Here is a 115343-nt window from a genome sequence, read left to right as displayed (position 1 = left end):
TAGACCGTGCCCCGCGGGAAGCCCAGACTTAATCCAGCTGGACGGAAGGGCTCTGATGCGTGGAAAAATCCTGGACACCCCAATCGGACGCCGAAATTTCTTCATTGGAGTCGGCGCGGCCGCCGTCACGGTGGGCGCAGGCGGCCTGGTGGCGAGCAGGTACGGCCAGGGAGGCGACCTGAACGCGGGTACACCCACCGCGCTCAGTCTTCCTCTGGTCGCGTGGGAGGGCGGGCCCGGGTACTGGCGGGCATTTCCGAAGGCGGCGGCAGCAGGCTGGACCGATCCGTCGTTCTTTCCGCTGGCCGTATTCTTCGGACGGCCGGCACACGCCCGGCAGCTGAAATCAGTGGGGATCAACACTTTCCAGGCGGTGGAGCACAACGATCCCCTGAGCGTGGCCACGGCGGAAGGGATTTTCTGCATCGTCCAGGATGAGTTCACCGCCGAGGAGATCGGCGACGATCCATATGCTGTGGGGCTATTTGCCTACGACGAATGCGACATGGGTTTGGGATGTGGCGGCGGCGGCACCGAGACGAACCTTGCAAACATGCACCATCAGGTCGATGCACTTCGCCAGCGGAATGACGGCCGGTTCATCAATGCCAACTACTCGAAGGGCGTGTTGGAGTCGTATTGGGCGCTGGGCACCATGGATGACTTCATGGCCGCGGTGGACGTCGCCAGCGTGGACAACTATGCGTACACCTCCCCGGACACCGGCTACGCGATCACCCAGTCACAGCATTGGCCGATCGGAACGCCCACGATGCGCTCGGCCACGTATGGCTGGCTGGTGGACCGAATGCGCGCTTTTCAGGCGGAGCCCGGCAATAAGCCGAACTGGATGTTTGTGGAGACCGCAATGCCCTTCCTCAACGACGACGGCGCCCGCACCATCAGTCCGGAGGAAATCGAAGGCGCGTGCTGGTCGGCCATCATCCACGAGGCACGGGGCATCATGTTTTTTCAGCACAACAATGATGGGGTTAACGGCGGATACTCCCTGGTGGACTGCAGCGCGGAACGCAAGGAACTTATCCGGGCATCAAACGCCAAGATCACCTCGCTGGCTCCGATCATCAACACCCAGTCATACGAATGGGACTTCGGGCCGGACACCGACACCATGCTGAAGGCATGGAACGGTTCAGCCTACATCTTCGCTGAAATCGCCCTGGCCACAGAGCCGGGCGACAGGACCTTCATTTTGCCCGCTTCGATTCCCGGCAGGTGGGTGGACGTCGTGGACGAAGGGCGGGCAATCGAAGTGAAGGACGGCGCCTTCTCGGATGCCTTTCCGCACGAATACACCCACCATGTCTACCGGATCGCCCTCTGACGCCACCCTATGATGGCGTCATGGATGACCAGGAGCTGGCACGCATCGCCAATGCACTGTACGCGTTGCCGCTCGACGGGTTCATAGCAGCCCGAACGGCGGCAGCGAAGGAGGCGGCAGGAGCTGGCGAGGGACTGCCGGCCGCCGTCCGCGCCCTGCCCAAGCCTTCCGTGGCTGCCTGGGCCGTCAACATGCTGGCCGCGCACCAGCCCGGGGTACTGGAACAGCTCAACGAGCTTGGCGGGCGGATGCGCGCCGCTCAGTCATCCCTGGACGCTGCGGGCATGCGGGACCTGGGACGGGAGCGCCGGACGCTGCTGGCCTCCGCGGTTGACGCCGCCTGCTCGGTCGCGGAGCAGCACGGGAGGCGGATCAGCGGCGCCGTGGCAACCGCCGTCGAAGAGACCCTGCGGGCGGCGACGGCCGACGAAGGCGCGGCCGCAGCCGTTAAGAGCGGGCGGCTGCTGCAGGTCCTGTCCGCCGACGGCGTGGACACCGTGGACCTCGACGGCGCCGTTGCCGTTCCGGGTGCCGTCGCCGCGCCACGGACCGCAGCCCCGGCACCGGCCGCGGAGCCGGACAAAGCGACCACTGCGACGCCGGCTCCGGCCCGCGGCCCGGCGAAGCCGCGCCTGCAGGCGGTGCGGCAGGAACCACGGCCGGCATCGCCGTCGGCCCTGGAAAAAGCCCAAGCGGCGGAACGTGCGGCCTCCGAAGCCGCCGACGAGGCAGCGCGGCAGGCACAGGAACGGCTTGACGACCTGACGGCAGCGGAGTCCGGCTTTGCGCGCCTGGCCCAAGAGGCGCGGGAACTCCGGGCCACGCTCAAGTCAACCGAGGAGCAGCTGGAACGCACCCGGAAGCTGAAGGAAACAGCTGCCGCGGAAGCCAAACAGGCCGCCCGCGCGGCGGACAAGGCGCAGCGCTCAGCCATGCTGGCAAGTGAACGGGTCCTCCGGCTGGGCAACACGCGGAGCTGATGCGCCGTTATTGTCAGACCCCGGTTGCACACTGGATTAATGGAAAACCAACTGGTTCAGGAATTTCACGTGACGTACTTCGATGCCGATTCCGGCAGGATCCGGGCCGAGAGCTTTGACACGCTGGCGGAAGCCGAGCGCTTCGCTGACCGTTCCTGCTCCGGCGAGGAGTCGTGGGCCGTCATCGACGCCGTCGCAATCGAGCAGGTACGCATCGCCGCTTAACGCAGGAAGCCCCGCCCAGCCCGGATAAACCGGGAAGGGCGGGGCTGACGGCACTCCGTCATGGAGCGCCGCGCCTGTCAGCGGGCTTTAGGCGAAGTCGGAGACGGCGGGATCCGGGCCGATCCTGCCCTCGCCGCCGGCGGTGCGGTCCAGGCCGTTGATGGCTTCGACATCGCCGGCGTCGAGGGTGATGTCCAACGCCGCGAAGTTCTCCCGGATGCGGGACTCAGTGACCGACTTCGGGATGACGACGTTGCCTACCGCCAGGTGCCAGGCAATGACCACCTGGGCGGGCGTCGCCTGGTGCTTGGCGGCAATGGCGCCCACGGTTGCATCCTCCAGGAGCTCGCCGCCCTGCCCCAGCGGGGACCACGCCTGGGTGATGATGCCCTGGGAGGCACCGAACTCGCGCAGTTCACGCTGGCTGAAGTACGGGTGCAGCTCGATCTGGTGGATGGCCGGAACCACGCCGGTTTCGTCGATCAGCCGCTGCAGGCCCTCGACCGTAAAGTTCGAGACACCGATGGACCGGACACGGCCGCGCTTCTGGAGCTCAATGAGGGCCTTCCAGGTGTCCACGTACTTGTCCTGCTTAGGCTGCATCCAGTGGATCAGGTACAGATCCAGGGTCTCGAGGCCCAGACGGTCCAGGGATTCCTCGAAGGCCGCGAGGGTGGCATCGTAGCCCTGGTCGGCGTTCCACAGCTTGGTGGTGATGAAGATTTCCTCGGCGGAAAGGCCGGAGGACGCAATCGCGCGGCCGACGCCTGCCTCGTTGCCATAGATCTTGGCGGTGTCGATGTGGCGGAAACCGGCCTCGAACGCCTGGCGGACCACCTTCTCCGCGACGCCGTCCTCAACCTGCCACACACCATATCCAAGCTGGGGAATGGTGTGTCCGTCGTTAAAAGTGAGTGTGGGAGTAGAAGAAGTCATTCCGCCATCGTGCCAAAAGATCGCCGGTGGCCGAAACGAAACGGCCCGGCTAAGCCACACGCGTAACCGGGAATACTCCCGGGCTATCGGCCTGCAGCGTCCTCGGCGAGGCGGCGTTCGGCGTCGGCCACCTGTTCGAACACGGACTCGGCACGCCTCCGAACGGAGGCCGCCCCCACCGGGACGGGCCCCACGGCAAGCCGCAGCATCGCGGCCGCCTCTGCCGTGGTTGCCAACGAATTTCCGGCCTTGGACAGCGACCGGTGGACGCCGGCAAGGGGTCCCGGAATGTCCAGTCCATCGCTGGGCGACCGCCGCTGGGCCTCCACGCAGATCTCGCGGACCCGTTCCAGGAGTCCGGCCAGTTCGTTGGCGATATCAACCAGCTCGGCGTACAGCTGGTCGTCCTCGACGCCCTCCAGCACCTGGTGGTACCGGTCCAGGCCACGGTGGAACCTGTCGTGGGCCCGGCGCCACAGGCCCTGGCCGAGTTCGGCGTCGTCTTTGCGCCCTTGGCGGGCGGCGGTAAAGAATCCCAAAAAGAACCTACAGGTACTGGCCGGGACCGTGGTCCGGATCCTGCGGCTGTCCGGGCTTGCCCGAAGCATGCCCCTGGCCTGCCGCGGAGGCGCGTTGCGGCTCGCCGTTCTCGCCAATAACAACTCCGGGAGCAATCACCGTTCCTGGCGGAAGCTGCCTGAGCTGGAGCTGGGCTGCCGCATGTTCCCTGGCGGCGTGCTGGGCCGCAATGGCCGTCTGGATTCCGTGGAAGAGACCTTCCAGCCAACCCACCAGCTGGGCCTGGGCGATGCGGAGTTCGGCATCCGAAGGCGTGGCGTTGTCAGGGAAAGGCAGGCTGATCCGTTCCAGTTCCGCCACCAGCTCGGGCGAAAGCCCGTCTTCCAGTTCCTTGATGGAACGCTCGTGGATCTCTGCCAGGCGGCCCCGGGCGGCCTCGTCCAGCGGGGCAGCCTTAACTTCCTCCAGAAGCTGGCGGATCATGGTGCCGATCCGCATGACTTTCGCGGGTTCGTCCACGAGGTCCTGCAGGTTGCTTGGCCTGGGCTTCCCGCTGGCTGCCGCCCGATCAGCACCTGGAACAGAGGGCCCGGCGGACTCGAGGGTTGTGCCCTCCACAGGGAGGTCGTCTGATGGCTGAGTGTCTTTCGGATCGCTCATGCGTTCATACTCTCACGAGCCGGCGGCACCCAAGCCAGTCAATGAAGCTGCTTGACCAGAATCTCGCCCTCGTCCGGTGTGAAGCCGGATTTCAGGTAGAAACCCACAGCATAGGTATTCGCCGGAACCCACACCTCCAACACGTCGTTGCCGGCCATCCAGAGCTCCATGGTTGAGACGAGGGCAGTGCCGACTCCCTGCCGCCGCCACTCGGTATGGACCCCCATCTCCATCAGCAGCAGCTCGGCCCAGGGTCCGGCGGTGCGCCTGCGCTGCACGATGCAATGCAGGAAGCCCACTGTCAGCGGGCCGGACTCGGCGACCCAGAACAGCACGGACGGATCGGCCAGGAAGGCGCGGGCGCCGTCGGGCGTTAATGCCCCCGACGGCGCTCCGGAAGGGTCCTCGTCAAACAGGTTGTCAGCCTCGGACAGCCTGTTGAAAAGCTCAGCGTCCTCCGGACCGAGCCTGCGGATCGCAACCCCGCCGGGCAAGCCCGTCACGTCAGCAGCACCGGCCCTGCGGGTTTGAGTCCTGGCGGTCCGTCCGGTCCCGCCAGAACTCCCGTTCGGTCAGTGGAGGCTCCTGGTGCCCTGCCTCCCGGTGGTACTCCACATACTTGGAGTACGCGTCCGCGCCGAGGACACCGCCGAGGTACCGGGCGATCTCCCGGAACCCGGTGGCAACGGCGGCCAACCCTGCGCTCATCAGTGGTGCCGTGCCCTTTCGAACCGCAGGTCGGCGGGCAGTTTGTTCCATTCCGCCATCAGCTCCCGTTCCGCGGGGGTGGGGATAAGCCCGGCTGGTGCGAAGACCCTGGACGGCCGTGCCTCATCCTCGTGGTTGCTGCTGGCGATTCCCGCCTGCCAGTTGCGGAAGGCCTTGTAAGTGGCCAGGACCGCGGTGGCAATAACGATGATGCTCAGCACCACGAAGATAACGGACAGCCAGCCCTGGATTGCCGTGTTGCGGACCACGGCCTCCATTGCGACCACACTCTTGGCGGAGCCGAATTCGGTCTTGCCGTCTGCGAGCGCCTTCGAGAAGGCTGCGTTGTTGGCGAAGTAGCCCACGGCCGGGACCGGGGAGAAGATCTTCTGGAAGCTGGCCGTAATAGTGACCACCGCTGCGAAGGCCAGCGGCAGGGCAACAATCCACAGGTACTTGAAGGTTCCGCGTTTGGCGACGATGGCCAGGCAGACCGACAAGGCGATGGCAGCCAACAGCTGGTTGGCGATGCCGAACAGCGGGAACAGCGTATTGATCCCGCCCAGCGGATCTGTCACACCCATCAGTAGGACAGCTCCCCAGGCGCCCACCATGATGGCGGTGCACAGCCAGGCGCCGGGGCGCCATGAGTGCTCCTTGAATTTCGGGGCGAAGTTGCCGATCGAATCCTGCAACATGAAGCGTGCCACGCGCGTCCCGGCGTCGACGGCCGTCAGGATGAACAGCGCCTCGAACATGATGGCGAAGTGGTACCAGAAGGCCATCATCGCGGTGCCGCCGACGAACTGCTGCATGATGTGGGCCAGGCCGACGGCCAGGGTGGGGGCGCCGCCGGTGCGGGAGACGATGCTTTCCTCGCCGACGTTCCGGGCCGTCTCGGACAGCAGATCCGGGCTGATGTTCACGCCGGCCAGTCCAAGGCTGTTGACCCAGGTGGCGGCCGTTTCCACGGTTCCGCCGGTCAGCGCGGCAGGGGCATTCATGGCGAAGTAGAGTCCGCGGTCAATGGAGATCGCCGCGACGAGGGCCATGATGGCCACGAAGGACTCCATCAGCATGCCGCCGTAGCCGATGAAGCGGGTCTGCCGCTCTTTCTCGATGAGCTTGGGGGTTGTGCCGGAAGAGATCAGGGCGTGGAAACCGGATAACGCGCCGCAGGCAATGGTGACAAACAGGAACGGGAACAAGGCCCCCGGGAAGACCGGCCCGTTCTCCCTGCTGGCGAACTCGCTGAAGGCCGGGACAGTGATTTCCGGCCGGACCACGATGATGGCAAGCGCGAGCATCACGATCACGCCGATCTTCATGAATGTTGAGAGGTAGTCTCTGGGCGCCAGCAGGAGCCAGACAGGGAGGATGGCGGCGATGAAGCCGTACACGATGAGGCCCCAGGCGATGGTTACCTTGTCCAAAGTGAAGAACGCAGCGCCCCACTCTGTGTCCGCGACAAGGCCGCCTCCGATGATGGCCGCCATGAGCAGCACGAAGCCGATGAGTGAGACTTCCATGACCTTGCCGGGCCTGAGGAAGCGCAGGTACACGCCCATAAACAGGGCGATCGGGATGGTCATGCCGACGGAGAAGACGCCCCAGGGGCTTTCGCCCAGGGCGTTGACGACGACGAGGGCGAGGATGGCGACGATGATCACCATGATGAGCAGGGTGGCAATCAGCGCAGCGGTGCCGCCGATGACGCCCAGCTCCTCGCGGGCCATCTGGCCCAGGGAACGTCCGCCACGGCGCATGGAGAAGAACATCACCAGGTAGTCCTGGACGGCTCCGGCGAGGACGACGCCCACAACAATCCAGATGGTGCCCGGGAGGTATCCCATCTGGGCGGCGATAACGGGTCCCACCAGCGGACCAGCGCCGGCAATCGCAGCGAAGTGATGGCCGAACAGGACGTTGCGGTCGGTGCGGACGTAGTCCCTGCCGTCAGCCTTGTACTCGGCGGGTGTGGCGCGCCGGTCATCGGGCTTGGTGATGTACCGCTCGATCACCTTGGAGTAGAAGCGGTAACCGATCAGGTACGTACAGACCGAGGCAAAGACAAACCAGATCGCATTGACGGTCTCGCCCCGGATAATGGCCACCATGAACCAGGCAACGCCGCCGAGCAGGGCGATGGCTGCCCAGAGCGCAATCTTGGCGGGGGTCCATTTCTTGTCTTCGGTCTCACGGACGGCGTCGTCCACGGCAGTTGCCGGCAGCTTCGGGTCGGTGGCCAGTTGGCCACCCCCGGGCCGCGGGCCACTCAGTTCGTCTGGCATTCCGGCCATGTCTCCTCCTTGAGATTTACTGCGTCAGTGATTTGCTCCAAGGCACCCTACCAATGCGGGGCCAACAAGAGGCCCGCTTTGCGGCTGGCCTGCGTGTCCCTGCGATGAGCGGCGGGCGCCGGGCGCCAAGCGACGGTCCCGCCGGGCGCCGGCGGGCTGTTTGCCCTGCTGAGCGCACGGAAGGCCTCCGTCCGGGGTTTCCCGGGCGGAGGCCTTCTGGATGTCTGGTCCCGGATGGGAGCCGCAACTACGCGTGCGAGTAGGTGAGGCAATCCGCGTTGTCAGCACCCGGTCCCACATGGACTTCAGGGGCATTGCACATCAAATGGTCGTTGTGGACACACTCGGAACGCTGGCACGCTCCAACATCTGCCAGGACCTTGGGCAACCCACCGTGCATGCCGGTGTCAATGAAGGTGGCACAACTGGCGTGGTCAGTACTTCCTGCGACCGTGATGGCATGGGCTGTGCAGCCTTCGTGGTCGTTGAAGGAGCAACGGGTAACACTGCAATCGGCAACATGCGTTGTCATAAGAGGTTCCTCCGTATCCGGCTGCCCGGGCTGGACAGCGTCCTGCCTCCCACCGTAGGCCCGATCGGTCCAATCAAAAAGACCCAACTGTGTGACGTAATTCCGCCCGGTTCCAGGCCTTTTTGCGGAGTACGGCTCAGGTCCCGGCCTCCCGGCGGGACATCGGCAACCTCGCCCGGGTAAACAGCCAGGCCAGGGCGGCACCGGTCAGCGGGACGGCGACCAGCAGGGCGGCCAACTGGAGCCAGGGAACGACGGCGGTGCGCGCCAGCCCGGTGGCGGTCACCACCAGCACCGCGGGCACGGTGCCGGCAGCACTTCCCAGCACGGTTCCCAGACCCGCCGTCATCAGGGCCTGCGAACCTGCGAGCGCTTTCCGAAGCCGTGGGGCCGCCCCCACGCCGGCAAGGGTCACATGGTCTTTGCGGGCGTCCGCCATGGACAGCCCCGTGGTGATGCCCGCCGCGCTCAGGGTGATCAGCGCACCCAGACCAACAATGGACCAGAGAATCAGCGAGGAATCCCGTTCCGCCCCGCGCTCCACACGCAGCGACGTGTACTGGTTCCCGTAGACAGCGGCGAGGGCGGAGGACGCCTTGTCCGTCTGGGCGGCATCGGGGAAGGCGCTGAGCTGGACCAGCAATGCCCCGTCTTCCAGGAGCATTCCCGCTGCGGCCGCAGCCTCAGGGGAAACGATTCCGTAGTAGGGCACATTGACGTCCGGCTCCAGCACCGCCGCGGCCAGGTCCGTCCTGCCTTCTTCCTGGTATCCCTGGAAGGCATCGGCGTTGGCAACCCCGGGCGAGGGTTTCCGCACGTCCTGCGCCACAAGGGCCACGCGCCCGTCGCGGACGAAGACGGGATTGGTCACCACCATCCCGCCGGCGGCCAGCACGTCGCGCGCTTCCGCCGTCGGCGCCTTTCCAAGGACTTTTTCCACGTCATCCGCTGTCCCGACGACGATTGAGCCGACGCTGCCCTGGGATGCATACGGGCGCATCGGTCCCTGGCAGCGCCAGTCGTCGGGGTCGAGGACACGCTGGCCGGCAGTCTTCGGACACTCGTTGCCTTCGGGAACGGCCAGGGAGTATTGCAGGCAGCTCGATGTGGACGTCCGGGCAGGTGCGGCGTCAATGAGTTCCGGGCGCATCTCGCAGTTCCGGATACCGGGCGTGCGAAGCACACGGGTCCATTCAACCGTGTCCAGGGCACCGTCCAGTGCTGATGCCACCGCGGCAGGGTCCATCTGTTTCGGTTCCGGCACGGTTCCGTCGGCCTGCATGGCCTGTCCGGCTAACAGCGGCACGGCCGCCTGGTTCCGCAGGGCCGACCAGTAGTGGTTTTCCTGTTCGTTGGCCTGTTGGCTGGAAGCCAGGACCATGCCGGCGCTGGCGAGGGTGGCGGCCGCGAGGACGGCAGCCACCGCGGGCACCGTCCGGCTGCGGTTGCGTGAAGAATCCCTGGCGGCCATGCGGGCCGCGAGTGGCAACCGCCCGGCCCGCCGGGCGAGGAACGCCACCACGCTCCCGGTCAGCAGGACCAGGGACACCACACCCAGGACGGCGCCTCCCAGCAGGAACCAGGCGATGACCGGCGTCCGCGAGATGAAAACATCCGGGTCTGCGCTGGAAAGGGCAAGCCAGCTCCCCGTTGCCAGTGCGGCGGCGGCCACGACCAGCAGGACGGCGCCGAGGACCGCAGGCCGCCTGCCGGCGGCGAGTGGTGCCCGTCCCGATTTGAGCGCACCGAGGACGGCTTGGTGTGCCACCTGCCGCGCAGGTGCCAGCGCGGCCAGCAGGCAGGCGGCGAAGCCCATGGCCATGGCCACGACGGTCAGGAGCGTGTCCGGATGGAAGCCCGGGAAACGGACCGACCCATTCATGCGCGCCACAAAAACGACGGCGGCGGACGCCCCCAGTCCGGTGGCCGCACCGGCTGCAACGGCGATGCCGCCCAACCAGAGTGCCGCGGCCATCACCACCGAGCGGAGGGTGGCGGTTTCGGCTCCCGACGCCGCCAGCAGTGCCAGTTCGCGGACCTGGCCTTTGGCGCCGACGGCAAACGCGGCGCCCGCGAGCAGCCCCACTTCGAGAAGCGCCAGCGCGCCGAGGAACGCCCCCGTCACGTATGCGGAGAAGGGCGTTGAGCTGTCGTACCCCGTTGATGCGCCGTCCGTACCGCGCTGGTCCTCAGGTGGCGGGTTCAAAGCCACTGTCCTGGACAGCACGGCGACCCCCGCAGCATTGGCCTCCCGGACCTGGCTCCAGGTCACGGGTTCCGGGCCCACCAGGTAATACATCGTGCCTTTGACCACTGCCGGCTGGGGTACCCCGGACTGTGCGGATTCCTTCGTCGCCTGGTCACCCAGGCCGCCCTGCCCGGGTGTGAGGTACACGATCGAGTTGCTGTCCGAATAGCCGGCGTCGCGAAGAGTCCCCACCACCACAAACGTCCCGGCCGACGTCGACAGCTCCTCCCCCAGTCCCAGCCCGAACCGTTCCAGCAGCCCCGGCGATACGAGCATCTCGGCGCCGGTCGCAGGCGCCCGGCCCTGGAGCAGTGTGTACTTGCCTGCAAAGGCCGGGGCGAGAGCGTCCACGGCCCGACCGACGAGCGGCACCTCGGCCGCGCCCGACTCAGCGGTCAGGTCCAGGGTGGTTTCTGGCAGCACGGCATAGCCAGCGGGCAGCACGTCCTGCGGATCCTTCGGCACGAAATCAGGGTCGCGGTCCCAGTTGTTGGAAGTGACCCGGGTTTCGTTGACGGGGTCCTGGACCATATGGCCGTTGGCCATGGCCATCGGCCGGAAGCGGGCCTGCGTGCCGCCGAGCTGGTACTGCACGCGCTCCGCAACGGTCTCCTGGCTGCTCTGGAACAGCGTCAGGGCACCGGTCATGGCCGCCACCGGCAGCATGATCAGCAGGATGATGAGGAGGGAGCGCCCTTTGTGGCGGCGGATATCGCGCCGCGCCATGCGAACGGCGACACGGAAAGCCTGCCGGCGCGCCCCGGGCGCCGGCTTCAGGTCCAGCGCCACGTCAGTATCCGGCCTGCGCCAACAGCATGGCGGGATCGTGCATGGCAGCAGCCTGGTCCACGATCCGGCCGTCCCGGAGGAAAACCACCCGGTCAGCCCAGGCGGCGTGCCGCGCTTCGTGGGTCACGAGCATGACCGCTGCCCCGGCGTCAGCCCGGCCACGCAGCACCTCCATCACGCCCTGGCCGGTGGTGGAGTCCAGGGCTCCCGTGGGTTCGTCGGCCAGGATCAGCCGGCGGTCACCCACAATGGCCCGGGCGATGGCGACCCGCTGCTGCTGGCCGCCGGACATCTGGTCCATGTAACGGTCGGCGAGTTCCGGGATGCCCACCTGCCGCAGGGCATCCAGCGCCTGCCGCTGTGCCTTCTTCGCGGCGGTTCCGTCCAGTTCCAGCGGAAGTGCCACGTTTTCGGAAGCAGTCAGGGTGGGGACCAGGTTGAAGTCCTGGAAGACATAGCCGACGGCGCGGCGGCGCAGCCGCGCCAGTTCATTCAGTCCCAGCCCGCCCAGGGGCGTGGACTCCACAAAGACACCGCCCGACGTCGGCCGGTCCAGTCCCCCGGCCAGCGCCAGGAGGGACGATTTGCCCGAACCTGACGGTCCCATCACGGCGACGAACTCGCCGGCACTGACGGTGAGGTCAACCTCCCGCAGTGCAGCGACCGCCGTCGCTCCCTCACCGAACGTCCTGCTGACCCTGGCGAGTTCAAGGACCTGCTGCGGCCCCCGGACACTCACCGGCGGCTATCCGCGATGAGCGGGGCAGCCTCTTCCACAGTGACCCCGTTAGACGTTTTCCGTGCTGCTCCCTGGCCGGCGGACTGCGCCTGCTGCACCATGCGTGCCTCGCAGAGGTCCAGCCAGCGGACCTCCGCTTCCGTCTGGAAGATCAGGGAATCCAGTACCAGCAGCCAGGCCGTATCCGCCGAGCGCTGGTTTGCTGCAGTGTCCCGGCGTGACTTCGTGTAGTCCTGCAGGGCCCGGATGGACGCCACCCGCTGGGCCTGGATGATGGCCTGCACATCCACCCCCGGGAGCGTCACGGCGAGCGCCAGCTTGATCGCGAGCTCATTCCGCGGCGGGTTGTTGCGCTCCACGGGGGCCGCGAACCAGCCCTGCACTTCAGCCTTCCCTGCGGCGGTGATGCTGTAGACCACGTGGCCTTCGCCGTCGCCGCCGTCATTGCTGACCAGGCCGTCACGTTCCAGCCGGTCCAGCGTGGTGTACACCTGCCCGATGTTCAGGGGCCAGGTGGCGCCCGTACGGTTCTCGAACTCAACCCTGAGCTGGTAGCCGTAACGCGGCTGGTCCTGCAGCAGGGCGAGGAGGCTGTGGCGGATTGACATGATGCTCCTAGCGGTGGCGTCAGCGTCGGTATGCACGGACCCCCAAGACCCGTGCATACCGCGTATGGAGTGAGACTAGCCCACTTGCCCACCCGAAGCAATACTGAGTATTTATCGGCGCGCCCCCGGCAGTACCCGCTACATGACCAGCAGGACCTTGCCCACGTGCTCGCCGCTGTCGAAATACCGGTGGGCTGCCCGGACCTGGTCCAGCGGGAACGTCTTGGCCACAAGCGGCCGGATCTGTCCGTTGGTGATGAGCGGCCACACGGACTCCCGGACGGCGTTCATGATGGCGCCCTTTTCCGCCACGGGGCGGGGCCGCAGCGCGGTGGCCACCACGGCCGCGCGCTTCCTGAGCAGCTGGCCAAGGTCAAGCTCGCCCTTGGTCCCACCCTGGAGGCCGATCACAATCAGCCGTCCGTAGTCGGCCAGCGCGTCCACATTCTGGGGCAGGTACTTCGCTCCCACCACATCCAGGATCACGTCGGCGCCCTTGCCGCCGTTCTGGCGCCTCAGGCTCTCCGGAAAGTCCTCGTCGACGTAGTTGATGGCGATGTCGGCCCCCAGGAACGCCTTCGCGGTGCCCACTTTTTCGTCGTTCCCGGCCGTGGTGGCAACCCGGGCACCCAGCGCCTTCGCCAGTTGGATGGCCATGGTGCCGATGCCGCCGGTGGCGCCGTGGATGAGCACGGTTTCGCCGGCCTGCAGCTGCGCGGTCATGACCAGGTTCGAGTACACAGTTGCGGCCACCTCGGGCAGGGATGCCGCAGTGACCACGTCGACGCCCTCGGGAATCCGCAGGACCTGCTCCGCCGGAACGATGACCTGCTGGGCATAGCCTCCGCCGGCCAGGAGCGCCACCACTTTGTCGCCCACGGAAAAGGGCTTGCTGACCCCGGGGCCGAAGCCTGCGATCCTGCCGGAGACTTCAAGGCCCGGGATGTCGGATGCGCCGGGCGGCGGCGGGTAGAAACCCCTGCGCTGCTGCACGTCGGCACGGTTGAGGCCAGCTGCGATGACGTCGATCAGCACCTCTCCCTGTCCCGGAATTGGAGCGTCCACGTCACGGACTTCCAGCACCTCCGGACCGCCAGGTTCTGAAATGTAGACGGCTTTCATGGAAAACTCCCGTTTCTTGCTGATTCGTGCCCCAAAACCAGTGTGCACCGGACGCACGCCAGACTCTGTTTTGTTGCAGCCAACTGCCTATGAAACACTACTCGTTAGGGAAGGTTGTCCGAGCGGCCGAAGGAGCTAGTCTTGAAAACTAGTGTGCGGTAACCCCGTACCAAGAGTTCGAATCTCTTACCTTCCGCGAATGGAACCCCGGTTCACCAGATTCTGGCGAACCGGGGTTCTTCGTTTCCTGGGGAACAGCGCGGGCCGGAGCGCCGCCGCCGGACCACTGCACCGGACCATTGAAACTGTCAGTGCCCCGGCATAGTCTCGTTCGTGTTGCCATCCTTCGACAGAAATGAGTCAACTATGCCTGCACCCGAGATCACCCCCGGCGCACCCTGCTGGATCGACCTGATGACATCAGACATCACCCGGGCCCGCCAGTTCTACGGCGAACTCTTTGGCTGGGAATACGAGACCGGAGACGAGGAGAAGTACGGCGGCTACACCACGGCGCGCAAGAACGGCAAGACCGTGGCCGGGCTGATGCAGAAGGATGCGGACCAGGCAGGCATGCCTGACGTCTGGTCCACGTACCTCCGCTCGGACGACGCCGCTGCCACTGCTGCGGCGGTCACCGCAAACGGCGGCCAGGTGCACATGGAACCGATGGATGTTCCCGAACAGGGCCACATGGCCATCTTCGGTGACGCCACCGGCGCGGCGATTGGCGTGTGGCAGCCCCGCGAAATGCGGGGCTATGAGCTGGTGGCCGAGCCCGGCGCTGCCGCGTGGCACGAGCTCCACGCCAAGGACTATGACGGCGCCGTGGCCTTCTACCAGAAGGTCTTCGGCTGGGAGACGGACGTCATGAGTGACACTCCGGAGTTCCGGTACACCACCCTCGGCGCCGGGGACTCCGCGAAGGCGGGAATCATGGACGCCTCCGGCTACCTTCCGGCGGAGGTTCCGTCCAACTGGCAGATCTACTTCTCAGTGGAGGACGCGGATGCCTCGATCGGGAAAGCCGTCTCCCTCGGGGCGACACTCGTTGACGGACCCGACGATTCCTCCTTCGGCAGGCTGGCTACCCTGGCCGACCCCACGGGTGCCATGTTCAAGATCGTCGCGGACAACAGGCCGGCGGATACTGCTTCGCCGTCCCCGGAGGCCTGAGGCCACTTACGTCACTGTCTCCAAAAGCTGAGGTGCCCTTCTCCGGCGGAATCTGCCGGGGAAGGGCACCTTCAGGTTAAGGACCAAGGAGGCCAGGCGCCGTGGGGAAGGCCTGTTAGGGCACCACCACGGTCTCGGAGTAGGTCGACGAGTCGCCTTTGATGGACGTGCTGCTGCGGCCGTCGACGCCGCGGGGAATGTCGCCGGCGATGGTCACGCGGTTCAGCGTGCGGGGCTGGCCGTCGTAGTTGTCCGGGGCGTAGTGCTGGGTGATGCGGTTGTCGAAGAGCACCAGCTGGTCCGGCTCCCAGTTCACCCGGACCACGTTTTCCGGGCGGGTCACGTACGCCTGCAGGAGCCGGAGGATGTCCTTGGACTCGGTGTTGGACAGCCCCACGATCCGCAGCCGCTGTGCAAAGCCGCCAATGAAGAGGCCCCGCTCGCCCGTCAGGGGGTGGACGCGGACCACCGGGTGGGCGGATTCGAAGTGGATCCTGGTGAATTCCTTGCGCCGTTCTTCGGCGTTGGCGTGTTCCAGGTTCTTGGGCACGGAGTAGTCGTAGTCGTTGGTGTGGATGGCCCAGAGAGTGTCGGCGAAGTTCCGCAGCTCGTCCGGCAGGTCCTGGTACGCGCCGGCCGAGGAGGCGATGAGGGTTTCCCCGCCATAGGCAGGCAGGGTGATGCTGCGCAGCGTGGAGGCCTGGGGCGGATTGACCACAAAGGTCACGTCCGTGTGCCAGTTGTTCGCACTGCCGTTTTCGCTGTCCACAGGCAGGACCGCAGGCTTGCCCTCCACGGAAGCCACCGTGGGGTGGGCCTTGGTGAGCGGGCCGAAACGGCTGGCAAAACGCACCTGGTCCTCGTCCGTGCGGATGTTGGCGTTGCGGAACACCAGGGCCTTGTGGACGTTCAGGGCGGCACGGATCTGCGCCACGGTGTCCGCGCTGAGGTCTGCGCTGAGGTCCAGCCCGCGTATTTCGGCGCCGATGCGGGAGCCCAGCTTGGTGAATTCGAGCTTGGTTTCGGTGATGGTGGTCATGTGCTTGTTCCTTACTGGTCAGTGGTGCGGAGAGTGGGTGTGTCAGGTGCCGGAACCGACGGCGGTGCGCCAGCGGGAGAAGTGCCGTTCCAGGGCCACGAGCAGGACGTTGACGAGCAGGCCCAGCACGGAGACGGTCAGGATGCCGGCGTACATGTCCGGGATGAGGAAGCTCATCTGCGAATTGACGATCAGGTAGCCCAGCCCGGCTTTGGCTCCCACCATTTCGGCCGCGATCAGCACCAGGATGGACGACGTTCCGGCCATCCTGATTCCGGTGAAAATCGTTGGCACTGCCGACGGCAGGATCACTTTCTGGAAGAGCCGGAAGCTGTTCAGACCCAGTGATTTGGCGGCCCGGATCAGCAGCGGGTCCACGGTCCGGACCCCCGCGATGGTGTTGAGCAGGACCGGGAAGAACGCGGCGTAGGCGACGATGGTGATCTTGGATTCCTCGCCGATGCCCAGCAGCAGGGTGAACACGGGCAGCAGGGCCAGGGTGGCTGTGTTGCGGAAGAGCTCCAGGAGCGGGTTCAGGAACGAGTTCAGCCAGCCGTACCAGGCGATCAGGAGCCCCAGCACCACGGCGGACACCACGGCGATTCCGAAACCGGAGACCGAGCGCGTCAGGCTGGCCTGCAGATGGCTCTGCAACTGGCCGGATTCGACCAGTTTGGCTCCGTCGGCGAGCACCTCGTGGAGCGGGGGCAGGAAGACACGGGTGGACGGTCCTGCCAGGTATTGTGGGCCGAATTCCCAGAGGGCCAGGAACAGCAGGACGGCCAGGGATTTCCAGCCTGCCCGGCCGGCGTAGCCTGCCAGAACAGACAGTCTGCCGCTCTGGTGCCGCGTTTCCGGCGGGGCGGAATGTCCGACGTCGGCAGTCGCCTCAGGCGGTCGGGTCAACACAGCGGTCATCAGGCCGCGCTCCTTTCAAGGGGCTGTTCATCGGGGGCTGTGCCGTCCGGGAGGATCTTCCGGTGGCCGGAGCCCTGGGCGAGCCGGACCTCATCGTGGAGGAGGGACCAGACCTGGTGCCGGTGTTCCACGAAGGCGGGGTGCGAGCGGATGTCCGCGTCGCCGTCGCGGTCGGGAATGTTGATGTCCACGATTTCCTTGAGCTTGCCCGGGCGGGCGCTGAGGACTGCCACGCGCTGGCCGAGGTAGACCGCTTCGTCGATTCCGTGGGTGATGAACACGATGGTCTTGCCCGTGGCTTTCCAGATCCGCAGGAGCTCGTCCTGGAGCTGTTCGCGGGTCTGCGCATCCAGGGCCGCGAAAGGCTCATCCATCAACAAAACATCCGGCTCATAGGCGAGGCTTCTGGCGATGGCCACGCGCTGCTTCATACCGCCGGACAGTTCGTGGGGGTACCGGTCTTCGAACCCCGCCAGGCCCACCAGGTCGAGGAACTCGCTGGCCTTGGCCGCGCGTTCCTTCCTGGACAGGCCGGTGTTCTCCAGGCCGATGGAGACATTGGCTGAGGCCGTACGCCAGGGGAACAGCGCGTACTGCTGGAAGACGACGGCTCGGTCCTGGCCCGGCCCGGTCACTTCCTTGCCGTCCACGAGGACTTTTCCGGACGTGGGCCGGGACAGCCCGGCCAGCAGGTCCAGGAGGGTGGTCTTGCCGGAGCCGCTGGGGCCCACCAGGGTGAGGAACTCGCCGGCAGCCACGTCCAGGCTGAGGTCATCGAGGGCCGTGAGGACGGAGGGTTCCGCCTGGCGCCGGATACTTTTGCCGCCGCCTTTGCCCTTGCCCGGCCGGACGGTGAATTCCTTGGTGACGTTTTGGAGACTGATCTTGGGTGTCATCTTCTAGCCTTTCGAGGTTGCAGCCGGCACTGGGGTTTCGAGCAGGTTGAACTCGTTGGTGTAGAGCTTGTTGGTGTCCAGGTCGCCGGTGATGATTCCCGCGGATTTCAGGTAGTCGGCCCAGCGGGTGAAGTCCCGGTCCTGGATCCGGCCGCCGGGCGACGCCACGCCAACGCTCTTCCAGTACTTCAGGGCCTCGGCGCTCTCGTTGCGGCCCCGCTTGGCGATGATTTCCTCAAACTTGGCGATGACCTGCTCCTTCGGGGTGGTGCGCTCCCACTCGATGGCCTTGGCGACGCCGGTCACCAGCGTGCGGCTGGTTTCCGGATTCTTCGCGAGGAAGTCCTTCCGCAGGACGTACTGGCCGGCGTCGAAGGGTCCGCCGATCACGCCGACGTCGGTGAATAGGGCGCGGATGCCGCCCTCGGCGATCGCCCGGTCCTGGAGCACCCCGCCCAGGGTCCCGACGTCCACCTGCTTCTTGCGGAGGGCCACCTCGGTCTCGTTCGGCGGGACCACAACGAGCTGCACCTGCTTGATTTCCTCCGCCGTCAGGCCGCTGTTCTTCAGGTGCGTGGTGATGACCGCTTCGTGGTGGGCGCCCAGGGTGTTCACGGCGATCTTCTTGCCGATGAGGTCCCGGGCGGTCCTGATGGGGCTTCCCTCCTCCACGTAGTACCCGGTGAAGGTCTCGTTGTCCTCGCCGTAGTAGTTGACGACGGCCTGGACGGGGGCGCCGGCTTCGATCAGCTTGATCACGGCGCCGGTGAACGCTCCCCCGATGTCGGTCTGGTCGGTGGCCACGGACTGGATGCTCTGCGGTCCACTGGTGGTGTTGCTGACCCACTCCAGCTTCACGTCCTTCAGGTAGCCGAGGTCCTCCGCCACTTCCACCAGGGCAACGGTGTTGGGCGAACCCTGGTAGCGGACGGTCTTCACTTCGGTTCCGCCGTCGCTCCCGTTGGGCTGTGCCGTCGCCGCACCGCCACAACCGGTCAGCACCAGCGAGACTGCCACGGCTGCGGCCATGGCAGCTGCCATGCCTGCGGCAGGGAGAGTTCGGGCGGGCAGGAGTCGGTTTTTCATGGTGGCGATTCTTTCTGCAGATCAGGTCTGGATCCGGGCCGGCTGGCTCGTGGGAACCACTAGAGCAGAGAAGAATCGGCGGCAGAAGAGGTGCGTTCACAGCGCGAAACCGCACGCAACGGCAGGCCATCCGGGGTAACGGGAGTCCCCGTGGCGTCGTGCACCGACACAGCGCTGCATGCGGTGACGTGCAGCGAAACCTGGGGCAATCCGGCGTAAGGCAACGAGGTAACGCGTCGTCATCACCGTCAACACAGCGACGCGCAGGGCCGCGGCGGCGCAACACGCGATGCTCTTCGGCGGGCGATATCGGCGTCACTGAGGCACGGGGCGTCAAGCGGGATGACTCACCGCCCCGCAACGCGCCGGTGAGGCTTGCGAATATTTCTGCGCAGGATGTGCGGTTGTTACGTGGCGGCCGGTTGGCGTCCCACGGTGAGAGAGCGTTCCGGAAAATCCTGCAGGAAGTGAGAGAGCGTCCGGGGGTGGAGGGTCAGCGGCGCAAAATGGCCTGCGCGATTTCGTCTGCATCGCGGAGGGTCCGCTGCCCGCTGGGGTAGGTGGGGCCGCCCGGCTGGACTGCCTCGGCGGCGATGGCCGTGCCCCATTGGGCTGCCGAGAGCTGCAGGCCCAGGACATAGAGCCCGTCGGTGACTGACCCGTTGGCTGCCACGGGCCGGTAGGGGTGCGGGCTGACGTCCAGGCCAGTGGCCTGCACGGGCGCACCCTCTGCCGTCATCATGAGCCTCGGCCGCACCAGCCCGTCCGCCAGGAGCTGTGTCATAAGCGGGGAATCGTTCGCCGAAACCCGGTTGGCGGGCGCGAGCGCCTCCACCATCGTCGTTGCCGCAGCCGGCGGACCCTTCACCCACGGCGAGGCCGCCGTGAACATCCCGGTCCGGCGGTCCAGCCCGAACTTGGGGTCCGGACCCACAAAGCTGACCACGCCCGCGCGGGCCAGGGCGGCCAGTTGTTCGGCACGCAGCGCCGGCGGCCCACTGGCCAGGCCCTCAACGAAGGACTCGAACCAGCCACGAAGCCCGGCCACCCACGATTCGTCGGTGATGCCGCCGTCGGCCACGGCGGTCTTGAGGACTGCACGGCCGTGGTGGAGCGCGCCGATGGCCATCTTCAAGGGGTCGTCCTCACCCAGGGCGGAGCGGCGGGCGTCATCCATCAGGTACTCAACGACGGCGGCGTCCAGTTCGGTGCGGGAGGCGAAGGTCCGGCCCGCCAGCGGTGCGGCGAGGCCACGGAGGTCCAGCCGGTGGCGCGGCGCGACATGGATGGCGAGGACGCTGGCCATGGCGTCCTCCCAGTTGGCCGCGCTGTGGCTGTGCGGGTGCAGCGCGTGGTCGAGGGAGTCCAGGAACGCAGCCGGCTCCGCAACGGCGCCGGACTGTGAGCGCACCAGCGTGGAGTAGTAGGCCCAGAGCGTGTCCCGGTGGAGCAGCGGCCAGAGGTCGTGGTCGAAGCCGGGGCGGATCCCGGCGGCGCTGAACCGCTGCAGCGCTGCTCCGGTCAGGTACCGCAGCCGGACGGACCGCGGGTAGTACCCGTTCAGGGCAGCCTTGGTGCGGTAGGGGGTGCCGCGGCGGGATGCGGCAATGATCAGGGGTTCCTGGCCGGAAGGCCGGTAGTCCAGCCGGTGGCCGGCGTCAATGAACTTGCCGCCGCGTCCCTCGGTGAGCTGGCCCATGGCGTCAAAGAAGTTCAGGCCCATGCCCCGGACCAGGACGGGCTCACCGGCCGGGATCTCGTCCCAGTCCACATCCGCGGGAACTGCCGGCGGAAGATAGCGCAGGCCCATCCGTGCGGCGGATGACTGAAGCTCCCGCTGTTCAGGATTAAGCCGGGAGGGGATGTGCCCCAGTGCCAGCACCACCGAATCAGCCTGCAGCGACCCGCCTCCTGCCAGGCCGACGTCGAATGTTCCGTCCCCGGACGGAACCACCGACTCCGCGGACGCTTCGTGGAACCGGACGGTCACGCCGTCGGGCAGCCGCTTCAGCAGATCCTCAAGGGTGCAGCGCAGGTAGCGGCCGTAAATGGCGCGGCTGGGAAAGTCGCCGGGGCCCAGCGTGGCCAGCTCGGACCGTTCGTCTTCTGTCAGCGATGGCACCGGGGTGCGCAGCTGCCGCGCGCGCCAGCCGTTGAAGGTGGTCCCGGCGACCGGAGGGGCCAGGGCCGGGTCCTCCGGGATGAGGGTGGGGTAGAACGACTGGGTGTTCATCAGGTACAGCCGCGACTGGCCCGGCTGCCACACATGGCCGGACCCGGCGGGGTAGGGGTCGATCACGTCAATCTGGAGGGCCGCGGCACCGGGACGGGCTGCGGCATGTGCCAGGAGGCGCTCCAGGACGCTGGTACCTCGAGGGCCGGCGCCGATGATGGCGGTCCGGATTAGCTGCGATGTACCCACGGCATCCAGAGTATCGGCTCGTGACTTACCCGCTTGACTTGCTAGCTGCGCACACATGTTGTTTGGATGGGGCGCATGACCACCACTGAAGCTGACTCAGCGCCCGGTTCCACTCCCCCAGCCGTTTCCCCCGAACCCACCGACGAGAACATCTGGCTCGAGGAGATCTACGGCGAGGAACAGCTGGCCTGGGTCCGCGAGCAGAACGCCCGCACGGAGGACCTGCTGGAGGACGCCGACTACGCCGCCCTGGAAGGCAGCATCCTCGAGGTGCTGGACTCCACGGACAGGATCGCCATGGTGGGCAAACGCGGCGACTGGTACTACAACTTCTGGAAGGACCAGGCGAACCCCAAGGGCCTGTGGCGCCGCACCACGTGGGAGAGCTACCGCACTGATGCCCCGGAGTGGGATGTGCTGCTGGACGTGGACGCCCTTGCGGCCGACGAGGGAGTCGAGTGGGTGTTCCACGGAGCCACGTTCCTCCGGCCCGCGGTCGGCGAACCGCACCGCCACGCGCTGCTGGCCCTCTCCCCTGACGGCGGCGACGCGAACCGCTACCGCGAGTACGACGTCGAGGCGCGCGGCTTCGTCGCGCCGGCTGACGGCGGGTTCGACCTGCCGACGGCGAAGGGCAACGTCTCCTGGCTGGACCGCGATACGCTCCTGGTCGCCTCCACCGCCGAGGGGCTGCCGCGGACGGCCTCCTCCTATGCACGCACGGCCGTGACGCTGCGCCGCGGTGAGCAGCTCGCCACCGCGCCCCTCCTGTTCGAAGTGCCCGAGAACCACATGCTGGCCGTGGTGGCGCACGATTCCACCCCCGGCTTTGAACGCACGTTTGCCGTGGACTACATCGATTTCTTCAACCAGCGCACGTCCGTCCTGGAAGGCGGATCCTGGGTGGAGATCGACGTTCCCACCGACGTGAACATCAGCGCGCACCGCGAGTGGCTGCTGTTCCGTCCCCGCCAGGACTGGACGGTGGAGGGAACGGTTTATCCGGGCGGCGCCTTGCTGGCTGCACGGTTTGAAGACTATCTGGCCGGATCCCGGGAGCTGTCGGTGCTGTTCACCCCCGACGCCCACACGTCGCTGCAGTCCTGGAGCTGGACCCGGAATTTCCTGCTGCTGAACCTCTTGCGTGACGTCTCGTCGGAGATCCGCGTGCTCGATCCGTCGGCGCCGTCGGCAGACGGCGGGTCCGGCGCGTGGGCTTCAACGCCGCTGGATGCCTGCCCGCCGCTGCACGACGTGAACGCGTACGCGGTGGACGACGAGGACGACGGCCCGTCCGACGGCGGCGCCGGCGACGACTTCTGGCTGGTCGCCACCGGATTCACCACGCCCAGCACGCTGATGCGCGGGACGCTCGAACGGAGTTCCGGCGACGCCGGGACGGCAGGCGTGGTGAGCAGCCACACGGCGGTCAAGGCGTCGCCGTCGTTCTTTAATGACTCCCAGTACGAGGTGCAGCAGCACTTCGCCGTGTCCGCGGACGGCACGCGGGTCCCGTACTTCCAGGTTGCGTCCCGCGACCTGGTGCTCGACGGACAGAACCCCACCCAGCTCTCCGGTTACGGCGGGTTCGAAGTGTCCCGCACCCCCGCATACAGCGGCACCGTGGGCCGGGCCTGGCTGGAGCGCCGGACAGGTGGATCAAACGGCGCAGCGTCCGGCGGTCCCGCGGAAGCTTCGCACTCCCGGGGTGGCGTGTACGTGGTGGCGAACATCCGCGGCGGCGGGGAATACGGCCCCGGCTGGCACCGGGCCGCCCTGCAGGAGAACCGGCACCGCTCCTACGAGGATTTCGCTGCCGTGGCGCGGGACCTGATCTCGCGCGGCGTGACGTCGCGTGAACGCCTCGGCTGCGTGGGCGGCTCCAACGGTGGCCTGCTGGTGGGCAACATGCTCACCAGCTACCCGGAGCTTTTCGGCGCGGTCTCGTGCGGCGTTCCGCTGCTGGACATGCGGCGCTACACCAGGCTCTCCGCCGGACACTCGTGGATCGCCGAGTACGGCGACCCGGACGTGCCCGAACAGTGGGACTACATCAAGACATTTTCGCCCTACCACCTGCTCAAGGACGGGGTGGAATACCCGGAAACGTTTATCTGGACGGCCACGTCCGATGACAGGGTGGGCCCGGTGCAGGCCCGGAAGATGGCCGCCAGGATGGAGGCCATGGGCATTCCGAATGTCTGGTTCCACGAAGCGCTCGAAGGCGGCCACGCCGGAGCATCAGACAACCGGCAGGCTGCCGCGCTGCAGGCGCGGAGCCAGCATTTCCTGTGGCGTACCCTCGCCGGCGACGCTTCGTAGCCGCGCCGCCGGGGGCCTGGGCGGGGCCGCGGAAAGCCGTTTTGCGCTGCATGCCCCGTTCTGCGTATCCTTGGTGGGCTAGGAATAGCAATTGGAGACGTGCCAGAGCGGCCGAATGGGCTTCACTGCTAATGAAGTGTGGGGCACAACTCCACCGGGGGTTCAAATCCCCCCGTCTCCGCGTTTGGCCCCGGTCCCTGGACCGGGGCCTTTTGCGTTCCGCGACCCAACTACGTCGCATTTGGTGTCGTTATTCGCGGTTTTCACGACGTTAACTGCCAGCTGCTTGGGTCGATGCGTATCCGAGGTGCGGACACACCGGGCTTGGAAGCTGCCTGCGGTGGCAGGATTAACCAATGGCACAAAGCAACCAGGTGAACGTGGATCCGGGCAGCGGGCAGGCATGGAACCCGCGCCTGGCGTTGCTGGTGGCTGCCACGTTCTTTATGGAGTTCCTCGACGGCACGGTCCTGACCACAGCCATTCCCAGCATCGCGGCGGACTTCCGGGTGCCTGCGGCCGATGTAAACATCACCATGACGGCGTACCTCATGACGGTGGCCATGGGCATCCCGTTCAGCGGCTGGCTCGCGGAGCGGGTTGGGGCAAGGCGCGTTTTCTGCCTGGCCATTGCCGTGTTCACTGCTGCTTCGCTGGCCTGCGCGCTGAGCACGGACCTCACCATGCTGACGCTGGCGCGGATCCTGCAAGGTGCGGGCGGGGCCATGATGGTTCCGGTCGGCACACTGGTAGTGCTGCGCGGAACACCGAAATCCGAGCTGTTGCGTGCCACGGCTTTCCTGGTCTGGCCGGGGCTGCTTGCCCCCGTGCTGGCGCCCTTGGTCGGCGGCGCACTGACCACATATCTCTCCTGGCACTGGATCTTCCTGATCAACCTGCCGCTGGGCCTTGCTGCGTTCATTGCAGCGTTGCGGCTGGTTCCGTCCGGGGCAGGTGACCGGCAACGCAGGCTGGACTGGCTGGGCCTGTTCCTGACCACTGCGGGCGTGGGTGCACTGGTGGTTGGCCTGGAAGTTTCCACAGCCCACCCCGACGGACCCTGGGGTGCCGTGTCCGCGGCCGCCGGCGTTGGCTTCCTGGCCGGTGCGGCAGCGTGGATGCTGCGCGCAAGGAATCCCCTGTTTGACCTCAGCGTCTTTGCCACGCGTACGTTCCGGGCCATGGCCACCGGCGGGTTCGTGTACCGTCTGACCATCAGCTCCGTCCCGTTCCTGCTGCCCCTGATGTTCCAGGCCGGCTTCGGCTGGACGCCGTTGCACGCCGGCATCATGGTGGCGGCCGTTTTCATTGGCAACATCGGCATCAAGCCGGCGACAACGCCCTTGATCAGGCGCTTCGGTTTCAAGTCGATGCTGGTCTTCGCCTCCATTGCCTCCGCGCTGACCTTCGCGCTGTGCGCACTGCTGACCCCCGACACCCCGCAGGCAATCACGTTCGCCCTGCTGGTGTGCAGCGGGGCGTTCCGCTCGTTAGGCTTCTCCGCCTACGCCTCGGTGCAGTACGCGGACATCGTCCCGGCGCAGCTCACGTCGGCCAATGCCGTGTCAGCCACGCTGGTCCAGCTGGCCACCGGTGCCGGGATCGCCGTGGGGGCGCTGCTGATCCGGATCTTCGACGGCCTGGCCGTCTTTCCCCAGGACCCGGCCGGACCGTTCCGCGGGGCCTTCCTGGCCATGGCCGTCCTCATGCTGTTCAGCACCGCCGACAGCCTCTCACTGCACCGGCATGCCGGTGCAGAGGTCAGCCGGCCTGGCCAAGCACCAGCGGAAGCACAGCCCCCGCACCGGCCTGCCGGAGGGCCCGCCCGGCAACGGTGACGGTCCAGCGGCTGTCCACGAGGTCGTCGATAAGCAGGATGCTCTGCCCCTGCAGGGACGCCAGCGACGCCTCAAGCTCCGGTCCGACGACCAGCCGGTCCCAAACCCCGGCCAGCCGGTAGGCGCTGTTGCCGCCGCGGCCCCCGGTGGGGCCGCCGTGGCCCAGATCGAGCTGTCCCAGATAGGGTATGCGGCCGATCTCCGAAATCCCCCTGGCAAGGGACTGCACCAGCTCCGGCCTGCTTCGTGACGGGATGCTCACGATGGCCGCGGGACGGCCCGCTCCGCTCCATGCCGGGTTGCGTCCGTCAGCGCTGGCCCATTCGCGCAGCACCTGGACACAGGCCTGGAGCATGCCGGGGTCGATTGCCCGGTCCGACGCGCCGGCGGCAAACAGCTCACGCAGCGCCCCGCCCCAGCCGAGGTCGGTGAGCCGGGCGAGGATTCGGCCGTCCGCGAGCCCTTCAGCCGGCTTGATCTTGCCTTTGACCGGGACGCCCAGGCGGTCCATTCCGCTGGGCCACTGCAGCCTGGCTTCAAGGACCCCGCCTGCCCTGCTGAGGGTCTGGCCGGCAGCCTCGGTGGCTTCCGCCGCGATGTCCGCCCGGAACCACTGGCCGGCGCAGTTGTCACAGCGGCCGCAGGCATGCGCCGTTTCGTCATCGAGGACCGAGGTGATGTACTCCATCCGGCATCCGGCGGTGTCCTGGTAGATCACCATGGAATCCTGCTCGTCCACCCGGGCCTCCGCGATGCGCTGGTAGCGCTCGGCGTCGTAGATCCACGGCTGGCCGGTGGACCGCCAGCCCCCGCCCACCCGCTCCACGGCACCGTCCACCGCGAGTACTTTGAGCAGCAGTTCCAGGGGGGTGCGGCGGAGATCGACCCTGGCTTCCAGCGCCACGGTTGAGACCGCAGCACCGGCGTCGGCCAGGGCGGTGAGGACGCCGTTGGCCTTTTCTTCCGAAGGCATGGAGGCGGTAGCAAAGTACTGCCAGATGTCGCGGTCCTCGGAGCCCGGCAGCAGGAGCACGTCAGCGTTGGCCGCACCTCGCCCGGCACGGCCCACCTGCTGGTAGTAGGCCACCGGTGACGACGGTGCGCCGAGGTGCACCACAAAGCCCAGGTCAGGTTTGTCGAAGCCCATCCCCAGGGCCGAGGTGGCCACCAGGGCCTTGACCTCGTTGTCCTTGAGAAGCTGTTCGGCGCGTTCACGGTCCGCAGGGTCGGTGCGGCCGGTATAGGCCAGGACTTTGTGCCCTGCCTCGGCCAGAAGCCGTGCGGTGTCCTCCGCGGCGGACACCGTCAGCGTGTAGATGATGCCGCTGCCGGGCAGGTCTCCCAGGTGCGTCAGGAGCCAGCCCAGCCGCTGCCGGGAGTCGGGCAGCGCCAGCACACCCAGACGCAGGGAGTCCCGGCCCAGTGCTCCGCGGATGGTCAGGACTCCGGCGCCGAGCTGCTCCTCGATATCGTGGACCACCCGCGAGTTGGCAGTGGCCGTGGTGGCGAGCACCGGCACGGTCTCCGGCAGCTGGGTGATCAGGTCCGCGATCCGGCGGTAATCAGGGCGGAAATCGTGGCCCCAGTCGGAGATGCAGTGGGCCTCGTCGATGACCAGGAGGCCCGTCCGCCGGATGAGTTCCGGCAGCTGGTTCTCCCGGAACGAGGGGTTGGTAAGCCGCTCGGGCGATACCAGCAGCACGTCCACTTCATCCGCCGCGAGCTGTTCACGCACCGTGTCCCACTCGAGCTGGTTGGCTGAGTTGATGGCCACGGCCCGGACGCCGGCGCGCGCCGCGGCAGCCACCTGGTCCCGCATGAGGGCAAGCAGCGGCGAAACGATCAGCGTGGGCCCGGCGCCGCGCCGCCGCAGCAGCAGGGACGCCACAAAGTAGACAGCCGACTTCCCCCAACCGGTGCGCTGGACCACCAGGGCCCGCCGCCCGCCGTCGACCAGCGCCTCGATCGCTTCATACTGACCGTCGTGGAAATCCGCTGCCGGGTGCCCCACCAGTTCGCGGAGAACTTCCAGGGCCTGGGGGTGCGTGTCTGACGCGGACTGCGGCCGGGGAGCGGAGGGGACTGCATCGGCAAGAACTGTGGCGTGCTGGTTATCGACCATTGATTCAGTATCCCAGCCACCACTGACAGCCAGGAAGCCGGCAGCTCCCTATGTGGACAATCCCACGTGGGCCGCCGCGGACGCCTCCCCCACGGCCGTCACACAGGCCAGTGTCCGGCTTCCCCTCCACAGGCATCCCGCACGCCAACGTAAGATAAAACCCGTGACTAGCGAACAGACAAAGACTTTTGACCTCTCGGCATCCTTCAAGGCTTACGACGTCCGGGGCATCGTAGGTGACTCCATCACGGCCGAAATCGTCGAAGCCGTGGGAGCGGCGTTCGTTGATGTCCTGCAGCTTGAGGGCCAGACGGTCCTGGTTGGTGGCGACATGCGCCCCTCCTCACCCGAATTCAGCAAGGCGTTCGCCGACGGTGCGGCGACCCGCGGAGCCAACGTCCAGCTCCTGGACCTGATTTCCACCGACGAACTCTACTTCGCCTGCGGTTCGCTCAACGCGGCGGGCGCCACTTTCACCGCAAGCCACAACCCCGCCGAGTACAACGGCATCAAGATGTCCAAGCCGGGTGCGCAGCCCATCTCGTCCGAATCCGGGCTCAAAGAGATCCAGGCGCTTGCCGAGCAGTACTTGAACGCCGGTTCCATCCCGCCTGCCCCCACCCGTGGCCTGATCGGCGTCCATGATGTCCTCAAGGACTACGCCGAGTACCTTCGCCAGCTGGTTGACCTGTCCGGTTCCCGTCCGCTGAAGGTCGTGGTGGACGCCGGCAACGGCATGGCCGGCCTCACCACCCCGGCAGTCCTGGGCGACACGCTCCTGCCGAAGCTTCCGTTTGAGATCATCCCGCTGTACTTCGAGCTGGACGGATCCTTCCCCAACCACCCGGCCAACCCGCTGGAGCCGGAAAACCTCCGCGACCTGCAGGCTGCCGTGATCAAGCACGGTGCGGACATCGGGCTGGCGTTCGACGGCGACGCCGACCGCTGCTTCGTGATCGACGAAAAGGGCGAGCCCGTCTCGCCGTCGGCCATCACCGGCATGGTGGCGCGCCGCGAGATCGCCCGTGCCCAGGCACAGGGTGAGTCCACCCCAACGATCATCCACAACCTGCTGACCTCCCGTGCGGTGCCGGAACTGGTGGAGCACGACGGCGGACGCGCCGTCCGCACCCGTGTGGGCCACTCATTCATCAAGGCAGTCATGGCAGAGGAAGGCGCCGTGTTTGGCGGCGAACACTCCGCCCACTTCTACTTCCGCGATTTCTGGAACGCTGACACCGGGATGCTCGCCGCCATGCACGTCCTGGCCGCCCTCGGCGAGCAGGCCGGCCCGCTCTCCGAGCTGGGCCGGGAATACGAGCCCTACGTGTCCTCCGGGGAGATCAACTCGGAAATCGAGGACAAAGCCGGCGCCGTTGAGCGCGTTCGCGTGGACTTCAGCGCCGAGGACGTCACGATCGATTCCCTGGACGGCAGCACGTTCACGGCAAATGACGGCAGCTACTGGTTCAACCTCCGTCCTTCCAACACCGAGCCGTTCCTTCGCCTGAACGCTGAAGCAACCGACCAGGCGACGATGGAACGCGTGCGCGACCGCGTTCTGTCCCTTGTCCGGGGCTAGGGCAGCAGTGGCTGACGACTCCCAGGCTCCCAGCGGCGATACGGCGGGTTCGTGGCGGGACTCCGTCCCTGAGGCCACGGCCACCGACCTGGAGAACCTGCTGGGTACCGGGGTGGGTGCGGCGCAGGAGCAGCTCCAGCGCAACGGCGGCTTCCTGCCGTTCGCCCTGGTGGTGGAGAACGACGGCGAGGTCCGGCTGGTGGCAGTGACTCCGGCGGACATCGAGGATGACTCGGACGCCGACTTCGATGCCGACGCCATGATCAGCGACCTCACGGATGCGCTCCGGCAGAACCGTGCCGAATTCCGGGCCACTGCGATTGTGTGCGACATCCTCCTGGTGGAGGAGGAGTCGGACGCCATCCACGTCGCCACAGAACACCGGGACGGATCAGTTTTCGCCGCAGTCCTTCCCTACTCGGCCAACACCTCGACATCCGAATGGGAATTCGGCCAGCTCGCAGCTGACACCAACGAACCCTCCATCTGGGTGGACTAGACCGGCGCGGCCATGAAGATCAAGCAGCCATGAAGATCAATGCATTTGCAGATGTCAGCCTGCGGGCCGTCATGGTGCTGGCCGCCGCACCGGACGGCATCCTCCTCACCACGCAGAACATCGCCGACGCCGTGGGCACGCCCTACAACCACGTCAGCAAGGCGATGGCGAAGCTGCGCGGCCTGGGCCTGATCGACGTGGAGCGTGGCCGGGCCGGAGGATCAAGGCTGAGCGCTGCCGGCCGCCAGGCGACGGTGGGCCAGATCCTGCGCCAGCTGGACACGCGGTCAGATGCGGCCGAGTGCGTGGCGCCCGGCGGCCCTTGCCCGCTGATCAACGAATGCAAGCTCCGGGCCGCATTGGCCCGCGCCCGCGAGGCGTTCTACCGCGAACTCGATTCCGTGGTGGTGGCGGAACTTCCGGGTTCCGCCCAGATGGCTCCCGTTTTCCAACTGATCGGCCTGCGCCCTGGGCTATGATCGGGGCCTTGGGCACCGTCCGATTTGATTCCAAGTTCTACAAGGTGTAGAACTTGAGGCATGAATACTTGTATTTCACATATGAGTATTTGCCCGGCCGGACGAAGGCCCCGGTCCCCCTATCTCAGGAGTGCACATGCTCTCGGACAAATCCCGCCCCGTCATTGAGGCCACGCTGCCGCTGGTCGGTTCGCGGATCGGCGCCATCACTCCCAAGTTCTATGCACGGCTTTTTGCCGCCCACCCGGAACTGTTGGACGGCCTGTTCAGCCGCTCCAACCAGCGCTCGGGCGACCAGCAGCAGGCACTGGCCGGAAGCATCGCCGCTTTCGCCACGCACCTGGTCAACAACCTGGGGACCCTCCCCGAAACCGTACTTTCCCGCATCGCCCACCGGCACGCGTCGCTCGGCATCACCGAACCCCAGTACCAGGTGGTCTACGAGCACCTCTTCGCGGCCATCGCCGAAGACCTGGCCGAGGTCATCACCCCCGAAATCGCGGAAGCCTGGACCGAGGTGTACTGGCTGATGGCCGACGCGCTGATCAAGCTCGAGAAGGGCCTCTACGCAGCCCAGGCCAACGGCAAAATGTGGACTCCGTGGAAGGTGGCTGCCAAAACAGCCGCCGGCACCGGTTCCATCACCTTTACCCTGGAACCCGCGGACGACACCCCGGTCACGCCGGCCCTGCCCGGCCAGTACGTCAGCGTCAAGGTCCAGCTCCCCGACGGAGTCCGCCAGGTCCGGCAGTACTCACTGTCCGGCGACACAGGCACCAGCCGGTCCTTCACCACCAAGCTCGACGACGGCGGCGAAGTCTCCCCCGTCCTGCACCGCACGGTGGAGGTCGGCGACGTCCTGGAGATCTCCAACCCGTACGGCGAGATCACGCTCAAGGACGGCGACGGCCCGGTGGTCCTCGCTTCGGCGGGCATCGGCTGCACGCCCACGGCGTCCATCCTCCGCTCACTCGCAGAGTCGGGCTCAGCCCGCCAGGTGCTCGTCCTGCATGCCGAAAGCACCATGGATAGCTGGGCCCTGCGCGGCCAGATGACGGACGACGTCGAACGCCTCGAAGGTGCCGACCTCCAGCTGTGGCTTGAACAACCCGAGCCGGGAAGCCGGGAGGGCTTTATGTCGCTGCGTGAACTGGACCTGCCGGCCAACGCGTCCCTGTACCTCTGCGGGCCGCTGCCGTTCATGAAGCACATCCGCAACGAAGCCATCAATGCCGGGATCCCCGCCACGAAGATCCACTACGAGGTCTTCGGCCCGGACATCTGGCTGGCCAGCTAAACATACTTCGACTGCTCCGTAACCGCCCTTTTGACGGCTCAAAAGGGCCGGTGCGGAGCACTCGATGGAATAACGACGGCGGCCCCGCACCTTTTCCGCAAAAGGTACGGGGCCGCCGTCGTATGTCAGCAGCCGGAGCTAGCTGAGGCGGGACTTCAGGCCGGCCAGCTCAGCCTGCAGTGCGTCAGGCAGGGAGCCGCCGAAGTTGGCGAACCAGTCCTCGATGGAAGCGAGTTCGGTCTCCCATTCGGCCGGGTCCACGCGGACAGCTTCTTCAATCTGTGCCGGGGTCATGTCCAGGCCCTTGAGGTCGATGGAGTCGCCGGTGGGTACGAAGCCGATGGGCGTTTCGACGGCGTCAGCCTTGCCTTCGAGGCGTTCAATGGCCCACTTCAGGACACGGGCGTTGTCGCCGAAGCCAGGCCAGGCAAAACCGCCCTGGGCGTTGCGGCGGAACCAGTTGACCAGGAAGATCTTGGGCAGCCGCTCCGGGTTGGCCTTGGCGGACAGGTTGACCCAGTGGTTCAGGTAGTCGCCTGCGTCGTAGCCGATGAACGGCAGCATGGCCATGGGGTCGCGGCGGACCACGCCCACCGCTCCGGCTGCCGCCGCAGTGGTTTCGGAGGACAGCGTGGAACCCATGAAAATACCGTTGGACCAGCTGCGCGCCTCGGTGACCAGCGGGATGGTGGTCTTGCGGCGGCCGCCGAACAGGATCGCGGAAAGCTCCACACCGTTCGGGCTGTGGTATTCCTCGGCCAGCATGTCGATCTGGTCGATCGGCGTGCAGAAGCGTGAGTTCGGGTGAGCCGCAGGCTTGTCCGAATCAGGGGTCCAGGAGTTGCCCTGCCAGTCGGTGAGGTGTGCAGGCACTTCCTCGGTCATGCCCTCCCACCACACGCCGCCGTCGTCGGTCAGCGCGACGTTGGTGAAGATGCTGTTGCCCTTGGCAATAGCCCGCATGGCGTTGGGGTTGGTGCCCCAGCCGGTGCCGGGGGCGACGCCGAAGAGACCGGCTTCAGGGTTAACGGCGCGGAGCTCGCCTTCCTTGCCGAAGCGCATCCAGGTGATGTCGTCACCCAGGGTCTCCACCTTCCAGCCTTCGATGGTGGGATCGAGCAGCGCGAGGTTGGTCTTGCCGCAGGCGGACGGGAAGGCAGCCGAGACGTAGTAGGTCTTCTGCTCGGGGGAGGTCAGCTTCAGGATGAGCATGTGCTCGGCCAGCCAGCCTTCGTCGCGTGCCATCACGGAGGCGATGCGGAGGGCGTAGCACTTCTTGCCCAGCAGCGCGTTTCCGCCGTAGCCGGAGCCGAAGGACCAGATGGAGCGCTCTTCCGGGAAGTGCACGATCCACTTGTCCGGGTTGCAGGGCCACGGCACGTCAGCGTCGCCGGCTTCGAGCGGCGCACCCAGGGAATGCAGGGCCGGCACGAAGAAAGCGTTGGTCTCGGTGATGCGGTTCAAAACGTCGGTGCCGATGCGGGCCATGATGCGCATCGAGGCAACTACATAGGCGCTGTCGGTGATCTCGACGCCGAACTTGGGGTCCTCGGCGTCCAGGTGGCCCATCACAAACGGGATGACGTACATGGTGCGGCCGCGCATGGAGCCGGCGAACAGTCCGCGCAGCTTTTCCTTCATTTCAGAAGGAGCCATCCAGTTGTTGGTGAAGCCGGCGTCGTGCTCGTTTTCAGAGCAGATGAACGTCTGCTCTTCCACACGGGCAACGTCCGCGGGATCGGAGAACGCAGCGAAAGAGTTGGGGAAGGTCTCCTGGTTCAGCCGGGTCAGTGTGCCCGCTGCCACGAGTTCGTCGGTAAGACGCGTGTTTTCCTCTTCGGATCCGTCAACCCAGTGGATCCGGTCCGGCTGCGTTAGCTCAGCAACCTCTTCGACCCATGCCAGCAGTGCAGCATGCGTGGTGGGTGCTTTCTCAAGCAGCGGCTGTTGTGCCAGATCGCCCATTGCGGTTCCCTTCCTCGGGTTCATCGGTGTGAGCTAAATGCTATGGGCCGGGAGGACTATGGTTTTTGGGCCCGGACTGCTCGATGCTGAGCGTTTGGAGTGGAAACCGCGTAAATTCAACAAAAAGGTCCGCAAAACAGTGCAATTAAGTGACGAAGCTCACCTAGACCGGTCTAGTCGCGCAGATTACACACGTTTCGATTTGGCACTACGGCCCACCCTCGCGTAAAGTAATTCGAGGTTCGGGGAGAGCAGAGATGTTCTTCAAGAAACAAGATGCGCCCATAGCTCAGCTGGATAGAGCGTCTGTCTACGGAACAGAAGGTCAGGGGTTCGAATCCCTTTGGGCGCACAAATGAAGAGGTCCGCACCGGTTCGCCGGTGCGGACCTCTTGCGTTAACCGCGCGTAGGCTGGTGCCATGACGCCCGGGCCCTTTGAACGCGAATTCGATGTCATCGTGATCGGCGCAGGCGCCGCCGGCGAAAACGTGGCGGACCGGGTGGTCCAAGGCGGGCTGACGGCGGTCCTCGTTGAGGCGGAGCTGGTGGGCGGCGAATGTTCCTACTGGGCCTGCATACCGTCCAAGGCATTGCTCCGGCCCGGCACCGCCCTCCATGGGGCACAGACGGTGCCAGGCGCAGGGGAAGCCGTCACGCGCACCCTCGATGCTGCCGCGGTCCTCAAGCGGCGCGACTATTTCACGGCGAACTGGCAGGACGACGGCCAGGTGAAATGGGTGGAGGACACCGGGATCGAACTCATCCGCGGCCACGCCTGGATCACCGCCCCGCGCGCCGTGGAAGTAGCCGGACTCGACGGCAACACCTACACCCTGGCGGCGCGGCACGCCGTCGTCCTGGCCACCGGCTCCACACCCAACATGCCTCCAATCGAGGGGCTGGCCGACCAACAGGTGTGGGGCACGCGCGAAGCCACGTCGGCCAAGGAGGTGCCCGAACGCCTCGCGGTCATAGGTGGCGGGGTCGCGGGCGTTGAGCTGGCACAGGCCTTCGCCAGGCTCGGCTCGGAGGTCACCCTCCTGGCCCGGAGCCGGCTGCTGGGCAACTTCCCCGAGGAAGCCGCCCAGCTCGTGCTGGCCGGCCTGCGCGCGGACGGCGTGGAGGTCCGCCTCCACACCTCCACGGAGCGCGTCAGCGAAAACGGGGACGGCACCTTCACGCTGACACTCGGCGACGGCGGTTCCGTCGTCGCCGAGAAGGTCCTGGTATCCACCGGCCGCCACCCGGCGCTCGAAGGCCTCGGACTGGAAAGCGTCGGCCTCGGCGCCCTGGACGGCAACCCGCTGGCGCTGACCGCCGACTCCACCGGACTGGTGAACGGCATGCCCGACGGCGACCCGTGGCTCTACGCCGTAGGCGACGCCGCCGGACACAACCTCCTCACCCACCAGGGCAAGTACGAAGCGCGCGCCACCGGCGATGCCATCGCCGCCCGCGCCAAGGGTGAGCTGAGCGGCGAGCCTGCACCGTGGAGCCGCTATGCGCAGACTGCCAACCAGCACGCCGTACCCAACGTGGTGTTCACGGATCCGGAACTGGCTTCAGTGGGCCGGACCCTGGATCAGGCCGCGAAGGACGGCTACAACGCCACCTCGGTGGAACTGCCCATCACCGTGTCCGGGTCCTCCCTGCATTCCGAGCACTATGAAGGATGGGCGCAACTGGTGGTGGACGAGGACCGGGACGTGCTCCTGGGAGCCACATTCGCGGGCCCCGATGTAGCCGAGCTGCTCCATGCCGCCACCATCGCGGTGGTGGGCGAGGTGCCGCTGGACCGCTTGTGGCACGCAGTCCCAGCCTTCCCCACCATCAGCGAGGTCTGGTTGCGGCTGCTGGAGCGCTACGGCCGCTGAGCACCCGGGCTTTATTTGAACTGACCAGTCAGTTCGGTTAGACTGGCGGCAGACCATTTCCCTGCGAAAGGCCATCTTTGCTCTCCGTACAGCACCTCCATGCAAAAGGACGGCGGGACGATCTGCTCCCGCCCACCTCACTGCAGGCCGGCAGGGGTGAGTTGCTCCTGGTCTCAGCTGACCGCCAGGACCATCGGACAGCGCTGGCCCTGACGCTCAGCGGCCGGATGAAGCCCACGGAGGGAAGCATCAGCTGGGACGGAGACGCCGGGATCAAGCGCCGCCGGCTGGCCAGCGCCCTGGTTGACTCCCCCGGCGTTAATGAACCCGAGCAGCACCTGAGCGTCCGCGACCTTGTCACCGAGGATCTGGCGCTGATCCCGCGCCGCTACCGGGGCGCCCTGCTCAGCACGCCGTGGCTCAAGGTCAACAGCTTCGAGGACATTGCGGACCTGTGGACGGAACAGCTGGCGCCGGACAAGCGCATCGAACTGCTCACTGCCCTGGCCCTCGCCAACCCGCACACCGATCTCCTGGTGCTCGATTCCCCGGACCGGCACACCGCGGACACCTCCGAATGGCTGCCCCGCCTTGAGCAGTTGGCGTCCGACGGCGGCCGGCCGCTCGCCGTCGTCGCCACCGTGGCTGCCATCCCGGCCGGGTGGACAGGACCCGCGGCAGCTGTCGGCAACGCTGCAGTTATCACCGGAGCCGACGGCGGCGACGCCGACCTGCGGAATGCCGGGGACGAGATCCAGGCGGACGACGTCGGGCCTGAGGAAGCGGATGACAGAGACCTCCTACGCGAAACAGAGGATGCCAAGTGACTGTGCTGCGGCTTGCCCGCTCCGAACTCAAGCGGATGACCGGCGGGCTCCTGCCCAAGCTGACCATCCTGGCCCTGGTCATGGTGCCGCTGCTTTACGGTGCCGTCTACCTTTACGCCAACTGGGATCCGTACGGCAACCTGGACCGGATCGACGCCGCACTGGTGGTGGAGGACGCCGGTGCCACGTCCAGTGACGGGTCCGTGCTGCAGGCCGGGACCAAGGTGGGAGACAGCCTGGTGGAGGGCAACGTCTTCAACTGGCAGACCGTTCCCAGCGCAGAGGAAGCCGACCAGGGTGTCAGCGACGGAAAGTACGCCTTCGCCCTGAAAATCCCCAAGGATTTCTCCGCGAACCTGGTGTCTCCCGGCAGCTTTGACTCGGCCAGCCAGGCCATGCTGAATGTCACCACCAACGACGCCAACAACTACCTGCTGAGCACCATCGTGGACAAACTGACCACCTCGGTCCACACCACGGTGGCCAAGGAAGTGGGCGAGGAAACCGCCAACCAGCTCCTGACAGGCTTCGGCACCATCCATTCGCAAATGCTCAAGGCAGCTGATGGCGCCGGTCAGCTGGCCGACGGCGTCGCCACTCTTCGCGACGGGACCGTCACCCTCCACGCGGGCACCACGGAGCTGAGCAACGGGGCCGGCGAGCTGTACGCGGGGCAGGTGAAACTGCGCGACGGCGCCAACCAGCTCACCGACGGTGCAGGCCAGCTGAGCAGCGGCCTGTCGCTGCTGAAGGACAAAACCGCCACCCTGCCCACCGATTCGCAAACCCTGGCGAACGGCGCCGCCCAGGTGGCCGCCGGAAACGCCCAGCTGAACACCAGGGTCCAGGACATGGTGGACCAACTCGACGCTGCCGACCAGGGACTCCGGACCAGGGTGGTCGAATCCAACAACCGCCTGATCGCCTCGGGGGTGCTGACCCAGGAGCAGGCTGACAGCATCCTGGCCGACTTCGACGCCGTGGCAGCCTCCAGCCCGGTGGCCGCGGCAAAGACCAGGATCCAGACCGACGCCGCCCAGATCCAGCAGCTGGCCGCGGGCTCCGAAGCCGTGAGTGTGGGCGCTGCCCAGCTCGCCGCGGGCACCCCTGCCCTGAGGGACGCCGTGGCACAGGCATCCGCGGGTGCCGACCAGCTCCACACCGGGGCGGCCACGCTCGCCACAGGCCAGCAGGCGGCACTTGACGGTGCAGGCCGGCTCTCCGAAGGCGCGCAAACGCTCGACGCCGGTGCGGGGCAGCTCGAGGCAGGAGCCGTCACCGCGGCGGATGGCTCCCGGACCCTGGCTGGCGAAATCTCGAAGGGCGCGGGCCAGGTGCCCAATCCCGACGACCAGCAGAAGAGCAGCCTCTCCGAGGTCATTGCCGATCCCGTGGCGGTGACCAACGTGTCACAGGCCAAGGCCGACTCCTATGGGGCTGGACTGGCGCCCTTCTTCCTGACGCTGGCCCTGTGGATCGGCATCTTTATGCTCATCCAGGCCATGCGCCCCATCACCCAGCGTGCCCTGGCCTCAAACGCCCCGGCGTGGAAGATCGCCGTCGGAGGCTGGCTGCCGTTCTTCGCCGTTTCCGTGGTTCAGGCAACGCTGCTGACCCTGGTGGTGAATCTGGGGCTGGGACTGAACCCTGCGCACCCCGTGCTGATGTGGCTGTTCATGCTCGCCGCGGCAATGGCCTTCAGCGCGATTATCCAGGGCGTGGTCGCCCTGCTGGGATCCCCCGGGAAACTTGTGGTACTGATCCTGCTGGTGCTGCAGCTCGTCTCCTCCGGCGGCACCTTCCCGTGGCAGACCACGCCGCAGCCGCTCCACGTGGTGCATGAGGTCCTGCCCATGGGCTACGTGGTGACCGGCATGCGGCACCTGATCTACGGCGCGGACCTGTCCATGATCGTGCCCACTGTCCTTGGCCTGCTGGGCTACACCTTGCTGGGCGCCGTGATGTCCACGCTGGCGGTCCGGAAGCGCAAATACTGGACGCTCAAAACGCTGAAGCCCGAGATCGCGGTATGAACCAGTCCTTGGATGTTCCTGCGCACGGTCCGGCCCCGCACGGTCCTGCCGAAAAGAAGCTCCGGCCGGCGCGGACCAACGCCACGCGGCAGAAGCTCTTTGACGCCTCCATGGAGCTGATCGGCGAGCGCGGTGCCGCCGGGGTCACCGTCGATGAGATCGCCGCCGCGGCCGGCGTCTCCAAGGGCACGGTGTACTACAACTTCGGGAGCAAGTCCGACCTGATCGCGCAGCTGCTGCGCCACGGCGTGGACATCCTGAAGGCACGCCTGATGAGCGCCGGGGGGGCCGCGGACGCCACATCCGGTACCGCGGGGCACGCGCCCACTGATCCGCTCATGGCGATGGAACAGATGATCGGCCAGGCCATGGACTTCATGGCCGAATACCCGTCCTTCGCCCGGCTGTGGGTCAGCGAAAACTGGCGCACGCCCAGCGAGTGGCGCGACACGTTCGCCGTGCTCAGGGCCGAACTGCTGGCAGTGATCGGCGGTGCCATCGAGTCGGTTGCTGCCGTCTACCCGGTGGACCGGTCCATCTCCCGGGGCAGCCTCGAGACAGCCATCTTTGGTGCGTGCTTCGTGGTGGGGCTTGACCGGCAGACCTACAACCCCGAACGCACCCGTGACCAAAGCGTTGCAGCAATCATGGCAATCATGCGCGGCTACGTGGTCAAGTAGCGCCGGCCTCGGGGATGATTGATCCCATGCGCCACATGGGTAACAGCGGGAAGTTTGCCGTGATAGCGGCCGTCGCCGCACTGGGCATGCTCGTGCTGACCGCCATCACCCTGGAAGAGGCCGTCCTGGTCACTTTCCTGGGGCTCCTTGCCCTGGCCTACGTCTCGGCGGTCGCAGAGGTCCTCGTCCGGGGGCGCCGCCTGGCCCTGCTGGCCACCGGGGCGGGAACCAGCCTCACGATCGCCTTCTCCCTGGCTTTCCTCAGCACCTGGGAGCTGGCCTTTGCCAACCAGTCCTCGTTCCTGGGGACGCCGCTCCCCACCGGGGATCCGGACAACTACTTCTACTGGGCCGCGGCGTCCGCCGTGTCCACGCTGCTGATCCTGTTCCTGGGAGCGGTATGGCCTTCGGGCAGGCGCCTGGGCGGCGCACGGCGCAGGCCCTCACCGGCCAAGCGCCGGCCCGCTTCCGCTGCCCGCCGGCCGGCCGCCAGGGGCGCAGCTCCCCGGGGCACGGCTGCCGGTCGCACGGCTGCCGGGGGAACCGCTGCTGGGGGCACCGCCCAGCAACGCGCTGCTGCGCAACGCACTGCCGCCCAGCGAACATCTGCCGCGCGGGCTTCCGGTCAGGGCGCATCCGGTTCCCGCGCACCCGCCCGGCTGCCTGCTGCTGCAGCCAAGCGGCCGCCGTCGTCCGAGTCCCCGGTCCGCAAACCGGCACCCAAACCGGGCACCAGGACAGCTTCCCGGCGCTGACGCGGCGCGGCCCTGACGGTGAGAACCGCCGTCGCCACCCCGCCGAGGAGAAGGAGTCCGCCGGCCAGCTCGGCAGGGGTTGGCACTTCCCCGAGCGCCAGCCAGGCAGCACTCATCCCCACGACGGGCACCAGCAGGGTGAACGGAACCACGGCAGACGACGGGTAACTGGCCAGCAGCCGGTTCCAGATTCCGTACCCCACCAGCGACGCGAAGATGGCGGTGTACAGCGCGCTGAGGATCGTGGCAGGCTGCAGGTCGGCCAGCGTGCCAAGCACGGCGTCCGGACCGTCTACCAGCAACGACAGGGCGGCAAGGGGCAATGGCACGACGGCGCCGGACCAGACCACCAGCCCCAGCCCTGAGGCGGCTTTGGCCTGGCGGGCGATGACATTGCCGGCGGCCCAGGACAGCGCAGCGCCGAGAACGATGATGAGCGGCAGCAGCGGGGCCACGGCGCTGCGGCCCACGGCCACCACCGCCAGTCCCGCGACGCCTAGGACGACGCCGGCCAGCTGGCGGCGGCTGGGCCGCTCCCCCAGGAACCCGGCGGCCAGGAGCACGGTGAGCAGCACCTGCGCCTGCAGCACCAGGGAAGCGAGTCCCGCCGGCATGCCGAGCGCCATGGCCAGGTAGAGGAGCCCGAACTGGCCTGCGCTCATAAAGAGACCGACGCCGATGATCGCCTTCCAGCTGATGTCCGGTTTCCGGATGAAGAAAATCCAGGGAAACACCACCAGGACGAACCGTATGGCCACAAACAGCAGCGGGGGAACCTCGCGGCCGTTGGCATGCAGGCCGAAGTCGATGGCTACGAAGTTCAGGCCCCAAAGGACGGCGACCAGGGCGGCGAGGAGGGAGTGGCGGAGGTTCACGGTCCCACTCTGGCAGACGTGCCAATGAAGCACCAGCGTTGAATTCAACGCATCATCATATACATTTGCTTCATGATTGAAATCGGTTCGCTCCGGGCCCTCGCGGCCATCGAGCAGCACGGGTCCGTCATCGCAGCGTCCGAGATCATGGGCTTCAGCCCTTCCGCCGTCTCGCAGCAGATCAAGAAGCTGGAAAAGCAGACCGGTTTCGCGGTCCTGGAACGCCGCGGCCGCGGAGTGCTTCTGACTGAGCGGGGGCTGACCCTGGCCGCCTACGGCCGGCGCATCCTGTCGGAGCTTGAGGAACTGGAGTCCACCCTGTTGGCGGATCCGGCCAAACCGACCGGGCACCTGAAGGTTGTTTCCTTTTCCACGGCCTGCCGGGGCCTCGTGGGGCCGCTGCTCGGCCGGCTGGCTTCATCCGGCGCGGACCTGGAGGTCAGCGTCCTGGCCGAGGATCCGCGGGAAGCCGTGGCACGCGTGGCGAACGGTGAAGCGGACCTGGGGGTGGTGCACAACTGGAACTCCGTCCCGCTGGTGATTCCGGAGCATATGACGCTCGAGTGGCTGTGCGAGGACATGGCGGACCTGCTGGTACACCGCAGCCACCCCTTGGCTGGACGCGGCAAGGTGGAACCGGCGGACCTGGTGGATGAGCGGTGGATCAGCACCCCGCACGGGGCCATCTGCAACGAGGCTTTGCTGCGGATTTTCGCCGACCTTGGCCGGGTGCCGGACATCCGCGTCTACGATCCCGACTTCGCAACCCATATTGCCCTGGTGGAGCAGGGAGCCGTGGTGGCGCTGGTTCCCCGGCTCGGCCGGCCCGCACTGCCCCCGGACGTAATCACCGTGCCCCTGGTCAACCCCGCACAGGTCAGGCAGGTGGGGATGGTTTACCGCCGGACCATGACGGCGAGCCCGGGCATCCAATACGTGGCCGGGCTGCTGCGTGAGGTCAGTGCGCGCGCGGAACCTTGAACTTGGTGATCCGGGCGTCCTGCCCGTCGAGTTCGGCCCAGGATTTTTCGGTTTCCAGGACCGTGAGCGCGCTGGTGGGATACCTGGTGGCGGCGTCCATGTAGGCATCGTGGTCGGAGTCCCGCGAGGCGAGGTGCATGGCAAGGTCCTGGACCCCGGGCATGTGCGAGATGAGCATCAGCGTGGTGACGGTGTCCGGCACATGGTTGACCACTGTGAGCATGCGCAGCGCAGAGGCGGCATACAGGCCGTCCTCGAGCTTCGGCGTCGGCGCCTTGTCCCCCAGTTCTGAGCACACCCACGTGCACGTCTGGCGCGTCCTGAGGGCGCTGGAACAGAGGATGAAGTCGGGGACGATGCCGTGCTTGAGCAGCCACCTCCCCGCCAGGGGCGCCTCGCGGTGCCCTCGCTCTTCCAGCGGCCGTTCGTGATCCGCGACCCCGCCCGGCCAGTCGGCCTTGGAATGGCGCATAATCACCAGGCGTTTGATGTGGTGGTCACTCATGCCCCCAAGCCTAGCGCCCACACACGCCCGCAGCGCCGCCGTCGGACAGCAGCGCACGCGTCACGCAGAGCACGGTTCAGGCCGCACGAAAGACCCGGACACCCGGAACGGCAGGCCCGGCCGAGGACAGGGAAGCCCAAAGCGTGCTCCCCTTGACACCGAAGGCGTCCCGATCCGCCGCGGAGGCCAATACTCACAGACTCCGGACGCACGAAAGCGGCATTTCGCGTAGTGCCGCATCGCCGACTGAGGAACGAAGGAGGTGTCTAAGGCACGGCGAAATGCCGCTTTCGTGCGCGGTAAAGACTAGATCGAGTATTCCGGAGCGGCCCAGACAACAACTTCCGGGTGCTCGTAGAAGCGGTAGCCCTGGCCGCGGACGGTGCGCACGGTGTTGGCGAGGCGTCCCAGCTTGGAGCGGAGGCGGCGGATGTGGACGTCGATGGTCCGCTCGTTGGGAACTTCCTCGGCGTTGCGCCAGAGGCCCTCGAGCAGTTCGTCACGGCCCACGGTGCGGGTTCCGTTCTCGACGAGGTAGTTCAGGAGCTCGAACTCCTTGAAGGTCAGGTTCAGGGATTCGCCGTCCAGGTGGACTTCGCGCCGGGCGAGGTCGATCAGGACGCCGGACGGGCGCGGATCCTGGGCCTGCTGCTGGCGTGCGGTTTCGGTGCGCTGGCGTGCATTCACCGTGGGGTCACCGAAAGTGGAACGGACGACGTCGAGCGCGGAACCGGGGGTGCTGGCCGGTGCGACGGCCACGGCCGCGTAGCTTTCGGCGCCGGTCACCAGGGACTGGGCGTAAGCGCGGATTTCCTGGGCGAGCTTGGCGATGGAGGTCCCGGCCGCAGCTGCGGTTTCCTCATCGATGCCCATGTAGAGGACGAAGCCGCGGGCAACGTTGTCATTGGCCACCGGGCGGACGGTGTTCGGGCCCGCCACTACCGGTGTGGGCGCGGTGACAGGCGCCGCGTCGGCGGGCTGGACAGCGCGGAGCTGGCCGTAGGAGTTGGGGTTGTAGCCCTGCGGCGCGTAGCCGGGGGCAGGGAAGCTGGTGCCGGGTGCGGCAGGAGCGAACGCCGGGCGGGCGCCGAACCCCTGGCGGAGGCCGGAGGGCTGGGCGGCCTTGCTGGCGTTTCGGACAGAGATGTGGACGTATCCGGATGCAACTGACATGGATTGCTTACCTCAATGTGAATGGCCGTCATCGCGGCTCGAATGCTTGGTTTCCCCGCAATGAGATCTGGGGAGGGGCGCCCGACGCTGGGCTGGGGGGCGAATGCCTAGGAACTTCGTGGGGTAATGAAGGTCAGGCGTGCATTCGACAACAGCGCATGTCGGCAGCAGCGGGTGTGCTGGGCCAATATTCTGCGGCTGCAGGTGCTGTTGAGTTCTTGTTCACAATTGAAGTGTGCAACGTAACAATGACAACTTGCAAGTAACAATGGGCGCATCGTTCCGCATAGTGAGACGAATTCTGAGAATGTGGTTCAGATCACGATTCTGGGACATCAATAAAATAACAGGTGTTTTCTAGAACGATTGGTTGGAAAACCTCTTTTCCCGAATAATCTTCGCCGAAGACTCCGAATACGCCATCTGGATTCACCAGCGGTGGAATTGCTGAAACACGTCCCCTGGTTTGGCGTCATGTCCAGCTCCTCCGCCATCCGGACAAAAAATTTTCCCGCCGATCTGTCGCCGGAAGGGCCGCAACCCCTCACAGAGGTGCAGGCAGAACGCCGTTGCGGACCTTCCAGCTCGCTAGGCTGGGATTCACAGCCCGCGCACAGGAAGCCCATAGCGCGGGCTAACCGACAGATCGGAGAGTTGTCCCATGGCCACTTCGCACTCCATGACCAACAACCTTCCCCAGCTCACCCACCCGGACGGTTCCCCCATCCGCGCCCTGGTGGTCGACGACGAGCCCAGCCTTTCCGAACTGATGAGCATGGGGCTTCGCATGGCCGGCTGGTCGGTAGCCGTTGCCGCGGACGGCCCGGAGGCGGTGAAACTCGCCAAGGAGTTCCGCCCTGACGTCCTGGTCCTTGACGTGATGCTTCCCGGGTTCGACGGCGTTGAGCTGCTGACCAGGATCCGTGCGTTCGCGCCGGAGGTACCTGCGCTCTTCCTGACTGCCAAGGACGCTGTCCAGGACCGGATCGTAGGCCTGGCCGCCGGCGGCGACGACTACGTCACCAAACCCTTCAGCATGGAGGAGGTCCTGCTCCGGCTGCACCGGCTGGTCCAGCGCTCCGGCGTGGCGGCGATGGACACCGCGGAACTGGTGGTGGGCGACCTCGTCCTCAACATCGACACCCGCGAAGTGACCAGGGCAGGCGACCAGCTCCAGCTGACCGCCACCCAGTTCGAGCTGCTCCGGTACCTCATGGAGAACCCCAAGCGGGTCATCAGCAAGGCGCAGATCCTGGACCGGGTCTGGGACTACGACTTCGGCGGGCAAGCCAACATCGTGGAACTGTACATCTCCTACCTCCGCAAGAAGGTCGATGCCGTGCATCCGCCCATGATCCACACCGTGCGCGGCGCCGGATACGTCATCAAGCCGGCGGACTAGGCCGTGTCCCTTTCCGGTGTTGCGCGCACACACGGCCGGAGCTGGCTCAAGCCGTCCACGTGGCACCTGCGCACCCGCCTCGTCCTGGTGGCCATGGCCCTGCTGGTGGCCATCTGCGGAGCGGTGGGCCTGTTCAGCTACGCGTCCATGGATTCGTTCCTGACCCGCCAGCTCGACGAACAGCTCAGCCAGGCCGCCTCCCGTTCCAACGACCCCGGCCGCCCGCCGCTGGGTGGCTTCAACGGCCGGCCTGACCCGCTCGATTCCCGCGGCCAGAGCGTGGGCACTCTCAACGCCCGGATCCTGGACAGCCAGGTCAACAGTGCCGGGTTCCTGGCCTCCGACACCACCCGCTCCCCCCTGTCCGCCCAGGACAAGGAGATCCTGCTTGCGCTCCAGAAGGACTCCATCCCGGTGGACAGGACACTCTCCAACGGCGATTACCGGCTGGTGGCGGTGCAGACCAACTACGGCGATGTCCTGGTGACCGGGCTTCCGCTCGCCGGGAAGGAAAGCACGCTCACCTCCCTGGTGTGGACGTTTGTGTTTGTTTCCCTCGGCGGGCTGGTGCTGATCGGCCTGGCCGGGACCATCCTGATCCGGCGCACCATGCAGCCGCTGGAGCAGCTGTCCGAAGTCGCTACGCGCGTTTCGCGGCTCCCACTGGACGCCGGTGAGGTGGCACTCGCGGTGCGCGTCCCGCCGTCGAACTCCAACCCCGGGACCGAGGTGGGCAGCGTGGGGCACGCGCTGAACCTCATGCTGGACAACGTGGCCAGCGCGCTGCAGGCGAGGCAGCGGAGCGAGACCAAGGTGCGGCAGTTCGTTGCCGATGCATCGCACGAGCTGCGCACCCCGCTGACGGCGATCCGCGGCTACACCGAGCTGATGCGGATGACCGAGAATTTCACCCCGGATGGGCGGAAGTCGCTGGCCCGGGTTCAAAGCCAGTCCGAGCGGATGACCACCCTGGTGGAGGACCTGCTCCTGCTTGCCCGGCTGGATGAGGGCCAGCCGCTGAAACTCAGCGAAGTGGACCTCACGCAACTGGTGGTCGAGACGGTCAGCGACGAGAAAGTCATCGCACCGGACCACAACTGGCACCTGGAACTTCCGGACGAGCCACTGGCGGTCAACGGCGACGCCTCCCAGCTGCGCCAGGTACTGGTCAACCTGCTCTCCAACGCCCGCAAGCACACGGCTCCCGGCACTACGGTGACCACGGCCGTGATGAGGTCGGCTGACGGCAGTGCCGTGGTGTCTGTGACGGACGACGGCGGGGGGATCCCGGCCGAATTCGTGGACCATGTTTTCGCCCGGTTTGCCCGCGCAGACGCCGCGCGCACGGGCGCGGCACCGTCTGCCGGAGCCGCGGCGTCGGAAGGCACCAGCGGCCTGGGCCTGTCCATTGTCCAGTCCATCGTGGAAGCCCACGGCGGGAGCGTGGAGGTGACGTCCCGGCCCGGCCGGACCGAGTTCGCGCTGCGCCTTCCAGTGGTTGCGTGATCAATGCAAGGCAACGCACCGGCGTCGTGATCTCTGTTACCAAAATGTGACTTAAGCTCCAACCTCCTGTACCGTCGATTGGGTGCGGTTCCCTTTTGGTCCGCATGTCCGGAGGACGCCAAGCTCTGCCGCTTCCCGGATTCCGCTTGACCAGGCAGAGGCGGGGGACCCAGAGTCCCGGGCATTTGATGCCCTTGGGGTGAAGCCAGCACGTGATGTTTCCGTGTGGCCGGATGCCCTCATCCGAACCCGACAGCTAACTCCGCAGGTGTGAGAGGCGATCCATCATGTCTGAATTTAAGGTAGAAACACGCCCGCAGAGCGGGTCCATCAAACCTCACGGCCGCCGCAGGCTCCCGGAAGCGGAAGCACCGGCACCTGCAACGGCCACGTCCCGGCTGGCTAAAATTCCGTCTTTGGGCCGCCGTGCAGCCATGTTCACCGCTGCCTGTGCCCTGCTTATCGGCGTGGGTGCCGCGGGCCAGGCCTCCGAGTCCAGCCTTCCGGTAGCCGCGAGCGAAACCCAGCCGTCGCCCGCAGCATCAGCTGCCGCCGACATCCAGTCCAAACTGAGCTTCGAAAAGGCCGAAATCCAGGCGCAGCCCGCCCCGGCGCCCGCACCGGCTGAGATCAGTGTTGCCCCGCAGGCCGCCGAGCCGGCACCTGCTCCCGAGCCGGCGCCTGCCCCCGTGGTGGCCGTCAATGATCCGGCCGGAGCCCAGGCATACGCTGCCGGCCAGCTCGCCAGCTATGGCTGGTCCGCTGACCAGATGCAGTGCCTGCAGACGCTGTGGACCAAGGAATCCGACTGGACCACCACGGCCACCAATGCGAGCAGCGGTGCCTACGGCATCGTCCAGTCGCTGCCCGCCGAGAAGATGGCGAGCGCCGGTGCGGACTACCTCACCAACTACCGCACGCAGATCAACTGGGGCCTGAACTACATCCAGGAGCGCTACCAGTCACCGTGCGGTGCCCTGAACTTCCACTTGTCGCACAACTGGTACTAAGCCGGCCTCTCCGGCTTCCGGCCAAAGCACGCAGCAGGCCCTGAATCCCCCCGGTTCAGGGCCTGCTGCTTTTGGCGTCGCCGCCTCCACAGCAGCTTCACAGCCATGGCCTAAAGCCTTCACAACACCGAACGCCATCCTTGATGCATGACACCTATTGGCCAGGCACACCGCGCACCGCAGCGGACCGGACCCTTGCCCGCGACGCCGGCAGCCGACTCCCGCTGCCACCCTGTTGAGATCCTGCCCGGAGTCCCTGTCCTAGAGGTGGCTGTCCCTGTCCATAACGCGGAACAGAGCCTCGAGGCCGCGCTCCGGCGCCTCCACCGGCATCTCGGCAGCGCCTTCCCGCATTCGTTCCGGATCACGGTCGCTGACAACGCCAGCACGGACGGGACCTTGAGGATCGCCGAACGGATAGCCCGGGATCTGCGCGACGTGACCGTTGTCCGGCTGGGCGAGGCAGGGCGTGGAAATGCCCTGCGCACTGTCTGGCTCGCGTCGCCGTCGCCGGTTCTGGCGTATCTTGACCTGGACCTCGAGCCATCGGCGCTGGACCCGCTGCTGGCTCCCCTGCTCACGGGACAGGCAGATGTGGCGACCGGCGCCCGCAGGGGCAATCCGGCGTCGGGCCCACTGCGGCGCGGGTTCCTCCCCCGGTGCCTCAGCCTGGTGCTCCGGTCCGTGTCCGGCGCACGGTTCAGTGATCCGCAATGCGGCGCAAAGGCCATCCGGTCCGAAGCCGCCCGGCGCCTCCTCCCCCACACCGCCAACAGATCCTGGTTCTTCGACACCGAACTGCTGGTCCTGGCCAACACCTGCGGCTTGCGCGTACTCGAAGTGCCCGTGGAATGGACCGACGCGTCGGATTCCAACGTCGACTACAGCCGGACTGCCCTTGCCTATCTCCGCGACGCTGGACGGCTCCGGCGAGACCTGCGGTCCGGCCGGATCCCGGTGCCCGCGGTCCGGGCTTCCCTGGCCTGCGGCTCCGGGCCATACTTGGGCCATGAAATTCACCACCACCATCCTGGGCAGCGGCAACAAGGCAGGCATTGAGGTTCCGGAAGAGGTTGTCGCCGCCCTCGGCGCGGGCAAGCGTCCGCCCGTCGTGGTGACCATCAACGGCAAGAGCTACCGGAGCAGCATCGCGGTGATGGGCGGGCAGAACATGGTCGGCGTGAGCACCGCCAACCGGGAGTTCACGGGCGTTGCGGCCGGGGACACCGTCGAGGTGGACGTGGAACTGGATACGCAGCCTCGGATCATCGAGGTACCGGATGACCTGGCAGCAGCGCTGGCCGCGGAACCTCACGCCCAGGCGTTCTATGCCACGCTGAACTACAGCGCGCAGCGCCGGTACGTGGAGCCGCTCGGGGACGCCAAGACGGCGGAAACCCGGGCCAGGCGGATCGCGAAAGTGGTCGCCGACCTCAAAGCCGGAAAGAAATGACCTGCTTGCCCGCCGTGTCCGTTTCCATGGCGGCTGTGACCGCCCTGTAGTCCGGGATATGGAGGACGCCGTCCGGCAGCGGGCCCGTGTTGGGACCGACGGCCACGGTCCGGATGCCCGCGGCCACCCCTGCCGCGATTCCGGCCGGCGCATCCTCGAACACAACGGCGTCCTGCGGCTCCACGCCGAGCAGGCCGGCTGCCGTCAGATAGCCTTCCGGGTGGGGCTTGCCCCGGGTAACCATCTCCGCCGTTACGGCGGCGGCCGGCATGGCAAGCCCCGCAGCGTCCATGCGGATATCAGCCAGGATCCGGTCCGCTGAGGTCACCAGTGCCACGGCCTCGGCCGGAAGGCTCCGGAGTAGTGCGGCGGCCCCGGGCAATGCAACGATGCCGGTGGTCCGCACCCGCTCCATGGCGCCGAGTTCCTCTGTGAGCGCGACGACGTCGGCCCCGGCCGGAGCGAACCGGCGCACGGTGTCGGCTGCCTGGATGCCGTGGGACGTGCGGAGGATTTCGGCAATGTCCAAGCCGTAGCGGCCGGCGAACTCGCCCCAGACCTGCTCCACCACCGCCGTCGAGTCCACCAGGGTGCCGTCCATGTCAAAAAGGACGGCGCGGCATATGAGCGTGCGTGTGGCAGCAGGCGCGGGGAGGTTCATGCTCCCCATTTTGCCCTAGGTGGTGACCTGGGCGTCGCGTCCCGGGATGTACTGCACGGCCCACTTGTTCCCGTCGGGGTCGGCAAAGTAGACAAAGTGTCCCCAGTCCTGAATATCGATGTCGCTCACCTCCACGCCGTTGCCCTTGAGGTGGTCGTGGGCGGCCTGGATGTCGCTGACCACCATCTGCAGGCTCGGGGCCGTGCCGGGAGGGGCGTCATTGAGGCCCTCGCCGATGCAGATGGAACAGGCCGAGCCGGGCGGCGTCAGCTGGACGAAGCGGATGCCGTCCATGGGCCGCTCGTCGAAATCCGGGTTGAACCCCACCTTGTTGACATAAAAGTCCTTGGCGCGGTCGACGTCGGATACAGGCACAAAAACGAGTTCAAGTTTCCAGTCCATCCGCACAGGCTAACGGGACGGCGGTGAATCCGGAACCCCCCGAAATTCGCGGCGCCCCGGGCGCCGTCCTGCGGACGGTCCCGGGCTGGTCCTGGGTGCGGACTGGTCCTGCGGGCGGGCCCGGGCTCGGCCCGGCTAGCCCGCGATCCCGTACAGGCGGTCGCCGGCGTCGCCCAGGCCGGGGACGATGTAGGACTTCTCGTTGAGCTTTTCGTCGATGGACGCCAGGACGATCGTCACGTTGGCGTCTGCGAGTTCCTCTTCCAGCTTGGCCAGCCCTTCGGGGGCGGCCAGGAGGCAGATGCAGGTGACGTCGGATGCGCCGCGTTTGAACAGGAACTTGATGGCCTCACGCAGCGTGCCGCCGGTGGCCAGCATGGGGTCCAGCACAAAAATCTGCCGGTCTGTGAGGTCGTCGGGGAGCCGCTCGGCGTAGGTGATGATGTCCAGGGTTTCCTCGTCCCGGGCCATGCCCAGGAAGCCAACCTCGGCGGTGGGGACCAGCTTGGTCATGCCTTCCAGCATTCCCAGGCCAGCGCGCAGGATGGGGACCACCAGGGGTGTGGGCTTGGTGAAGGCCGTGCCCACCGTGGTGCTCACCGGCGTCTCGATGGTGACAGGCTGGGTGCGGACCTCGCGCGTGGCCTCGTAGGCAAGGAGCGTCACCAGCTCTTCCGTCAGCTGCCGGAAGACCGGGGACGGGGTGTTTTTGTCCCGGAGGACGGTGAGCTTATGGGCGACCAGCGGGTGGTCCACAACGAGAGTGCGCATGGGTCAAAACTACCATCCGGGCTCGGCGGGCCGGGCCCGGATTCAGCCCGTCTGGTCGTCCCGGAGGACGGGGTGTTCGAACGTGGGTGCCGGGCCGGCGTGCTCGCGTTTGCGCAGCAGATGGAACAGCCGGTGCGCCAGGATCACCACGCCCACCCAGGCCAGCCCCAGGAACCAGCCCGCCATCACGTCCGTCAGCCAGTGGTGGCCCAGGAACACCCGGCTCAGGCCCATCGCGATGATGAAGATCACCCCGGCGGAGATGGCCGTGATCCGCGCCCAAAGGATCTCGAACTGCAGGCACATGATGTACACCAGGACCCCGATCACCACCGTGGTGTTGAGCGTGTGGCCGCTGGGAAAGGACGGCGAGGATTCGTACGGCGGGACGGCTTCGGAGTGGTCCGGGCGGGTGCGGCCCACCAGCCTTTTGCCGACGGTGGTTGCCAGCGTGGATACGGCCGCTGCTCCGCCCACCAGGATGATGGGCCGCCAGGTCCTGCTCAGGAAGGTGAGCCAGGCCGTAAGGATGCTGGCCAGGATGGGCATGCCGACGCCCCCGCCGACGTTGGTAAAGGCCGTCACCGCGGTGTCAAGGGCAGGGGACCGGAGGTCCTGGGACAGCTGCAGTGCGGGCAGATCCAGGGACGCCAGGCCCTGCTCATCCACCACGTCGCCGTATACCTCGGCACCCAGCAGCGCCATGATGATCACCAGCGTGCCGCCTACCAGCAGCGTGATCCACAGGGCAGCGTATGGCTTATACCATCGGTCCAGGCGATCCCTGAGGGTGTCAGCGTCCACGTTGCCTCCCCGGCGTCAATGCTTTGCAAGGCTGGATATCCATCGAAACTATCATTGAGCCATGGTCCCCGCTGAAAAGAACCACCTTGATTGGATGGGTCTTGCCCTGGACGAAGCCCGGCGTGCGCTGGCCACGGCGGATGTGCCCATCGGGGCTGTGGTGATAGGGCCCGACGGCGCCGTGCTGGGTTCCGGACGGAACCAGCGGGAGGAACTGGGAGACCCCACTGCCCACGCCGAGGTGGTCGCCATCCGCGAGGCCGCGGACCGGCTGCGTGAACTGTCGAGGCTGGGCGGCGGCAGCGGTGACGGCTGGCGGCTGGCGGACTGCACCCTGGTAGTGACCCTGGAACCGTGCGCCATGTGCGCCGGTGCTGTGGTCCTGGCCAGGATTCCGCGCGTGGTGTTCGGGGCATGGGATGAGAAAGCCGGCGCCGCAGGTTCGGTTTTTGATGTCCTCCGCGAGCGCCGCCTCAACCACTGGGTGGAGGTTTATGGCGGTGTCAGGGAAGAGGAATGCGGGGCCCTGCTCCGGGATTTCTTCGCCGCGCACCGTAGCCGCGCTTAGGAGCCTTGGCCTGCGGCATCGAGCGCGTCGATCCGGTCCTGCCGGGAAGCGGGCGAGTCCAGGCTGAAGGAGCGGAAGTCGCCCAGCTCGTCCCGGATCCACGCCTCCACTTCTGCTATCCGACGGCTTGCCGCCGGGGTGGGGCCGTCAAAGAGCCAGCAGGCGATCCGCGCCTTCGCTGGGTCGTACTGCCAGAGCCCGATGATGCGGCCGCGGTCCAGGACGGGGTGGTCGGGCAGGTCGGCCTGCAGCGCCAAGGTGGAGCCCAGCACTTTTTTGTCCCTGTCCTGCTCCGCGAACATGTCCGCTGAATTCCGTCGGAGCAGGACCAGGGAGTCAGTGCCGGCGAGCAACTGGATCTGCTCCTCCGCCGGTGCCTCGAACGCGGCGAGGCGCTCGACGTCGTCGGGCAGCATCCACAGCACCTCACCGTCAGCTGCCGGAACCTCCACAGCCCCGACGGCGGTGAGCCCCGCCTTCGTGTGCGCCAGGGTGAACCCCGTGAACCACTGCGACTGCTTGACAGTGGCCCCGCCGGTCCAGCCGAGGTAGCGCTCCAGGAGGAGGCTGCGGGCGGCGTCATCATCCATGGTGGTGGGCGGCAGTCCCCACAGTGTGTAGGCGTAGCGTTGCTGATCGAGGCGCCCGTTGACCGGCACGCGCCGGATCCGGCCGTCAGCCTGCAGGAGGCCCAGGGCCGTGGGAAGGGTGGTGGCCGCGCCCTTCTTTTTGCCTTCGTCGCCGAGGTTCCGGACGGAATCGCCCAGCAGTTCCTTGAGCTGTTTGGGGTCCAGTGGGCTGCCGGCGTCGCCGAGGGCGTGCAGGATCTGCTCCTCGAGCAGGGTGATTTCGCCGCGCTCCACGCCCATCCTGGCAAGCACCCGGAACGGCGCCACGGCGGCGTCCCTGCCGATCTGGAGGCCCCAGGCGAAGTCCTCGTGGCCCAGCACGTAGGTGCAGCCGCGGGCGGTGGGCAGCTCATGGATCTTCAGGGACAGGACTGCGGCGTCCGCCTCTGCGCGGCTGGTTCCGGCGCGGGCGAAGAGCGTGAGGTAGGGGTTGGCGCCGCCGACTGAACGGGCCCAGCCGGCGGTGGTGAACACGTCAGCGGGGTCCGCGCCCTGCAGCGTGCCGTCGAGGCCCTGTTTATGCCAGGCCCAGGCCCTGAGCAGTTCGGGCGTGAGCAACTGCGGGTCCGGAGCCTGGAGGTTCAGGCCGGTGGCCGGGGACGCGTGCGTGGTCATGCCCCATTGTGCACCGGTGGTCCCCGCCGCGGTAGGCATCCCGTCGGCGGATCCCCTGAGGATGTCCAGGACAGTCCGGGCAGTGCCGTCCCATCCCGGCAACCTGTCCCGGGCTGCAAGTGCCGCGGCCCGCCAACGGGCACGGAGCGGAGGTTCCGACAGCCACTGCCGGATCGCTGCGGCGAGCGCGTCCGCTTGGCCGTTTCGTGGACCCTCGAGTCCGACGGCGGCACCAGGCAGGACGACGGCGGAACCAGGCGTGGCGCCGTCGGCGTTCTCCGGCCTGCCCGCCTGCCCGCCGGTCAGGCCCAATGCCTCGACAGCGCCGGTCCCGTCCCTGACGATGACCGGGATGCCGCGGGCCAGCGATTCCGTGACCACCAGCCCGAACGTTTCCGCCCGGGACACAAGCATGCTCAGGTCCGCCCTGCCCCATGCGTCCTCCAGTTCGCTCCCGTCGAGCTGGCCGGTGAGCCGCACACGGTCTTCCACTCCAAGGGAGGCAACGGCAGCCCGGACCTGGGCCGCATAGGCGCGGTCGGCGTCGTCCGTTCCCACCAGGGATGCCGTCCAGGCGAGGTCCCGGACCCTGGCAAGTGCAGCCACGGTCAGCAGCTGGTCCTTGTTGGGCAGGAGTGCGGCCACGGCAATGATATGCGGCGGGTCCGAACCTGCTGCCACGGGTCCAGGCTCCGTGCCCGGCAGGGCTACCCGGCTCGAAGCAAACCCATGTTTCTCCCTTACGGCTGCCGCGGCCGACGAACTCGTGCAGATCACGCCGGTGGCGGCGTGCAGGGCCCGGCTCTCGCCGTCGGGATGGCTGGATGAGGGCATGTGCAGCAGGACCCAGGTGCGCTGGCCGGCGGCCGCAGCGTACTCAATTTCGTCAGGAGCGCCGCACGCGATCAGCCCATCAACAACCGTGACCGTTCCTGGGGTGGGTTCCGGTTCCCAGGCACCGAGAAGGCCGCCGAGCCGCCGTCGTTCCTTCGCGCTGGCCTCCGGCCAGGAACCGTCCACCGCCAGCACTTCGACGTCCATGCCCAAGGCCCGCAGGCCATCAGCGAGCCGCGCGTTGTAGACGTTGCCGCCCGAGTTGTGGCGGATGTTTGCCGGGACCAGGAACCTGATGTGCACGGAGGTCAGGAGGTCAGGTCCAGCGAGTAGGTGGCCCAGGCGTCGGGGTTTTCGCGGAGGGTGACGTCAATTGCCGTGAGTTGGCGGCCGTCGTCGTTGTCCTTGAGCTTTGCGGCGACCGACCGGGCGATGTACTCGGCCAGGGCCTCGGTGGTGCTGAGCTTGCCGGCGAAGTCCGGGTGTTCGTCCAGGTTGCGGTAGTTGAGCCCGGCCAGCACATCCTCGATGATGCCGCCGGCGGCCCCGATGTCCAGGACGATTGCGTCCTGGTTCAAGGCACGACGGCGAAACGCCACCTCCGCCACGAAGGTTGCCCCGTGCAGGGCCTGGGCCGGGCCGAAGGCCTCCCGCGGGAGGCTGTGGGCGATCATGAAGTGGCGGCGGACGGTCAGGCTGAACACTGGCTACCTCGTGTCTTCGGGGTTGGTGTTTTCGGGGCTGTCTTCCTTCGCGCCGGGGCTCGGCGGATATTCGATCACATGGCAGAGGGCTTCAAGCGTGCCGTCGGCCAGGTGCTGGACCACTTCCGGCAGCTGTGTGAACGGCGATACTCCGGTGAGGAAGACGTCGAAAACCGGATCCTTCAAGAGCGACACGGCCAGGTCAAGCCTGTCCGCGTTGGTGCGCCGGTGCCGCCGGGCCCTGGCGACAACCCCCACTTGGCTGGAGCGGATGGACAACCGGCGGGCGTGGAAGTCCTCGCCCAGCGGGAGGGTGACCTCGCGGTTGGCGTACCAGGACATCTCGATGACGACTCCCTCGTCGCCGGTCAGCTGCAGGCTGCGCTCCAGGCCGTGCTGGGAGGCGGAACAGTGGAACACGATATCGCAGTCCGGTTTGGCATCATCGGGGTGAGCGAAATCGACGCCGAGCGTGTCCGCCAGCTTCCTGCGCTCCGGATCCAGGTCCACGAGTTCGAGGCGGGCCAGCGGGAAGCTGCGCAGGAGGGTGGCCACCATGCCGCCCACCAGGCCGGAGCCCACCACCGCGATCCGGTCGCCCAGCCGGGGACCGGCTTCCCAGAGGGCGTTGACGGCGGTTTCCACGGTGCCGGTGAGGACGGCGCGGCGGGCGGGGACGCCGTCGGGGATTCTTGTGAGCTGATCCGTGGGGGTCACGTAGCGGTCCTGATGCGGGTTGAGGCAGAAGACCTTTTGGCCTATCCAGCCTTCAGGTCCCTGCTCAACGACGCCGACCGACAGGTAGCCGAACTTCACCGGTGAGGGGAAGGAGCCTTCCTGGTGCGGCGCGCGCATTTCGCGGGCAACCCGGGGTGGCACGGACCCTTTATGGACCACAATTTCGGTGCCCTTGCTGATGCCCGAGTAGAGGGTGCGGATGAGTGCCTCCCCCGGGCCGGGGGCAGGCAGGTCCTCGGACCGGAGCTCGCCGTGTTCGGGTCCCGTGGTCCAATACGCAGTTGCCTGCGGCGTTTTCCCTGAATTAGTCATCTTGCTGATGAATCTAGTCCCCGGGACGCCTACGGCGATAGTTACCTGCTGCGATGAGGCATTTTGGGGCGGCCGGGGCGAGTGGGCAAGGGATCTTCGGGCAGGGGATCTTCCGGCAGGGGATCTTCGGGGGGCGGCTGGCCGGGCAGGAAGTCTTCAGGCGAGGCCGGGCCGACTTTGCGGTGCCTAAGCTGGTCCAGGATTTGTGGTGGCCATTGGGGTGGTTCCCAGTCCTGGTGCTCGCTCGCATACCGGCGGCCGGTGGGTGAGGTCCAGCCGGGTGGTTGGTCTTTACCGGCTTCGGTGGGGGTCCAGGCTGTGGAGTGCTTGAGCCTATGGTGTTTGCGGCACAGTGACTCAAGGTTGGTGATGCCGGTGGTGCCGCCGTCGGCCCAGGCCAGGAGGTGGTCTGCTTCGTTGTCCAGGGACTGGTTGCTGCAGCCGGGGAACGAACACTTCCCGTCCCGGAGCCGCAGCCACTGGCGCATCGCCGGTGGGATCCGGTAACTTTCCCGTCCGATTTCCAGCGGCGCCCCGTCTCTGGGGTCGGTGAGGACCCGGCGGAATGAGGATGCCCCGTCCGCGACCAGCTTCCGTGCCATCGAGGCCGGGATGGGTCCGTAGCCGTCGAGGTCGGCCGGTTCGTCCGTGAGGCCCATCAGGGCAAAGACCGGCACCGTCACGAGGACCTGCGCCGCCGGAAACGGAACACGGCCCGCATCGATCCCGTCAGTGGCCGGAACCAGGACGGCCACGCCATCACTGCCCGTAGCCGTGTCGGTGGCCTGAACGCCACCAGCCACGCCATCATTGCTCGTGCTCGTGCTCGTGCTCGTGCCATTGCTGGTGCTGGTGCTGGCGGCCGCGGCGTCTGTGCTGGCATCGCCTGGGCTGCTCGAGGCGAAGCCGGCGCTCAGGAGCAGTTTGGCGGCGACGTCGGCGCGGAGCTGGGTCATAGTCCGGTCCTCGGCGGGGCCCTGCAGGGCCCGTGCGGCGGCGGTGACGCCGTTCCAGATCCCGGCAGCCTGATCCGCGGGCAGGTACGCGGAGAGCCAGGCCATCCCATCCCGGTCCGGGACGTACTCCAGCCGACGGTCCAGGACACACTTCGCATGGCGTTTTTCGATGCTGACCGGGTGATGCCGTTCCCGCCACGTCCTGGCCTTCTGCCGGAACCGCGACGGGACCAGCTCACCGGCCGGGCAGCCCTGAGCGGGGTTCGCCGTGTCCGGGTCCAGGAAATGAGCTTCCAACGCCGCGGCAACATCGGGATCAAGGCCGGCCGTTTCGTCCACCATGACCCGGGCATGCTGCCACGACAGGTCCCCGCCCTGCAAAGCCCCCAAAGTCAACGGCAAGGCCGTGGCCAGTTCGTGGGACTGGGCAAGGAAGGCAGCGGCAGACCTTTCGCTCACGGTCATGACACACGCAACTTCCGAGACGATGGCTACCTCATTAACCTTGCGTTCCAGCGGTCCGGCCGACGGGGACACCATCGACCGTTCAGCGTCCGCGTACCCCGCGGCCAGCCGCACCTTCAACGCCGCCGACTGGGCATCCGCCCTCCGAATATGCACCAGCCCGTCCAGGCAATCATCAGACCACTGACGCAACGGATCATTCTCGGCAACATCACCGGAACCCGCAGAGCCTGCACCGTACAGCACCGCACCAAGCGCAGCAACAGACGCCATGAAAGCCTCAAACGCCTCCACCGCTGCCCGCCTGTCCATACCCCCATCATTCAGCCAGGCACCAACAAAAACAGCCAAGCAAATGACCTATGTGGATAACTCAACTCAGACCTTCACAGCACGGTGAACGCTGCCCGGTAGCGCGGACGTGTCCGCTCCCGCGGCGGCGAGGACACACCGTTTTGGGGATGCGCGGCATGCTCCGGTAACCTATTCAGGTTGGTGACGTGTCCGAGCGGCCGAAGGTGCAACACTCGAAATGTTGTTTGGTGTCAAAGCCAACGTGGGTTCAAATCCCACCGTCACCGCCAAGTAGCAAAACCCCTGCTTCCCTTTATTGATAAGGAAAGCAGGGGTTTTGCTTTGCCCCGGGATCAACGGATCTCGCCCAATTGATCCCGTTGCCTTCGAGCGGCAGTTCCGGCTTTAGTGCTCGCCACCTGCCGCGGCAGCCTTCTTGGCGTTCTTCTCGGCGTCCTTCTCGGCGCGAAGGGCCTCCGTCTCGTGCTGTTCCTCGGCTTTTTCCTGGTGGATAACCGCTGCGAACAGCTTCTCCATCTCCTTGGCCACACCGGCGGCTGAGGCCGGGTTCTGGCCGGTCACCAGACGGTCGTCGACCACGACCTTTTCCTCAAAGACACCCGCAAAGACGTGGGTAGCGCCCTGCTCCTCAAGTCGGTCTGCCAAAAAGAACGGGATGACCTTGTCCTTCCCCGCGGCAACCTCCTCGTCGTTGGTGAAGGCGGCGACCTTCCGGCCCTCGACGAGACGAAGTCCGTTCTTCAATTCCACGTTCAGCAGGCCGGCTGGTCCGTGGCAGACGGCGCCCACCAGGCCGCCGGCATTGTAGACGCTGGCCACCAGATTCTGCAACCCTTCGCTGTCCGGGAAGTCCCACATGGCGCCGTGGCCACCTACGAGGTAGACGGCGTCGTACTGTTCGGGATCAACGACGTCGACGCGGGCAGTGTTGTAGAGGCCGGCGCGCGTGGTCTCGTCCTCCGTGAAGGCAACCTGGAGGGGATCTTTTGAGTCCACCTCGTCGCGCGGGGGCTGGCCGCCCTGGATGGACGCAAAGTCGACGAAATGCCCGGAATCCTTGAAGACCTTCCAGGGATGTGCAGCTTCGGCCACGTTGTAGCCGGTCTTCTCGCCCGAATCGCCGATCACGGAAACGCTGGTCAGTACCATGAGGATTTTCTTCATGACGTGCTCCTTTCGTCCGGCTTCCACCCTACGCCCAGCCCAATTCCGACCCTCCCGGCCTGAGGCGGCAGCTCGCCTGCGCCCCGAATCGACCGAACCAGGCCGGGCGTGATCAGCTCAGGTGCAGCAGGAGCATCTTCGAGCGACCGCCGCCTACAGCCTGTCCGTCTTGTCCTCACCCTTGTGGCCGCTGCCGCGGAGGTTTTCCTGGACCTTGCCGAACAGATCCTTGATGGTGGACTCAGTGTTGGTGAGCATGTCCGGCTGCAGATACACGAGCTGGCTCCCCGGAATGCTGTAGCTCGATTGCAGGCCGCCGCTTCCTTCGACGCCTTGCAGGGCTATGGTCACGCCGCCTTCCTTGCGCGCAATGGCGGCGATTTTCCCGAACACCACAGTGAACTCATCGGGCTCGAAACTGACTGTCTGCCCCACATGGGTCCTGTTGAGCTCGTGGGCCGGGGTGGCTTTCTCGTTGCCAGTCCCTGAGTAGTTCATGCTGTTCTCCCTGAGATAGTCGGCGACTTACGCCAGCAGTCTAGCCCCGCCCAAAGTCGCGGTACATAGGCCACTGGATGCCTGCACAAATGCCGGCGGCACGGCTGGTCAGTTCCTCCATTGGCCTGGGGAAGGCATTCGGGTTGGATGAAGTGGACCCGCTAATCTGCCGGGCACCCAAGGACATAAGGAACACCGTGACTTCAAGGACGAATCGCGTCAAGGCCCCCGGCATCTGGGAGGACGTCCAGGTGGGGGACGCTGTGGTACTCACCCGGGGCAGCCACACGGAATACTCCGGCGAGGTGGACACCAGGACGGCGGACGGCGAAACCATCTGGGTTCGGACCCCGGTAGGCGGCCGCAGGCTCTTTCATGTCAGCGACGGCTTCGAACTCACCGGGCACCAGCCGTGACAGAGACGTGCCCCGATGACTGCCACTACTGCACAGGCCCGGAAACGGATTAGCTGCCCGCGCGCGAAAGTTGGGTCCCAGCAGCCACCACTGCAAGACTGGTCCCGAAGCCACCAGCGACCTCGAGGAGCCACCCCATGACGCCCGCCCACGCAGACTCCGCACCGCTTAACCGCATCACCAAGCTGTTCGGCACGGACGTTCCGGTGGTCCTGGGCCCGTTCGGGGGCGTCTCCTCCGTGGAGCTGACGGCTGCCGTGAGCGACGGCGGCGGGCTGGGTTCCTACGGCCTGTACGGTTACGGCGCGGAAGCCATCCGGAACACCGCGGCGGAGCTCAGGGCGGCAACCCCCAAGCCGTTCGCACTGAACCTGTGGATCCCCACAGGCGATGAAACCACCACGCTCCCCCGGCCGGAGTTCGACACCTACGTCGAGACCCTGCGGCCCTATTTCGACGAAGTGGGCCTGCCGCTCCCGGAAATGCCGGACCGCTACCTGCCCGACTACGACGAGCAGGTGGAAGCAACCCTGGAGGCGCGTCCCGCCGTCGTAAGTTTTGTGTTTGGCGTGCCCTCACCGGAGCTGGTTGAGGAGGCACACCGGCGCGGAATCGTGGTGGTGGGCACCGCGACAACTGTTGCGGAAGCCGTTGCCCTGGAAGCCGGCGGCGTGGATGCCGTGGTTGCCAGCGGCATGGAATCCGGCGGCCACCGCGTCTCCTTCCTCAAGCCCGCGGAACAGTCCCTGGTTGGAACGTTCGCCCTGGTCCCGCAGGTGCGGGACGCCGTCGGCATTCCGGTGATCGCCGCCGGAGGCATCGTTGACCGCCGCGGGTACGCCGCCGCCCTGGCACTTGGTGCGGACGGGGTGCAGGTTGGTTCGGCGTTCCTGGCCACCCGGGAGTCGGCCGCGGTTCCGGAGTACCGCGCTGTCCTCCACAGCCCCGCCGCCGGCGAAACGGTCCTCACCCGGACCCTCAGCGGGAGGCTGGCCCGCGGCATCCCCAACCGCATCATCGCCGAACTCACCGAAGTCTCGAAAGCCGGCGGAATCGCCCCGTTCCCCGCGCAGAACTGGCTCACCGGCCGCTTCCGCCCGCAGGCAGCAGCGCAGGGAAACACAGAACTCATGTCCCTGTGGGCCGGCCAGGCCGCGTCCCTGATCCGGCACGAGTCCGCGGCGGATGTCCTGGCTGAACTCCTCGCCGGCAGCCCTGTTTTGTAAGCCCGATACATCGGCGGCCGTTCAAGGGAGCGAAACCAGTGCGATCGCCCGCAGGCTGGAGGGAAATCCTTGGCCAAGAAAAGCGGCAAATCAAAAACGGCGATACTCCGGCCAACGTAATCCCCATCCGCAGCTCTTCGGGCGCACCGAAGCACCGGTAGAATCGGAAGGCCGCGCCCAGTCAGCGGCGCCCGGCGGTTAATTAGCGTCGGCAGACACAAGCGCAACGAGGGAGGATCCGTGCGAATGCACCATGCCCGGACCCCTTTCCACTTCGTTCGCGCCGCCGCCGTGTCCGTGGGCATCCTGACCCTCGCGGCCGGCGCCCACGTGCTGGGCGGCGGAGTCCTCCCCGCCCCGGGGATCCTGCTGGCCGTGCTCGCGCTGACCGGCCTGGCCGCCACGACGGCCACCCGCTTCAAGCTCAATCTGGCGGCCATGACGGCACTTCTGGGGGCAGGACAGTTTGTGCTCCACGAGGTGTTCACGGCCTTCAGCGCCACGGGTCTTACGGCCGGCGCCGCAGCCACCGGCGCGGCCTCCGCCGACGTCCACCACGTGGCCAGCGCGGCGGCCCCCGTGATCGGAGCAGCTTCGCACCTGCATGGCCTCGACACCGCCGCCGGCACCGTCATGCTCCTCGCGCACATCGCGGCCACGGCAGCGTGCGCCCTGCTCCTCGCCAAAGGCGAGGACGCCCTCTGGGCCCTCGCCGCGTGGCTCAGGCCGCTGGTTCACCTTCCGGAAGCAGTAGCGCCCGACGCCGGCGCCGCACCGGCGGTGCCTTGCCTGCCGCCGGTTTCCCCGTTCCGTCCCTGGCGGAACCTCAGGCAAGACAGCCGGCGCGGCCCGCCTTCCGCCGTCGTGCTTCCCTGACTCTGCCCGCACCTGCTCTCCAGCTGACGGGCCCCAACCCGTACTTCCGCACGCCCGATTCCGGCGCGTGTGTCCGAAAGGCAATCCCATGAACACCCCCACCCTTCGCCGTACCCTCACCACCGCCGGCGCCGCTGCCGGAGCCGCGGCACTCCTGCTTTCCGCCGCAACGGGCGCTTCCGCACACGTCGGCGTCACGCCGGACAAAACGGCCGCCAACTCGTACGCCCTGCTGACCTTCGGCATCCCGCACGGCTGCGAGGAGTCCGGCACCACCAAAGTGGCCATCACCCTGCCCGCCGAACTCAACGACGCCCAACCCACGGTCAACCCCAACTGGACGGTGGAAAAGGTGACCGAACAGCTGGCCGAACCCAAGAAACTGGCCGACGGAACATCCATCACCAAGCGCACCAGCCAGATCGTCTACATGGCAAAGGCGCCTCTCGCCCACGACCTCCGCGACGCCCTGGTGCTGTCCCTGAAACTGCCTGACGCGGCCGGCACGACCCTCTACTTCCCCACCCTCCAGACCTGCGAAACGGGCCAGACCGACTGGTCGGAGATCGCCAAGGACGGCCAGGACCCGCACTCGCTGAAGGCCCCGGCACCGTCCATCACCATCACCGAAGCAGCCAGCACTGGCGGCCACGGCGCGGCGGCCTCCACCTCGGCATCCACCTCGCACTCCACCGAGCAGGCCTCCGCCGTGACGGACAGCGGCGCCCAGGCGCGCAGCTGGGCCGGCCTCGCCGCCGGCGTCGGCGGGCTCGCCCTGGGCGGCGTTGCCTTGGCCCGCAGCGGGGCAAAGCGCAAACAGGAAGCCGGGACGCCCGGCCAGTAGCCCTCCCGCGGGATCCGTCCAGCCAGGAAACCCCCGATTTGATGCCCGGATCATCACGATCCGGGCATCAAATCGGGGCACCCGCACCGGCATCATTGACTCCTGTCACACCAGCCACAATGGTTGAGCCATGAAGTCTCAACTTTTGTCTCAGGGCTTTGCCATTTCGACGGCGGCTGCCGCGGCAGCGCTGCTGCTCACCGCCTGCGGTCCAAGCCAGCCGCAGGCGCAGGGAACCACGGAACCCGGCAGTTCTTCTGCCAGCCCCGCCACTTCCTCAGCGGCGCCGGGCACGTCCGCGCCGCCGTCGAGCGCTACTCCCACGGCCACCGGGCCGGCCCTCTGCAAGGCGGCCACGCTGTCCGCCGCCACCGATGCCACCGGAGGCGGGGCCGCCGGCAGCGTCTACATGACGCTCACCCTGACCAACACAGGCGCCGAACCGTGCATCCTCAAGGGATTCCCTGGAGTCTCCCTTGCGGCTGACGCCAACGGAGCACCCATCGGAGCGCCCGCAAAACGCGACGAAACCACGCCCGCGGTGGACGTGCTGCTGGCCCCCGGCCAAGCCGGCGCGGCCGTGCTGCGCTACACCCAGGCCGGCAACTATCCCGACTGCACCATCGTGCCTGCCGCCGGGTACCGCATCTATCCCCCCGAAGACACGGCATCGCTGTTCCTGGCCCAGCCCACGCAGGCCTGCAGCAACGCCGCCGTCGAACTGCTGACCATCGGGGCTTTCCAGGCTTCCTAGCCGCCCCAAACCACGCCATCCTAAGTACACTGATCATTGTCGGGGATCCGGCCTGTTTCCGGATCCCGGCAGTGGCCGCGTTCAACGGCCGGCACAGCGGAGGCAGGGTGGGCTTGGATGGCGTCGATTTGGTTGGACCGCGGGCAATCCTTCTGTTCTGACCGCTTCCAGCCCGGCAGCAGGTACGACACCGTGGTAGCCGGGGCCGGACTGACGGGGCTCGTCTCCGCGTTGCTGCTCGCGAGGTCCGGGCAGAAGGTCCTGGTGCTTGAGGCCCGGCATCCTGGCGCCGTCACCACCGGCAACACCACAGCCAAGGTCAGTCTCCTGCAGGGAACGGTGCTCTCCGCGCTGGCCCGCCAGTATTCGGCGAAGCAGGTCCGGGCCTACATGGAGGCCAACCGGGAGGGCCAGGCCTGGCTGCTGCGCTACCTCGATGACCACGGGGTGCCGTTCCAGCGCCGGGACGCCTACACCTACGCCACCACCGGCCAGGGCATGGAACAGATCCGTGAGGAACTCACCGCCGCTTCCACCGCAGGCCTGGACGTTGACTACACGGGCGACGCAGGCCTCCCTTTCCCAGTGCAAGGCGCCTTGCGCATGGCCGGCCAGGCCCAGATCAATCCCATGGACGTGCTGGACACCCTGCTGGCGGACCTCCGCAGCCGCGGCGGAACAGTGGCCGGGGGCGTGCGGCTGCGGGACGTCTCGGGGAGCGGCCCGTTGAGCGTACGCACAGACCGTGGCAACGTCACTGCGGACCATCTGGTGCTGGCCACCGGAATCCCCGTACTGGACCGCGGCCTCTACTTCGCGAAGCTGAAGCCGCTCCGTTCCTACGCCGCGGCGCTGGAAATGCCGGCGGGGCTGGAGCCGCCGCCGGGGATGTACCTCTCGGCCGAGGAACCGACGCACTCGCTGCGGGACTATGAAACGGACGGCCGCCGGCTCCTGCTGGTGGGCGGACACGGGCACCACGTGGGGCGGACGGCGTCAGAAATGGCGCACCTGGAGGGGCTGCTCGCCTGGGCAGGCGTGCATTTCCCGGGAGCGGCCGTCACCCACACGTGGTCCGCCCAGGACTACCAGGCCACCAACCTCATGCCCTTCTTTGGCAAATTGCCGCGCGGGCGTGGGCGGATCCTTTTTGGCACGGGCTACAACAAGTGGGGCATGACGAATGCCGTCGCCGTCGCCCTGGGCATCTCCGCGGACATCCTGGGCGGGCAACTCCCGTGGGCGGACACCATCCATCACCGGGTCACGTCCCCGGCCGGCGCGTTCTCCGCCGTCAAACTCAATGCCCAGGTGGCCGCGAAGCTGGCCACCGGCTGGGGCAAGGTGGCCGCTGACCGGCCGGTGGTTGAGCCTGCCGGAAGCGGGGCTCCAGGCCCCGCCGCCGGGCGCACCGTACCGGCCGACGGCGTCGGGAGGGTGTACCGCGACGGCGCCCGTCCGGTGGCGGTCTCCACCGTCGGGGGAACCACCTGCAGGCTCTCCGCCGTCTGCACGCACCTGGGTGGGATCGTCCACTGGAACGACAGCGAACTGACCTGGGACTGCCCGCTCCACGGCTCCCGGTTCAGCAGCGACGGCCGGCTCCTCGAAGGCCCAGCCACGAAGGATCTCCCCGCGGCGGACAAGGCTTGACTCCGCCGGACGGAGGGGCAGGAACCGGGGACAGCGGCCCTGCAAATCCTTTGCCCGCCGGGGCCGGCGGTCCTGTCGGTGGGGTAGGGCATGATGGAGGAATGCAGGAGCAGCAACCGCCGGGAACGGGTCCGGACGCCCTTCCCGGCACTCCTATGGGCCGGTTCAGCCGCCCCACCCGGGACTGGTTCCTGGGCGCCTTCTCGGAGCCCACCCCTGCCCAGGACGGGGCCTGGAACGCCATCTCTTCGGGCTCCCATGCCCTGGTGGTGGCGCCCACCGGCTCCGGCAAAACACTCGCCGCCTTCCTTTGGGCGCTGGACGGGCTGCTGGCGTCGGCGCCTGCCCCGCCTCCTGAACTGCCCGGGCTGGACGCTCCCGCCGGGAAAGGCCGCCGCCCGCGGGCGCCCAAACGCAAGACCCGCGTCCTGTACATCTCGCCGCTGAAGGCCCTCGGCGTCGACGTCGAACGCAACCTCCGCGCACCCCTGATCGGCATCACCCAGACGGCCAAGCGGCTGGGCCTGCCCGCACCGCTGATCACCGTGGGGGTCAGGTCCGGGGACACCACGACGGCGGACCGCCGGGCACTGCTCAGCAACCCGCCGGACATCCTCATCACCACGCCGGAATCGCTGTTCCTGATGCTGACCTCAAGGGCCCGGGAAACCCTGACGGAGGTGGACACCATCATCGTTGATGAGGTCCATGCGGTTGCAGGCAGCAAGCGGGGCGCCCACCTAGCAGTTTCGCTGGAACGGCTCGACGCGCTGCTGCCGAAGCCCGCCCAGCGGATCGGGCTGTCGGCTACGGTTGAGCCCCGCGAGCTGGTGGCCCAGTTCCTGGCCGGCGCCGCACCGGTGCAGATCGTGGCGCCGCCGTCGCGTAAAAACTGGGACCTCACGGTGTCTGTTCCGGTGGAGGACATGTCCGACCTCCAGGGCGCGGCGGGCGCCTTCGATTCCGGGCCGGCGTCCGGGCTGCAGCCGCAGGCCTCCATCTGGCCGCACGTGGAGGAAAAGATCGTTGACCTGGTGCTGGCCAACCAGTCCACCATCGTCTTCGCCAACTCCCGCCGCCTTGCCGAGCGGCTCACCGCCCGGCTCAACGAAATCTACGCGGAGCGGCAGCTGGTGGCCGTCGGCGGCGGCTGGGGGGACTTTGAGCCGGGGACTGCCGCAGAAACGCCGGCCGGTGTTCCGGCCGCGGGTGTTCCGGTGTCCACTGCGACGCCGGCACACATGATGGCGCAGGCCGGCAGCACGGCGGGCGCCGATCCGGTACTCGCCCGCGCCCACCACGGCTCTGTCTCCAAGGACCAGCGTGCCCTGATTGAGGACGACCTCAAGTCCGGCAGGCTGCGCTGCGTTGTGGCCACCTCGTCCCTGGAACTCGGCATCGACATGGGCGCCGTGGACCTCGTGGTCCAGGTGGAGTCCCCGCCGTCGGTGGCCAGCGGCCTGCAGCGGGTAGGCCGTGCCGGCCACCAGGTGGGAGAAGTTTCGCAGGGTGTGCTCTTCCCCAAGCACCGGGCCGACCTCGTGCATACCGCCATCACGGTGGAACGGATGCTGGAAGGGAAAATCGAACGCCTCTTTGTCCCAGCCAATCCGCTGGACATCCTGGCCCAGCAGACGGTCGCGGCCACCGCTCTGGGCAGCATCGACGTGGAGGAATGGTTCGCCACGGTCCGCCGGTCCGCTCCCTTCGCGTCCCTCCCCCGGTCAGCGTTCGAGGCCACCCTTGACCTGCTGGCAGGCCGCTACCCGTCCGACGAATTCGCCGAACTCCGGCCGCGGATCATCTGGGACCGCAACGCCGGCACCATCGAAGGCCGGCCCGGAGCCCAGCGGCTGGCGGTGACCTCGGGCGGCACCATCCCGGACCGGGGACTGTTCGGCGTCTACATCATCGGCACCGAGGTCGAGGGTTCGGCGTCGCCGGCCGGCGACGCCAAGACGTCCACTCCCTCCCCGGCCAAGAGCGGCCGCCGCGTGGGCGAGCTGGACGAAGAGATGGTGTACGAGTCCAGGGTGGGCGACATCTTTGCCCTTGGAGCCACGAGCTGGAAAATCGAAGACATCACGCACGACCGCGTCCTGGTGTCGCCGGCCTTCGGCCAGCCGGGCAAGCTCCCGTTCTGGAAAGGCGACTCGCTCGGACGGCCCGTGGACCTTGGCCGCGCGCTGGGCGCCTTCGTGCGTGAACTGTCCGCGTCCGACGTCGGCCCTGCCACCGAACGCTGCAAGGCCAGCGGCCTGGACGACTTCGCCGCGAACAACCTGATCCAGTACCTGGCGGAGCAGAAACTCGCCACCGAGGTTGTCCCCAATGACACCACACTGGTGGTGGAACGGTTCCATGACGAACTCGGCGACTGGCGGGTGATCCTGCACAGCCCCTTCGGCATGCCGGTGCACGCTCCGTGGGCCCTCGCCGTCGGGCAGCGCCTGCACCAGCGGTACGGCCTGGACGGGTCCGCGATGGCCGCCGATGACGGCATCGTGCTCCGCGTTCCCATGATGGAGGACGAACCGCCCGGGGCGGAGCTTTTCCTCTTTGACCCCGAAGAGCTGGAGCAGATTGTCACCGCGGAGGTGGGCGGCAGCGCCCTGTTCGCCTCACGCTTCCGCGAGTGCGCAGCGCGCGCCCTGCTGCTCCCCCGCCAGACTCCCGGGAAGCGGCAGCCGCTGTGGCAGCAGCGCCAGCGGTCTGCCCAGCTTCTGGACGTCGCGCGGAAATATCCCACGTTCCCGATCGTGCTGGAAACTGTCCGCGAATGCCTGCAGGACGTCTACGACCTCCCGGCACTGAAGGACATTGCCGCGTCGGTGGAACGCCGCGAACTGCGGATTGTGCAGACCACCACCCAGCAGCCGTCGCCCTTCGCCAAGTCCCTGCTCTTCGGGTACGTGGCGCAGTTCCTGTATGAGGGCGACTCCCCGCTCGCGGAACGCCGTGCCGCCGCCCTGGCACTGGACTCGACGCTCCTGAATGAGCTGCTGGGCCGGGTGGAACTCCGTGAACTGCTGGACGCGAAGGTCATCGAGGCCACCGAGCTTGAGCTGCAGCGCCTCGCCCCGGATCGCCGTGCCCGCGGCATGGAAGGGGTGGCCGACCTGCTGCGGCTCCTGGGTCCGCTGGCACCCGAGGAGGTCGCCGCAAGGCTGGAACCGGCCACGGTGGTTGAGGCTGCCGCCGTGGGTGAGCCCGTGGGTGAGCCCGCCGAAACCGGTGAGCCAGCCGAAACCGCGCATGCCGACACCGCCCTGGCAACGGCCCATCTGGCAGCACTGCAGCGGGCCAACCGTGCCATCAAGGTCAACATCGGCGGAGCGGAACGGTTCGCCGCGGTCGAGGACGCGGCCCGCCTCCGCGATGCCATCGGCGTTCCGCTGCCCATGGGTGTGCCGCTGGCTTTCATCGAACCCGTCGCTGATCCCCTCGGCGACCTGGTCTCCCGGTATGCCCGCACGCACGGACCCTTCACGGCCTCCGAAGCCGCAGCACGGCTGGGCCTTGGCGTGGCGGTCGTGGGGACTGCGCTGAAGCGGCTCGCCGCGGACGGCCGCGTGGTGGAAGGTGAGTTCCGGCCGCATGCAACGCCGGCACGGGACAGCCCGCCTCTCGACGGCCTGCCGGGCGAAACAAAGCCGGCAGAAACCTCCCAGATGCTCGTTGCCCCGCCCACCACCAGCGAGTGGTGCGACGCTGAAGTCCTCCGGAGGCTTCGCCGCCGGTCACTGGCGGCGCTGCGCGCCGAAGTGGAACCGGTGGACGCCGCGGCCTACGGCCGGTTCCTGCCCGCGTGGCAGCACGTCAGGACGCCGGGCGCCGGCCGTGGCCAGCCTTCGCTGCGGGGCCTTGATGGCATCATCACTGCCATCGACCAGCTGTCAGGGGTTCCCGTTCCCGCCTCGGCCTGGGAACCGCTGGTGCTGGCCAGCCGGGTTTCCAACTACCAGCCCGCGATGCTGGACGAACTGATGGCCGCCGGGGAAGTCCTCTGGTCCGGCGCCGGCGGGCTCCCCGGCAACGACGGCTGGGTCAGCATGCACCTGGCCGATTCCGCCGAGCTGACGCTGAATCCCGCCGTCGAATATGAACCGGGTGACGCACAGCAGCGGCTCCTGGACCACCTCCGGAACAACGGCGGCGGCTATTTTTTCCGCCAGCTGACGGAAGTCGCCGGGGGCATGGACTCGGTGCTGAGCGACCAGGACGTGGTGTCCGCTCTCTGGGACCTGGCGTGGGCCGGGCGGATCACCGGGGACACGTTCGCGCCAGTCCGGTCTCTCATCGCAGGGGGCCACACGGCCCACCGCCAGGTTTCCAAGGCGCCGCGGCTGCGTGCCCCCAGGATGAGCCGGCTGGGCCGTTCCCACGGCACCGGTCTCCTGGGCTCGCCCGGCCTGGGCGGGGGCCGCTACGGCTCGGCGTCCGGCGCGGCGGCCACGCCGCCCATGGCCGCAGGCCGGTGGTCCGCCCTGCCCTCGCCGGAGCTGGACGCCACCATCCATGCCCGGGCCACCGCGGAGCTGCTGCTGGACAGGTACGGCGTGGTCACCCGGGGCTCGGTCATGGCCGAGCAGATCCTCGGCGGCTTCGGCCTGATGTACAAGGTCCTGGCCCGGCTGGAGGAGGCCGGCCGGTGCCGGCGCGGATACTTCATCGAACATCTCGGGGCTGCCCAGTTCGCGGTCCCTGCCACCGTGGACCGGCTGCGCTCGTACTCCGAGGACACCCAACTGGCGAAGCCCGAACCCGTGGCCCTGGCACTGGCGGCCACCGATCCCGCGAACCCGTACGGGGCCGCGCTGTCCTGGCCCGCGGTCAATGAGGAGGCCGGAACCGGCCACCGGCCCGGACGGAAGGCCGGCGCCCTGGTGGTGCTGGTGGACGGCGCCCTGGTCCTCTACGTGGAACGCGGCGGGAAAACACTGCTGGCTTTCAGCGACAACGAAGCCGTGCTGTCCGCCGCCGGCTCGGCGCTGGTGGGTGTGGTCACCCGGGGAGCGGTGGACAAGCTCATCATGGAGAAGGTCAACGGCCACGGCATCCTCGATACGCCGGTGGCAGCAGCGCTGGCGGCGGCCGGGGCATACTCCACGCCCAAGGGATTGAGGATCCGTGCCTGAGGGTGATTCCGTCTGGCGGGCCGCCCGCCAGCTGCACGAGGCCCTGGCGGGGCAGACACTCACCGCCTCGGACTTCCGCGTCCCGCGGTTCGCCACCCTCAACCTGGCCGGCTGGACGGTGGAAGAGGTGGTTCCGCGCGGAAAGCACCTCCTGATGCGCGTCGTGGGACCGGACGAGCGGAAACTCACCATCCATTCGCACCTGAAAATGGAAGGGACCTGGCAGGTGTATCCGCCGGGCGGACGCTGGCGGAAGCCGGGATTCACAGCCCGGTGCGTACTCCGCACCGCAGCAGCCGACGCCGTCGGGTTCTCCCTGGGCATCGTTGAGGTGGTCCGCACCGCGGACGAGGACACCATCGTGGGCCACCTGGGCCCGGACCTGCTGGGCCCCGACTGGGACCCGGCCGAAGCGGAGCAGCGGATCCTTGCGGCACCCGACGTCCCCATCGGCGTCGCGCTGCTGGACCAGCGCAACCTGGCGGGGATCGGCAACATCTACCGCTGCGAGGCCTGCTTCCTGTCCGGCGTGCACCCGGCGTCGCCGGTATCGGCCGTCCCGGACCTCCGGACCCTGATGACGGACGCCAAGCAGTTGCTGGAAGCCAACCTGGGCCCCGGGCGCCGGGTGACCATCCTCAATCCCCGTGGCATGCCCGTGGGGCGGATGGCGGGCCGGCCGGGCTACTGGGTTTACGGGCGCGAACACCAGCCGTGTCTGAAATGCCGGACCCCCGTCCGCCGCGGCGTGCTTGGCAAACCCAACGGCGAGGAAGAGCGCGACATCTATTTCTGCCCGCAGTGCCAGCCCGTGTTGTCCCCGCCGGTGTCTTAGGCGTTCCGGGCCAGCGGTTCCGCCACAGCGGGTTCGACGGCGGCCGGCCCGTGGTTGCCCGGCTTACCGGCAGCCTCTTCCGCAGGCAGTTTGGCGGGCACCATAAACCGCGGGAGCAGCAGCTGGACCAGCGGCCCGATGGCGAGGGCGTAGACCACGGTGCCAACGCCCACGGATCCGCCCAGCAGCCAGCCCACTCCCAGCACCACGACTTCGATCAGGGTCCTGGACACCCGGACGGACCAGCCGGTGCGCCGTGCCAGCCCGGTCATCAGGCCGTCCCTGGCGCCCGGACCGAACCGTGCGCCGATGTAGCAGGCGGAGGCGATGCCGTTGAGCACCACGGCGCCGGCCAGCATGCCGATCTGGCCGCCCAGGTGGGAGAACGCAGGGATCAGGGCCAAGCCGATGTCCGCGAAAACGCCAACCAGGACGGCGTTGCAGAGCGTGCCGAACCCCGGCCATTGCCGCAACGGGATCCAGAGGAGCAGCACGAGGAAGCTCACAATGATGACCACCACACCGATGCTCAGTCCGGTCCTGCCGGCCACGCCCTGATGGAATACATCCCAGGGGTCCAGGCCGAGGCCGGCGCGGATGAACATGGCCAGGGAGATGCCGTACATGGCGAGGCCGATAAAAAGCTGGAGGAGTCTGCGGGTCAACATAATGACAACCCTGACAGAGAACTGGCATTGAATTACATAGCCAGTTTGAGATACTGGCATCATGTCCGCTTCATTGAACGCCTCGGCACTGGCCCGTCTCCTGGGCGAGTGGAACCTCGGTGCCGCGCCCGCCTACCGTGAGCTTGCCGACGTCGTACGCCTCCTGGTCCTGGACGGCCGGGTGGCCCTGGACACAGCCCTGCCCAGCGAGCGGGCATTGTCTGAAGTGCTCGGTGTCAGCCGGACCACCGTGACGGCGGCGTACGGCCACCTCCGGGAGCAGGGGTTCCTGAGCAGCGGACAGGGCAGCAGGGGCCGGACCCGGATTCCGCGCGTGACGCCGCTGGGCACCACGGTGCTGACTGGCCTGGGTCTTACGGCCATGGGCGCGTCCGGGGCACCTGCCGTTGCCGCGCCGGGGCTGGCCGCCCCCGGGCTCGCGGCTCCGGAGGGGCTGATCGACCTCGCGTACGCGTCACTGCCTGCCAGCGGCGAGGTGGTGCACCGCGCATTTGCGGCGGCCCTCACCGAGCTTCCCGCGCTGCTGCCCGGATTCGGGTACGACGCCATGGGCCTGCTCCCCCTGCGTGAGGCGGTGGCGGCGCGTTACACGGCCGCCGGCGCGCCCACCACTGCCGAGCAGATCCTGGTGACGTCGGGAGCACAGCACGCCTTGAACATCATCATCCGGGCCCTGGCAGGCCGGCAGGACAGGGTGCTGGTGGAACACCCGAGCTACCCCAACGCGCTTGATGCCATCCGGGCGGCCGGCTGCCGGGCCATCCCGGTGGCGTTCACTGCTGCCCATGGCACCCACGCGGATGCGGCCGACGGCAGCCAGCACGCCTTGGCGTGGGACATGCACGCACTGCGGACCACCATGATGCAGCAGCGTCCCAAGGTGGCGTACGTGGTGCCGGACTTCCACAACCCCACCGGGCAGCTGATGCCCGACCTCCAGCGCCGCCAGCTGGTCCGCGCGGCCGCCGGAACGGTCCTGGTGGTTGACGAAACCCTCCGGGAGCTGAACCTCGACGGCGCCGAAACCACTCCCGTCGCAGCCTTTAGTCCCGCGGTGGTGACCATCGGCTCGCTCAGCAAGTCCCACTGGGGCGGACTCCGGACGGGCTGGATCCGTGCCTCCGAAGCCATGATCCAGCGCTTTGCGGCGGCGCGGACAACCCTGGACCTGGGCGGACCGGTCATGGAACAGCTGGCGGCGGCGCACCTCGTGCGTGCCCTTGACGAGCCGCTCCCCGCACGGCTTACCGCCCTCCGCGACAACCGCGCCGCCCTGCTGGAACTGCTTGCCGGACACCTCCCGGCGTGGGAAACGGGGCGTCCGGCCGGAGGCCTGTCGGTCTGGTGCAGGCTGCCCGCGCCGGTGAGCACGGCATTGACGGTCATCGCCCCCGATTTCGGCATCCGGCTGGCCGCAGGACCACGGTTCGGAATCGGCGGCGCCTTTGAACGCTGCCTCCGCGTGCCGTTCACCTTGCCGCCGGAACAGCTGGAGGCCGCGGTCATCGCCCTGCGCTCAGCCCAGGACAGGCTCGATGCCGCCCCGCAGCTCCGGCGGACGCTTAGGAATGCACCGGCCGTGGCCATCGCCTGAGCCATGGGCCCTTTCGGTCCGGTGCTCCGTCCGGGTCAGCTGCCGCCGGCGCCGCGGCCCGCCGCCCGGCCCATCCGCTGCTTTGCGGTGTTGGTTCCGGCTCCGACCGGGACATGCGCCGTCGCCTTGGCCAGCCCAAACTGTGGCATGCCGTTGTAGACAACTTCGATCCCGCCGGCGGGCACCTGGTACGTCTCATGCCACACGCCCACGTCCCCCGTCCCGGAGAGTTCCTTCATAAACCGGCGCCACGGTTCCAGATGCGGGGATTCCCGGTCTGCGGCGAATTTCCGCAGGTGCTCCGGGCTTTCCCAGTAGCTGAGCAGCATGGTGGTGCGCCCGAACCACTGCTCATATCCCAGCATCCCCGCCGCGGGGTCCGCGGCAAGGTGCTGGAGCATCCGCGGCATGGCGGCAGCCACCTTGCCGACGGTTCCGACCTTCCACCACCGGTTCGCCCGCATCCCGATCAGGAAGACGGTTACGGATTCACGTTCCGGGTCAGCGGTGTAGCGGCCCGGAAATACTTTCTGCGCCATCGGAGCTCCTTGGGGTCCTGTGTTTCATAACCTTGTTTCATAACAATGTTACGAAACAAGGTTATGAAACAATGGACCCCATGGCAAGACCCGTAGTGCATACCGATTCCCTCAGGCAGGAGCTGCTGGCCGTCACCGCCGACCTCGTGGACCGCGACGGTCCGGCGCGGGTGACACTGCGGGATGTGGCAGCGGCCGCCCGCACATCCACTACCGCCGTCTATTCGCTGTTCGGCGGAAAATCCCAGCTCCTGACCGCCGTGGTGGACGACGGATTCCGGTCATTCCATGAGTCACAGGTGGCCGCCGCACCGGGCGGACTTCAGGGACTGGGCGTGGCCTACCGGACCTGGGCCCTGGAGCACCAGGCCCTCTACCGGCTGATGTTCGGTGGCGCCCTGGCCGCCTACGTCGATTGCCAGCCCAGCCCGGACGTTGCCGCCGACGCCATGGTGCCCCTGATCAACGCCGTTGCCGCCGCCCAGTCCGCTGGAACGCTGCTGCCGGCACCAGCGGAGATGGTCGCCGTCGCAATCTGGGGCCAGGTCCACGGCCTGGTGAGCCTGGAACTGGCGCAGGTGGGGCCGCCGGACGCCGACTGGGCTGCCGCCTACAACGCAGCCCTCGACGCCGTGGGCCGCGGCTGGGCCGCCTGACCCCCTGGATTCGCGGGCGGCCGCGCGGGTTTTCGCGATGCTCCGATTGACCCGCGACGCGCAAATTACCTGACGCGAGCAGCATTTCCACCGCGTCAGGTAATTTGCGCGTCGATCGGTATTTTGCGCGGCGGTGACGGCCCCAGCGCCCCTACGCGTAGACCGTGTCGAGGAAGCCGCCCCAGGCCTTCGCGGTTGCGGCCGAGTCACCGTTGCCGCTGAAGTCATGGACTGTCATGCCCACGGGAGCGCCGAAGGCGTTTCGGCCGAAGAACCGGTACATCGCATCCGCGGTCCGCAGCCCCAGGAAGTTCTCATTGGCGAAGTCCACTTCGCCGGAGAGCCGCCCCACGCCGTCGAGCTCCAGTTCAACAGCGGCGCCCTGCCCGGCAGCGTCCACGCCCAGCGCCTTCTTCAAGCGCTCGAAGCCGTCCGGTGTCTGCGACGCCGCGGGAGACTGGATGTCCGTAAACACCACAGACTTGCCGTCGAAATGCTGCAGGTACTGGCCCAGGGTGTGGAGGTAGAACTCGGTGTGCTTGCTCGCGCCGTCGTACTGCTGGTCCCAGTTGTCGGCGAAGATGCCGCTGTGGACGTAGTGCAGCCGGGCCCGGCCGCCGTCGAGCGGTTCCAGGACGTGCTCAAGCTGGTTGAACCAGCCGTCCGGGCCGTCCATCCGGGAAACGAGGTGGCCGGGGTATTCCTGCACCGTCTTGACGTCCGGCCACTGGTCCGTCGGGAACATCCACGCCGGCGTTCCCTCCGTCACGGCTTCCCAGACGCGCTCGGGAGTGCCCGGCAGTTCGGTGTCGACGACGATCTCGAATTCACGCTTGTCAGTCATTGTCCTGCTCCTTCACTGAGGGTTTGTTTGGGGTTTTGAGTACTGGGTGGAGCGCGACGACGAGACGGTGCTTGCGTCCGCCGCCCGCGGGTGCGCCTCCCGGGCCGGGCGCGCTGCCGCCGTCGTGATACTTGTCCACCAGGCGGGTCACCGCGACGCCGAGCTCCTCGGCAAAAGCGGCCCGGTCAGCTGCGCTGCGGAAGGTAATTTCGCCGTCGATCGCGAACGTGGCGAGCTTTTGCCTGGCCGCTGCGGCGCCTGCGATCAGCTTGCCCACTTCCTGGACCATCCGCCCGGCGAGCGCCAGCAGCCAGAACGCCGAGAAGCGGTCCGAGAACCGGTGCGGATCCGGGGCCACCGATGCGAGGGCCACGGGCGAAATAAGGTAGGAGGCCGCCGTCGCCTGGAGCACGCGCTCGGTGACGTTGCCCTTGCGACGCTCCTCCACGAGTTCCACCAGCCCGTGCCGCTCCAGGGCCTTGAGGTGGTAGTTGACCTTCTGCCGCGGCAGTCCCACTTTGGCGGCAAGCTGCGTGGCCGAGCCAGGCTCCGAAAGCTCCCGGAGGATTCGCGTCCGGATCGGGTCCAGCGACGCTTCCGCCGCGGCGGGGTCCTCGATCACTTCGATGTCCAACATGCTTCCATCCTGCCAGCCGACAACTTTTATTGTCAAGAACTTTTTTTCCGTCGGTTGGGCAGCCATTTGCGGGGCCTGCTCTGCGTGCTTCAACCGGACCGAAGCACGCAGAGCAGGCCCCGCAAGTAGAATGAACCGGTGATGCAATCCCCCCTCCCCGTGCGCGACGGCGTCAATGCCACCCGCCTGCGCCTCCCGGACGAGGGGCCCTGGGACACCGCGATGGACTACATGATGCACCGCTGGGGCCACATTGATCCCCAGGGCATCGAGGACCGGTTCGACGCCGGCGAGATCGTGGGCGAGGGCGGCATCCCGCTGGACCGGGCCACCAGGCTCGAAGACCACACCTTCATCTGGTACTACCGCACGCTGCCGCCGGAGACGCGCATCCCGGTGGAACTGGACATCCTGTACCAGGACGAACACCTCCTGGTGGTGGACAAGCCGCACTTCCTGCCCACCACCCCCGGCGGCACCTACATCCAGGAATCGGCACTGGTCCGGCTCCGGAACCAGCTGGAGCTGCCCGACCTGATCCCCATGCACCGCCTGGACCGGATGACCGCCGGCGTGCTGCTGCTGTCCACGAACCCGGAAACGCGCGGCAGGTACCAGGTGCTCTTCGAGAAGCGCCAGGTGCAGAAGGAATACGAGTGCGTCTCCGCCGCTGAGCCGGCCCCCGGGTATCCCGCCGTCGATTTCCCGGTGGTGGTGCGGAACCGGATGACCAAGTCCCGCAGCTACCTGCTGGCCGAAGTGATCGACGGCGAGCCCAACGCCGAGACCCGGATCGAACGTCTGGAAACGTTCGACGGCGGCGCCCGCCCAGGTGCCGCTGTGACCCATCCAGCGCACCGGCTGGCCCGCTACCGTTTGGAGCCGCACTCCGGAAAAACGCACCAGCTCCGGGTCCACATGGCTTCACTGGGCCTCGGCATCGTCAACGACGCGTTTTACCCCGACCTGCTGGACAAGGCCCCGGACGACTACACCAAACCGCTGCAGCTGCTGGCCCGCGGCATCAGGTTCGTGGACCCTATCAGCCAAAAGCCCGTGGAGTACCGCAGCCGCCTGGAACTCAGCGAGGCTGTTCGAACACGGCCGTGAACGCCGCTTCCATCTCGGGGCTGAACAGCACAAACTCCACCAACTCGAGGGCGCTGGCCGGATGTGAGGCACCAAAGCCGTTGACGGCGTCGAACGCGGCTTCTGCCACGTGGCGCCCCTGCCAGCCGTAGACACCACCGCCCACCGCCGGGAAGGCTACGGACCCTGCACCCACGGAATCCGCCACGCGCAGGCTTTCGCTGAAGCAGGACACCAGCAGCGCCCGGTTGGTCTGCCCGGCGTGGCGGTTCGGCCCCACGGTGTGGATGACCCAGCGGGCCGGGAGCCGGAAACCCGGGGTGGCGACGGCGGCCCCCACCGGGAGCCCGTGCGGCAGTTCCGTGGCCCGAAGTTCGCGGCAGGCAGCCAGCAGCTCGGGCCCGGCAGCACGGTGGATGGCCCCGTCCACTCCGCCGCCGCCCAGCAGCGTGGAGTTCGCCGCGTTCACGATTGCGTCCACGGAGCGGGCTGTGATGTCTCCCTGGAGAACCTGGATCCGCATGCCGCCAGTGTCCCACCGGAACCCTCTGGATGACAGGCCGGGGCGGGATTATCCTGTGGGTATTGGCGCCAGGGTGAGGAGATCCCATGGACACGCTTATCGAGATCCCCGGGGACCGGACAGCGGCCAAATTTGCGTACGCCGCCTCGGGCCTGGGCGTCGTGGGCGTGGCAACACTCGCGGCAATGTACGCCATCGAAGTCCCCAAGGATGGCCCCTATGTCTTCGGCACCATCAACGACGCCACCGGAGGCGTTTTCAACCTGGTGATCATCCCTGTGGTGGTCCAGGTCCACCGGCGCCTTCGCCGGACGCCCGGCTCCGAGGCGGCCAAATGGCTGGTCATCGTTGCTTCGGGCGCCGGGGCTGCGAGTTCGTTCCTGCTTGTTTTCAGGAAACTCGATTTCGCCCCATCCACCGGCATCAGCGTTGGGGCCATGGCGGTCCAGGCCGCCTGGTTCCTGCTGGCCAACCGTGCGTTGTCCAAGGCGGGCGGCTACCCGCGGGACCTCGCGAAACTGGGACAGCTCATCGGCGGGGCCCTGGTGGCAGCCCTACCCGTGGCTGGGGTGACGGTCGTCGGGCGGGCACCGAAATGGTTCCGCTGGGGCATCGGAGGCGCTGGCGTAGCCGTCGGTGCCACCGCGTGGGTCGCCTGGCCTTACTGGTACTACCTGGCCGCCCGGCACCTCAGCCACCGCCACTAGCTGGAAGCCCCGCACGGTCCCCCGCCCCCGAAAGTGCGATACTTTGTGGCCATGGACTTTGGCAACGCGGACAGCTGGGGGGCGGCGATCTACTTCTGGATCATCCCCGTGGTCCTCGGCGACGCCATCTTCCCGCCCATCCCGTCCGAGATGGTGGTGATCACCGGCGGAGCCCTCTCGGCCGACGGCCGGGCAAATGTCTTCCTCGTCGGGGCGCTGTCCGCGCTGGCCTCCTGGATCGGTGACATGGTGGTGTTCCAGCTCTTCAAACGCCGCCTCAGTCATGTGCTGGACCGCTGGCGCTGGGGCAGGAAAGTCCACCACGGCATCCACGAGGGCATCGCCAAAGCCGGCCGCTCCTCCACGTACGGGACCATCATCGGTGCCCGGTTCATCCCCGGCGGACGGCTGGCGACGTCGGCGGCCGCGGGCATTGCCGACGTTTCGGTCCGCGGCTTCAGCCTCTGCGCAGGCCTCGGCGCAGTCCTCTGGGCCTGCTGGCTTGTGGGGCTGGGCTACTTCACGGGGTCCACCACGAAGCTGCCGTTCTGGGCCAGCTCCCTGATCGGAGTGGTGCTCGGCCTGCTGATCGGCGTCGTCGTCGGAATCATCGTGACCCGGCGGCGCGGCACCCGCTCCCCCGTGGACGAGCCAGCGCCCGGAGACTGAGGCGCCCGGAGACTGAGCCTAGACCGGCGCCCAGCGGCCGCGGTTCCGGCGGAGCACCATCAGCGAGCCTGTCAGCGCAACGCGTTCGACGGCGTCGCGCATCATCGCTGCCGACTCCCGCGCCTGCTGGTTCTCACCGTTGTACCCGGTGGCTTCCACCAGGAAGCGGAGGTTCAGCTGCGGGACGCCGCCGGCAAGCTCCAGCTGGTTGGACTCCACATGGTGGCGGGTTTCCAGCGCCTCGACGGCGGCCGCCATCACGGCTTCGGGCGGGTTGCCAGGCTTCAGTCCGGTGATTTTCAGGCGGGTCTGGAATGAAGGCATGCCGTCAACCCTACCGGCGAGCAAGTGCCCACCGCACGAGCCGGGCCGCGGTCCTTCGCGTAGGAGCGCATCGCAGTGCATCGGGTGCCGGAGGTCGCTCAGCGACCGCAGGCGCCCCTATGCATTGTGTCTAAGCGACGGCGAAGGACCGATGCCCGGGCCCTACCCGGTGTTGCGGAGGCCCGCGGCGACGCCGTTGACGGTGATCAGCATGGCCCTTTGGAGGCGTTCGTCGATCTCGGCACCGCTGATGGTTTCGCCCCCGGCACCCTGGCCGGCCCGGACGCGGCGGAGCAGCTCCACCTGCAGGTAGCTGATGGGGTCCAGGTACTGGTCGCGGATCTCGAGGGACCGTTTGAGCGTGGGCTGGGCGTCCAGGAGCACGTTTTCACCGGTCAGGTTCTGGATCTCGGAGACTGTGAGATCGTATTCCTCGCGGATTGCACGGAAGAGGTGGTGCAGTTCCTCAGGGACCAGGGTGGCCACGTAGTACCCGGCGATATCCAGGTCCGTCTTGGCCAGCGTCATTTCCACGTTCGAGAGAACCGAGCGGAAGAAGTGCCAGTTCTCCATCATCTCCACGAGCTGGGCGGAGCTTCCGGCTTCGCGGGCAGCCTTCAGGCCGGAGCCCACACCGAACCAGCCCGGCACGATCTGCCGGGACTGGGTCCAGCCGAACACCCACGGGATGGCGCGCAGGCCGCCGAGGCCGGCCCCGGAATCCGGGCGCTTGGACGGGCGGGAGCCGATGTTCAGGGACCCCAGCTGCTCCACCGGGGTGGAGGCCATGAAGTAAGCGGGCAGGTCCGGGTCGTCGATCAGCTTCCGGTACCGGTCAAAGGCGGCGTCGGAGATGGTCTCCATAACGTGCCCGTACCGTTCGCGCTGGTCATCGGACGTGCGCGGGTCGCGGTGCAGGGCCGAGCCCTGCAGCACGGCCGCCAGGGACAGCTCAAGGTTTTCACGGGCCAGTTCCGGCAGCGAGTACTTGTCAGAGATGACCTCACCCTGTTCGGTGAACTTGATCTCGCCTTCGAGCACGCCGTTGGGCTGGGCCATGATGGCGTCGTAGGTGGGTCCGCCGCCGCGGCCCACGGAACCGCCGCGGCCGTGGAACAGGCGGACCCGGACACCGTGCTTGGCGGCGACGTCGCGGAGTTTCCGCTGCGTCTTGTGGATCTCCCACTGGCTGGTCATCACACCGGATTCCTTGTTGGAGTCCGAGTAGCCGAGCATGATTTCCTGGACGTCCCCGCGCAGCCGCACCAGTTCGCGGTAGGACGGGTCGGACAGCAGCTGGTCCACGATCTCGGCCGAGGCCCGGAGCTCCTCGACTGTTTCCAGCAGTGGCGCGAACCCGATCTTGGCGTGCGGGTTCTCACCGAACAGGTTCACCAGGCCGGCTTCGCGGGCCAGGACGGCGGCGGCCAGGACATCGTCCGCGCCGCGGGTCATGGAAATGATGTAGGTCTCGATGACGTCGGGGCCGTAGATGCGCAGGGCGCGGCGGATCTCGCGGAAGACATCGTAGGTGCCGTCGGCCACGCCGTCGAGCTTGATCGGGTGGCCGGACAGCGGGCGGCGTGAGGCCAGTTCCGAGCCCAGCACCTCGAAGCGTTCCTCCCGGCTCAGTTCCGCGTAGCGCAGGCCCGGGCCGCCGAGCCGGTCCATCAGCTGGCCGACGGCATCGTGGTGGTGGTCGGCGTGTTCGCGGATGTCCAGGGTGGCAAGGTGCAGGCCGAAGGAGGCCACGGCACGGCGGACGCGGGCCAAGGCGCCGTCGGCAGCGAGCGACGCCGAGTGGTTCCGGAGCGAGAGTTCCAGCAGTTCGAGGTCGGCCAGGAGTTCGTCCGTGGCGCTGTAGTCCCGGCCGTGCTCGTGCACGGCGCCGGAGGCAACGCGCTTACCCGTGTTGATCAGCTTGGCCTTGATGCAGGTCAGCTTCAGCCGGTAGGGCTCCTGGGCGTTGAGCTCCAGCACACGCCGGTCCAGGCCCGGGAGTTTCTTCAGGTCCGCCTCGATGGATTCCAGCAGCTCGTTGTCCGCCCCGGCGAGCGCGGTGGAGTTGGAGAGGATGGATATCAGTTCGTCGATCATGCCGATGCTGATCCGCACCGCGTGCTGGTTCTGGATCTGCAGGATTTCGCGGGTGACGGCCGCCGTGACGTTGGGGTTGCCGTCCCTGTCGCCGCCGATCCAGGAACCGAAGCGGATGGGGGCGTTCTGGTGGGCGAGGGTGACGCCGTGTTCGCCGAGCAGTTCCGAGAGCTCGGTGAGCATTTCCGGCATGGCGTCGGTGAGGATGCCGCCAAGGTAGTAGATGGCGTTGCGGGCCTCGTCAACGGGGGTGGGCCGGACCTGGCGGAGTTCGTCCGTCTGCCACATCTGGTCAATGATTTCGGCCAGCTGGCGGTCCTGCCGGCGCCGGGCCGTGGTGCCTTCCCGGGTGGGCTGGGCCAGCACGTCGGAGAGCTTGCGGATCTTGTCCAGCACGGAGCGGCGCGAAGCCTCTGTGGGGTGGGCCGTGAAGATGGGGCGCACGTCCAGCCCGTTAACCACTTCCTGCAGCACGGCCGGTCCGGCCTGGCCGGCGATGTCGGACACGGCCTTGGCCAGCCAGCCGTCCTTCTCCGCGCGGGTCCGGAGGCCGCGGACGCGGTGGACCTGCTCGGCAGCGTTGGCGAGGTGGAAGTAGAACGCAAACGCGCGGACGAGGTCGGTTGCCTGCTCGATCGGCAGGGAGCCAAGCAGTTCGCGGACCTGGGCGACGACGTCGTGCGCGCTCCACGGTCCGGTGGCATCCGCGCCGCCGCGCGCGGCTTCCTTGGATTCCTTGGTGAGGAGTCGCACCTGCTCCACCAGGTCCAGGAGCTCGGGCCCGTGCTGGCGCACCAGGGATTCGCCCAGCAGCGTGGAGACACGCCGGACGTCTGCCCGTAGCTCGGCAGCGAGGTCAGTTTCGGAATTTATTGCAGTGTCAGCCATGGAAACTATCTTTCGAGGGTTCGGACTAGGCTCGTACACTGCGCTGGATACCTGTGAGCCACGTTACTAGCTAAAGATGCTACCCGCACCGGGCCGCCTCCGGGGAATCCGTCTCAGATAGTGTCACGGCCGTTCCGGGTGGTTCAGCGCACGATCTTGAAGTTGAAATCAAAGGTCCCCAGGGCTCCTGCGAGGCGCAACCACACCGGCAGCATCATCTCGGCGCCGCGGGCGGAAGTGATGTCTCCAAGGTCCATGATGTCCTGGTGCCCCAGCTCCTGCAGGAGGCCGCCGACCACCGCCTTCGCGTCGGCGTCGTCGCCCGATACAAACACCGAATGGTCCCCGCCGTCCAACCGCCGCGGATCGACCATCAGGCCTGCGTTCATCGTATTGAGGGTCTTGACCACGCGGGCGTCCGGGAAGGATCTCTGGATCCTTTCGCCGAGGCTGTCGGTGTTGACCGGGTTCAACACCGGCGGCCTGCCCTGGGAGAAATCGAGCGCGTTAGATACGTCCACCAGCACTTTGCGGGCGAGGTTCGCGGACCCGGCCAGGCCCAAGGCATTCAGGGCACCGGCCCCGTTGGTGGCGTTGACCACCAGTTCGCTGGCAGCGGCCGCGTCAGCGAACGGTTCCAGCGGAATCTCCTGGTTGGCGGCGTGCCATTCGCTGAACGGCGGGGCGCCCATCGCATCCGGACCTGTGCGTGCGAACGTGGCCCCGGGATCGCGCGTACCGATGACAACGTTATGCCCGAGTCCGGCCAGCGCACCCGCCAGCGCCCGGCCCACAGTGCCCGTTCCAAGGACCGCAATCCTCATGGTTCCTCCGTTCATTGCCTGATGCAGAGCCGTCAACTGTTCCGACGTTACTCCGCGGGACGCTTAGTGCAAGCGGCCCGGTCGGTGATGGAATGAACCATGGGCCGCCGGGGTTGTAGCCGGGGCCACGACGTCCAGGAGGAACCATGAACACCGCACCCGCCGCCCAGCTGGAGCGCTGGCAGCGTTTCCGCGCCAACCGCAACAAGGCACTCGCGGCACCGCACGGGTGGCTCACCCTCACGTCGTTCCAGTGGCTCGAAACGCGGCCCGCCGCCGTCGAACTTGCCCCGGGCCTCTGGTCAACGGACGGCACGACGGCGGCACTCACCGCATCCGCGGAGGACGGGCTGACGCTGGTGGAGACCGGGGAGCCTGTAGAGGGCACCGCGAGGGCGTCACTGCTGGACGAGGAGTCGCTGATGTGGGTGCAGTTCGGCGGCCCCGACGGCAGGCAGGTGGTGGTGGAGCTGGCCATGCGCGCCTTGAAGTATGCCATCCGGACCAGGGATGCCGGCTCGCCGGTCTTCACGGAGTTCAACGGCGTACCGACTTTCGATTACCGTCCGGACCTGGTGGTTGAGGCCAGCTTCCGGCCCTACCCCGAGCCAGTGGATGTTCCCATCAGCACTGCAAACCCGCTGGTGGACGGCGTGCACCGGTCCGTGGGAGAACTGGTGTTCCGGCTGCCGGGCAAGGACCACGAATTCCACCTGCAGGCGGAGGAGGAGAAGCTCGGCGCCCTCACCGTCACGTTCCACGACGAGACCAACGGCGATTCGACGGACGACTGGCGGAAGGTGTCCACTGCGCGGCCCAGGCCGGACGGCACGGTGGTCCTGGATTTCAACCGCTCCATCAACTACCCCAGTGCCTTCTCGCCGTACGGGACGTGCCCCATGCCGGTGAAGAACAACAGCCTGGACTACCGGATCGAAGCCGGCGAGAAGGACCCGATGCTCGCCGACTGAGCGCGAACGTACACTTGGGGCCCAATTCGCCGGGCCCCAAGTGTACGTTCGCGCAAGCCGTCAGACGATCGCGGACACTCCCGTGATGGCCCGGCCCACAATCAGGGTGTTGATTTCGAACGAGCCCTCGTAGGTGTAGATGGCCTCGGCGTCCGCAAAAATCTTCGCCATCCGGTAGTCGGTGACAATGCCGTTGCCGCCTAGGATGGACCTGCCCATCGCCACGGTCTCCCGCATCCGGGCGCTGCAGTACGACTTCGCGAGCGCCACCTGGGCCATGTCCGCTCCGCCGTCCTCCTGGAGCCGGGCGAGCCGGGCCATTATGCCCATGCTTGCCACGGCGTTGCCCAGCATGGTGACCAGCTGCTGCTGGATGAGCTGGAACTTCGCCAGCGGCCTGCCGAACTGCTGGCGTTCGACGGCGTACTGCCGGGCGACGTCGAACGCCGCCAGCTGCTGCCCCACGGCCTGCCAGGCCACCATGATCCGTGAGCCTTTCAGGAGCTGGTTGGTGTCCTCGAAGCCCTTTATGCCGGCGAAGCGGTCAGCTTCGGCGACGCGGACGTCCTCGAAGACAATGTCGGCGTTCTGGACGGTCCGCAGGGCGATTTTATGTTCGATCCGGCTCCGGCTGACTCCGGGCAGTGCGGCATCCACGATGAAACCCCGCACGGCGCCGTCAGCCTCATCGCGGGCCCACACCAGCAGGTAGTCGCAGAACGTCCCGTTGCCGATCCAGCGCTTGGCACCGTTGAGCACCCAGGCATCGCCGTCGTCGTCGGGCTGTCCCGTGGCCCGGGAAATTCGCCGTGCCCGGGTCTCCATGCCGCCGGCGACGTCGGACCCGTGGCCGGGCTCGGTGAGCGCGAACGCCCCCGTGGTGCGAAGGCTCGACGCGTCCGCGAGCAGCCTGTCCTTCTGTTTCTGCGAACCGAAGGCGTAGAGGGACTCCACAAAGAGGTCGTGGTGGACCAGGAAAAACGTGGCGATGGACGTGTCAACCCGCGTCATTTCCGCGATGACGAGCCCCGCGAACAGGTGGCTGTAGCCGCGCTGGGCGGGTGTGCTCAGTTCAAGCGCCGCGAGCTTGGGGAGGATGTGGGCCGGGAATTCCGCGTTGTTCCACCAGTCGGTGGCGTACGGGGCGATTTCCGTGGCCAGGAACTCCCGGAGCTCCGCCAGCTTGCTGCGTTCGGCAGGGCTCAGGAGCGATTCGAAGTCGAAAAAGTCGGCCGAAGGCAGGGCTTCGGGCGATGGAAGTTGCGCGGCCGCGGGAGCGAGGCTCATTTCGGCCCCATCCTGATAGCGCCGTCCAGCCGGATGGTTTCACCGTTGAGCATCGCGTTGTCCACGATGTGGGCCACAAGGTTGGCGTATTCGGCCGGCTTCCCGAGCCTGGACGGATGCGGCACCTGCCGGCCCAGCGAATCCTGTGCATCCTGCGGCAGCCCGGCCATCATGGGCGTCTCGAAGATGCCCGGGGCGATGGTCACCACCCGAACCAGCGAGCGCGCCAGTTCCCGCGCAATGGGCAAGGTCATGGCGGCGACGGCGCCCTTGGAGGCCGCATAGGCGGGCTGGCCGATCTGCCCGTCGAAGGCTGCAACTGACGCCGTGTTGATGATGACGCCGCGTTCCGGGCCGCCGAGTTCCGTGCTGGCGGGCTCCGTCGCGGCCATGGCTTCGGCGGCCAGCCGCAGCACGTTGAACGTGCCGATGAGGTTCACCTGGATCACCCGGCTGAACGCATCCAGCGGAAGGACCCCGTCACGCCCCAGCACCTTGCCCGGCGTGGCTACGCCGGCACAGTTCACGACGATCCGCAGCGGCCCAAGGGCAGCGGCGGTGTCGACGGCGGCCCGGACGTCCGCCTCGCTGGTGACGTCCGCGGGGACGAAGACGGCGGTCCTTCCAGCAGCGCCTTCGCCGCCCCCGGACCCGGGCCCCGAACCGGCCCCGTTCAGTTCGGCGGCGAAGGCCGCGCCCGCGGAGGATGGCAGGTCGATCAGCACCACTGAAGCGCCGGCGTCGAACAGGCGCCTGGCCGTGGCCGCGCCAAGCCCGGAAGCCCCGCCCGTGATCAGCGCGACAGTACCGTTGATGTCCATCCATCCTCCTTGATGCGAGCCCGGGCACAACTGCCCGGACCGGGAACATTAGTTAGTGAATGTTAACTGAAATTGTGACGCGGCGCACTATCCGGCCGTCCTCCCGGGCGGGACCGCGTCCCGGCTAGGCTGGAGCGCATGATGCCGCCGGATGCCGAACTTCCGCCCGCCGACGGGCCGGTCGACCGCGCCGCCCGGGCAACTGAGGCCGCACGCTCAGTCACCGCCATCTTCGGGCAGCGGCTGTTTTTCCTGCCCGGCACCCACATCGCGGCCATCCAGCGGCCGTCAACGCGGGTGGAAAACCTCTTCCGCCCCTGGCATTACTGGTGGCAGGCGCACTACGTTGACTGCCTGGTGGACACCGGGCGCCGTGAGCTGGGCAACGGCGCCACACCCGCCGCCCGCTTTGACGGACCCGACCGGCCCAGTGCAGGACGGCTGGCTTCGCGGCTGGTGACAGGCATCCGGCTGCGGAACCTGCTCACGTTCGTCAACAACTACTACGACGACATGGCGTGGCTGGCCTTGTCCACGCTCCGGCTGGAGAAACTGGCCGAGGAAACGCGCAGGCCCGGCCGGCGACGCAACGCCCGTATCCGCAAGACCCTCACGCTGCAGTTTGATTCCGCCTCCACGGACGACCTTGGCGGCGGCACGTTCTGGAGCAAAAAGCGGGACTTCAAGAACACCCCCGCCACCGCGCCCGTAGCCCTGTACTACGCCCGCACCGGCAACCCGGCCAAGGCCCAGGCCCTGCTGGACTGGCTGGATGCCAGGCTCTTCGACGACAACCAGGGCCTCTACCTGGACGGCGTGCGGATCAGCAGCACCGGCGAGGCCATGGTGGAGAGCGCCGTGTACACCTACAACCAGGGCCCGGTCCTTGGCGCCCTCATGGAGCTTGGCGGTGAGGGAAACCTGGCCCGAGCAGCCACGGTGGTGGAGGCGGTCCAACAGCATCTGACCCGCCCCTCCCCGGACACGCCCGGAACGCTGGTCCTGCGCTGTGACGGAACGGGCGACGGCGGACTCTTCACCGGGATCCTGGCCCGCTACCTGGCAATCGCCGCGGCCGACGCCCGCCTCCCCGGGGCGATCCGGGCCACCGCAGCACGGCTGGTCCTCGACACCGCGGACGCCTTCTGGCTCGGCCGCCGCCCCATCACCGACGCCGAACCGCTGGCCCGGCACGCGGGGAAACTGCTCTTTTCACCCCTGCCGGAAACTCCGGCGGCCGGCACGTATCCGCCGGGCGCCGCCGTCGAACTCTCCACCCAGCTGCAGGCATGGATGGTGCTGGAAGCGGCCGCGGCCATCCGTCAGCAGCCTCCGGTGAATTAAGTCATGCAACAGTTCCGTAATTGATGTGATCCTGCTCACTTAAGCCCTTTTTGGCTTGGACGCTTAGGTTTGGCTAACCTACAGTTTCTCGAGTGGGCACCCCCGATTCCGGCCCATGCGGACCCCTCGGTCCAGCAGACTTTTCCCCAGAAAGCAGCCCTCAATGAAGATCCGCAACAGCGCGCTGGCCGGCATCGCACTCGCCGCCACCGCAGCCCTCGGACTGACCGCCTGCGGCGGCAGCACCACCCCGGCAGCCACCGGTTCCTCCTCGGCCGGCAGCGCCGCCGGCGAGATCACGGTCTACAACGCGCAGCACGAAAGCCTGACCAAGGAATGGATCGAAGCCTTCACGGCCGAGACCGGGGTCAAGGTCACGATGCGGCAGGGGTCGGACACCGAGCTGTCCAACCAGATCGTCCAGGAAGGTGCCGCCTCGCCTGCTGACGTTTTCCTGACTGAGAACTCCCCCGCGATGGCGCAGGTGGAAAACGCCGGACTGTTTGCTGATGTGGACAAGGCCACCATCGGGCAGGTTCCGGAAGAATTCCGCCCCTCCACCGGGAAGTGGACAGGCATCGCCGCCCGCTCCACCGTCCTGGTCTATGACAAGGCCAAGCTGACCGAGGACAAGCTGCCCAAGTCCATGCTGGACCTGGCCAACCCGGAGTGGAAGGGCAAGTGGGCCGCTTCACCGTCCGGCGCCGACTTCCAGGCCATCGTCTCCGCACTGCTGGAACTCAAGGGCGAGGCCGCCACTGAGGAATGGCTCAAGGGCATGAAGGAAAACTTCAAGGCCTACAAGGGCAACAGCACCGCCATGAAGGCAGTCAACGCCGGCGAAGTCGACGCCGCGCTGATCTACCACTACTACTACTACGGCGACCAGGCCAAGACCGGTGAGAACTCCAAGAACGTCACCCCGTACTACTTCAAGAACCAGGATCCGGGCGCGTTTGTGTCCGTCTCCGGCGGCGGCGTCCTGAAGTCGTCCAAGAACGCTGCGGCTGCCCAGTCGTTCCTGAAGTTCATCACCGGCAAGAAGGGCCAGGAGGTCCTGCAGAAGGGCACGTCCTTCGAGTACGCCATCGCCTCCGACGTTCCGGCCAACGACAAGCTGGTTCCGATCGCGGAACTGCAGGCTCCCACCGTGGATCCGGCCAAGCTGAACTCCGCAAAGGTCACCGAGCTGATGACCAAGGCAGGACTCCTGTAATTTCGTGACCACTGATCTATCGGCTCCCCCTTCGAAGGGGAGCACGACGACGGCGGGCCGGGGCAAGCGCCCCCGCCCGCCTTTCGGCGTTTCCGCGGTGTCCTTCCTCGCGGTGCTGATAGCCCTGTTCTCGCTCGTCCCGCTGGGGTACGTCATCTACATGACGGCCGCCACTGGCTGGGACACCGCCGTCGGCCTGATCTTCCGGCCACGGGTGGGCGAACTGCTGCTCAACACGGTGCTGCTGACGCTGGTGACGGTGCCCCTCTGCCTTGTCCTGGGGGTGGGCGGTGCCTGGCTGGTGGAACGCACCAAACTGCGCGGGCACAAGATCTGGGCCGTCCTGCTGGCAGCGCCCCTGGCCATCCCGGCGTTTGTGAACAGCTACGCCTGGGTGTCCGCCGTTCCGTCGTTGGAGGGGTTGGGCTCCGGCGTGCTGATCGCCACGCTGTCCTACTTCCCGCTGGTCTACATCCCCGCCGCAGCCACGCTCAGCCGGCTGGACCCGGCCATCGAACAGTCCGCCGCCGCGCTGGGGCTCGGTGCCTGGCGGGTGTTCTTCCGGGTGGTCCTTCCCCAGCTCAGGATCGCCATGACCGGCGGCGCGCTGCTGGTGTCCCTCCATCTCCTGGCCGAATACGGCGCCTTCGCCATGATCCGCTTTGACACCTTCACCACCGCGATCATGGTCCAGTACCAGTCCACCTTCAACGGCACGGCGGGGAACATGCTCGCCAGCGTCCTGGTGTTCTTCTGCCTGGTCCTGCTGGTCATGGAGGTGCGAAGCCGCGGCACGGCCCGCTACGCCCGGATCGGCTCCGGAGCCCAAGCCAAGGCACTGCGCCTGCCGCTGCACGCGTACCAGGTCCCGGCGCAGCTGTCCCTGCTGGTCCTGACGGCCCTGGCCTTCGGGCTGCCGGTGTTCTTTGTCCTGCGCTGGATCACCGCCGGAGGAGCCGCAATCTGGGCGGCCGACGAATTCCTGCCAGCACTCCTGACCACCCTCGGGTACGGCCTTGCCGGAGCGTTGGCCACCACCGCCGTCGCGTTCCCCATGGCCTACCTGGCCGTGCGGCACCCCGGCTGGTTCAGCAAGGCCCTGGAGCTCTCCAACTACGTCACCAGTTCCCTCCCGGGGATCGTGGTGGGCCTGGCGTTTGTCACCGTCAGCATCCGGGTGGTCCCGGGCATCTACCAGACCAGCGGGGTCCTGGTGGCCGCCTACGTCCTGCTGTTCCTGCCGCGGGCGCTGGTTAACCTGCGCGCCGGCCTGGCCCAGGCCCCCAAGGAACTTGACGAAGCCGCCCAAGCCCTGGGCAAACCGCCGCTCTTGTCGTTTGTCAGGGTGACGCTGCGGCTCACGGCACCCGCCGCGGCGGGCGGCGCCGCCCTGGTGTTCCTGGCCATCGCCAACGAGCTGACCGCCACGCTGCTGCTCTCCCCCAACGGCACGCGGACACTCGCCACCGAATTCTGGAGCAAGAGCAGCGAGATCGACTACGCGGGCGCGGCACCCTACGCCCTGCTGATGATCCTGCTCTCCGCCCCCATGACCTACCTCCTCTTCCAGCAGTCCAAGAAAGTGGCCGGACAGTGACCGAACAATCCCCTTCCCGGCTCCCGGAACCGCGGATCGCGGCGTCGGTGGCGCCCACCACCAACAGCCACCTGCAGATCACGGACGTCACCAAGAATTTCGCCTCCCAGGCCGTCCTCAAAGGCGTGAACCTGTCCGTCGCCAAGGGCGGAACAACCGCGATTGTGGGCCCGTCCGGGTCCGGCAAGACCACCCTGCTCCGGCTCATCGCCGGCTTTGAACACCCTGCGACAGGCAGCATCTCGCTGAACGGCGCCAAGGTGGCGGGCGACGGCGTCTGGCTGCCCGCGCATAAACGCCAGGTGGGGTACGTGGCCCAGGACGGCGCCCTCTTCCCCCACCTGACGGTGGGCCAGAACGTTGCGTTCGGCCTGGACGCAGGGAAGCTCGACGGCGGGCGCCGCGCGGTGGCAGGCCGGATCAGCGAACTGCTGGAGATGGTCTCACTGGATCCGGCCATGGCCAAGCGGCGGCCGCACCAGCTCTCCGGCGGCCAGCAGCAGCGGGTTGCCCTGGCCCGCGCCCTGGCCCGCGAGCCTGAGCTGATGCTGCTGGACGAACCGTTCTCCGCCCTGGACGCCGGACTGCGTGTGGCCACCCGGCGGGCGGTGGCGAAGGTCCTCAACCAGGCGGGCGTCACCACCATCCTGGTGACCCACGACCAGGCCGAAGCACTGTCCTTCGCAGACCAGGTCGCCGTGATGCGCGGCGGCAAGCTGGCCCAGATCGGCAACCCTTTTGTGGTCTACACCCGCCCGGCGGACCGTGCCACCGCGGAGTTCCTGGGCGACGCCGTCATCCTGGATGCCTGGCTGGAAGGCTCCCTGGCCACGTGTTCCCTGGGCGGCATCCCGGTCCGCAGGCCGCCAGCACAGGGACGCGTCCAGCTGATGCTGCGGCCCGAACAGATCCGCATCGCCGAGGACGGCCCCATCCGCGGCGTGGTGGTGGACACCGACTACTTCGGCCCCGAGACCACCGTGCGCCTCAAGCTGGCCGTTCCTCCCGAACTGGCCTCCGGAGCAGACCACCGCTACCCCGGCGGCGGCGAGGTCATCACCATCCGCCACTGGAACGCGTCCATCGCACGGCCGGGCATGGAGCTCTGCCTGCGCGTGGTGGGCGAGGCCGTGGCCTTCCCGCTCGACGACTGAAAGCCCACCGGGCGGCCGTGTTCGCCCGGCGACCCGGTTTCCGCCCCGGCGACTGGCCCCGGACGGGTCCGCAGCGCGGGAGTCCGCCGGGCGTAAGGTGGGGCGCATGAGTGTTCAGCCCGGCCTCCACCGCCAGCACTGCACCGTCGCCGCACCCACGCAGCTCTGGCTGAACGCCAACGGCCGGCTGGCGCAGGACGGCGGCTTCAGCGGCCTCCTCCACGGCGACACCCGCATGCTGTGCCAGGCCACCGTGACCGTCAACGGCTTCAGTCCCGAGGAAGTCACCGTTGAGTCCGCTCCCGGCGGCGTCCTCCGCGTCCGGGGACTCATCCGCGGCATCGAAGGACACACGGCCGATCCCGCCGTCGAGGTCCTCCAGACCTGGACAGTAACCCCTGGGGTGGTCCGCCATTCGCTGAAGGTGGGCACCTCGCTGGACTCGCTGGACCTGGAACTGGCCGTGGACCTGGCCGCCGATTTCACCGACATGGCGGCAATCCGTCTCAGCCGGTTCGCGAAGCCGCAGCCCCCGGAACCGGCGGACGACCACTCCCTGCGCTGGCACAACGACGGCCGCACGCTCGCCATTTCCGCGCCAGGGAGGAACGGCGGGGCGTCCGCCCCGGCGGCCGGCGCTGCGGACGGGTCTTCCGGCGATGCGCGCGGTGACGTCACCCGCCTCGTCTGGCACGGCACCGCCGGCCGGGGACGGCCCTTCGACGCCGAGTGGCAGGCCGTGCTGGACGAGACGGAGAGCGCCGTGGTGGCCGCGGCGCCGTCGTACCTGGCCGTTCCCGCCATGGCCCTGCCGGCGGGGCCGCTGCGCACGCTGCTGAAGAACTCGCTCGACGAACTGGACGGCCTGCGCATGGCAACGCGGCGGCTGCCCGATGCGCCCTTCATGGCGGCCGGCGCCCCGTGGTATTTCACGCTGTTTGGCCGGGATTCCCTGTGGGCCGCGCGGTTCCTGCTGCCCCTGGACAGCGGCCTCGCCACCGGGACGCTGCGCACCCTCGCGGAGTTCCAAGGGTCGGCCACCGTGCCTGATTCCGCGGAGGAGCCCGGCAAGATCCTGCATGAGCTGCGGGCCAAGGAACTGGTCCTCGAAAGCGAAGGCCTGCGCCTGCCCCCGGTCTACTACGGTGCCGTTGACTCGACCGCGCTCTGGTTGTGCCTGCTGGGCGAGCTGTGGCGCACGGGAAAGGCGGACGACGCCGTCCGTGCCCTGCTGCCCGCCGCGCAGCGGGCTGCACAATGCCTTCTGGCCTCCGCCGGCCCGGCGGACGGCGACGGGCTCCTGCGGTACCAGGATGTCAGCGGGCACGGCCTGAGCAACCAGGGCTGGAAAGACTCCGGCGACGCCATGCAGTTCCGGGACGGACGGCTGGCGGAGGGCCCCATCGCCCTCGCCGAAGTCCAGGGCTACGCCCACCAGGCGGCCACGGCAACGGCGGAACTGCTGGACGCCGTGGGTGAACCGGGCGCCGGTGAGCTGCGGGACTTCGCCACCGCCCTGGCACAGCGGTTCCGTGAGCGCTTTTGGGTGGAGGACGCCCAGGGCCCCTACCCGGCGATGGCCCTCGACGGCCAGGGCACGCCCCTGGACATCCCAGGCTCCAACATGGGCCACCTGCTGGGTACCGGCATCCTCGGTCCCACCGAAGCCCGCCACGTGGCCGCACGGCTGCTCAGCCCCGAGCTGTTTTCCGGGTTTGGACTGCATACCCTGTCGCACCGGGCGGCCGGGTTCTGGCCGTTCAGCTACCACTGCGGTTCGGTCTGGAGCCACGACACTGCGATCGCGGTCCGCGGCCTGCTGGCCGAAGGCTTCACCGCCGAAGCCAAGGCCCTCGCCGAGGGCCTGCTGGCGGCGTCGGCTGCTTTCGGGTACCGGCTGCCGGAGCTTTTTGCCGGCGTCACCGCTGCGGAATCAAGCCTGGCTGTGCCCTACCCGGCCTCCTGCCATCCGCAGGCGTGGTCCTCGGCGTCGGCCGTGGTGCTGGCGCAGGCGCTGGGCGGGCTGCGCTGAATTGAAGGGCGCTACCTGGCCGTCATCGGGTGCCCGTCACCTGGCGGCGGCCAGCGGCGTGACGGTCGCTGCGGTCAGTGAAACCGAACCGCCCACGCCGGCCAGCCTGGCGCCGGCCGGGCCCTCCTGCGGGAACACGAGCGAGGTCAAGGTGCGCTTCCCGCCGTTGACGAAAACCTCCACGGAGGACCGGTCAACGTAGATGGTCAGTTTCACTTTCCCGTCGACGGCGGGACTCGCCACGGAGCGGGACTGGCGGTAGGCGTCGTCCACCTTTTCCTGCGCCTTCCCGCCTGCCGGTGCATTGTTGGGAGCTGCCTTCTTCGCGCCCTGGCCCGTGGACGCCGCGTCCCCGTCCCGGACCACAAACGCGGTTCCGTTCCGGAAGTCGTAGCCCACGGTGGCGTAGGTGCCTCCGCCGTTTTGCAGCTGGACCCGCGCCTCGGCGTCGGCGCCGCTGTTCTGAAGTTCGACGTCGAGTTTGAAGGAGCCGGTCGCGGGAACCGGAAGGGGTTCGCCGCCGCCGTCGGCCAGTTCCTGCGCGGGCACCTGCCGGGCCGGTCCCTCCAGGGAACGGAGGGCCGGCGTCGGGGCCGAAACCAGGGTGGGCCGGCCGCCGTCGGACTGCAGCCGGATGTCCCGCACCACCGAATCGGCGCCGTACCAGCCCTCGGTGGGCAGCTGGCGGGCGTAGGCCCAGTTGTTCATCCAGCCGATGGCATGCCGGGAGGCTTTGCGCTGCCCGTCCGTCAGCCGCGGATCGTCCCAGGTCACGGCCGCGTAGAAGTCCGCGCCGGCGTCGAGCCACTGGTGCTGTTCATCCGCCGCGGCGAAGGCCTTGCCGTCCCAGGATCCGGTCCAGTACGCCGTTCCCGTGGTCCGGCCTTCCGCGGAGCCGTTGGCGCCTGAAGCCAGCACCCACGTGCGCTTGGCGGGGTCGCCGTCGACGTCCAGCTGGAAGAAGTCCGGGCATTCGAGGATGCCCAGCCCGTCCCGTTCAAAGCTGGAGGCGTACGTCCAGCCCTTGAGGTCGGTGGACGTGTAGAAACCGATCTTGTGGCCCTCGGCGAGCAGCATGACCCACTGGTTGTGTTCCTCGTCCCGGAGGATGCGGGGATCACGCCAGTGCTCCTCCCCCGGGTTGTCCATCACCGGGTTCTGTTCGTAGCTGGTGAACGTGTGTCCCTGATCCGTGGAGTAGAACAGCGACTGGCGCTGGACACCGTCGTCCTGCTGGGTGAGGACGGCGATTACGGCGCCCTTGCCGAAGCCCGCGGTCCCTTCGGTATCGACCACGGCCGTACCGGTTTCGATGTCGCCCAGGCCGTTCCGGAACTTCCCGATGGCCACCCCCTCATCCTTCCAATGGACGAGGTCTGTGCTGGTGGCGTGGAACCACTCGGTGCCGTTCCCCTCGGGGTAGTCCGCGTTGTACAGGTAGTAGTAATGCCAGACGCCATCGAGGAAAAACGGCCGCTGCGGATCGTTCATCCAGCGCTGCCCGGGGGTCAGGTGGTAGGCCGGCCGGTAACCGGGGTCCTCTGCGGGCGCGGCCAGCCGCCCGGCATCAGGCTGGGGCCATTCCCGCTGCACGCCCAGGTCCGCCAGCAGTGAGTCACGGGCTTCGGTACTGATGCAGTCCGGCATCCGGACCTTCGCGGGGTCCTGTTCGACGTCGTCGCGTGCCTCGCTGCTGCGCAGGAAGACCTGCCCGTCCACCCTGGTCCCTGCCAGCCAGCCGGCGCCGCACTCGATGACGCGGACGTCCTCGGCACCCTCGGCCCGGAGGGTCCCTGCCCGCTGCTGGAGGGTCCGGTCGTTGCCCTTCAGCCACAGGGACGCGTACGTGCCGTGGTCCTTGAGTGCCGTGTCCTGGGCTGCCGAGACCTCGTCGAGGACACCGTCGGCAGTGGCAGCGGATCCGGTCCTGGCAGTGGAAACCACCAGGACGGAAACCACCAGGGCGAGGGCAGCCACGGCGGCAGCGAGCACCCACGGAAGCGGGTGGCGCAGGTTGAGGCGGGGGCTGATTTTGGGGAACATGCGGACCATGTTGAGCCAATCGGTCGGTAAACGCACAAGTGCCGTCCCCCATGTCGGGAGACGGCACCAGCGCTACGGAACCATCAATTCTACAGGGTTTTGCAGGGCCGCCCTAAAACGGCTGCGGAATCCGGGCCGCCGGCCCGCACAGGTCACGGCGTTTCTGCCGGGCGTTGTTTCTGCGGATAGGGCGTCTCACCGGCGGCCAGCATCTCAACGAATCCGGCGATGCGCCGCTCCCGGGTTTCCACCCGCTTGGCCGAGTTCGTGCGGTAGATCAGGGCGAAGCGGTTGACCCTGGTGAGCACGTCAAACATGGCCTGCGCCGCCGGAACGGCGGCGATGGCGGCGGCCAGGTCCGCCGGCATTTCGGCGGTCGCCTGCCCGGCATAGGCGGCATCCCAGCGGCCGTCCGCCTTGGCACTGTCGACCGCGGCACGGCCGGCGGCGGTCATTCTCCCGGCGTCCTCCAACCGTGCAATCCGCTCCACGTTCCGTTCCGACCAGGGGCTTTTGGGACCGCGGCGGGTCATGCGCTGGAAGGAGCTTTCGGCGTCGCGCTTCCTGGCCTGGCCGTCGATCCAGCCGAAGCACAGCGCCTCCAGGAGGGCTGCCTCGTAGTCCAGTTCGGTGACGCTGCCGCCTTTCTTATGCAGCACCAGCCACACGCCCGGGCTGTCGGCGTGGTTCGCTTCCAGCCAGGTCCGCCACGCGGCAGAGTCCGGCACCAGCAGTTCCTCCAGTTCAATGGCCATGGACCCATTCTGCCCCCGGTGCCACCCGAAGCAAGTCATGGCATGATGGCCGTATCTGCGCCGTTTCCTTCCGTCCAGGAGAATCACATGCTGCGTTCGCGCCCTGTCCATTTCACGTCCCGGCTGGATTCCTGGGAGCGGCTGCTCACCGGACTGGGAATGGCCAAGACAGCGGATCACGGCTCCTGGCGCGAGTTTGACGCCGGTTCGGGGCGGCTGGCCCTGCACCAGGCAGCACCGGGCTCCCCGGAGGACGGCACCACCACTTTCGGCGTCGAGGTGGGCGACCTCGCCGAGTTTGCCCGGCGCACCAACCTGGCCGGCGAGGAATCGGGCACTGCGCCGGCCGAACTCGTCCAGGCGGACCACGGCGATTCGTGCCGGATTACGGGCCGCGACGGTTTCAGCTTCCTCGCCGATCCCGCTGCCCGCGCTGCCGACGGCACCTGGGCGACCTCGTCCGACGCTGATCCGGGACTCGCCGTCGTCGAGGTCTGGTTCACGGAAGATCCGGGGGCCGCGGCCCAGACCCTGCGCGATATCGGCGCCCGCTTCCGCCCCTTCCCGGATGACGACGAAACCGCCGACTTCGCTGCCAAGAACGGCGGCGTGCTGATGGTCCGCCCTGCCGAGGGAACGCCGCGGGCGGGCCTGGGCTTTGAGTACGACGGCGACCTCGCCGCCTTACACGGCCGGCTCACCGACGCGGGGCATCAGGTCCGGCTGACGGAGGAGGCGTTCGGGCGGACGCTGCACGTGGCCAACCCGGATGCGGGACAGGACACTGCGGGCGGAGCGGCCTCCGCGCCGGCTACCATCTGGATCTCGAAGCGCTGAATCGAGGGGCGAGGGTTTCGGCGTTTCGGACGACGCTTTACGCCGAGAGCTCACTCCTCGCCGGTCCGCGGCGCTCCAATGGGGTAGAACTTAACCATGAACGTTCGCACACCTGACCCCAATCCCGGCTGGCTCTCCGAAGAGGACCTCTTTGAGGCCCGCGGGAGGCTCCCCATGGTTTACGTGGAGGCAGTTCCGGTCAGGCTGGATCCCCTGGGATTCGTGAACGAAGTGGGCACCCTGCTGCAGGCCGACGAAGACGGCACCATGATCCGCTCGCTGGTCTCCGGCCGCGTGATCTACCGCGAAACCATCCGCGCGGCGCTCCTGCGCCACATGGAGAAGGACCTCGGCCCGCTGGCCTTCCCGCAGCTGCCCATCAGCCCGGTGCCCTTCACCGTGGCCGAATACTTCCCCGCCCCGTCCCAGACCGGGTTCACCGACGACCGCCAACACGCCGTGTCGCTGGCCTACGTCATCCCGGTGACCGGCGAATGCGAGCCCCGCCAGGACGCCTTGGAACTGACCTGGATGACTCCCGAGGAAGTGCTCAGCCCGGGTGTCCAGCTCGAATTCAGCGGGGGCCGCGGCGCCCTGATCCGCCAGGCACTCGCGTTCGCCGGCGTGGGCTTCTGACCCTCTCGGATATCCCGGCGTCCCCAACTTCCGGCGCCCGCCTTTGTAGACTGTAGGGCGGACCGCAAGAGAATTTAAGGACTCCCATGACCGAAACCCCAGCCGCCCGGCACTACAGCGAACAGCAGGCTGGATCCCTGACCACCGGTGATGAACTCCTGTTGCCCGACGGCGAACGCACTGCCGAAATCCAGCATGTGGAGGTCGAGTCCGACGATTTCGGCACCCCCGCGGTCGTCCTCGCCAGCCTCTCCGGCGGCGGCACCGTGCGCATCGCCGCCGGCTCGAAGGTCAAGGTGTTGGACGCAGCGCCCGACGCCGTCGCCCAGCTTGCTGTCGCCGGGAACCCCGCAGAAGTGGCGGAGGCGGCCGCGGAGGCTCCCGCCGTCGTCGTACCTCCCCTGCCCGCCATCCCGCCGGGGGTGAGCGGTCCCTCCGAGGAGGAACTGGCGCTGATTCCCGCGCCCAAGGGAACACCGGAAGCCGTGGTCGAGGCCGCCGCCGAATCGCACCCGGACTCCGAGGGCGTGATGCTGCTTGCCGACAGGCTGGCCAAGGGAATCAACGTCAAATCCGGCAGCTGCCTGAAGGACCTCAGCGACCTCGCCCACGAGCTGTTCATCACCCTCAAGGACCCCGAAGGCTCGCTGGCCGTGGCGGACCTGCTGAACGTCCTGCCCTACGACGGGAACCCCGGCCGATGGGGATCGGTGGAGGCGTCGCTGGCGCTGTCCAGCTACATCTGCCGGCAGGAGGGCCAGGTGGACCGCGCAGAGGTGTACGAGAAGCTGCTGCGCACGCCGGAGAGCCAGGAGACGGATCCGTTCAAGGCCCGGATGAACGCCAAGGTCCGCCAGCGTTCCCTGAATGAACCCAATCTCTACGACAAAGAGATTTTCCGCTCGATCGACAACTCCAACCACGAGGCCGAGCGCGAATGGCGTCTGCTGCGGCTCGAATCCCTGCTGTTCCTGCGGGCACACGGGGGCTCGGAGACCATCGGCGCGGGCGAGCTGCAGCGCCGGATCAGCAACGAGCTCGAGGCCGTCCGCGCCTGACGCCGCCCTCCCCGCGGGCGGGGGAAAATTCCCCCTACCCGGCACTGCCGGTCAGTTGTACATTCGGGCTATGACGAACAATCTGAGCGTGGTAATTAATGCCGATGCGCCGCAGGTCTGGACCATGCTGCGCGAACCGTCCAAGGTAGCCCAGTGGCACGGCTGGGACACCGATGAGCTGGCCGACGAGATCGACAAAATCTACTTTGGCGACAATGTCGCCGAGGCCGCGGACCACACCAGCCTGACCACCGATGGCGGGGACATCTTTGATCTGAAACCCGTGCCAACGGGGACCCTGGTCAGCGTGACCCGGGCGGCGATGGACCACAACTCCGAGTGGGCTGCCTGGGACGAGGACATCACCCAGGGCTGGCTGACCTTCCTGCAGCAGCTCCGCTTCGCGCTGGAACGGCACCCGCACGGCAAACGGCATACGTCCACCTTTCAGGTCCCCGGGAAATCCGGCTCCGCCATCGAGAAGCTCGGCCTTTCCGACGTGCCCAAACCCGGTGAAAATTACGAGCTGACGCTTGGCACCGGTGAGGAAATCGCCGGGAGGGTCTGGTTCCGCAGCAACCACCAGGTGGGACTCACGGTCCACGGCTACGCGGAGCACGGCGACGGGCTGCTGATTGTGGCCGACCAGCCGGTCAGCGAGGAGATCAGGCCCGACGGCGGGTCGCTGGTGATCATCTCCACGTACGATCTGGGGGCGTCCAAGCTTGAGTCCGTCCGGGCGCTGTGGGACGGCTGGCGGGCTGAGAACTACCCCACATCAGAGGCGCTGCACTAAGGCATCGGGGCGGACAGCTGGCACACTGGTACCGTGCCAGCCAACCCCGCCTCCGCCCTGCCCTTGTCGGCTCCCGCCACCGGTACGCCCGCCGAGCAGTCACAGTTCGGCTTCACGGTTGGCACCCGCCTCGCCGACAGCTGCCCGCCGTCGGCCGCCCAGGTCGTGGACAACGGCGGCGAATTCCTGGGCCGGACGGGCACCATCACCACCCCGCACGGCGAGATCCGGACGCCGGCCTTCATCGCCGTCGGGACCAAAGCCACCGTGAAGTCGGTGCTGCCCGAATCCATGGCGGACCTCGGCGCGCAGGCGCTCCTGGCGAACGCCTACCATTTGTATCTCCAGCCGGGCGCGGACATCCTGGACGAGGCCGGCGGGCTGGGCGCGTTCATGAACTGGTCCGGCCCGACGTTCACGGACTCCGGCGGGTTCCAGGTGATGAGCCTGGGTTCGGGGTTCAAGAAGGTCATCGACATGAAATCGGTGGACACCTCCGGGCCGGACGACGCCGTCGCCCCCGGCAAGGAACGCCTGGCCCACATCGACGACGACGGCGTCTGGTTCAAATCGCACCTCAACGGGGACCGGCACCGGTTCTCCCCCGAAATTTCCATGCAGGTCCAGCACCGGATCGGCGCGGACATCATGTTCGCCTTCGACGAGCTGACCACGCTCCAGAACTCCCGCGGCTACCAGGAGGAGTCGCTGGAGCGGACCAGGCTGTGGGCCCTGCGCTGTATCGAGGAGCACTTCCGGCTGACCGCCGAGCGGGTGGGCAAGCCGTACCAGGCCCTGTTCGGCGTGATCCAGGGTGCCCAGTACGAGGACCTCCGCCGGAAGGCCTGCCGCGACCTTGGCGCCATGGACTTCGACGGCTACGGCATCGGCGGGGCGCTGGAGAAGGAGAACCTCGGGACCATCGTGCGCTGGTGCAACGAGGAGCTGCCCGAGGACAAGCCCAGGCACTTGCTCGGCATCTCGGAGCCGGACGACATCTTCACCGCCGTCGAAAACGGCGCGGACACCTTCGACTGCGTCTCCCCCACCCGCGTGGCCCGCAACTCCGCGTTCTACACCCCCACCGGCCGGTACAACCTCTCCGGCGCCAAGTACAAGCGCGACTTCGGGCCGCTCCAGGACGGCTGTGACTGCTACGCCTGCGCCAACTACTCGCGCGCGTACATCCACCACCTGTTCAAGGCCAAGGAGATGCTCTCGGCCACGCTGATCTCCATCCACAACGAACGCTTTGTGGTGAAGATGGTGGACGACGCCCGGCTGGCCATTGAGTCCGGCCGGTTCTTCGAGTTCAAGGCCGAGACCCTGGCGCAGTACTACTCCTGACCGCCCCCTTTCCGGGCGCCCCGCCGGCCCAAGGACTGCCAGCCGCCCGTTTCGACGGTTCCCTGCGCACACGATGTTTGGAAGCGTCTAGGGCGCAGGGAACCGTCGAACGGTGGTTGTCCACATAGCCACGCCCCGGCATTTTCCCGGCCAGACAGTCGGCGGAGGCTGGAGGTATGTCGAACGCATCGTGCCGCAGTCTTCCCGATGGAGTGGACCTGTGGCGGACAGAGGAGCTTTTGGAAGCCGGCCTGAATGCCCGCTGCGTAGCTGCCTTGGTCCGCTCCCAGGACCTCGTCCGGCTCAGGCGCGGCTGCTACATCCGGGGCAGTATCTGGGCGAGGCAGAAGCCTTGGGTGCGCAGCAGGCAACTGATCGCCGCCCATGCCCATGGAACGCTGACGACGTCGGGCGGTGGCTTTGTCTACAGCCACACCTCGGGTGCCCGGCTCCATGGGCTGTTTCTCTGGGACGTGGACGATCTGGTTCACCTCACCCAGCAGACCTGTCCCTCGCGCATTTCCCACGGCAAGGACGTCGTGGCACACACCCGCGCTTTGCAGGCGGAGGACGTCACTTTCGTAGACGGTCTGCCCTGCACTTCGTTGGAGCGGACTGTGGTGGATTGTTGCCTCATGCTGAACTACAGGCAGTCGCTGGTCCTGATGGACCATGCCCTGCGGAAGGGTGCAGACAAGGAGAGGCTCCGGACAATGTGCAGTGCATTGACTGGAAGAAACGGAGTCCTGGCGCTTCGTCGGGCCCTCGAGGACAGCGATTCCCGATCCGAATCTCCCGGCGAGACCCTCTCCCGCGAGCTGGTCCATCGGCTCTGCATAGAGCCCCCTGAGCTTCAGGTGGTCGTCTGGTCCGCGGAAGGCCAGCACCGGCTTGACTTGGCCTGGCGGGACAAGAAAGTGGCTTTGGAGTTCGACGGCAGGGTGAAGTACTTCGACTTCCAGCCGACTGATGAGGCCATCTTCGCCGAACGCCAGCGCGAAAAGGCGTTGATGGCCCTCGGCTGGACATTCATCCGGGTCGAGTGGAAGCACCTTTTCCGCGAACAGGAGTTCAAGACGAGTGTCCTACAGGCACTCCGGAATCAATCTGCGGCATAGGGCCAGGCTCCGTTTCGACGGTTCCCTGCACGCTCGATGATTGCGAACATCGTGTGGGCAGGGAACCGTCGAATCGGGCGAGCGGCGGGACGTACGACGCCGGGTGGCAGCTACGCGGCGCCGGTCACCGCTGCGGCTGCGGCGCCGTAGCTCGGTTCGCGCTTCTTGATCCAGCCGATCACCAGGGACGTCAACGGCACAAACAGGAACTCCACCAGCGTTTTGTACACAAAGCCCACCACCACGTAGTTCAGGAACGTGCCAAAGTCCGTGATGCCGATGACGGACGCGGCGATGCTGCAGAAGATCAGCGTGTCCACGAATTCGCCCGCGCCCGAGGACCCCATCAGCCGCGCCCACAGGGACTTCTCGCCGGAGCGGGCCTTCATCTTCACCAGGATCCAGGAGTTGATGGTCTGGCCGGCGAGGAATGCCAGCAGGGAGGCGAGGACGATCTGCGGGACCGGGCCCAGTGCGCCTTCCAGGGCTGCCTGTTTGGACGTGCCGAACTCGTCGTCGAAGCCGGGCAGCGCGATGATCACCCAGTAGCAGAGTGAGGCGAAGACGGACAGGGCGAAGGTGGTGAAAATGGCCTTGCGGGCCACTTTGAACCCGTAGACCTCGCTGATGACGTCGCCCAGGATGTACGCCAGCGGGAAGAGGAAGAAGCCACCGTCGGTGATGATCGGGCCGATCGCCACGCCCTTGGATGCGCCGATGTTGGACAGGATGAGCAGCACGGCCATGAACGCCAGCATGATGCCAAAGTAGGGCGAACCGATGGAGGCGAATTTCGGCGCCGTTCCGGCATGGGTCAGGGGCAAGGCGTCAGGGCCTGAGGGGGAAGGCATGGGAGTGTCCGTTCGTAGTGGTTCGCTCGGCTCACCGCCGCCTCAAGGGCTGGTTCGCGGGACGCCAGCTGTATTAGCACTGTCACCGCAAATTCTCCCACGTGTTGTGGACCTGACCCCTGCCCTGTGAGTTCCGCTGTTCAGGAACACAAAGCGGGCGGCCGACGACGGATGGCAGGATAGTGCCATGACTCCCGTTTCAGCTGATGTCCAGTCCCCCGCTGCCGCTCCCGCCGTTGTCCTGACGATCGCGGGCTCCGAAGCAACGGGCGGTGCCGGCGCGCAGGCCGACCTGAAGACGTTCCAGGAACTGGGTGTGTTTGGCATCGCCAACCTGACGTGCATTGTCTCCTTCGACCCGAACGACAGCTGGAACCACCGCTTTGTGCCGGTTGACCAGCAGGTGATCGCGGACCAGCTGGAGGCTACGACGGCGGCTTACGGTCCGGCGTCGGGCGTCCCTGCGGATGAAGCGTCAGTGTTGGAGCGGCCCGTCCTGGACACCGTGAAGATCGGCATGCTGGGCAGCCCTGCGACGATCGGCACCGTCGCGGCGGCACTGAAAAACGGACGGTTCCGCAATGTGGTGCTGGACCCGGTGCTGATCTGCAAAGGCCAGGAGCCGGGCCATGCCCTGGATACGGACCAGGCGCTGAAGGCGCAGATCCTGCCGCTGGCAACGTTCGTCACACCCAACCACTTCGAGGCGGAGTCGCTGTCCGGCCTGGCGATCACCGACGTCGAGTCCCTGAAGGCCGCGGCCATCCGCATCCATGAGCTCAGCGGGGCCGCGGTCCTGGCCAAGGGCGGGGTGCGGCTGGAAGGCCCGGACGCCGTCGACGTTTACTACGACGGGGAGACGCTCGAAGTCCTCAGCGCCCCCAAGGTGGGCGAGGTGGCGGTGTCGGGCGCCGGCTGCTCGCTCGCTGCGGCGGTGACCGCGGAACTCGCCAAGGGCTCGACGCCATTGGAAGCCGCCCGGGCGGCCAAGGACTTTGTCACCGCGGGGATCCGCAACCGGGTGGCCTCCGGAGCCCCGTTCGACGCGCTCTGGCAGGGCGGTCCGCGCTAGCTTTGTGAGTTTTCGAGCAGCGCATCCTCGCGCCGCGCCCCTTCCAGCAAGTCCTCGGCCACCAGCGTGGCCGTCCGGACGATAAAGGCCCGACGGCGGTCCAGGCGGTCAGGGGCGGAGCCCGCCAGGAGTGCGTCGATCTGGGGCAGCACCGTCCAGCCGTCGCAGAGGGTCACGATGGTCAGGACCAGGTCGGCGGCGTCCGTGCGGTCGATGCCGGGCAGCACCGCCAGCATCTGGCCCACCTTTACCGCGCAATGGTCCGCCCGCGTTGCCCGGTCCACAGTGTTCCGCCCGCGCTCCAGGCCTTCCCAGAACAGGAGCCGGGCCAGGGAGCCGTCTTTGGTGTGACGGTCGAAAAGCCTGCCCGCGTACTCCCCGACGGCCGCGGCACCGTGGCCTTCAATGGGGACGTCCGTCATCACCCGCACCAGTTCAGCAGCCAATACGGCGTCGAACAGGTCGTCCTTCTTGCCGAAGTACTGGTAGATGCGTTCCTTGTTCACGCCGGCGGCAGCGGCGATGCGGTCCACCCGTGCACCGGCAAGGCCCTTGTCGCTGAACTCCTCCGTGGCGGCAGTCAGCAGCAGGGCTTTGGTGCGGTCAGTGTTCCATGCCATGCCACGATTCTACCTGTTTCCAACTAAGTAGTTGCACTTTTGCGGAGCCCGCATTAGTCTCGTTTTATCAAAAGCAACTAAACAGTTGGAGTTAGCCATGAACAGCACCCTCGACCCCATAACGAGTGCTCCCGCGTCAGCCTCCCAGGCTCGGGCTTCGGCCCCGGCTGCTGTCCAGGTGCCGCCTGCCCCGTCCATCCACCTCCGTGCCGTCATCACGTGGCTGGCCATCTTCCCGCTCGTCGCCGCCGGCATGATGGTGGTGGCACCCCTGACCGAGGGCTGGCACCCGGTGCTCCGCGCGCTGGTCCTGACCCTCGTTGTGGTCCCGGTGGCGGTCTACCTCGTGTTGCCGCGCCTGTTCGCAGGCTACGGTGCCTTGCTGCGCCGCCTCAATAGCCGCAGGACCGGGCGCTGAGAGCGGCAAGAGGAGTCACGCCCGCGCAGGAGCGCTAGTCCCGAGGCACATCTACCGCGGGTCGGCGACCTTCCCCATAAACAGCGGCAGGCCCGTCCCGACATGCACAATCTGGTAGTGGAACGGCCGGTCGAAGCTGATGGACCGCGCCGGCTGCGGCCCGACGCTGGTAGCCATGCCGTTGATCTGGGTCACGGCAGCGGCCACCGTCCCCTTCTCCGCCACGGTGATGTTGGCGTCCTGGGCGGCCTGGGTGATCATCAGTCCCGGCTGGATCGCGTCAAAGTCGCTGGTGGTGGTCAAGGTCTTCGCCAGCCCCAGCTGCTCAAGAATGGCCCGCACGTCAAAGTGGCTCTTGTGGTCCCAGGTGGGCAGTGCCAGCTCAACATCCTCAGGGTCCGCAGCGTCGAGGGCACGTGCCACCTCCGCCAGCCGGTTTGCTTTGAGGGCGCCAGCACCGCCGTCGGAATCGGCAGCCGGGAGCACCAGCCGCATGACGAAACCCTCACCGTAAGGCAGGTCCACGGCCTGCCAGCCGGAACCCTCCGCGTAGGCCATTTCCTGCAGGCCGTGCATCATAGGGACATCAACTGTTCCGCCTTCTGCCGTGGTGAACGGCGCATCCGAAGTGTCGTTGGCGTCGAACGGCACCTCCCAGGCGGCAGCAAAGTAGACGCTGTTGAGCAGGCTGAAGGTATTGTCCGGGTCATAGGGTGCGGGCGCTTTCTCGATCCGGCCGCCGGTATTTTTGTTGACCCACGCATCGATCGCCGGCTTGGTGACTGCCTGGTCACGGAAGTTCACGGGATATACGCCGGTCCCGTAGTGCTTCGCCAGGGCATCAAGGTAGCCCTGGCCGGTGGGGACGTTCTTGTCCACAAACAGCCCGTTGGCAGTATGCACGAGCGGTTTGGCAGGCGGGTTCTCCTCGTCCACTGAGCCGGGGTCGCCGTCGTACTCTTCGAGGGAGGCCAGGAGCGCGTTCATGGCCTCGTCCCGGTCCGTCTCCGGAAGTCCCAGCACGGCATCCATCTCCGCGGCGGCCTCTCCCGAGGCACCGGCACGCAGCATGGCCAGGGCAATCAGCAGGCTTCCCGGCGACGCGATGACGTTCCCCTCTTCGCCGGCCAGGAGGGCGTCGCCCAGCCTCAGGGCGGAGTCACGGAACGCCGCGAGTCCGTCAGGGAAGGCCGCGCGGTCCGCCGCAGTCCGTTCGACGCCGTCGGCCGTGAGCAGCTCAGGCGGCGCCGGGGCCGCACACGCCGCCAGTCCCATCACCGCACCCAACGCCATCGCCCGCTGAAAACGAAACATCCCTGTTGCCTCCCCCGGCACACCTGGGCGGGAATCCGCCTGCTCCCAGTGAAACAGCGACGGCGGCGGCGCACGATGCCTGTACGGTCACGCTTTGCACTCATTTTGGTCTCGCAGGCCGAGGCTCCGCGGGTCGCCACCCGCGGCCCTCCCCCACCAGGACGCTCTCGCACTTATTGCAGAAAAACCCGGAACGCTCTATCACTTTCTTGAAGAGAGTGAGTGAGGGTCCGGGTTTTTCCTGCAGGATCTGCGAGAGCGTCCTGGGTGGGTACGACGGCGGGTGGGCACCCGCCGTCGTACTCCCTGAGTCTGTTGCCTTGGACGCTAGGCGTCCACGAGGTCCTTGTCCTTGTCGTCGTCCTTGGCGGGCCGGTTCCAGGCGTCGCCCTGTTCGCGGTCCAGGTGCGTGGCCTTCTTGTTCCGCAGGGCGAAAATGTAGACCACCAGGGAGATGGCGATGGCCACCGTGACGTAGGTGAAGAAGAGGTCCACGCGCTCAGCCTTCTGGAACGCGGCACCCAGCAGCGGGACCGTGCCGCCGAAGAGCGAGTTGGCAATGGCATACCCCAGCCCGACGCCGAGGGCGCGGATGGATGCGGGGAACAGCTCAGCCTTCACGAGGGCGTTGATGGACGTGTAGCCACCCACGATCAACAGGCCGCCCATCATGAGCAGGAACGCGGTGAACGGGTCCTTGGTGTTGGACAGGGTGGAGAGCAGCGGCCAGGTGAAGAGGACGCCGGTGATGCCGAACCACAGCAGCAGCGGTTTGCGGCCTACCTTGTCCGAGATGATGCCGTAGACGGGCTGGAGCAGCATAAAGATGAAGAGCGCCCAGAAGTTGATGACCGAGGTGTCGGTCTTGGCGATGCCGGACGTATCGTTCATGAACTTCAGGATGAAGTTGGTGTACGTGTAGAACGCCACTGTGCCGCCGAGCGTGACGCCGATGCAGATCAGCAGGGGCTTCCAGTACTGCGTGAACAGCAGCCTCATGGTGCCGGGCTGGGCGACGCCGGCCGCGACGGGTGTCCTGGCGGCCGCAACCTGCTCTTCGGAGACGGTTTCTTCCATTGAGCGCCGGAGCCACAGGACTACCAGCGCGGCAACGCCGCCGATGGCGAACGGGATGCGCCAGCCCCACTCGGTCAGGTCGCCCTTGGGCATGACGTTCTGCAGGATGACCAGGACCAGCAGTGCCATCATCTGGCCGCCGATCAGGGTCACGTACTGGAAGCTGGAGAAGAAGCCGCGGCGCTTGGACGTGGCTGCCTCGGACATGTAGGTGGCGCTGGTGCCGTATTCGCCGCCGACGGAGAAGCCCTGGACCAAGCGGATGAGGATCAGCAGCACCAAAGCCCAGACTCCGACCTGCTGGGTAGTGGGCAGGATCGCGATGGCGAAGGATCCTGCGGACATCAGTGTCACGCTGAGGGTCAGTGCGGCCTTGCGGCCCTTGCGGTCGGCGTAGCGGCCGAAGAACCAGGCGCCGATGGGGCGCATCAGGAACGACGTCGAGAACACTGCCATCGCTTCAAGGCCGGCCTGCAGCTCGTCCTTGGAGTTGAAGAAATGGGACTGGAAGTAGGCGGCAAAGACGGTGTAGACGTAGAGGTCGTACCACTCCACGAGGTTGCCGGCTGATCCCTTGAGGATGTTGCTCACGGCCCGGCGTGTCTGGGCCGACTCGCTCTGGACTTCGGTTTGCTGGGTGCTCATCGCTGAACCTTCCTGGCCGGGGCCGCCACGGGTCCCTGGCGTACTTCCTTGCTGTCCACGGCAACGTTGCCCATGGTTCCTCCTCGACATTGACGGTCCGCGGAAAGCCGGGGACCCATCCAAGCTATTCGTGATCCACCGCACAACCAACGCGAAAGGGGAAGTCCTAACACTTCCTTAGGTTTTGCTTCCGGCCGGCGCCCGGCTCCGCGGTCTTCCGTTGCGGGCCCGGCGCAGGGACCGGCGCAAGGCGGAAAACCGGCGGACGGGGTAATCTCCAAAGGCGGGATGGGGAACAAAACGCCGATCAAACGGAACAGGAACAGGCAATGGATGTGCTCATCGTCGAGGACGACGACGCCATGGCGTCAGCCCTCGACGCGGCAGTCATTTCCGCCGGGCACACGGCCTTCCGGGTTGCCCGCGGGGCCGACGCACTCCTGGAACACCGGCGCTTTGAGGTCATCCTGCTCGACCTGGGGCTTCCCGACATGGACGGCCTCGACGTCCTGCGGAAGCTTCGCCAGGTCACGACCGTCCCGATCCTGATCCTGACAGCGCGCGACGACGAACGCAGCGTGGTGCTTGGCCTGCGGTCCGGCGCCGATGACTACCTCGTCAAGCCGGTGAAACTGGTAGAGCTGCTCGCCCGCATCGAGGCCGTCACCCGGCGGGCGGGCCGCGCCAAAGACAACAGGCAGCGGAACATCGTGCTCGGTGAAGTCGAAGTGGACCTCGAACGGCGCGTGGCCGCGATCGGCCCCAAAGTCCTGCCCTTGACCGCCACCGAATTCGACCTGCTCGCCCTCCTCGCCAGCCACGCCGGGTCCGTGGTCACCCGGGAGCAGATCCTGGACGCGCTGTGGGGCGATGCGTTCCTTGCCTCCTCCCGGTCCCTTGACGTGCACCTGACAGGCCTGAGGGCGAAACTCCAGCTCCCCGGCTTCATCATCAACGTCCGCGGCGTGGGCTACCGGGTCGAGGCGGATCCTGCATGAAGCTGCGTGTCCTGGGTGTCCTGAGCGTCCTGGCCGTCCTCATCGTCGTCTTCGCGTCCACGGCAATCCTGACCTCGGCCAGCCGGGAACTCACCCAGGAACTCCAGATTAACCGCGCCGCTTCACTCAACCGCCTCGCGCAGGTGGCGTTCGACGCCGCGACCGACGGAGGAGATGCAACGCAGCTGCAGATAGAGATGGACAGATACTCGGAACTGTACGGGGAGGGGGTCCTGATCCGCCTCCAGGCGGGCACGCTGCGCTCGGGCGGCCTGAGCGAGGACAGGTCCGATGTGCGGGACGCCGTAGCCAGGGCGAATCTCAACCTCAGCGACACCACGCTCGCTCCGCTGCAGCCGTTCGGAACGGGTTCTGAGGTGATCTCCCGGTCGTTCGGCAGCGCCAGCCAGGTTCTTGGCGAGGCTGTGCTGGAAGTAAACCCCGATGCGGCGCGGCAGAAACTGCGGGATCGGTGGCTCCTGGTCGGTGTGGCCGCCGCCGCCCTCGCGGCGTTGCTCCTCATCGGTGCCGCCCGTGTGACGGGATGGGTGCTCCGTCCTGTGCACCGCCTGAATTCGGCGGTCACGGAGCTCGAGGCAACGGGCAGGACCGGCAATCTTCCGGAGGCCGGCCCGCCGGAACTGCGCGAACTGAGCCGTTCCTTCACCAGGATGGCCCGGACGGTCAGCGAGAGCATCGACTCCCAGCGCCAGCTGATAGCCGACACGTCCCATCAGTTGCGCAATCCTATCGGGGCCCTGCGGTTGAGGATCGATTTGCTCCAGCTGGAACTGCAGACAGCCCGGGAACGGAAGGCGGCGGACGGTGTTCTCGCCGAGCTCGAACGTGTGGAAGAGATCCTCGACGGAGTGCTGCGGCTGGCGGCGGCGGAGCACCGGGCCTTCGAGGACTCTGCCGGAGGTCCGCCGGGGACTCCCACCCACGGGCTCCCCGCCGTCATTGATCCATACCCGGTCCTGCAGGAGGAAACCGAACGTGCCGGTCCTGCGGCACGGCGTAGTGGGTCATCCATCCTGCTGGCGGACCCGCCGGACCCTGCAATGCACATCGCCTGCAATGCCGCCGAGCTGGCACAGATGGTGGGCGAGCTGATCAACAACGCCGTCAAATACGCGGCAGGTGCCCGCATCACGGTGGCGGTCCGCGTCCGCAAGGAGGCGGTCGCCGTCGAAATTTCCGACGCCGGCCCCGGGCTTTCCGCCGAAGGACGGGCTGCTGCCACCGCCCGGTTCTGGCGCTCCCCGGAGCACCAGGCAATCCGCGGCAACGGCCTGGGCATGACCATTGTGGACAGACTCGCCGCAGCCAACGGGGGCCGCCTGCTGCTGACGGAAGGGTCGCCGCACGGCCTGATCGCGCGCCTCGAGTTTCCGCGTGCCGTGGCCCAACCGGGAGAGGAAGGCCCGGCATGACTGCGCTGTCCCGAAGCTCGTCCGGAGGCCGTCCCCCGCGGCGGACCGCGCTCAAGGCCGGGTTGGCTGCCGGCCTGGCAGGACTGTTCTTACCGGCTGCGAGCGCCTGTACGCCCGACAACCGCCCAGGTGCGGTGACCGTGGCCGGGGGTGAGCCTGGAGGGTTTTATCTTGAGTTCGCTACGTTGCTGGCGTCGTCCCTGCAGCGTCATGGTGTGGCCGACCAGGCGACGGCACTGACAACAGGGGGCAGCCTGGACAACCTGGGGCAGCTGCTGACCGGGCAGGCCACGTTCGCCGTCGCGCTGGCCGATGCTGCGGCCCAGAAGATCGGGGCGGACAGCACGGCGAATGCCGGCATTGCCGCCCTTGGACGGGTCTATGAGAACTATGTCCACTGCGTTGTGCGGAAAGACAGTGGCATCAGGGATCTGGACGGGCTGGCCGGACGGACAGTCGCTGTGGGTGAGCCCGGTTCGGGAACTTCACTGACCACCCCGCGCCTGATTGAGGCGGCAGGGCTGGGCTCCGCGGCTGTTGGAGCGGCACCTGCAGCCACGGATCAGACCGTCACCGTGCTAAACCTCGGGCTCAACGCTGGCCTCGCGGCTCTGCGGGACGGGTCAGTGGACGCGCTGTTCTGGTCCGGAGGTGTGCCCACGGCCGCGATTGCCGACAGCAACAGGGCAGCCGGGCTGGTCTTCCTCGACCTCTCGGCGCTGATTCCATCGGTCCGGAGCCGGTATGGCCCCTACTACGACCGCGTGCTGATCCCTGCCGGCAGCTACGAGGGCATTCCTGCCGTCTGGACGGTGGGCGTGGCGAATCTTCTCCTGTGCCGGAGCGACCTGGACGGGCGGACCGTGAAGCGGACCGTCGAATTGCTGGTGGGGCACGCCGACGAACTGATTCCACGCTCCAGCCTGGGCGTGCAGTTCCTGAGCCCGGAATCACTGATCAACACGGCCGGGCTGCCGCTTCACCCGGCGGCCGCGGCCGCCTACCGGGAACTCCACGGGTAGCAGAAACGCTCTCTCACTTGATGCAGCATATTCCCCGACGCTCTATCACTTTCCCCAAGAAAGTGATAGGGCGTCCGGCGAAAACCCGCATTAGGTGAGAGAGGATGCTGGCTCAGCTCCCGGAGTGCGCCTGCAGGAAGCTGTAGACCTCGGTCTCGTCGACGCCGGGAAACGCCCCGGGCGGCATGGCGGCCAGCAGGTGCGAATGGGCCCGCGCAGACGGCCATGCGTTGCCGGCCCACTCCGAGGCCAGCTCCGCCGGCGGCCGTTTGCAGCAGTTTTCGTCCGGGCACGTGGACTTTGACCGCTCCGTGGTGTCCCGCCCGCGGAACCACTTCACGTGCGCGTACGGCACGCCGACCGAGAGCGAAAACTCGCCGTTGGCAGACCGTTCGGTCCGCGCAGTGCACCAGTACGTCCCGGCAGGGGTATCGGTGTACTGGTTGTACGCGCGGAACTTGTCGGCGACGTCGAACACCACGCGGGAGGTCCACTGCTTGCACGACGGTTGGCCCTCGATGGCGCCTGTGTGGTCCTGCGGGAACGTCACGCCGTCGTTCTCGTAGGCCTTGTAGATGATGCCGCTCTGGTGCGTCTTCTGGAAATGCGTCCGGATGTCCAGGTGCTCGGTGGCGAGGTTCGTGAAGCGGTGCGCGGCGGTTTCGTAGGAGACCGCGAAGGCGTCCCGGATGTCCTCCACCGCGATTTCCTTGGCCTGCTTGGCTTGCTGCAGGAACTCCACCGTGGCTTTCTCCGGCAGCATCAGGGCGGCGGCGAAGTAGTTCGTGGCCACACGCTGCATCAGGAAATCGCCATAATTCTTGGGCGTCTGGTGGCCCAGGACGTAGTGCCCCAACGCCTGCAGCAGCACAGACCGAGGGTCGTGGTCCGTCCGCTGGTTCTGGGTGAGATAAATTCTGTGGTTCTTAAGATCGGTCACCGACCGCGTTGAATGCGGCAGGTCGCCCACGTGGTGGAGGCTGAAGCCGAGGTGGGCAGCGATGTCGGCGATGACGTGCTGGGACAGCGGGCCGGTGGTGTGCCCGACGCTCGTCAGTACCTTCTGCGCCTCCGCCTCGTACTCGGGGAAGTAGTTGTTCCGCTCCCGCATCATGGCACGCAGTTCACCGTTGGCGCGGCGGGCCTCCTCCGGCGTCGCGATTTGCTCGTTCAGCTTGCGCTCCAGCTCATGCTGCAGGCCCACCATGGACTCAAGCACATCCATGGGGAGCCTCGAACTGATCCGGATTTTCGGCAGGTTCAGGGACTCGTAGATGGGGCTCCGCTGGTACCGTTCCAGCTCGATTTCCAGCGCAGCCCTCCGGTTGGGCGGCTCCGCCCCCAACAGCTGGTCAATGCCCACATTCAGCGCCGCGGCAAGCTGCTGCAGCAGCCCCAGTTTGGGCTCCCGCTTGCCGTTCTCGATCAGGCTCAGCTGGCTGGGGGCAGTCCCGACGGCGGCACTCAGGTCATCGAGCGTCATGCCGGCTGCCTTACGCAGATGGCGGACCCGGCGGCCCAGGCTGATGACGTCCAGTTCGGGCGCGGCGGTCGACGGCGGCGTGGCGGCTTTGCGGTTCCAGCTTGAAGGGGGCATTTCTTGAGGATACGCGAAGAAGTGCGTTTCTTTCCATGGTTTTACCCTAGAGAAGTATTTGGAAGTGCTGAAAAGTAGTGATCACGGAAAGAAACACCGCACCGGGGTAGCCGGCCGGGACTGCAAGGAAGCAGCCCTGGCCGGCGGATACCACCCCGGAGCTCAATCAAGGAGACAACGATGACTGCAGCATTTGAGCCCACCCAGCAGACGCCCGAAGAGCAGGCCGCCGCCCTGGAGCTCGAGTGGGCCGCCAACCCCCGCTGGGAAGGTGTGACCCGCGACTACAAGGCCTCGGACGTCGTCCGGCTCCGCGGCCGTGTCTCCGAAGAGCACACCCTGGCCCGCCGCGGCTCGGAGAAGCTGTGGAAGCAGCTGACCGAGGAGCACAAGACCGGCGGGTACACCAACGCCTTGGGTGCCCTGACCGGCAACCAGGCTGTGCAGCAGGTCAAGGCCGGCCTTCGCGCCATCTACCTCTCGGGCTGGCAGGTGGCCGCGGACGCCAACAATTCCGGCCACACGTACCCGGACCAGTCGCTGTACCCGGCCAACTCGGTTCCGACGGTGGTGCGCCGCATCAACAACGCCCTCCTGCGGGCCGACCAGATCGAGTTCTCCGAAGGCATCCAGACCGTTGAAGATTGGATGGTGCCGATCGTTGCCGACGCCGAGGCCGGCTTCGGTGGCCCGCTGAACGCCTACGAGCTCATGAAATCCATGATCCAGGCCGGCGCGTCAGGTGTGCACTGGGAAGACCAGCTCGCTTCGGAGAAGAAGTGCGGCCACCTCGGCGGCAAGGTGCTCATCCCCACCCAGCAGCACGTCCGCACCCTGAACGCCGCCCGCCTGGCCGCCGACGTCGCCGGCACCCCCTCGGTGGTCATCGCCCGCACCGACGCCGAGGCAGCCACCCTGATCACCTCCGACGTCGATCCCCGCGACCAGGAATTCGTCACCGGCGAACGCACACCGGAAGGCTTCTACAAGGTCCGCAACGGCATCGAACCCTGCATTGCCCGCGCCAAGGCCTACGCCCCGTACTCCGACCTCATCTGGATGGAAACGGGCACCCCGGACCTCGAACTGGCCCGTAAGTTCGCCGAGGCCGTCAAGGCCGACTTCCCGGACCAGATGCTCTCGTACAACTGCTCTCCGTCGTTCAACTGGCGCAAGCACCTGGACGACGCCACGATCGCGAAGTTCCAGCGTGAACTCGGCGCCATGGGCTTCACGTTCCAGTTCATCACCCTGGCCGGCTTCCACGCCCTGAACTACTCGATGTTCGACCTCGCCCACGGCTACGCCCGTGAAGGCATGAGCGCCTACGTCGAGCTCCAGGAAAAGGAATTCGCCTCCGAATCCCGCGGCTACACCGCGACCAAGCACCAGCGCGAAGTCGGCACCGGCTACTTCGACGACATCGCAACTGCGCTCAACCCGAACGCATCAACCCTGGCACTGGTGGGATCCACCGAAGAAGGCCAGTTCCACTAACTCTTAGCGTTCGACGGCGGCGCTTGCGTCCGCCGGCGGACCGGACGATCCTCTGCCTGCTATTCCCCATGCCCGCCCCATGACCTCGTAGAACTCGGTCGGGGGCGGGCACAGGGCCCCTTTTACGCAGGCTGCCGGATGCCCGGACCGTCGGCTTGTGCGTTTGTTGCCGCAGTGCCGCTACCCGCCGTCGAACTCCCCTTTTCGTCTTTAAGGAGACTGAAATGAACAGCTTCACTGACAACTTCACCATCAATGGCATTACGTTGACCGCGCAGCCCATTTGCCGGCAGAACGAGGTACTTACTCCGGATGCTCTGGAGTTCGTAGCCAAGCTGCACCGGGCCACGGCCGAGCGTCGGCAGGAGCTGTTGCAGGCCCGGCGGACGCGGCGGGCTGACATTGCCGGCGGCCAGGACCCGCGGTTCCTTCGGGAGACCGAGGATATCCGCAATGATCCGTCGTGGCGGGTCGCACCGCCCGCTCCGGGCCTGGAAGACCGCCGGGTGGAGATCACCGGGCCGGTGGACAAGAAAATGACCATTAACGCCCTGAACTCCGGCGCGAAGGTCTGGCTCGCGGACATGGAGGACTCCTCCACTCCCACCTGGCGCAACGTCATCAAGGGCCAGCTGAACCTCACCGACGCGCTGGAACGCCGGATCGACTTCACCACCGAAGAGGGCAAGGAATACAGGCTCCGCCCCGCCGCGGAACTGCCCACCATCGTGGTCCGTCCCCGCGGCTGGCACCTGCCCGAGAAGCACATGCTCATCGACGGCACCCCAGTGGCCGGCGGGATCGTGGACTTCGGCCTGTTCTTCTTCCACAACGCCCGCCGCCTCCTGGCCCAGGGCAAGGGCCCGTACTTCTACCTGCCCAAGATCGAAAACCACCTTGAAGCCCGGCTCTGGAACGACATCTTCATCCTCGCCCAGGACCTGCTCGGCATCCCGCAGGGCACCATCCGCGCCACCGTGCTGATCGAGACCATCACCGCAGCCTTCGAAATGGAGGAAATCCTCTACGAGCTGCGCGACCACGCCTCCGGCCTGAACGCCGGCCGCTGGGACTACATTTTCTCCCTGATCAAGAACTTCCG

The 115343-nt window shown here is 67.2% G+C and carries 101 protein-coding genes, 4 tRNA genes and 1 riboswitch (1 of these 106 cut by a window edge); of the genes, 57 read left to right on the top strand and 48 right to left on the bottom strand.

The annotated features are described in order from the left end of the window. Positions 1-55 precede the first annotated feature (55 nt). The 3 genes from J2X42_RS17940 to J2X42_RS17930 are packed head-to-tail and all read left to right on the top strand — an operon-like array spanning position 56 to position 2550. Entirely contained in the window at positions 56-1345 is a 1290-nt protein-coding gene (locus J2X42_RS17940; RefSeq protein WP_310167193.1) for a hypothetical protein, read from the top strand. 20 nt (positions 1346-1365) lie between these two features. Then, positions 1366-2325, top strand: a complete 960-nt coding sequence (locus tag J2X42_RS17935; RefSeq protein WP_310167191.1) for a hypothetical protein — start codon at positions 1366-1368, stop codon at positions 2323-2325. Positions 2326-2364: 39 nt separating this feature from the next. Further along, complete coding sequence (locus J2X42_RS17930; RefSeq protein WP_310167190.1) at positions 2365-2550, top strand: hypothetical protein; 186 nt, start codon at positions 2365-2367, stop codon at positions 2548-2550. Positions 2551-2637: 87 nt separating this feature from the next. Here the strand turns inward: J2X42_RS17930 and J2X42_RS17925 are convergent, their stop codons facing one another. The 11 genes from J2X42_RS17925 to J2X42_RS17875 all read right to left on the bottom strand — a co-directional run bounded on the left by J2X42_RS17925 (position 2638) and on the right by J2X42_RS17875 (position 13711). Continuing rightward, positions 2638-3486 carry an aldo/keto reductase gene (locus J2X42_RS17925; protein ID WP_310167189.1) on the bottom strand — a complete coding sequence of 283 codons (849 nt, stop codon included), beginning with the start codon at positions 3484-3486 and terminating at the stop codon, positions 2638-2640. An 83-nt stretch (positions 3487-3569) separates the two neighbouring features. Beyond that, positions 3570-4025 (bottom strand): hypothetical protein, encoded by a 456-nt coding sequence (locus tag J2X42_RS17920; RefSeq protein WP_310167188.1) that lies wholly within the window; start codon positions 4023-4025, stop codon positions 3570-3572. A 7-nt stretch (positions 4026-4032) separates the two neighbouring features. Continuing rightward, on the bottom strand, positions 4033-4665 hold the full coding sequence (locus J2X42_RS17915; RefSeq protein WP_310167186.1) for a bacterial proteasome activator family protein: 633 nt from the start codon (positions 4663-4665) through the stop codon (positions 4033-4035). A 38-nt stretch (positions 4666-4703) separates the two neighbouring features. Beyond that, positions 4704-5168 (bottom strand): GNAT family N-acetyltransferase, encoded by a 465-nt coding sequence (locus J2X42_RS17910; protein WP_310167185.1) that lies wholly within the window; start codon positions 5166-5168, stop codon positions 4704-4706. 1 nt (position 5169) lies between these two features. After that, entirely contained in the window at positions 5170-5373 is a 204-nt protein-coding gene (locus tag J2X42_RS17905; RefSeq protein WP_310167184.1) for a YbdD/YjiX family protein, read from the bottom strand. After that, positions 5373-7673: a carbon starvation CstA family protein gene (locus J2X42_RS17900; protein ID WP_310167183.1), complete on the bottom strand. Its 2301-nt coding sequence runs from the start codon at positions 7671-7673 to the stop codon at positions 5373-5375. Before J2X42_RS17900 ends, J2X42_RS17905 begins: the two co-directional genes overlap by 1 nt. A gap of 247 nt (positions 7674-7920) precedes the next feature. Next, on the bottom strand, positions 7921-8205 hold the full coding sequence (locus J2X42_RS17895; RefSeq protein WP_310167182.1) for a DUF1540 domain-containing protein: 285 nt from the start codon (positions 8203-8205) through the stop codon (positions 7921-7923). Positions 8206-8341: 136 nt separating this feature from the next. After that, positions 8342-11242, bottom strand: a complete 2901-nt coding sequence (locus J2X42_RS17890) for an FtsX-like permease family protein (protein ID WP_310167181.1) — start codon at positions 11240-11242, stop codon at positions 8342-8344. Position 11243: 1 nt separating this feature from the next. After that, positions 11244-11981 carry an ABC transporter ATP-binding protein gene (locus J2X42_RS17885; protein WP_310167180.1) on the bottom strand — a complete coding sequence of 246 codons (738 nt, stop codon included), beginning with the start codon at positions 11979-11981 and terminating at the stop codon, positions 11244-11246. Further along, positions 11978-12589: a PadR family transcriptional regulator gene (locus J2X42_RS17880; RefSeq protein ID WP_310167179.1), complete on the bottom strand. Its 612-nt coding sequence runs from the start codon at positions 12587-12589 to the stop codon at positions 11978-11980. Before J2X42_RS17880 ends, J2X42_RS17885 begins: the two co-directional genes overlap by 4 nt. 138 nt (positions 12590-12727) lie before the next feature. Then, the gene (locus J2X42_RS17875) at positions 12728-13711 is read right to left on the bottom strand and encodes an NAD(P)H-quinone oxidoreductase (RefSeq protein WP_310167178.1); all 984 of its coding nucleotides are present in this window, start codon (positions 13709-13711) and stop codon (positions 12728-12730) included. Between the two features lie 108 nt (positions 13712-13819). Between J2X42_RS17875 and J2X42_RS17870 the strand changes: the two genes are divergently transcribed. Together J2X42_RS17870 and J2X42_RS17865 are read left to right on the top strand one after the other, a co-directional pair. After that, positions 13820-13907, top strand: a tRNA-Ser gene (locus J2X42_RS17870). 170 nt (positions 13908-14077) lie between these two features. Continuing rightward, on the top strand, positions 14078-14887 hold the full coding sequence (locus J2X42_RS17865) for a VOC family protein (protein ID WP_310167177.1): 810 nt from the start codon (positions 14078-14080) through the stop codon (positions 14885-14887). 115 nt (positions 14888-15002) lie between these two features. On the opposite strand, the gene J2X42_RS17860 is transcribed toward J2X42_RS17865, so the two are convergent. The 5 genes from J2X42_RS17860 to J2X42_RS17840 form a co-directional block, all read right to left on the bottom strand. Beyond that, positions 15003-15926 (bottom strand): TauD/TfdA family dioxygenase, encoded by a 924-nt coding sequence (locus J2X42_RS17860; RefSeq protein WP_310167176.1) that lies wholly within the window; start codon positions 15924-15926, stop codon positions 15003-15005. A 42-nt stretch (positions 15927-15968) separates the two neighbouring features. After that, the gene (locus J2X42_RS17855) at positions 15969-16844 is read right to left on the bottom strand and encodes an ABC transporter permease (RefSeq protein WP_310167175.1); all 876 of its coding nucleotides are present in this window, start codon (positions 16842-16844) and stop codon (positions 15969-15971) included. Then, a complete protein-coding gene (locus J2X42_RS17850; RefSeq protein WP_310167174.1) occupies positions 16844-17740 on the bottom strand; it encodes an ABC transporter ATP-binding protein in 897 nt (298 codons plus the stop codon). The genes J2X42_RS17855 and J2X42_RS17850 overlap by 1 nt, the downstream gene beginning before the upstream one ends. Before the next feature lie 3 nt (positions 17741-17743). Continuing rightward, positions 17744-18826, bottom strand: coding sequence for an ABC transporter substrate-binding protein (locus tag J2X42_RS17845; protein WP_310167173.1), 1083 nt, complete (start codon positions 18824-18826; stop codon positions 17744-17746). 493 nt (positions 18827-19319) lie between these two features. Further along, a complete protein-coding gene (locus J2X42_RS17840) occupies positions 19320-21248 on the bottom strand; it encodes an FAD/NAD(P)-binding protein (protein WP_310167172.1) in 1929 nt (642 codons plus the stop codon). Between the two features lie 75 nt (positions 21249-21323). On the opposite strand from J2X42_RS17840, the gene J2X42_RS17835 reads away from it, so the two are divergent. The 3 genes from J2X42_RS17835 to J2X42_RS17825 all read left to right on the top strand — a co-directional run bounded on the left by J2X42_RS17835 (position 21324) and on the right by J2X42_RS17825 (position 25408). After that, the gene (locus J2X42_RS17835; RefSeq protein WP_310167171.1) at positions 21324-23570 is read left to right on the top strand and encodes a prolyl oligopeptidase family serine peptidase; all 2247 of its coding nucleotides are present in this window, start codon (positions 21324-21326) and stop codon (positions 23568-23570) included. Between the two features lie 93 nt (positions 23571-23663). Then, a tRNA-Ser gene (locus J2X42_RS17830) sits at positions 23664-23751 on the top strand. Between the two features lie 175 nt (positions 23752-23926). Further along, a complete protein-coding gene (locus J2X42_RS17825) occupies positions 23927-25408 on the top strand; it encodes an MFS transporter (RefSeq protein ID WP_310167170.1) in 1482 nt (493 codons plus the stop codon). On the opposite strand, the gene J2X42_RS17820 is transcribed toward J2X42_RS17825, so the two are convergent. Next, positions 25332-27530, bottom strand: a complete 2199-nt coding sequence (locus J2X42_RS17820; protein ID WP_310167169.1) for a RecQ family ATP-dependent DNA helicase — start codon at positions 27528-27530, stop codon at positions 25332-25334. The genes J2X42_RS17825 and J2X42_RS17820 overlap by 77 nt on opposite strands. A gap of 163 nt (positions 27531-27693) precedes the next feature. On the opposite strand from J2X42_RS17820, the gene J2X42_RS17815 reads away from it, so the two are divergent. From J2X42_RS17815 to J2X42_RS17800, 4 genes are all read left to right on the top strand, one after another. After that, a complete protein-coding gene (locus J2X42_RS17815) occupies positions 27694-29112 on the top strand; it encodes a phosphomannomutase/phosphoglucomutase (protein ID WP_310167168.1) in 1419 nt (472 codons plus the stop codon). A 7-nt stretch (positions 29113-29119) separates the two neighbouring features. Further along, positions 29120-29611 (top strand): hypothetical protein, encoded by a 492-nt coding sequence (locus tag J2X42_RS17810; protein ID WP_310167167.1) that lies wholly within the window; start codon positions 29120-29122, stop codon positions 29609-29611. Between the two features lie 29 nt (positions 29612-29640). Next, positions 29641-30090, top strand: a complete 450-nt coding sequence (locus J2X42_RS17805; RefSeq protein WP_310167166.1) for an Rrf2 family transcriptional regulator — start codon at positions 29641-29643, stop codon at positions 30088-30090. Positions 30091-30226: 136 nt separating this feature from the next. Then, the gene (locus J2X42_RS17800; RefSeq protein WP_310167165.1) at positions 30227-31387 is read left to right on the top strand and encodes a globin domain-containing protein; all 1161 of its coding nucleotides are present in this window, start codon (positions 30227-30229) and stop codon (positions 31385-31387) included. 138 nt (positions 31388-31525) lie between these two features. Here the strand turns inward: J2X42_RS17800 and J2X42_RS17795 are convergent, their stop codons facing one another. Beyond that, a complete protein-coding gene (locus J2X42_RS17795) occupies positions 31526-33352 on the bottom strand; it encodes a phosphoenolpyruvate carboxykinase (GTP) (RefSeq protein ID WP_310167164.1) in 1827 nt (608 codons plus the stop codon). Between the two features lie 278 nt (positions 33353-33630). Here J2X42_RS17795 and J2X42_RS17790 point away from each other — a divergent pair. From J2X42_RS17790 to J2X42_RS17770, 5 genes are all read left to right on the top strand, one after another. Next, positions 33631-33704: transfer RNA gene (locus J2X42_RS17790), tRNA-Arg, on the top strand. A gap of 68 nt (positions 33705-33772) precedes the next feature. Beyond that, positions 33773-35227 carry an NAD(P)/FAD-dependent oxidoreductase gene (locus J2X42_RS17785; RefSeq protein WP_310167163.1) on the top strand — a complete coding sequence of 485 codons (1455 nt, stop codon included), beginning with the start codon at positions 33773-33775 and terminating at the stop codon, positions 35225-35227. Positions 35228-35304: 77 nt separating this feature from the next. Continuing rightward, positions 35305-36054, top strand: a complete 750-nt coding sequence (locus J2X42_RS17780) for an ABC transporter ATP-binding protein (RefSeq protein ID WP_310167162.1) — start codon at positions 35305-35307, stop codon at positions 36052-36054. Next, entirely contained in the window at positions 36051-38087 is a 2037-nt protein-coding gene (locus tag J2X42_RS17775; protein WP_310167161.1) for a YhgE/Pip domain-containing protein, read from the top strand. Before J2X42_RS17780 ends, J2X42_RS17775 begins: the two co-directional genes overlap by 4 nt. Continuing rightward, on the top strand, positions 38084-38767 hold the full coding sequence (locus J2X42_RS17770) for a TetR/AcrR family transcriptional regulator (protein ID WP_310167160.1): 684 nt from the start codon (positions 38084-38086) through the stop codon (positions 38765-38767). The genes J2X42_RS17775 and J2X42_RS17770 overlap by 4 nt, the downstream gene beginning before the upstream one ends. A gap of 625 nt (positions 38768-39392) precedes the next feature. Here the strand turns inward: J2X42_RS17770 and J2X42_RS17765 are convergent. Next, the gene (locus J2X42_RS17765) at positions 39393-40397 is read right to left on the bottom strand and encodes an EamA family transporter (protein ID WP_310167159.1); all 1005 of its coding nucleotides are present in this window, start codon (positions 40395-40397) and stop codon (positions 39393-39395) included. A 72-nt stretch (positions 40398-40469) separates the two neighbouring features. Here J2X42_RS17765 and J2X42_RS17760 point away from each other — a divergent pair, with 72 nt between their 5' ends. After that, positions 40470-41378, top strand: coding sequence for a LysR family transcriptional regulator (locus J2X42_RS17760; protein WP_310167158.1), 909 nt, complete (start codon positions 40470-40472; stop codon positions 41376-41378). Here the strand turns inward: J2X42_RS17760 and J2X42_RS17755 are convergent. Beyond that, positions 41356-41883: a histidine phosphatase family protein gene (locus tag J2X42_RS17755; RefSeq protein ID WP_310167157.1), complete on the bottom strand. Its 528-nt coding sequence runs from the start codon at positions 41881-41883 to the stop codon at positions 41356-41358. The two genes, J2X42_RS17760 and J2X42_RS17755, sit on opposite strands and share 23 nt — an antisense overlap. Before the next feature lie 306 nt (positions 41884-42189). After that, positions 42190-43056 carry a winged helix-turn-helix domain-containing protein gene (locus J2X42_RS17750; RefSeq protein WP_131133562.1) on the bottom strand — a complete coding sequence of 289 codons (867 nt, stop codon included), beginning with the start codon at positions 43054-43056 and terminating at the stop codon, positions 42190-42192. A 661-nt stretch (positions 43057-43717) separates the two neighbouring features. Here J2X42_RS17750 and J2X42_RS17745 point away from each other — a divergent pair. The 5 genes from J2X42_RS17745 (at position 43718) to J2X42_RS17725 (ending at position 48427) form a co-directional block, all read left to right on the top strand. Then, positions 43718-44458 carry a response regulator transcription factor gene (locus tag J2X42_RS17745; protein ID WP_131133561.1) on the top strand — a complete coding sequence of 247 codons (741 nt, stop codon included), beginning with the start codon at positions 43718-43720 and terminating at the stop codon, positions 44456-44458. A 3-nt stretch (positions 44459-44461) separates the two neighbouring features. Beyond that, positions 44462-45964 (top strand): HAMP domain-containing sensor histidine kinase, encoded by a 1503-nt coding sequence (locus J2X42_RS17740; protein ID WP_310167156.1) that lies wholly within the window; start codon positions 44462-44464, stop codon positions 45962-45964. A gap of 123 nt (positions 45965-46087) precedes the next feature. Further along, a riboswitch (cyclic di-AMP (ydaO/yuaA leader) is annotated at positions 46088-46246 on the top strand. 5 nt (positions 46247-46251) lie between these two features. Beyond that, entirely contained in the window at positions 46252-46974 is a 723-nt protein-coding gene (locus tag J2X42_RS17735) for a hypothetical protein (RefSeq protein ID WP_310167155.1), read from the top strand. Positions 46975-47121: 147 nt separating this feature from the next. Further along, the gene (locus J2X42_RS17730) at positions 47122-48033 is read left to right on the top strand and encodes a glycosyltransferase (RefSeq protein WP_310167154.1); all 912 of its coding nucleotides are present in this window, start codon (positions 47122-47124) and stop codon (positions 48031-48033) included. Beyond that, entirely contained in the window at positions 47984-48427 is a 444-nt protein-coding gene (locus tag J2X42_RS17725; protein ID WP_310167153.1) for a YdeI/OmpD-associated family protein, read from the top strand. The genes J2X42_RS17730 and J2X42_RS17725 overlap by 50 nt, the downstream gene beginning before the upstream one ends. On the opposite strand, the gene J2X42_RS17720 is transcribed toward J2X42_RS17725, so the two are convergent. From J2X42_RS17720 to J2X42_RS17705, 4 genes are all read right to left on the bottom strand, one after another. After that, positions 48408-49088: an HAD-IA family hydrolase gene (locus J2X42_RS17720; protein WP_310167151.1), complete on the bottom strand. Its 681-nt coding sequence runs from the start codon at positions 49086-49088 to the stop codon at positions 48408-48410. The genes J2X42_RS17725 and J2X42_RS17720 overlap by 20 nt on opposite strands. Before the next feature lie 15 nt (positions 49089-49103). Further along, the gene (locus J2X42_RS17715) at positions 49104-49490 is read right to left on the bottom strand and encodes a VOC family protein (protein ID WP_310167150.1); all 387 of its coding nucleotides are present in this window, start codon (positions 49488-49490) and stop codon (positions 49104-49106) included. 135 nt (positions 49491-49625) lie between these two features. Continuing rightward, positions 49626-50261, bottom strand: coding sequence for a uracil phosphoribosyltransferase (upp, locus tag J2X42_RS17710; RefSeq protein ID WP_310167149.1), 636 nt, complete (start codon positions 50259-50261; stop codon positions 49626-49628). A gap of 42 nt (positions 50262-50303) precedes the next feature. Beyond that, positions 50304-51038: a phosphatase PAP2 family protein gene (locus J2X42_RS17705; RefSeq protein WP_310167224.1), complete on the bottom strand. Its 735-nt coding sequence runs from the start codon at positions 51036-51038 to the stop codon at positions 50304-50306. A gap of 88 nt (positions 51039-51126) precedes the next feature. Here J2X42_RS17705 and J2X42_RS17700 point away from each other — a divergent pair, with 88 nt between their 5' ends. After that, on the top strand, positions 51127-51633 hold the full coding sequence (locus J2X42_RS17700) for a nucleoside deaminase (protein ID WP_310167148.1): 507 nt from the start codon (positions 51127-51129) through the stop codon (positions 51631-51633). Here the strand turns inward: J2X42_RS17700 and J2X42_RS17695 are convergent. From J2X42_RS17695 to J2X42_RS17680, 4 genes are read right to left on the bottom strand one after another with little or no spacing between them, the layout of a single operon-like run. After that, positions 51630-54014 carry a DNA glycosylase AlkZ-like family protein gene (locus tag J2X42_RS17695; RefSeq protein ID WP_310167147.1) on the bottom strand — a complete coding sequence of 795 codons (2385 nt, stop codon included), beginning with the start codon at positions 54012-54014 and terminating at the stop codon, positions 51630-51632. The two genes, J2X42_RS17700 and J2X42_RS17695, sit on opposite strands and share 4 nt — an antisense overlap. Positions 54015-54019: 5 nt before the next feature. Further along, the gene (locus J2X42_RS17690; protein WP_310167145.1) at positions 54020-54415 is read right to left on the bottom strand and encodes a 6-carboxytetrahydropterin synthase; all 396 of its coding nucleotides are present in this window, start codon (positions 54413-54415) and stop codon (positions 54020-54022) included. A gap of 3 nt (positions 54416-54418) precedes the next feature. Further along, positions 54419-55465, bottom strand: coding sequence for a dehydrogenase (locus J2X42_RS17685; protein ID WP_310167144.1), 1047 nt, complete (start codon positions 55463-55465; stop codon positions 54419-54421). A 41-nt stretch (positions 55466-55506) separates the two neighbouring features. Further along, positions 55507-57198: an HNH endonuclease gene (locus tag J2X42_RS17680; RefSeq protein ID WP_310167143.1), complete on the bottom strand. Its 1692-nt coding sequence runs from the start codon at positions 57196-57198 to the stop codon at positions 55507-55509. 182 nt (positions 57199-57380) lie between these two features. On the opposite strand from J2X42_RS17680, the gene J2X42_RS17675 reads away from it, so the two are divergent. Next, a tRNA-Ser gene (locus tag J2X42_RS17675) sits at positions 57381-57470 on the top strand. A 115-nt stretch (positions 57471-57585) separates the two neighbouring features. Here the strand turns inward: J2X42_RS17675 and J2X42_RS17670 are convergent. Together J2X42_RS17670 and J2X42_RS17665 are read right to left on the bottom strand one after the other, a co-directional pair. After that, entirely contained in the window at positions 57586-58365 is a 780-nt protein-coding gene (locus J2X42_RS17670) for a type 1 glutamine amidotransferase domain-containing protein (RefSeq protein ID WP_310167142.1), read from the bottom strand. 153 nt (positions 58366-58518) lie between these two features. Beyond that, positions 58519-58863, bottom strand: a complete 345-nt coding sequence (locus tag J2X42_RS17665) for a hypothetical protein (RefSeq protein ID WP_310167141.1) — start codon at positions 58861-58863, stop codon at positions 58519-58521. Positions 58864-59060: 197 nt separating this feature from the next. Here J2X42_RS17665 and J2X42_RS17660 point away from each other — a divergent pair, with 197 nt between their 5' ends. The 8 genes from J2X42_RS17660 to J2X42_RS17625 all read left to right on the top strand — a co-directional run bounded on the left by J2X42_RS17660 (position 59061) and on the right by J2X42_RS17625 (position 70605). After that, a complete protein-coding gene (locus tag J2X42_RS17660) occupies positions 59061-59279 on the top strand; it encodes a hypothetical protein (RefSeq protein WP_310167140.1) in 219 nt (72 codons plus the stop codon). A gap of 137 nt (positions 59280-59416) precedes the next feature. After that, positions 59417-60505, top strand: coding sequence for a nitronate monooxygenase (locus tag J2X42_RS17655; protein ID WP_310167139.1), 1089 nt, complete (start codon positions 59417-59419; stop codon positions 60503-60505). Positions 60506-60751: 246 nt separating this feature from the next. Then, a complete protein-coding gene (locus tag J2X42_RS17650) occupies positions 60752-61381 on the top strand; it encodes a hypothetical protein (protein ID WP_310167222.1) in 630 nt (209 codons plus the stop codon). Positions 61382-61469: 88 nt separating this feature from the next. Then, positions 61470-62225, top strand: coding sequence for a YcnI family protein (locus J2X42_RS17645; protein WP_310167138.1), 756 nt, complete (start codon positions 61470-61472; stop codon positions 62223-62225). A gap of 130 nt (positions 62226-62355) precedes the next feature. Next, complete coding sequence (locus J2X42_RS17640) at positions 62356-62979, top strand: DUF4232 domain-containing protein (protein WP_310167137.1); 624 nt, start codon at positions 62356-62358, stop codon at positions 62977-62979. A 117-nt stretch (positions 62980-63096) separates the two neighbouring features. Continuing rightward, the gene (locus J2X42_RS17635; protein WP_310167136.1) at positions 63097-64632 is read left to right on the top strand and encodes an FAD-dependent oxidoreductase; all 1536 of its coding nucleotides are present in this window, start codon (positions 63097-63099) and stop codon (positions 64630-64632) included. Between the two features lie 101 nt (positions 64633-64733). Next, positions 64734-69770: a DNA glycosylase AlkZ-like family protein gene (locus J2X42_RS17630; RefSeq protein ID WP_310167135.1), complete on the top strand. Its 5037-nt coding sequence runs from the start codon at positions 64734-64736 to the stop codon at positions 69768-69770. Continuing rightward, positions 69763-70605 (top strand): DNA-formamidopyrimidine glycosylase family protein, encoded by an 843-nt coding sequence (locus J2X42_RS17625; protein ID WP_310167134.1) that lies wholly within the window; start codon positions 69763-69765, stop codon positions 70603-70605. Before J2X42_RS17630 ends, J2X42_RS17625 begins: the two co-directional genes overlap by 8 nt. On the opposite strand, the gene J2X42_RS17620 is transcribed toward J2X42_RS17625, so the two are convergent. After that, positions 70602-71273 (bottom strand): hypothetical protein, encoded by a 672-nt coding sequence (locus J2X42_RS17620; protein ID WP_310167133.1) that lies wholly within the window; start codon positions 71271-71273, stop codon positions 70602-70604. The genes J2X42_RS17625 and J2X42_RS17620 overlap by 4 nt on opposite strands. A gap of 61 nt (positions 71274-71334) precedes the next feature. On the opposite strand from J2X42_RS17620, the gene J2X42_RS17615 reads away from it, so the two are divergent. Next, positions 71335-72888 (top strand): PLP-dependent aminotransferase family protein, encoded by a 1554-nt coding sequence (locus J2X42_RS17615; protein WP_310167132.1) that lies wholly within the window; start codon positions 71335-71337, stop codon positions 72886-72888. 35 nt (positions 72889-72923) lie between these two features. Here the strand turns inward: J2X42_RS17615 and J2X42_RS17610 are convergent, their stop codons facing one another. After that, positions 72924-73427, bottom strand: a complete 504-nt coding sequence (locus J2X42_RS17610; RefSeq protein ID WP_310167131.1) for a DUF4188 domain-containing protein — start codon at positions 73425-73427, stop codon at positions 72924-72926. A gap of 80 nt (positions 73428-73507) precedes the next feature. Between J2X42_RS17610 and J2X42_RS17605 the strand changes: the two genes are divergently transcribed. Next, on the top strand, positions 73508-74083 hold the full coding sequence (locus J2X42_RS17605; protein ID WP_310167130.1) for a TetR-like C-terminal domain-containing protein: 576 nt from the start codon (positions 73508-73510) through the stop codon (positions 74081-74083). Between the two features lie 151 nt (positions 74084-74234). Here J2X42_RS17605 and J2X42_RS17600 read toward each other — a convergent pair whose 3' ends face one another. After that, positions 74235-74927 (bottom strand): SRPBCC domain-containing protein, encoded by a 693-nt coding sequence (locus J2X42_RS17600; protein ID WP_310167129.1) that lies wholly within the window; start codon positions 74925-74927, stop codon positions 74235-74237. Further along, positions 74920-75564, bottom strand: coding sequence for a helix-turn-helix domain-containing protein (locus J2X42_RS17595; protein ID WP_310167127.1), 645 nt, complete (start codon positions 75562-75564; stop codon positions 74920-74922). Before J2X42_RS17595 ends, J2X42_RS17600 begins: the two co-directional genes overlap by 8 nt. A 141-nt stretch (positions 75565-75705) precedes the next feature. On the opposite strand from J2X42_RS17595, the gene J2X42_RS17590 reads away from it, so the two are divergent. Next, positions 75706-76674: an RluA family pseudouridine synthase gene (locus tag J2X42_RS17590; protein ID WP_310167219.1), complete on the top strand. Its 969-nt coding sequence runs from the start codon at positions 75706-75708 to the stop codon at positions 76672-76674. Here J2X42_RS17590 and J2X42_RS17585 read toward each other — a convergent pair. Further along, positions 76646-77176 (bottom strand): O-acetyl-ADP-ribose deacetylase, encoded by a 531-nt coding sequence (locus J2X42_RS17585; RefSeq protein ID WP_310167125.1) that lies wholly within the window; start codon positions 77174-77176, stop codon positions 76646-76648. The two genes, J2X42_RS17590 and J2X42_RS17585, sit on opposite strands and share 29 nt — an antisense overlap. 86 nt (positions 77177-77262) lie before the next feature. Between J2X42_RS17585 and J2X42_RS17580 the strand changes: the two genes are divergently transcribed. Then, entirely contained in the window at positions 77263-77883 is a 621-nt protein-coding gene (locus J2X42_RS17580) for a hypothetical protein (RefSeq protein WP_310167124.1), read from the top strand. Between the two features lie 51 nt (positions 77884-77934). Continuing rightward, positions 77935-78552 carry a VTT domain-containing protein gene (locus tag J2X42_RS17575; protein ID WP_310167123.1) on the top strand — a complete coding sequence of 206 codons (618 nt, stop codon included), beginning with the start codon at positions 77935-77937 and terminating at the stop codon, positions 78550-78552. An 18-nt stretch (positions 78553-78570) separates the two neighbouring features. Here the strand turns inward: J2X42_RS17575 and J2X42_RS17570 are convergent, their stop codons facing one another. The 3 genes from J2X42_RS17570 to J2X42_RS17560 all read right to left on the bottom strand — a co-directional run bounded on the left by J2X42_RS17570 (position 78571) and on the right by J2X42_RS17560 (position 82685). After that, complete coding sequence (locus tag J2X42_RS17570) at positions 78571-78876, bottom strand: hypothetical protein (protein WP_310167122.1); 306 nt, start codon at positions 78874-78876, stop codon at positions 78571-78573. Between the two features lie 162 nt (positions 78877-79038). Beyond that, positions 79039-81861: a phosphoenolpyruvate carboxylase gene (gene ppc, locus J2X42_RS17565; RefSeq protein ID WP_310167121.1), complete on the bottom strand. Its 2823-nt coding sequence runs from the start codon at positions 81859-81861 to the stop codon at positions 79039-79041. Between the two features lie 143 nt (positions 81862-82004). Continuing rightward, entirely contained in the window at positions 82005-82685 is a 681-nt protein-coding gene (locus J2X42_RS17560) for an NAD(P)-binding domain-containing protein (protein WP_310167118.1), read from the bottom strand. A 146-nt stretch (positions 82686-82831) separates the two neighbouring features. On the opposite strand from J2X42_RS17560, the gene J2X42_RS17555 reads away from it, so the two are divergent. After that, a complete protein-coding gene (locus J2X42_RS17555) occupies positions 82832-83656 on the top strand; it encodes a DUF1684 domain-containing protein (protein ID WP_310167117.1) in 825 nt (274 codons plus the stop codon). Between the two features lie 60 nt (positions 83657-83716). Here the strand turns inward: J2X42_RS17555 and J2X42_RS17550 are convergent, their stop codons facing one another. Then, positions 83717-84943 (bottom strand): acyl-CoA dehydrogenase family protein, encoded by a 1227-nt coding sequence (locus J2X42_RS17550; RefSeq protein ID WP_310167116.1) that lies wholly within the window; start codon positions 84941-84943, stop codon positions 83717-83719. Then, complete coding sequence (locus J2X42_RS17545) at positions 84940-85764, bottom strand: SDR family NAD(P)-dependent oxidoreductase (RefSeq protein ID WP_310167115.1); 825 nt, start codon at positions 85762-85764, stop codon at positions 84940-84942. Before J2X42_RS17545 ends, J2X42_RS17550 begins: the two co-directional genes overlap by 4 nt. Before the next feature lie 138 nt (positions 85765-85902). On the opposite strand from J2X42_RS17545, the gene J2X42_RS17540 reads away from it, so the two are divergent. The 5 genes from J2X42_RS17540 to J2X42_RS17520 all read left to right on the top strand — a co-directional run bounded on the left by J2X42_RS17540 (position 85903) and on the right by J2X42_RS17520 (position 93107). Then, a complete protein-coding gene (locus J2X42_RS17540) occupies positions 85903-87108 on the top strand; it encodes a glycoside hydrolase family 76 protein (protein WP_310167114.1) in 1206 nt (401 codons plus the stop codon). 163 nt (positions 87109-87271) lie between these two features. Then, entirely contained in the window at positions 87272-88324 is a 1053-nt protein-coding gene (locus J2X42_RS17535) for an iron ABC transporter substrate-binding protein (protein WP_310167113.1), read from the top strand. A gap of 4 nt (positions 88325-88328) precedes the next feature. Continuing rightward, positions 88329-89921: an iron ABC transporter permease gene (locus J2X42_RS17530; protein WP_310167112.1), complete on the top strand. Its 1593-nt coding sequence runs from the start codon at positions 88329-88331 to the stop codon at positions 89919-89921. Beyond that, positions 89918-91075 carry an ABC transporter ATP-binding protein gene (locus J2X42_RS17525; RefSeq protein ID WP_207307752.1) on the top strand — a complete coding sequence of 386 codons (1158 nt, stop codon included), beginning with the start codon at positions 89918-89920 and terminating at the stop codon, positions 91073-91075. The genes J2X42_RS17530 and J2X42_RS17525 overlap by 4 nt, the downstream gene beginning before the upstream one ends. A 106-nt stretch (positions 91076-91181) precedes the next feature. Beyond that, complete coding sequence (locus tag J2X42_RS17520) at positions 91182-93107, top strand: glycogen debranching N-terminal domain-containing protein (protein WP_310167111.1); 1926 nt, start codon at positions 91182-91184, stop codon at positions 93105-93107. Between the two features lie 36 nt (positions 93108-93143). Here the strand turns inward: J2X42_RS17520 and J2X42_RS17515 are convergent, their stop codons facing one another. Both J2X42_RS17515 and J2X42_RS17510 read right to left on the bottom strand, forming a co-directional pair. After that, on the bottom strand, positions 93144-95150 hold the full coding sequence (locus J2X42_RS17515) for a glycoside hydrolase family 32 protein (protein ID WP_310167110.1): 2007 nt from the start codon (positions 95148-95150) through the stop codon (positions 93144-93146). A 152-nt stretch (positions 95151-95302) separates the two neighbouring features. Then, positions 95303-95905, bottom strand: a complete 603-nt coding sequence (locus J2X42_RS17510; RefSeq protein ID WP_310167109.1) for a YdeI/OmpD-associated family protein — start codon at positions 95903-95905, stop codon at positions 95303-95305. A gap of 87 nt (positions 95906-95992) precedes the next feature. On the opposite strand from J2X42_RS17510, the gene J2X42_RS17505 reads away from it, so the two are divergent. The 6 genes from J2X42_RS17505 to J2X42_RS17480 all read left to right on the top strand — a co-directional run bounded on the left by J2X42_RS17505 (position 95993) and on the right by J2X42_RS17480 (position 101697). Then, on the top strand, positions 95993-96742 hold the full coding sequence (locus J2X42_RS17505; RefSeq protein ID WP_310167108.1) for a VOC family protein: 750 nt from the start codon (positions 95993-95995) through the stop codon (positions 96740-96742). 96 nt (positions 96743-96838) lie between these two features. Continuing rightward, complete coding sequence (locus J2X42_RS17500) at positions 96839-97378, top strand: NUDIX hydrolase family protein (protein WP_131133519.1); 540 nt, start codon at positions 96839-96841, stop codon at positions 97376-97378. An 86-nt stretch (positions 97379-97464) separates the two neighbouring features. Beyond that, the gene (locus J2X42_RS17495; protein ID WP_310167107.1) at positions 97465-98436 is read left to right on the top strand and encodes a DUF6707 family protein; all 972 of its coding nucleotides are present in this window, start codon (positions 97465-97467) and stop codon (positions 98434-98436) included. Positions 98437-98506: 70 nt separating this feature from the next. Continuing rightward, positions 98507-99232, top strand: a complete 726-nt coding sequence (locus tag J2X42_RS17490) for an SRPBCC domain-containing protein (protein ID WP_310167106.1) — start codon at positions 98507-98509, stop codon at positions 99230-99232. A gap of 33 nt (positions 99233-99265) precedes the next feature. Further along, positions 99266-100579 carry a tRNA guanosine(34) transglycosylase Tgt gene (gene tgt, locus J2X42_RS17485; RefSeq protein WP_310167105.1) on the top strand — a complete coding sequence of 438 codons (1314 nt, stop codon included), beginning with the start codon at positions 99266-99268 and terminating at the stop codon, positions 100577-100579. A 176-nt stretch (positions 100580-100755) separates the two neighbouring features. Next, positions 100756-101697, top strand: a complete 942-nt coding sequence (locus J2X42_RS17480; RefSeq protein WP_310167104.1) for a hypothetical protein — start codon at positions 100756-100758, stop codon at positions 101695-101697. 110 nt (positions 101698-101807) lie between these two features. Here the strand turns inward: J2X42_RS17480 and J2X42_RS17475 are convergent, their stop codons facing one another. Next, on the bottom strand, positions 101808-102548 hold the full coding sequence (locus tag J2X42_RS17475; RefSeq protein ID WP_310167103.1) for a queuosine precursor transporter: 741 nt from the start codon (positions 102546-102548) through the stop codon (positions 101808-101810). Between the two features lie 187 nt (positions 102549-102735). Between J2X42_RS17475 and J2X42_RS17470 the strand changes: the two genes are divergently transcribed. Next, on the top strand, positions 102736-103620 hold the full coding sequence (locus tag J2X42_RS17470; RefSeq protein WP_310167102.1) for a hydroxymethylpyrimidine/phosphomethylpyrimidine kinase: 885 nt from the start codon (positions 102736-102738) through the stop codon (positions 103618-103620). On the opposite strand, the gene J2X42_RS17465 is transcribed toward J2X42_RS17470, so the two are convergent. Then, the gene (locus tag J2X42_RS17465) at positions 103617-104240 is read right to left on the bottom strand and encodes a TetR family transcriptional regulator (protein ID WP_310167100.1); all 624 of its coding nucleotides are present in this window, start codon (positions 104238-104240) and stop codon (positions 103617-103619) included. The two genes, J2X42_RS17470 and J2X42_RS17465, sit on opposite strands and share 4 nt — an antisense overlap. 97 nt (positions 104241-104337) lie before the next feature. Here J2X42_RS17465 and J2X42_RS17460 point away from each other — a divergent pair, with 97 nt between their 5' ends. Beyond that, positions 104338-104658: a hypothetical protein gene (locus J2X42_RS17460; protein ID WP_310167099.1), complete on the top strand. Its 321-nt coding sequence runs from the start codon at positions 104338-104340 to the stop codon at positions 104656-104658. A gap of 51 nt (positions 104659-104709) precedes the next feature. Here the strand turns inward: J2X42_RS17460 and J2X42_RS17455 are convergent, their stop codons facing one another. Next, positions 104710-105972 (bottom strand): serpin family protein, encoded by a 1263-nt coding sequence (locus J2X42_RS17455; protein ID WP_310167098.1) that lies wholly within the window; start codon positions 105970-105972, stop codon positions 104710-104712. Between the two features lie 327 nt (positions 105973-106299). Next, the gene (locus tag J2X42_RS17450) at positions 106300-107694 is read right to left on the bottom strand and encodes an MFS transporter (protein WP_310167097.1); all 1395 of its coding nucleotides are present in this window, start codon (positions 107692-107694) and stop codon (positions 106300-106302) included. Positions 107695-108023: 329 nt separating this feature from the next. On the opposite strand from J2X42_RS17450, the gene J2X42_RS17445 reads away from it, so the two are divergent. From J2X42_RS17445 to J2X42_RS17435, 3 genes are read left to right on the top strand one after another with little or no spacing between them, the layout of a single operon-like run. Further along, positions 108024-108692 (top strand): response regulator transcription factor, encoded by a 669-nt coding sequence (locus tag J2X42_RS17445; protein WP_310167096.1) that lies wholly within the window; start codon positions 108024-108026, stop codon positions 108690-108692. After that, entirely contained in the window at positions 108689-110125 is a 1437-nt protein-coding gene (locus J2X42_RS17440; protein ID WP_310167095.1) for a HAMP domain-containing sensor histidine kinase, read from the top strand. The genes J2X42_RS17445 and J2X42_RS17440 overlap by 4 nt, the downstream gene beginning before the upstream one ends. Continuing rightward, entirely contained in the window at positions 110122-111147 is a 1026-nt protein-coding gene (locus J2X42_RS17435) for a TAXI family TRAP transporter solute-binding subunit (RefSeq protein WP_310167094.1), read from the top strand. Before J2X42_RS17440 ends, J2X42_RS17435 begins: the two co-directional genes overlap by 4 nt. Before the next feature lie 112 nt (positions 111148-111259). Here J2X42_RS17435 and J2X42_RS17430 read toward each other — a convergent pair whose 3' ends face one another. Then, the gene (locus tag J2X42_RS17430; protein WP_310167093.1) at positions 111260-112744 is read right to left on the bottom strand and encodes a helix-turn-helix domain-containing protein; all 1485 of its coding nucleotides are present in this window, start codon (positions 112742-112744) and stop codon (positions 111260-111262) included. 180 nt (positions 112745-112924) lie between these two features. On the opposite strand from J2X42_RS17430, the gene aceA reads away from it, so the two are divergent. Beyond that, positions 112925-114241, top strand: a complete 1317-nt coding sequence (aceA, locus tag J2X42_RS17425) for an isocitrate lyase (RefSeq protein WP_131133505.1) — start codon at positions 112925-112927, stop codon at positions 114239-114241. A gap of 224 nt (positions 114242-114465) precedes the next feature. Then, positions 114466-115343: the 5' portion of a malate synthase A gene (gene aceB, locus J2X42_RS17420; protein WP_310167092.1), read on the top strand. The gene runs 775 nt beyond the window's last position; 878 of the gene's 1653 nt are visible here — the first part of the coding sequence; it begins with the start codon at positions 114466-114468; the stop codon falls past the right edge of the window.

Origin of the sequence: Arthrobacter sp. BE255 (assembly GCF_031457335.1) — a bacterium.
In the GTDB taxonomy this organism is placed as follows: domain Bacteria; phylum Actinomycetota; class Actinomycetes; order Actinomycetales; family Micrococcaceae; genus Arthrobacter.
Note: the sequence above shows the minus strand (reverse complement) of the source record. Positions and strands in the feature narration are given on the sequence as shown.

Coding starts and splice junctions, on each gene's coding strand:
- J2X42_RS17940 (WP_310167193.1), top strand. CDS start 56: ATGCGTGGAAAAATCCTGGACACCCCAATCGGACGCCGAAATTTCTTC.
- J2X42_RS17935 (WP_310167191.1), top strand. CDS start 1,366: ATGGATGACCAGGAGCTGGCACGCATCGCCAATGCACTGTACGCGTTG.
- J2X42_RS17930 (WP_310167190.1), top strand. CDS start 2,365: ATGGAAAACCAACTGGTTCAGGAATTTCACGTGACGTACTTCGATGCC.
- J2X42_RS17925 (WP_310167189.1), bottom strand. CDS start 3,486: ATGACTTCTTCTACTCCCACACTCACTTTTAACGACGGACACACCATT.
- J2X42_RS17915 (WP_310167186.1), bottom strand. CDS start 4,665: ATGAGCGATCCGAAAGACACTCAGCCATCAGACGACCTCCCTGTGGAG.
- J2X42_RS17905 (WP_310167184.1), bottom strand. CDS start 5,373: ATGAGCGCAGGGTTGGCCGCCGTTGCCACCGGGTTCCGGGAGATCGCC.
- J2X42_RS17900 (WP_310167183.1), bottom strand. CDS start 7,673: ATGGCCGGAATGCCAGACGAACTGAGTGGCCCGCGGCCCGGGGGTGGC.
- J2X42_RS17895 (WP_310167182.1), bottom strand. CDS start 8,205: ATGACAACGCATGTTGCCGATTGCAGTGTTACCCGTTGCTCCTTCAAC.
- J2X42_RS17880 (WP_310167179.1), bottom strand. CDS start 12,589: ATGTCAATCCGCCACAGCCTCCTCGCCCTGCTGCAGGACCAGCCGCGT.
- J2X42_RS17875 (WP_310167178.1), bottom strand. CDS start 13,711: ATGAAAGCCGTCTACATTTCAGAACCTGGCGGTCCGGAGGTGCTGGAA.
- J2X42_RS17865 (WP_310167177.1), top strand. CDS start 14,078: ATGCCTGCACCCGAGATCACCCCCGGCGCACCCTGCTGGATCGACCTG.
- J2X42_RS17860 (WP_310167176.1), bottom strand. CDS start 15,926: ATGACCACCATCACCGAAACCAAGCTCGAATTCACCAAGCTGGGCTCC.
- J2X42_RS17855 (WP_310167175.1), bottom strand. CDS start 16,844: ATGACCGCTGTGTTGACCCGACCGCCTGAGGCGACTGCCGACGTCGGA.
- J2X42_RS17850 (WP_310167174.1), bottom strand. CDS start 17,740: ATGACACCCAAGATCAGTCTCCAAAACGTCACCAAGGAATTCACCGTC.
- J2X42_RS17845 (WP_310167173.1), bottom strand. CDS start 18,826: ATGAAAAACCGACTCCTGCCCGCCCGAACTCTCCCTGCCGCAGGCATG.
- J2X42_RS17835 (WP_310167171.1), top strand. CDS start 21,324: ATGACCACCACTGAAGCTGACTCAGCGCCCGGTTCCACTCCCCCAGCC.
- J2X42_RS17825 (WP_310167170.1), top strand. CDS start 23,927: ATGGCACAAAGCAACCAGGTGAACGTGGATCCGGGCAGCGGGCAGGCA.
- J2X42_RS17820 (WP_310167169.1), bottom strand. CDS start 27,530: ATGGTCGATAACCAGCACGCCACAGTTCTTGCCGATGCAGTCCCCTCC.
- J2X42_RS17805 (WP_310167166.1), top strand. CDS start 29,641: ATGAAGATCAATGCATTTGCAGATGTCAGCCTGCGGGCCGTCATGGTG.
- J2X42_RS17800 (WP_310167165.1), top strand. CDS start 30,227: ATGCTCTCGGACAAATCCCGCCCCGTCATTGAGGCCACGCTGCCGCTG.
- J2X42_RS17795 (WP_310167164.1), bottom strand. CDS start 33,352: ATGGGCGATCTGGCACAACAGCCGCTGCTTGAGAAAGCACCCACCACG.
- J2X42_RS17785 (WP_310167163.1), top strand. CDS start 33,773: ATGACGCCCGGGCCCTTTGAACGCGAATTCGATGTCATCGTGATCGGC.
- J2X42_RS17770 (WP_310167160.1), top strand. CDS start 38,084: ATGAACCAGTCCTTGGATGTTCCTGCGCACGGTCCGGCCCCGCACGGT.
- J2X42_RS17760 (WP_310167158.1), top strand. CDS start 40,470: ATGATTGAAATCGGTTCGCTCCGGGCCCTCGCGGCCATCGAGCAGCAC.
- J2X42_RS17755 (WP_310167157.1), bottom strand. CDS start 41,883: ATGAGTGACCACCACATCAAACGCCTGGTGATTATGCGCCATTCCAAG.
- J2X42_RS17750 (WP_131133562.1), bottom strand. CDS start 43,056: ATGTCAGTTGCATCCGGATACGTCCACATCTCTGTCCGAAACGCCAGC.
- J2X42_RS17745 (WP_131133561.1), top strand. CDS start 43,718: ATGGCCACTTCGCACTCCATGACCAACAACCTTCCCCAGCTCACCCAC.
- J2X42_RS17735 (WP_310167155.1), top strand. CDS start 46,252: ATGTCTGAATTTAAGGTAGAAACACGCCCGCAGAGCGGGTCCATCAAA.
- J2X42_RS17730 (WP_310167154.1), top strand. CDS start 47,122: ATGACACCTATTGGCCAGGCACACCGCGCACCGCAGCGGACCGGACCC.
- J2X42_RS17725 (WP_310167153.1), top strand. CDS start 47,984: ATGAAATTCACCACCACCATCCTGGGCAGCGGCAACAAGGCAGGCATT.
- J2X42_RS17720 (WP_310167151.1), bottom strand. CDS start 49,088: ATGAACCTCCCCGCGCCTGCTGCCACACGCACGCTCATATGCCGCGCC.
- J2X42_RS17715 (WP_310167150.1), bottom strand. CDS start 49,490: ATGGACTGGAAACTTGAACTCGTTTTTGTGCCTGTATCCGACGTCGAC.
- upp (WP_310167149.1), bottom strand. CDS start 50,261: ATGCGCACTCTCGTTGTGGACCACCCGCTGGTCGCCCATAAGCTCACC.
- J2X42_RS17700 (WP_310167148.1), top strand. CDS start 51,127: ATGGTCCCCGCTGAAAAGAACCACCTTGATTGGATGGGTCTTGCCCTG.
- J2X42_RS17685 (WP_310167144.1), bottom strand. CDS start 55,465: ATGACTAATTCAGGGAAAACGCCGCAGGCAACTGCGTATTGGACCACG.
- J2X42_RS17680 (WP_310167143.1), bottom strand. CDS start 57,198: ATGGACAGGCGGGCAGCGGTGGAGGCGTTTGAGGCTTTCATGGCGTCT.
- J2X42_RS17670 (WP_310167142.1), bottom strand. CDS start 58,365: ATGAAGAAAATCCTCATGGTACTGACCAGCGTTTCCGTGATCGGCGAT.
- J2X42_RS17665 (WP_310167141.1), bottom strand. CDS start 58,863: ATGAACTACTCAGGGACTGGCAACGAGAAAGCCACCCCGGCCCACGAG.
- J2X42_RS17655 (WP_310167139.1), top strand. CDS start 59,417: ATGACGCCCGCCCACGCAGACTCCGCACCGCTTAACCGCATCACCAAG.
- J2X42_RS17650 (WP_310167222.1), top strand. CDS start 60,752: ATGCACCATGCCCGGACCCCTTTCCACTTCGTTCGCGCCGCCGCCGTG.
- J2X42_RS17645 (WP_310167138.1), top strand. CDS start 61,470: ATGAACACCCCCACCCTTCGCCGTACCCTCACCACCGCCGGCGCCGCT.
- J2X42_RS17640 (WP_310167137.1), top strand. CDS start 62,356: ATGAAGTCTCAACTTTTGTCTCAGGGCTTTGCCATTTCGACGGCGGCT.
- J2X42_RS17635 (WP_310167136.1), top strand. CDS start 63,097: ATGGCGTCGATTTGGTTGGACCGCGGGCAATCCTTCTGTTCTGACCGC.
- J2X42_RS17630 (WP_310167135.1), top strand. CDS start 64,734: ATGCAGGAGCAGCAACCGCCGGGAACGGGTCCGGACGCCCTTCCCGGC.
- J2X42_RS17620 (WP_310167133.1), bottom strand. CDS start 71,273: ATGTTGACCCGCAGACTCCTCCAGCTTTTTATCGGCCTCGCCATGTAC.
- J2X42_RS17615 (WP_310167132.1), top strand. CDS start 71,335: ATGTCCGCTTCATTGAACGCCTCGGCACTGGCCCGTCTCCTGGGCGAG.
- J2X42_RS17610 (WP_310167131.1), bottom strand. CDS start 73,427: ATGGCGCAGAAAGTATTTCCGGGCCGCTACACCGCTGACCCGGAACGT.
- J2X42_RS17605 (WP_310167130.1), top strand. CDS start 73,508: ATGGCAAGACCCGTAGTGCATACCGATTCCCTCAGGCAGGAGCTGCTG.
- J2X42_RS17600 (WP_310167129.1), bottom strand. CDS start 74,927: ATGACTGACAAGCGTGAATTCGAGATCGTCGTCGACACCGAACTGCCG.
- J2X42_RS17595 (WP_310167127.1), bottom strand. CDS start 75,564: ATGTTGGACATCGAAGTGATCGAGGACCCCGCCGCGGCGGAAGCGTCG.
- J2X42_RS17590 (WP_310167219.1), top strand. CDS start 75,706: ATGCAATCCCCCCTCCCCGTGCGCGACGGCGTCAATGCCACCCGCCTG.
- J2X42_RS17585 (WP_310167125.1), bottom strand. CDS start 77,176: ATGCGGATCCAGGTTCTCCAGGGAGACATCACAGCCCGCTCCGTGGAC.
- J2X42_RS17580 (WP_310167124.1), top strand. CDS start 77,263: ATGGACACGCTTATCGAGATCCCCGGGGACCGGACAGCGGCCAAATTT.
- J2X42_RS17575 (WP_310167123.1), top strand. CDS start 77,935: ATGGACTTTGGCAACGCGGACAGCTGGGGGGCGGCGATCTACTTCTGG.
- J2X42_RS17570 (WP_310167122.1), bottom strand. CDS start 78,876: ATGCCTTCATTCCAGACCCGCCTGAAAATCACCGGACTGAAGCCTGGC.
- ppc (WP_310167121.1), bottom strand. CDS start 81,861: ATGGCTGACACTGCAATAAATTCCGAAACTGACCTCGCTGCCGAGCTA.
- J2X42_RS17560 (WP_310167118.1), bottom strand. CDS start 82,685: ATGAGGATTGCGGTCCTTGGAACGGGCACTGTGGGCCGGGCGCTGGCG.
- J2X42_RS17555 (WP_310167117.1), top strand. CDS start 82,832: ATGAACACCGCACCCGCCGCCCAGCTGGAGCGCTGGCAGCGTTTCCGC.
- J2X42_RS17550 (WP_310167116.1), bottom strand. CDS start 84,943: ATGAGCCTCGCTCCCGCGGCCGCGCAACTTCCATCGCCCGAAGCCCTG.
- J2X42_RS17545 (WP_310167115.1), bottom strand. CDS start 85,764: ATGGACATCAACGGTACTGTCGCGCTGATCACGGGCGGGGCTTCCGGG.
- J2X42_RS17540 (WP_310167114.1), top strand. CDS start 85,903: ATGATGCCGCCGGATGCCGAACTTCCGCCCGCCGACGGGCCGGTCGAC.
- J2X42_RS17535 (WP_310167113.1), top strand. CDS start 87,272: ATGAAGATCCGCAACAGCGCGCTGGCCGGCATCGCACTCGCCGCCACC.
- J2X42_RS17520 (WP_310167111.1), top strand. CDS start 91,182: ATGAGTGTTCAGCCCGGCCTCCACCGCCAGCACTGCACCGTCGCCGCA.
- J2X42_RS17515 (WP_310167110.1), bottom strand. CDS start 95,150: ATGTTCCCCAAAATCAGCCCCCGCCTCAACCTGCGCCACCCGCTTCCG.
- J2X42_RS17510 (WP_310167109.1), bottom strand. CDS start 95,905: ATGGCCATTGAACTGGAGGAACTGCTGGTGCCGGACTCTGCCGCGTGG.
- J2X42_RS17505 (WP_310167108.1), top strand. CDS start 95,993: ATGCTGCGTTCGCGCCCTGTCCATTTCACGTCCCGGCTGGATTCCTGG.
- J2X42_RS17500 (WP_131133519.1), top strand. CDS start 96,839: ATGAACGTTCGCACACCTGACCCCAATCCCGGCTGGCTCTCCGAAGAG.
- J2X42_RS17495 (WP_310167107.1), top strand. CDS start 97,465: ATGACCGAAACCCCAGCCGCCCGGCACTACAGCGAACAGCAGGCTGGA.
- J2X42_RS17490 (WP_310167106.1), top strand. CDS start 98,507: ATGACGAACAATCTGAGCGTGGTAATTAATGCCGATGCGCCGCAGGTC.
- J2X42_RS17480 (WP_310167104.1), top strand. CDS start 100,756: ATGTCGAACGCATCGTGCCGCAGTCTTCCCGATGGAGTGGACCTGTGG.
- J2X42_RS17475 (WP_310167103.1), bottom strand. CDS start 102,548: ATGCCTTCCCCCTCAGGCCCTGACGCCTTGCCCCTGACCCATGCCGGA.
- J2X42_RS17470 (WP_310167102.1), top strand. CDS start 102,736: ATGACTCCCGTTTCAGCTGATGTCCAGTCCCCCGCTGCCGCTCCCGCC.
- J2X42_RS17465 (WP_310167100.1), bottom strand. CDS start 104,240: ATGGCATGGAACACTGACCGCACCAAAGCCCTGCTGCTGACTGCCGCC.
- J2X42_RS17460 (WP_310167099.1), top strand. CDS start 104,338: ATGAACAGCACCCTCGACCCCATAACGAGTGCTCCCGCGTCAGCCTCC.
- J2X42_RS17455 (WP_310167098.1), bottom strand. CDS start 105,972: ATGTTTCGTTTTCAGCGGGCGATGGCGTTGGGTGCGGTGATGGGACTG.
- J2X42_RS17450 (WP_310167097.1), bottom strand. CDS start 107,694: ATGAGCACCCAGCAAACCGAAGTCCAGAGCGAGTCGGCCCAGACACGC.
- J2X42_RS17445 (WP_310167096.1), top strand. CDS start 108,024: ATGGATGTGCTCATCGTCGAGGACGACGACGCCATGGCGTCAGCCCTC.
- J2X42_RS17440 (WP_310167095.1), top strand. CDS start 108,689: ATGAAGCTGCGTGTCCTGGGTGTCCTGAGCGTCCTGGCCGTCCTCATC.
- J2X42_RS17435 (WP_310167094.1), top strand. CDS start 110,122: ATGACTGCGCTGTCCCGAAGCTCGTCCGGAGGCCGTCCCCCGCGGCGG.
- J2X42_RS17430 (WP_310167093.1), bottom strand. CDS start 112,744: ATGCCCCCTTCAAGCTGGAACCGCAAAGCCGCCACGCCGCCGTCGACC.
- aceA (WP_131133505.1), top strand. CDS start 112,925: ATGACTGCAGCATTTGAGCCCACCCAGCAGACGCCCGAAGAGCAGGCC.